General features: G+C 63.6%; 102 protein-coding genes and 1 riboswitch (1 of these 103 only partly in view). Of the genes, 50 read left to right on the top strand and 52 right to left on the bottom strand.

The features are described 5' to 3' along the window. The 12 genes from PXK07_RS07185 to PXK07_RS07130 form a co-directional block, all read left to right on the top strand. A partial coding sequence (locus PXK07_RS07185; protein WP_274847532.1) for a hypothetical protein occupies nt 1–336 on the top strand: 336 nt, incomplete at its 5' end. 108 nt (nt 337–444) lie between these two features. Beyond that, a complete protein-coding gene (gene cpaB, locus PXK07_RS07180) occupies nt 445–1,305 on the top strand; it encodes a Flp pilus assembly protein CpaB (protein WP_274847531.1) in 861 nt (286 codons plus the stop codon). 236 nt (nt 1,306–1,541) lie between these two features. Beyond that, the gene (locus tag PXK07_RS07175; RefSeq protein WP_274847522.1) at nt 1,542–2,948 is read left to right on the top strand and encodes a type II and III secretion system protein family protein; all 1,407 of its coding nucleotides are present in this window, start codon (nt 1,542–1,544) and stop codon (nt 2,946–2,948) included. 20 nt (nt 2,949–2,968) lie between these two features. Next, nucleotides 2,969–3,595, top strand: a complete 627-nt coding sequence (locus PXK07_RS07170) for an OmpA family protein (protein WP_274847521.1) — start codon at nt 2,969–2,971, stop codon at nt 3,593–3,595. Between the two features lie 148 nt (nt 3,596–3,743). Then, nucleotides 3,744–4,982, top strand: a complete 1,239-nt coding sequence (locus PXK07_RS07165; RefSeq protein ID WP_274847520.1) for an AAA family ATPase — start codon at nt 3,744–3,746, stop codon at nt 4,980–4,982. 27 nt (nt 4,983–5,009) lie between these two features. Continuing rightward, on the top strand, nt 5,010–6,443 hold the full coding sequence (locus tag PXK07_RS07160) for a CpaF family protein (RefSeq protein ID WP_274847519.1): 1,434 nt from the start codon (nt 5,010–5,012) through the stop codon (nt 6,441–6,443). Nucleotides 6,444–6,448: 5 nt separating this feature from the next. Then, nucleotides 6,449–7,417 carry a type II secretion system F family protein gene (locus PXK07_RS07155; RefSeq protein ID WP_274847518.1) on the top strand — a complete coding sequence of 323 codons (969 nt, stop codon included), beginning with the start codon at nt 6,449–6,451 and terminating at the stop codon, nt 7,415–7,417. 12 nt (nt 7,418–7,429) lie between these two features. Then, entirely contained in the window at nt 7,430–8,410 is a 981-nt protein-coding gene (locus PXK07_RS07150) for a type II secretion system F family protein (protein ID WP_274847517.1), read from the top strand. Nucleotides 8,411–8,412: 2 nt separating this feature from the next. Next, nucleotides 8,413–9,015, top strand: a complete 603-nt coding sequence (locus tag PXK07_RS07145) for a tetratricopeptide repeat protein (protein ID WP_274847516.1) — start codon at nt 8,413–8,415, stop codon at nt 9,013–9,015. Between the two features lie 47 nt (nt 9,016–9,062). Further along, nucleotides 9,063–9,914, top strand: coding sequence for a tetratricopeptide repeat protein (locus PXK07_RS07140; RefSeq protein ID WP_274847515.1), 852 nt, complete (start codon nt 9,063–9,065; stop codon nt 9,912–9,914). Between the two features lie 3 nt (nt 9,915–9,917). Then, on the top strand, nt 9,918–10,436 hold the full coding sequence (locus tag PXK07_RS07135; protein ID WP_446728354.1) for a prepilin peptidase: 519 nt from the start codon (nt 9,918–9,920) through the stop codon (nt 10,434–10,436). Nucleotides 10,437–10,636: 200 nt separating this feature from the next. After that, the gene (locus tag PXK07_RS07130; protein WP_274847514.1) at nt 10,637–11,944 is read left to right on the top strand and encodes an ATPase; all 1,308 of its coding nucleotides are present in this window, start codon (nt 10,637–10,639) and stop codon (nt 11,942–11,944) included. Between the two features lie 20 nt (nt 11,945–11,964). Here the strand turns inward: PXK07_RS07130 and PXK07_RS07125 are convergent, their stop codons facing one another. Further along, nucleotides 11,965–12,444 carry a DUF4405 domain-containing protein gene (locus PXK07_RS07125; protein WP_274847513.1) on the bottom strand — a complete coding sequence of 160 codons (480 nt, stop codon included), beginning with the start codon at nt 12,442–12,444 and terminating at the stop codon, nt 11,965–11,967. 116 nt (nt 12,445–12,560) lie between these two features. Here PXK07_RS07125 and PXK07_RS07120 point away from each other — a divergent pair, with 116 nt between their 5' ends. The 3 genes from PXK07_RS07120 to PXK07_RS07110 are packed head-to-tail and all read left to right on the top strand — an operon-like array spanning nt 12,561 to nt 16,131. Next, on the top strand, nt 12,561–14,978 hold the full coding sequence (locus PXK07_RS07120; protein WP_274847512.1) for a ligase-associated DNA damage response DEXH box helicase: 2,418 nt from the start codon (nt 12,561–12,563) through the stop codon (nt 14,976–14,978). Between the two features lie 38 nt (nt 14,979–15,016). Continuing rightward, nucleotides 15,017–15,673, top strand: coding sequence for a ligase-associated DNA damage response endonuclease PdeM (gene pdeM / locus PXK07_RS07115; RefSeq protein ID WP_274847529.1), 657 nt, complete (start codon nt 15,017–15,019; stop codon nt 15,671–15,673). A gap of 47 nt (nt 15,674–15,720) precedes the next feature. Beyond that, entirely contained in the window at nt 15,721–16,131 is a 411-nt protein-coding gene (locus PXK07_RS07110) for a PaaI family thioesterase (RefSeq protein ID WP_274847511.1), read from the top strand. A 67-nt stretch (nt 16,132–16,198) separates the two neighbouring features. Here PXK07_RS07110 and folD read toward each other — a convergent pair whose 3' ends face one another. The 17 genes from folD to ruvC all read right to left on the bottom strand — a co-directional run bounded on the left by folD (nt 16,199) and on the right by ruvC (nt 32,689). Further along, nucleotides 16,199–17,098: a bifunctional methylenetetrahydrofolate dehydrogenase/methenyltetrahydrofolate cyclohydrolase FolD gene (gene folD, locus PXK07_RS07105; protein ID WP_274847510.1), complete on the bottom strand. Its 900-nt coding sequence runs from the start codon at nt 17,096–17,098 to the stop codon at nt 16,199–16,201. 96 nt (nt 17,099–17,194) lie between these two features. Continuing rightward, on the bottom strand, nt 17,195–18,871 hold the full coding sequence (locus tag PXK07_RS07100) for a formate--tetrahydrofolate ligase (RefSeq protein WP_274847509.1): 1,677 nt from the start codon (nt 18,869–18,871) through the stop codon (nt 17,195–17,197). Nucleotides 18,872–19,058: 187 nt separating this feature from the next. Further along, on the bottom strand, nt 19,059–19,634 hold the full coding sequence (locus PXK07_RS07095; RefSeq protein WP_274847508.1) for an MOSC domain-containing protein: 576 nt from the start codon (nt 19,632–19,634) through the stop codon (nt 19,059–19,061). A 282-nt stretch (nt 19,635–19,916) separates the two neighbouring features. Further along, nucleotides 19,917–21,830, bottom strand: coding sequence for an ATP-dependent zinc metalloprotease FtsH (gene ftsH / locus PXK07_RS07090; RefSeq protein ID WP_274847507.1), 1,914 nt, complete (start codon nt 21,828–21,830; stop codon nt 19,917–19,919). A 75-nt stretch (nt 21,831–21,905) separates the two neighbouring features. Next, nucleotides 21,906–23,159: a tRNA lysidine(34) synthetase TilS gene (gene tilS / locus PXK07_RS07085; protein WP_274847506.1), complete on the bottom strand. Its 1,254-nt coding sequence runs from the start codon at nt 23,157–23,159 to the stop codon at nt 21,906–21,908. Then, nucleotides 23,156–23,974: a tol-pal system protein YbgF gene (gene ybgF, locus PXK07_RS07080; RefSeq protein WP_274847505.1), complete on the bottom strand. Its 819-nt coding sequence runs from the start codon at nt 23,972–23,974 to the stop codon at nt 23,156–23,158. The genes tilS and ybgF overlap by 4 nt, the downstream gene beginning before the upstream one ends. A gap of 4 nt (nt 23,975–23,978) precedes the next feature. Next, nucleotides 23,979–24,482, bottom strand: coding sequence for a peptidoglycan-associated lipoprotein Pal (gene pal, locus PXK07_RS07075; RefSeq protein WP_274847504.1), 504 nt, complete (start codon nt 24,480–24,482; stop codon nt 23,979–23,981). Between the two features lie 101 nt (nt 24,483–24,583). Further along, the gene (gene tolB, locus PXK07_RS07070) at nt 24,584–25,861 is read right to left on the bottom strand and encodes a Tol-Pal system beta propeller repeat protein TolB (protein ID WP_446728356.1); all 1,278 of its coding nucleotides are present in this window, start codon (nt 25,859–25,861) and stop codon (nt 24,584–24,586) included. 59 nt (nt 25,862–25,920) lie between these two features. Continuing rightward, nucleotides 25,921–27,075 carry an energy transducer TonB gene (locus PXK07_RS07065; RefSeq protein WP_274847502.1) on the bottom strand — a complete coding sequence of 385 codons (1,155 nt, stop codon included), beginning with the start codon at nt 27,073–27,075 and terminating at the stop codon, nt 25,921–25,923. Between the two features lie 15 nt (nt 27,076–27,090). After that, a complete protein-coding gene (tolR, locus tag PXK07_RS07060; protein ID WP_274847501.1) occupies nt 27,091–27,594 on the bottom strand; it encodes a protein TolR in 504 nt (167 codons plus the stop codon). A 3-nt stretch (nt 27,595–27,597) separates the two neighbouring features. Further along, complete coding sequence (gene tolQ, locus PXK07_RS07055) at nt 27,598–28,293, bottom strand: protein TolQ (RefSeq protein WP_274847500.1); 696 nt, start codon at nt 28,291–28,293, stop codon at nt 27,598–27,600. A 98-nt stretch (nt 28,294–28,391) separates the two neighbouring features. Continuing rightward, nucleotides 28,392–28,778: a tol-pal system-associated acyl-CoA thioesterase gene (gene ybgC, locus PXK07_RS07050; protein WP_274847499.1), complete on the bottom strand. Its 387-nt coding sequence runs from the start codon at nt 28,776–28,778 to the stop codon at nt 28,392–28,394. 67 nt (nt 28,779–28,845) lie between these two features. Further along, nucleotides 28,846–29,403: an RNA 2',3'-cyclic phosphodiesterase gene (thpR, locus tag PXK07_RS07045; protein WP_274847498.1), complete on the bottom strand. Its 558-nt coding sequence runs from the start codon at nt 29,401–29,403 to the stop codon at nt 28,846–28,848. An 11-nt stretch (nt 29,404–29,414) separates the two neighbouring features. After that, nucleotides 29,415–30,074, bottom strand: coding sequence for a hypothetical protein (locus PXK07_RS07040; RefSeq protein ID WP_274847497.1), 660 nt, complete (start codon nt 30,072–30,074; stop codon nt 29,415–29,417). A gap of 390 nt (nt 30,075–30,464) precedes the next feature. After that, nucleotides 30,465–31,496 carry a Holliday junction branch migration DNA helicase RuvB gene (gene ruvB / locus PXK07_RS07035; protein ID WP_274847496.1) on the bottom strand — a complete coding sequence of 344 codons (1,032 nt, stop codon included), beginning with the start codon at nt 31,494–31,496 and terminating at the stop codon, nt 30,465–30,467. 6 nt (nt 31,497–31,502) lie between these two features. After that, nucleotides 31,503–32,195 (bottom strand): Holliday junction branch migration protein RuvA, encoded by a 693-nt coding sequence (gene ruvA / locus PXK07_RS07030; RefSeq protein ID WP_274847495.1) that lies wholly within the window; start codon nt 32,193–32,195, stop codon nt 31,503–31,505. Beyond that, nucleotides 32,192–32,689 carry a crossover junction endodeoxyribonuclease RuvC gene (ruvC, locus tag PXK07_RS07025; RefSeq protein WP_274847494.1) on the bottom strand — a complete coding sequence of 166 codons (498 nt, stop codon included), beginning with the start codon at nt 32,687–32,689 and terminating at the stop codon, nt 32,192–32,194. Before ruvC ends, ruvA begins: the two co-directional genes overlap by 4 nt. A gap of 350 nt (nt 32,690–33,039) precedes the next feature. Here ruvC and PXK07_RS07020 point away from each other — a divergent pair, with 350 nt between their 5' ends. Further along, nucleotides 33,040–33,258: a DUF1127 domain-containing protein gene (locus tag PXK07_RS07020; protein ID WP_274847493.1), complete on the top strand. Its 219-nt coding sequence runs from the start codon at nt 33,040–33,042 to the stop codon at nt 33,256–33,258. Nucleotides 33,259–33,389: 131 nt separating this feature from the next. On the opposite strand, the gene PXK07_RS07015 is transcribed toward PXK07_RS07020, so the two are convergent. The 3 genes from PXK07_RS07015 to PXK07_RS07005 all read right to left on the bottom strand — a co-directional run bounded on the left by PXK07_RS07015 (nt 33,390) and on the right by PXK07_RS07005 (nt 36,032). Then, nucleotides 33,390–33,743, bottom strand: a complete 354-nt coding sequence (locus tag PXK07_RS07015; RefSeq protein ID WP_274847492.1) for a hypothetical protein — start codon at nt 33,741–33,743, stop codon at nt 33,390–33,392. 106 nt (nt 33,744–33,849) lie between these two features. Continuing rightward, nucleotides 33,850–34,722, bottom strand: coding sequence for a 50S ribosomal protein L11 methyltransferase (locus PXK07_RS07010; protein WP_274847491.1), 873 nt, complete (start codon nt 34,720–34,722; stop codon nt 33,850–33,852). A gap of 74 nt (nt 34,723–34,796) precedes the next feature. Continuing rightward, on the bottom strand, nt 34,797–36,032 hold the full coding sequence (locus PXK07_RS07005) for an MFS transporter (RefSeq protein ID WP_274847490.1): 1,236 nt from the start codon (nt 36,030–36,032) through the stop codon (nt 34,797–34,799). Between the two features lie 129 nt (nt 36,033–36,161). On the opposite strand from PXK07_RS07005, the gene PXK07_RS07000 reads away from it, so the two are divergent. Continuing rightward, the gene (locus tag PXK07_RS07000; protein WP_274847489.1) at nt 36,162–37,223 is read left to right on the top strand and encodes a YeeE/YedE family protein; all 1,062 of its coding nucleotides are present in this window, start codon (nt 36,162–36,164) and stop codon (nt 37,221–37,223) included. A 22-nt stretch (nt 37,224–37,245) separates the two neighbouring features. Here PXK07_RS07000 and PXK07_RS06995 read toward each other — a convergent pair whose 3' ends face one another. Next, a complete protein-coding gene (locus tag PXK07_RS06995; RefSeq protein ID WP_274847488.1) occupies nt 37,246–37,821 on the bottom strand; it encodes a hypothetical protein in 576 nt (191 codons plus the stop codon). Between the two features lie 81 nt (nt 37,822–37,902). Next, nucleotides 37,903–40,098: a primosomal protein N' gene (locus PXK07_RS06990; protein WP_274847487.1), complete on the bottom strand. Its 2,196-nt coding sequence runs from the start codon at nt 40,096–40,098 to the stop codon at nt 37,903–37,905. Nucleotides 40,099–40,205: 107 nt separating this feature from the next. Here PXK07_RS06990 and fsa point away from each other — a divergent pair, with 107 nt between their 5' ends. From fsa to PXK07_RS06975, 3 genes are all read left to right on the top strand, one after another. Next, nucleotides 40,206–40,859 (top strand): fructose-6-phosphate aldolase, encoded by a 654-nt coding sequence (gene fsa / locus PXK07_RS06985; protein ID WP_274847486.1) that lies wholly within the window; start codon nt 40,206–40,208, stop codon nt 40,857–40,859. A 414-nt stretch (nt 40,860–41,273) separates the two neighbouring features. Then, a complete protein-coding gene (locus PXK07_RS06980; protein WP_274847485.1) occupies nt 41,274–41,984 on the top strand; it encodes a DUF484 family protein in 711 nt (236 codons plus the stop codon). Then, on the top strand, nt 41,981–42,901 hold the full coding sequence (locus tag PXK07_RS06975) for a tyrosine recombinase XerC (RefSeq protein ID WP_274847484.1): 921 nt from the start codon (nt 41,981–41,983) through the stop codon (nt 42,899–42,901). Before PXK07_RS06980 ends, PXK07_RS06975 begins: the two co-directional genes overlap by 4 nt. A 28-nt stretch (nt 42,902–42,929) precedes the next feature. Here PXK07_RS06975 and PXK07_RS06970 read toward each other — a convergent pair whose 3' ends face one another. Next, nucleotides 42,930–43,541: a class I SAM-dependent methyltransferase gene (locus PXK07_RS06970; protein ID WP_274847483.1), complete on the bottom strand. Its 612-nt coding sequence runs from the start codon at nt 43,539–43,541 to the stop codon at nt 42,930–42,932. 210 nt (nt 43,542–43,751) lie between these two features. Between PXK07_RS06970 and PXK07_RS06965 the strand changes: the two genes are divergently transcribed. The 3 genes from PXK07_RS06965 (at nt 43,752) to PXK07_RS06955 (ending at nt 45,495) form a co-directional block, all read left to right on the top strand. Then, nucleotides 43,752–43,931: a hypothetical protein gene (locus tag PXK07_RS06965; protein WP_274847482.1), complete on the top strand. Its 180-nt coding sequence runs from the start codon at nt 43,752–43,754 to the stop codon at nt 43,929–43,931. A gap of 39 nt (nt 43,932–43,970) precedes the next feature. Then, nucleotides 43,971–44,666, top strand: a complete 696-nt coding sequence (locus tag PXK07_RS06960) for a CDP-alcohol phosphatidyltransferase family protein (protein WP_274847481.1) — start codon at nt 43,971–43,973, stop codon at nt 44,664–44,666. A gap of 190 nt (nt 44,667–44,856) precedes the next feature. Then, nucleotides 44,857–45,495 carry a hypothetical protein gene (locus tag PXK07_RS06955; RefSeq protein ID WP_274847480.1) on the top strand — a complete coding sequence of 213 codons (639 nt, stop codon included), beginning with the start codon at nt 44,857–44,859 and terminating at the stop codon, nt 45,493–45,495. 65 nt (nt 45,496–45,560) lie between these two features. Here PXK07_RS06955 and PXK07_RS06950 read toward each other — a convergent pair whose 3' ends face one another. Then, a complete protein-coding gene (locus tag PXK07_RS06950) occupies nt 45,561–46,043 on the bottom strand; it encodes a methylated-DNA--[protein]-cysteine S-methyltransferase (RefSeq protein WP_274847479.1) in 483 nt (160 codons plus the stop codon). 319 nt (nt 46,044–46,362) lie between these two features. Here PXK07_RS06950 and PXK07_RS06945 point away from each other — a divergent pair, with 319 nt between their 5' ends. Next, nucleotides 46,363–46,833, top strand: a complete 471-nt coding sequence (locus PXK07_RS06945) for a hypothetical protein (protein ID WP_274847478.1) — start codon at nt 46,363–46,365, stop codon at nt 46,831–46,833. A 99-nt stretch (nt 46,834–46,932) separates the two neighbouring features. Here PXK07_RS06945 and ileS read toward each other — a convergent pair whose 3' ends face one another. Beyond that, nucleotides 46,933–49,929 (bottom strand): isoleucine--tRNA ligase, encoded by a 2,997-nt coding sequence (gene ileS / locus PXK07_RS06940; RefSeq protein ID WP_274847477.1) that lies wholly within the window; start codon nt 49,927–49,929, stop codon nt 46,933–46,935. A gap of 360 nt (nt 49,930–50,289) precedes the next feature. Here ileS and PXK07_RS06935 point away from each other — a divergent pair, with 360 nt between their 5' ends. Further along, nucleotides 50,290–50,823 (top strand): hypothetical protein, encoded by a 534-nt coding sequence (locus PXK07_RS06935; protein WP_274847476.1) that lies wholly within the window; start codon nt 50,290–50,292, stop codon nt 50,821–50,823. 159 nt (nt 50,824–50,982) lie between these two features. Here the strand turns inward: PXK07_RS06935 and PXK07_RS06930 are convergent, their stop codons facing one another. The 4 genes from PXK07_RS06930 to PXK07_RS06915 all read right to left on the bottom strand — a co-directional run bounded on the left by PXK07_RS06930 (nt 50,983) and on the right by PXK07_RS06915 (nt 55,018). Further along, nucleotides 50,983–51,696 (bottom strand): VIT1/CCC1 transporter family protein, encoded by a 714-nt coding sequence (locus PXK07_RS06930; RefSeq protein ID WP_274847475.1) that lies wholly within the window; start codon nt 51,694–51,696, stop codon nt 50,983–50,985. Between the two features lie 318 nt (nt 51,697–52,014). Beyond that, nucleotides 52,015–53,052, bottom strand: coding sequence for a YcjF family protein (locus PXK07_RS06925; RefSeq protein WP_274847474.1), 1,038 nt, complete (start codon nt 53,050–53,052; stop codon nt 52,015–52,017). Continuing rightward, nucleotides 53,049–53,603 carry a GNAT family N-acetyltransferase gene (locus PXK07_RS06920; protein ID WP_274847473.1) on the bottom strand — a complete coding sequence of 185 codons (555 nt, stop codon included), beginning with the start codon at nt 53,601–53,603 and terminating at the stop codon, nt 53,049–53,051. Before PXK07_RS06920 ends, PXK07_RS06925 begins: the two co-directional genes overlap by 4 nt. After that, a complete protein-coding gene (locus PXK07_RS06915; protein ID WP_274847472.1) occupies nt 53,600–55,018 on the bottom strand; it encodes a YcjX family protein in 1,419 nt (472 codons plus the stop codon). The genes PXK07_RS06920 and PXK07_RS06915 overlap by 4 nt, the downstream gene beginning before the upstream one ends. A 145-nt stretch (nt 55,019–55,163) precedes the next feature. Between PXK07_RS06915 and truA the strand changes: the two genes are divergently transcribed. Further along, the gene (gene truA, locus PXK07_RS06910; protein ID WP_274847471.1) at nt 55,164–55,946 is read left to right on the top strand and encodes a tRNA pseudouridine(38-40) synthase TruA; all 783 of its coding nucleotides are present in this window, start codon (nt 55,164–55,166) and stop codon (nt 55,944–55,946) included. A 311-nt stretch (nt 55,947–56,257) separates the two neighbouring features. Here the strand turns inward: truA and PXK07_RS06905 are convergent, their stop codons facing one another. Beyond that, nucleotides 56,258–57,058: a thioesterase family protein gene (locus PXK07_RS06905; protein ID WP_274847470.1), complete on the bottom strand. Its 801-nt coding sequence runs from the start codon at nt 57,056–57,058 to the stop codon at nt 56,258–56,260. Between the two features lie 5 nt (nt 57,059–57,063). Then, entirely contained in the window at nt 57,064–58,299 is a 1,236-nt protein-coding gene (locus tag PXK07_RS06900) for an acyl-CoA dehydrogenase family protein (RefSeq protein ID WP_274847469.1), read from the bottom strand. Between the two features lie 124 nt (nt 58,300–58,423). Here PXK07_RS06900 and PXK07_RS06895 point away from each other — a divergent pair, with 124 nt between their 5' ends. From PXK07_RS06895 to PXK07_RS06880, 4 genes are all read left to right on the top strand, one after another. After that, entirely contained in the window at nt 58,424–59,359 is a 936-nt protein-coding gene (locus tag PXK07_RS06895; RefSeq protein ID WP_274847468.1) for a 2-hydroxyacid dehydrogenase, read from the top strand. Between the two features lie 205 nt (nt 59,360–59,564). Continuing rightward, nucleotides 59,565–59,921, top strand: a complete 357-nt coding sequence (locus PXK07_RS06890; RefSeq protein ID WP_274847467.1) for a hypothetical protein — start codon at nt 59,565–59,567, stop codon at nt 59,919–59,921. Beyond that, nucleotides 59,914–60,753 carry a holdfast anchoring protein HfaB gene (gene hfaB / locus PXK07_RS06885; RefSeq protein WP_274847466.1) on the top strand — a complete coding sequence of 280 codons (840 nt, stop codon included), beginning with the start codon at nt 59,914–59,916 and terminating at the stop codon, nt 60,751–60,753. Before PXK07_RS06890 ends, hfaB begins: the two co-directional genes overlap by 8 nt. A 16-nt stretch (nt 60,754–60,769) precedes the next feature. Next, on the top strand, nt 60,770–61,306 hold the full coding sequence (locus PXK07_RS06880; RefSeq protein ID WP_274847465.1) for a hypothetical protein: 537 nt from the start codon (nt 60,770–60,772) through the stop codon (nt 61,304–61,306). Nucleotides 61,307–61,345: 39 nt separating this feature from the next. Here PXK07_RS06880 and PXK07_RS06875 read toward each other — a convergent pair whose 3' ends face one another. Genes PXK07_RS06875 through PXK07_RS06865 form a run of 3 tightly spaced genes read right to left on the bottom strand, consistent with a single transcriptional unit; the run spans nt 61,346 to nt 63,903 of the window. Then, nucleotides 61,346–61,846: a flavin reductase family protein gene (locus tag PXK07_RS06875; RefSeq protein ID WP_274847464.1), complete on the bottom strand. Its 501-nt coding sequence runs from the start codon at nt 61,844–61,846 to the stop codon at nt 61,346–61,348. Nucleotides 61,847–61,855: 9 nt separating this feature from the next. Continuing rightward, nucleotides 61,856–63,091 carry a styrene monooxygenase/indole monooxygenase family protein gene (locus PXK07_RS06870; protein ID WP_274847463.1) on the bottom strand — a complete coding sequence of 412 codons (1,236 nt, stop codon included), beginning with the start codon at nt 63,089–63,091 and terminating at the stop codon, nt 61,856–61,858. Nucleotides 63,092–63,126: 35 nt separating this feature from the next. After that, nucleotides 63,127–63,903, bottom strand: coding sequence for an SDR family oxidoreductase (locus PXK07_RS06865; RefSeq protein ID WP_274847462.1), 777 nt, complete (start codon nt 63,901–63,903; stop codon nt 63,127–63,129). A 182-nt stretch (nt 63,904–64,085) separates the two neighbouring features. Here PXK07_RS06865 and PXK07_RS06860 point away from each other — a divergent pair, with 182 nt between their 5' ends. From PXK07_RS06860 to PXK07_RS06835, 6 genes are all read left to right on the top strand, one after another. After that, the gene (locus PXK07_RS06860) at nt 64,086–65,126 is read left to right on the top strand and encodes an AraC family transcriptional regulator (protein WP_274847461.1); all 1,041 of its coding nucleotides are present in this window, start codon (nt 64,086–64,088) and stop codon (nt 65,124–65,126) included. A 212-nt stretch (nt 65,127–65,338) separates the two neighbouring features. Next, a complete protein-coding gene (locus tag PXK07_RS06855) occupies nt 65,339–66,400 on the top strand; it encodes a C4-dicarboxylate TRAP transporter substrate-binding protein (RefSeq protein WP_274847460.1) in 1,062 nt (353 codons plus the stop codon). 126 nt (nt 66,401–66,526) lie between these two features. Beyond that, nucleotides 66,527–67,039 carry a TRAP transporter small permease gene (locus PXK07_RS06850; RefSeq protein ID WP_274847459.1) on the top strand — a complete coding sequence of 171 codons (513 nt, stop codon included), beginning with the start codon at nt 66,527–66,529 and terminating at the stop codon, nt 67,037–67,039. Further along, nucleotides 67,039–68,379 carry a TRAP transporter large permease gene (locus PXK07_RS06845; protein ID WP_274847458.1) on the top strand — a complete coding sequence of 447 codons (1,341 nt, stop codon included), beginning with the start codon at nt 67,039–67,041 and terminating at the stop codon, nt 68,377–68,379. The genes PXK07_RS06850 and PXK07_RS06845 overlap by 1 nt, the downstream gene beginning before the upstream one ends. A gap of 18 nt (nt 68,380–68,397) precedes the next feature. After that, nucleotides 68,398–69,222, top strand: a complete 825-nt coding sequence (locus tag PXK07_RS06840) for an IclR family transcriptional regulator (RefSeq protein ID WP_274847457.1) — start codon at nt 68,398–68,400, stop codon at nt 69,220–69,222. 124 nt (nt 69,223–69,346) lie between these two features. Beyond that, on the top strand, nt 69,347–69,778 hold the full coding sequence (locus PXK07_RS06835; RefSeq protein WP_274847456.1) for a PaaI family thioesterase: 432 nt from the start codon (nt 69,347–69,349) through the stop codon (nt 69,776–69,778). 22 nt (nt 69,779–69,800) lie between these two features. Here PXK07_RS06835 and PXK07_RS06830 read toward each other — a convergent pair whose 3' ends face one another. The 3 genes from PXK07_RS06830 to PXK07_RS06820 are packed head-to-tail and all read right to left on the bottom strand — an operon-like array spanning nt 69,801 to nt 74,092. Further along, nucleotides 69,801–71,009, bottom strand: a complete 1,209-nt coding sequence (locus PXK07_RS06830) for an efflux RND transporter periplasmic adaptor subunit (protein WP_274847455.1) — start codon at nt 71,007–71,009, stop codon at nt 69,801–69,803. A 7-nt stretch (nt 71,010–71,016) separates the two neighbouring features. Beyond that, nucleotides 71,017–73,380 (bottom strand): ABC transporter permease, encoded by a 2,364-nt coding sequence (locus tag PXK07_RS06825; RefSeq protein ID WP_274847454.1) that lies wholly within the window; start codon nt 73,378–73,380, stop codon nt 71,017–71,019. 4 nt (nt 73,381–73,384) lie between these two features. Then, the gene (locus tag PXK07_RS06820; RefSeq protein WP_274847453.1) at nt 73,385–74,092 is read right to left on the bottom strand and encodes an ABC transporter ATP-binding protein; all 708 of its coding nucleotides are present in this window, start codon (nt 74,090–74,092) and stop codon (nt 73,385–73,387) included. Between the two features lie 195 nt (nt 74,093–74,287). On the opposite strand from PXK07_RS06820, the gene PXK07_RS06815 reads away from it, so the two are divergent. The 7 genes from PXK07_RS06815 to PXK07_RS06785 all read left to right on the top strand — a co-directional run bounded on the left by PXK07_RS06815 (nt 74,288) and on the right by PXK07_RS06785 (nt 82,941). Further along, nucleotides 74,288–75,910, top strand: a complete 1,623-nt coding sequence (locus PXK07_RS06815) for an acyl-CoA synthetase (RefSeq protein ID WP_274847452.1) — start codon at nt 74,288–74,290, stop codon at nt 75,908–75,910. Nucleotides 75,911–76,161: 251 nt separating this feature from the next. Next, nucleotides 76,162–77,187 carry a BMP family protein gene (locus tag PXK07_RS06810; protein WP_274847451.1) on the top strand — a complete coding sequence of 342 codons (1,026 nt, stop codon included), beginning with the start codon at nt 76,162–76,164 and terminating at the stop codon, nt 77,185–77,187. A 16-nt stretch (nt 77,188–77,203) separates the two neighbouring features. After that, nucleotides 77,204–78,748 (top strand): ABC transporter ATP-binding protein, encoded by a 1,545-nt coding sequence (locus PXK07_RS06805; RefSeq protein WP_274847450.1) that lies wholly within the window; start codon nt 77,204–77,206, stop codon nt 78,746–78,748. Then, on the top strand, nt 78,738–79,787 hold the full coding sequence (locus PXK07_RS06800) for an ABC transporter permease (protein WP_274847449.1): 1,050 nt from the start codon (nt 78,738–78,740) through the stop codon (nt 79,785–79,787). Before PXK07_RS06805 ends, PXK07_RS06800 begins: the two co-directional genes overlap by 11 nt. A 1-nt stretch (nt 79,788) precedes the next feature. Then, the gene (locus tag PXK07_RS06795; RefSeq protein ID WP_274847448.1) at nt 79,789–80,733 is read left to right on the top strand and encodes an ABC transporter permease; all 945 of its coding nucleotides are present in this window, start codon (nt 79,789–79,791) and stop codon (nt 80,731–80,733) included. Continuing rightward, complete coding sequence (locus PXK07_RS06790) at nt 80,733–82,010, top strand: amidohydrolase family protein (RefSeq protein WP_274847528.1); 1,278 nt, start codon at nt 80,733–80,735, stop codon at nt 82,008–82,010. Before PXK07_RS06795 ends, PXK07_RS06790 begins: the two co-directional genes overlap by 1 nt. 190 nt (nt 82,011–82,200) lie before the next feature. Then, complete coding sequence (locus PXK07_RS06785; RefSeq protein WP_274847447.1) at nt 82,201–82,941, top strand: DUF3800 domain-containing protein; 741 nt, start codon at nt 82,201–82,203, stop codon at nt 82,939–82,941. Between the two features lie 184 nt (nt 82,942–83,125). Here PXK07_RS06785 and PXK07_RS06780 read toward each other — a convergent pair whose 3' ends face one another. After that, nucleotides 83,126–83,395, bottom strand: a complete 270-nt coding sequence (locus tag PXK07_RS06780) for a glutaredoxin family protein (protein ID WP_274847446.1) — start codon at nt 83,393–83,395, stop codon at nt 83,126–83,128. A 187-nt stretch (nt 83,396–83,582) separates the two neighbouring features. Then, nucleotides 83,583–84,377 carry an HAD-IA family hydrolase gene (locus PXK07_RS06775; RefSeq protein ID WP_274847445.1) on the bottom strand — a complete coding sequence of 265 codons (795 nt, stop codon included), beginning with the start codon at nt 84,375–84,377 and terminating at the stop codon, nt 83,583–83,585. After that, nucleotides 84,376–84,577: riboswitch (cobalamin riboswitch) on the top strand. (Overlaps the previous gene by 2 nt.) Before the next feature lie 129 nt (nt 84,578–84,706). Here PXK07_RS06775 and PXK07_RS06770 point away from each other — a divergent pair. From PXK07_RS06770 to PXK07_RS06750, 5 genes are read left to right on the top strand one after another with little or no spacing between them, the layout of a single operon-like run. Then, nucleotides 84,707–85,492 carry a DUF4198 domain-containing protein gene (locus PXK07_RS06770; RefSeq protein WP_274847444.1) on the top strand — a complete coding sequence of 262 codons (786 nt, stop codon included), beginning with the start codon at nt 84,707–84,709 and terminating at the stop codon, nt 85,490–85,492. Between the two features lie 6 nt (nt 85,493–85,498). Next, a complete protein-coding gene (gene cbiM / locus PXK07_RS06765) occupies nt 85,499–86,110 on the top strand; it encodes a cobalt transporter CbiM (protein WP_274847443.1) in 612 nt (203 codons plus the stop codon). Continuing rightward, on the top strand, nt 86,107–86,697 hold the full coding sequence (locus tag PXK07_RS06760; protein WP_274847442.1) for a cobalt ABC transporter permease: 591 nt from the start codon (nt 86,107–86,109) through the stop codon (nt 86,695–86,697). The genes cbiM and PXK07_RS06760 overlap by 4 nt, the downstream gene beginning before the upstream one ends. After that, nucleotides 86,694–87,476, top strand: coding sequence for a cobalt ECF transporter T component CbiQ (gene cbiQ, locus PXK07_RS06755; RefSeq protein WP_274847441.1), 783 nt, complete (start codon nt 86,694–86,696; stop codon nt 87,474–87,476). Before PXK07_RS06760 ends, cbiQ begins: the two co-directional genes overlap by 4 nt. Next, nucleotides 87,473–88,123, top strand: coding sequence for an energy-coupling factor ABC transporter ATP-binding protein (locus tag PXK07_RS06750; RefSeq protein ID WP_274847440.1), 651 nt, complete (start codon nt 87,473–87,475; stop codon nt 88,121–88,123). Before cbiQ ends, PXK07_RS06750 begins: the two co-directional genes overlap by 4 nt. A gap of 102 nt (nt 88,124–88,225) precedes the next feature. Here PXK07_RS06750 and PXK07_RS06745 read toward each other — a convergent pair whose 3' ends face one another. The 6 genes from PXK07_RS06745 to PXK07_RS06720 form a co-directional block, all read right to left on the bottom strand. Continuing rightward, nucleotides 88,226–88,915: an ABC transporter ATP-binding protein gene (locus tag PXK07_RS06745; protein ID WP_274847439.1), complete on the bottom strand. Its 690-nt coding sequence runs from the start codon at nt 88,913–88,915 to the stop codon at nt 88,226–88,228. Then, on the bottom strand, nt 88,912–89,673 hold the full coding sequence (locus tag PXK07_RS06740; protein ID WP_274847438.1) for an ABC transporter ATP-binding protein: 762 nt from the start codon (nt 89,671–89,673) through the stop codon (nt 88,912–88,914). The genes PXK07_RS06745 and PXK07_RS06740 overlap by 4 nt, the downstream gene beginning before the upstream one ends. After that, nucleotides 89,666–90,649 (bottom strand): branched-chain amino acid ABC transporter permease, encoded by a 984-nt coding sequence (locus PXK07_RS06735; protein WP_446728357.1) that lies wholly within the window; start codon nt 90,647–90,649, stop codon nt 89,666–89,668. The genes PXK07_RS06740 and PXK07_RS06735 overlap by 8 nt, the downstream gene beginning before the upstream one ends. Nucleotides 90,650–90,651: 2 nt before the next feature. Beyond that, complete coding sequence (locus tag PXK07_RS06730; protein ID WP_274847436.1) at nt 90,652–91,572, bottom strand: branched-chain amino acid ABC transporter permease; 921 nt, start codon at nt 91,570–91,572, stop codon at nt 90,652–90,654. A gap of 60 nt (nt 91,573–91,632) precedes the next feature. Further along, nucleotides 91,633–92,769, bottom strand: coding sequence for an ABC transporter substrate-binding protein (locus tag PXK07_RS06725; RefSeq protein ID WP_274847435.1), 1,137 nt, complete (start codon nt 92,767–92,769; stop codon nt 91,633–91,635). Nucleotides 92,770–93,157: 388 nt separating this feature from the next. Continuing rightward, nucleotides 93,158–94,081 (bottom strand): hydrogen peroxide-inducible genes activator, encoded by a 924-nt coding sequence (locus PXK07_RS06720; protein WP_274847434.1) that lies wholly within the window; start codon nt 94,079–94,081, stop codon nt 93,158–93,160. A gap of 107 nt (nt 94,082–94,188) precedes the next feature. Here PXK07_RS06720 and PXK07_RS06715 point away from each other — a divergent pair, with 107 nt between their 5' ends. Further along, a complete protein-coding gene (locus tag PXK07_RS06715) occupies nt 94,189–95,151 on the top strand; it encodes a sodium-dependent bicarbonate transport family permease (protein WP_274847433.1) in 963 nt (320 codons plus the stop codon). A 26-nt stretch (nt 95,152–95,177) separates the two neighbouring features. Here PXK07_RS06715 and PXK07_RS06710 read toward each other — a convergent pair whose 3' ends face one another. Genes PXK07_RS06710 through PXK07_RS06700 form a run of 3 tightly spaced genes read right to left on the bottom strand, consistent with a single transcriptional unit; the run spans nt 95,178 to nt 98,185 of the window. Next, nucleotides 95,178–95,933: a maleate cis-trans isomerase family protein gene (locus tag PXK07_RS06710; RefSeq protein WP_274847432.1), complete on the bottom strand. Its 756-nt coding sequence runs from the start codon at nt 95,931–95,933 to the stop codon at nt 95,178–95,180. Nucleotides 95,934–95,937: 4 nt separating this feature from the next. After that, nucleotides 95,938–97,101, bottom strand: coding sequence for a M24 family metallopeptidase (locus PXK07_RS06705; RefSeq protein ID WP_274847431.1), 1,164 nt, complete (start codon nt 97,099–97,101; stop codon nt 95,938–95,940). Beyond that, nucleotides 97,094–98,185 (bottom strand): pyridoxal-phosphate dependent enzyme, encoded by a 1,092-nt coding sequence (locus tag PXK07_RS06700; protein WP_274847430.1) that lies wholly within the window; start codon nt 98,183–98,185, stop codon nt 97,094–97,096. Before PXK07_RS06700 ends, PXK07_RS06705 begins: the two co-directional genes overlap by 8 nt. 211 nt (nt 98,186–98,396) lie before the next feature. Here PXK07_RS06700 and PXK07_RS06695 point away from each other — a divergent pair, with 211 nt between their 5' ends. After that, entirely contained in the window at nt 98,397–98,864 is a 468-nt protein-coding gene (locus PXK07_RS06695; RefSeq protein ID WP_274847429.1) for an Lrp/AsnC family transcriptional regulator, read from the top strand. 15 nt (nt 98,865–98,879) lie between these two features. Here the strand turns inward: PXK07_RS06695 and PXK07_RS06690 are convergent, their stop codons facing one another. The 3 genes in view from PXK07_RS06690 to PXK07_RS06680 are tightly spaced (each overlapping or abutting the next) and all read right to left on the bottom strand, a layout consistent with a single transcriptional unit that may run on beyond the window. Beyond that, the gene (locus tag PXK07_RS06690; protein ID WP_274847428.1) at nt 98,880–99,644 is read right to left on the bottom strand and encodes an SDR family NAD(P)-dependent oxidoreductase; all 765 of its coding nucleotides are present in this window, start codon (nt 99,642–99,644) and stop codon (nt 98,880–98,882) included. Next, nucleotides 99,641–100,591, bottom strand: a complete 951-nt coding sequence (locus tag PXK07_RS06685; protein WP_274847427.1) for an SDR family oxidoreductase — start codon at nt 100,589–100,591, stop codon at nt 99,641–99,643. The genes PXK07_RS06690 and PXK07_RS06685 overlap by 4 nt, the downstream gene beginning before the upstream one ends. Then, nucleotides 100,588–100,884, bottom strand: partial view of a bile acid:sodium symporter family protein gene (locus PXK07_RS06680; protein ID WP_274847426.1) — the 3' portion only. 606 nt of this gene lie beyond the right edge of the window; the window shows 297 of its 903 coding nt (coding positions 607–903); its start codon lies beyond the right edge, outside the window; it ends in the stop codon at nt 100,588–100,590. Before PXK07_RS06680 ends, PXK07_RS06685 begins: the two co-directional genes overlap by 4 nt.

Genomic DNA, 100,884 nt, shown 5'->3' with positions numbered 1-100,884 from the left:
CAGGTGCCCAAAGGTCTTCCTGTCAGCCATCGCACTCGCAGCGCTCGTCATTTACTGGCTATGAGTCCTGACCCTAGGCAAGAGCTTTGGGGCCGCGTCTTTCAAAACGAAGACGCGGCCCTTTTCTTCTCCACCTTCCTATTGCGAAAGGTGAACGCGATGAAAAAGATCTGGTCTTTTCTGGCCCGGGATGAAGGCGCTGTGACGGTCGACTGGGTCGTTCTGACCGCTGCCATTGTCGGCCTGACCGTGCTGATCGCCTCCGCGATGGAGGATGGAGCGATGGGTCTGGCGAATGCGCTGATGGCCTATATGTCGAACTGGTCGTTCGGCTGATCGCCACAGACCGGCGGACTGCCGACAGAATGTATGCAGCGTTTTGATTGACCCATGCACCGGGTCCGCGTGTTGCGGAGCCGGGCTCGTATAATGAAAGGGACCACAATGCGTGCGGTTTTCGGACTTGTGCTTATTGTCGGTGTCGCCCTGGCCGGTGGCGCCGTTATGATGGCGAAGAACTACATTTCGGCCTATCAGAATGAACTTGCCCGCGAGAGGGCGAACCGTGCGGAAGTTGTTCCGACCACGGATGTTTTTGTTGCCACCAAGGCACTGAAATACGGTGAGCGGCTGACCCAGGAGGCTGTGCGCAAGGTGCGCTGGCCCCAAGACGCCATTCCCGAAGGCGCCTTTACCAGCCTTGAGGCGCTGTTCCCGCCAGATCGCGCCGATGACCCGCGCGTGGTGCTTCGCGCGATGGAAAAGGACGAGGCATTGCTGGCGGTCAAGCTGACCGCGCCGGGTGAAGATGCCGGTATCACCTCGCGTCTGGCCCGCGGCATGCGCGCCTTTGCGATCAAGGTCGATGTGGCCTCGGGCGTCTCGGGCTTCCTGCGTCCCGGTGACCGGGTCGATGTCTACTGGACCGGCACCGTGCGCGGTGCGAACCCCGGCGCCCAGGGGGATGTGACCCGGCTGATCGAAGCCAATGTGGAATTGATCGCCGTCGATCAAAGCGCAGGCGGCGATATCAACGGCGCCGTGATCGCCCGCACCGTCACCGTGTCGGCCCGTCCCGCACAGGTGGCCGCCCTGGCCCAGGCGCAAAGCACCGGCAAGCTGTCGCTCGCCCTTGTCGGCGCCGAGGATGACACCGTCGCAGCCATGGTCGAAGTGGATCAGCGCAAGCTCCTGGGACTGTCTGCGGTCGAGGCGCCAGTGGCGGCCCAGGAAGAACGGGTCTGCACAATCCGCACAAGGCGCGGCGCAGAGGTCGTGGAAATCCCGATCCCCTGCTCGAACTGACCCCAACGGCGCAGAGCAGACAGGAAAGCCAAGCTATACCAAGCCCTTAAACATCGAACAGCCGCCCCGAAACAGGGCGGCTGTCCTGCTTCATGTTGCCTCTGCCCCACAGAAATGCGCCGCATCCGGACAGGCTTTCCCATTGATTCTTGCAATATTTTTGGAACTGCCGCACAGTGTAGGGAATTATCGGGCAAAAGATCCGAAGTTGAGGCGTGATCGGAAAGGCAGGTCACATGGCAATTCGAAGGTTTGTTGCGGCAGCCCTGACCGGGCTATCGCTGATGTCTATGGCCGTTTCCGACGGCGCCATGGCCAATGGCTTGCGCGTGGTGAAAAAGGGGGCCTCTGCCTCTTTGGACGTGCCGATGAACCGCGCCGTGGTGGTCGAAAGCGACGTGCCCTTTGCCGAACTCAGCATCGCCAATCCCAGTATCGCGGATATCTCGTCCCTGTCCGACCGCACCATCTACGTGCTTGGCAAATCGCCGGGGCTGACCACGCTGACGCTGCTGGATGCCTCGGGTCGGTTGATTACCAACGTCGATGTGCGCGTGGCCGCCGATGTCACCGAATTCAAGGAACGGCTGCGCCAGATCCTGCCCGGAGAGAAGATCGAAGTGCGCACCGCCAATGACGGCATCGTGCTGTCCGGCACGGTGTCCAGCTCAGCCCGGTTGCAGCGGGCGCTGGATCTTGCCGAACGCTATGCGCCGGATCGGGTCAGCAACCTGATGTCGGTGGGTGGCGTCCAGCAAGTGATGCTGAAGGTGCGCTTTGCCGAGATGCAGCGCTCGGTCTCCAAATCGCTCAGCTCGTCGCTCGGCGTCAATGGCGGCAGCGGCTTTGGCGTCAACGGCGGGGTCAATACGCTGAACAACCAGGGCAGCCTGACCAATGCGCTGACCGGCAACATCCCGGCCGCCAACAGCAATACCGGCGCGGTTCTGTTCGGCTTCAACGTCGGGTCGGTCCAGGTCGGCCTGCTGCTGGAGGCGCTGGAACAAAAGGGTGTCGTGCGCACCCTGGCAGAACCCAATCTGTCGGCCCTGTCCGGGCAGGAGGCGAAATTCCTGGCCGGTGGCGAATATCCGGTTCCCGTCGCTCAGGAGGACGGGCTGATCACGGTCGAATTCAAACCCTTCGGGATCGAGTTGAACTTCATCCCCCGGGTGGTGGATGAAGACATCGTGAACCTGGAGCTGAAGGCTGCTGTATCGGCCATCGACCCCACCAATTCGCTCGAACTCAACGGCCTGTCGATCAACGCCTTCTCGCGCCGCGAAACCTCGACCACGGTGGAAATGCGCGATGGCGAGAGCTTTGCCATTGCCGGGCTGATCAAGGACGAATTCCTTGATAACTCGTCACAATTGCCCTGGCTCAGCGATGTGCCCGTGCTCGGTGCCCTGTTCCGCAGCGCCGATTATCAGCGTTCACAGACCGAGCTGGTGATCATCGTGAGCGCCCATCTGGTCACCCCGACCCGTGGCGAAGCGCTGACCCTGCCCACCGATCGCATCAAACCGCCCAGCGAAGCGGACCTGTTCCTGTTCGGTCGCACCGCGCGCAGCCGCTCCGGCCCGGCCAGCGAAGTGGCGAAGCAGGATTTCAACGGCTCCTACGGCTATGTAATGGACTGAGCAAAGGGACGATGGAGCACATGATCAAGACATCCGCCATCCTGGCGCTTTTGCTGGCCACCACCGCCTGTACGCGCGAGGCAGGTCAACCTCTTTCCGGCACGATTTTTGGCAACTCCACGACCAACAATGCTGCGGTGATGAGCGGCGAGCGGGACTTTGCCATCCAACTGGCTGGCCGTTTCGCCGAGGAAGTGCCCACCACGATCAATTTCGACTTCGACAGCGCCCGGCTGGATTCGGCCGCCCGCGCGACGCTGGACCTTCAGGCCCACTGGATCAAACAGTTCCCCGAAGTGCGCTTCCGCGTCTATGGTCACACCGATGCGGTCGGCAGCAGCACCTATAACAATCGCCTGGGCAAACGCCGCGCCCAGGCCGCTGTCAACTACCTGGTATCAAAGGGAATTAGCCGCTCCCGCCTAGAGGCAATGGTGTCTTACGGCGAAACCCAGCCGCTGATCGTCACGCAGCAGCGTGAGCGGCGCAACCGGCGCACGGTCACCGAGGTCAGCGGCTTCCTGAAGCGTCACCCTACGGTTCTGGACGGAAAATATGCCCAGATCATCTACCGGGAATATGTCGCAAGCGCGGTGCCGGCAACGACCCTGACGGCCGAACAGACCCTGCAAAGCACCCTGGACTAAAATACCGTCTTAAAACCCCTTAACTTTTCCCTACAATTGGAGGCTTTTGGCCCAATTGTGGTCAAGATCTTAACGGACAGTCGCTACAAGAGGTGAAGTGCGCCCCGTGATGGGGGGCCGACTTCTTTGAGACTAGAGGATCTTGGCGATGAGCAGCGGACAACCGCAACCTGATACACCTGCCATTGTTGCCTGCACCATCAGCCGCGATGTGCAGAACTTCGACCTCTTGATCGAAGACATGGAAATGGCATTGGGGGAAGCCTGGGGCGACCTGGGGTTTTCCGAGGCGCTGGCCTTCTTCGGGCAGCCCGAAGCCGACTCCCTGCAATTCGTTGCCATGGCGATGGACTGCGAGGATGAGGACGAGTTGCCCCTGATGGGCGATATCATCACCCAGGCCCATGCCAAGGGCATCAAGGTCATCCTGATCGCCGAGGACGTGACCCCGGCGGCGCTGCATTCCCTGCTGCGCCAGGGGGCTGACGAATTCATCCCCTATCCGCTGCCGGAACAAGAGCTGCAGGCGGCGATTGACCGGCTCAGCGCGCCAGAGCCGCAGCCCGAACCGGTGGCCAATACCCACCAGCTGAAAAGCGGCAGCCGCCGCGAGGGGGCGCTGATCGTCTGCCACGGGATGGCGGGCGGAACCGGATCGACCACCCTGGCGGTGAACCTGGCCTGGGAACTGGCCGAACTCAGCAACAGCAAGGAACCCCGTGTCTGCCTGCTGGATTTCGACATGCAGCATGGCTCTGTCTCGACCTATCTGGATCTGCCCCGCCGCGAGGCGGTGATGGAAATGCTGAGCGAGACCGACAGCCTGGATGAAGAGATCTTCGGTCAGGCGCTGTTGCCCTTCCAGGAAAAGCTGCAGGTGCTGACAGCGCCGGCGGATATGATCCCGCTGGAAATCATCACCCCCGAGGACGTGGAGCGGGTGATCGAGATGGCCCGAAGCCACTTCGACTTTGTGGTGGTGGATCTGCCGCATACATTGGTGCAATGGTCCGAAACCATGCTGCAGCTGGCCCATGTCTATTTCGCGGTGATCGAGCTGGACATGCGCTCGGCCCAGAACACGGTGCGGATGAAACGGGCGCTGCAATCCGAGGGCCTGCCCTTCGACAAGCTGCGCTTTGCCCTGAACCGGGCACCGAAATTCACCGATCTGAGCGGCAAATCCCGGGTGAAACGTATGGGCGACAGCCTTGGCATCTCCATCGATCTGCAATTGCCGGATGGTGGCAAGCCGGTGACGCAAAGCTGCGATCATGGCCTGCCCCTGGCCCTGTCCAATGCCAAGAACCCGCTGCGCAAGGAAATCGCCAAACTGGCTCAATCGCTGCACGAACTTGGCCAGGGCGAGGCCGACGCCGCCGCATAGAGCACATGATTACCGGGGGGTAGTAAGTTGTTTTCCAGATACAAAAAACCGGCACCCGCGAAACGCGAAACGCCTGTTCCTGCGCCCGCAGCGACGGCAGAAGCCAAACCGCAGCCCAGCGCCTCTTTGCGCCGCCCGGTCACCCGCACCCAGGCCGAAGCCGCACCTGTCGACAAGGAGCGCAAGCGCAAGGAACGCCTGGGCGAAATCAAGGTGCAATTGCACCGTGATCTGCTGGAGAACCTGAACCTGGCCGCCCTTGAAAAGGCCAGCGAGAAAGAACTGCGCGCAGAGATCGCACAGATCGCAGGCGAAATCCTCGAAGAAAAGGGCATTGTCCTCAACCGCGAAGACCGCATGACGCTCAACAAGGAGCTTTATGACGAGGTCACCGGTCTGGGGCCGCTGGAATCGCTGCTGCAGGACGAGACCGTCAGCGATATCCTGGTGAACGGTCCACAACAGATCTTCGTGGAACGCGAAGGCAAGCTGCAGCTGTCCGACGTGACCTTCAAGGATGAAAAGCACCTGATGCGGATCATCGACAAGATCGTCTCGGCGGTGGGGCGGCGTGTCGATGAATCCAACCCCTATGTGGACGCCCGCCTGGCGGATGGGTCACGCTTCAACGCCATGGTGCCGCCCATCGCGGTGGACGGCTCGCTGGTGTCGATCCGGAAGTTCAAGAAAGACAAGCTGGGCATCGATGACCTGGTGAATTTTGGCGCCTTCACCGAAGAAATGGCCGCCTATCTGCAAGCGGCGGTTTCCACCCGGCTCAACGTGATCGTCTCGGGCGGGACCGGTTCGGGCAAGACGACGACGCTCAATGCTCTCTCGAGCTTCATTGACGACTCTGAACGGATCCTCACCATCGAGGACACCGCCGAACTGCAGCTGCAACAGACCCATGTGGGCCGAATGGAAAGCCGCCCGCCCAACGTCGAGGGCAAAGGCGAAGTCTCTCCGCGCGACTGTCTGAAGAACGCGCTCAGGATGCGCCCCGACCGCATCATCGTGGGCGAGACCCGCGGCGAAGAGGTCATCGACATGTTGCAGGCGATGAACACCGGCCACGACGGATCGATGACCACGATCCACGCCAACTCGGCCCGCGACGGGGTATCGCGCCTTGAGAACATGATCGCCATGGCCGGGATCGAAATGCCGATCAAGGCGGTGCGCAGCCAGATCTCCTCGGCTGTCAACCTGATTGTACAGGCCTCGCGCCTGCAGGACGGCTCGCGCCGGATGACCTCGATCACCGAGATCACCGGCATGGAGGGCGATGTGATCTCGATGCAGGAGATCTTCCGCTTCCAGCGTGTCGGCCTGACACCGGACAACAAGATCATCGGCCATTTCACCGCCACCGGCGTGCGCAGCCATTATTCGGAACGGTTCCGGCTGTGGGGCTACGACCTGCCGCCCTCGATCTATGAACCCACGCGGATGGAGTAGACGCGATGCAAATTCCTGCAGAACCGCTGATTTACGGCCTGATCTTCGTCGGCGTCATCGTCTTGGTCGAGGGCATCTACCTTGTCGCCTTTGGCAAGTCGATCAGCCTCAACAGCAAGGTCAGCCGCCGTCTGGAAATGATGGAGAAGGGCAGCACCCGCGAAGAAGTGCTGGAACAGCTGCGCAAGGAGCTGAAACAGCACGGGAAAACCCAATCCATCCCGCTCTATTCGCTGCTGGCCGACCGCGCCCAGAAGGCCGCCATCGCCTTTACGCCACAACAGTTGATGATGATCATGGGCGGCGTTGCCGTCATTGCCTTCATCGGTCTCAGCGTCGCCACCAGCGCGCCGCTGCCGGTGCGCGCGCTGGGGGCCGTCATCATCGGCATCGGCGGGGTCTTCTTCTGGGTCAACAAGAAGGCCAGCAAGCGCATGTCGATGATCGAGGAACAACTGCCGGATGCGGTGGAGCTCTTGGTGCGCTCGTTGCGGGTCGGGCACCCGTTTTCCTCGGCGATCCAGATTGTCTCGCACGAGATCGAGGACCCGCTGGCCTCTGAACTGGGCATGATCGCGGATGAATCCGCCTATGGCCGCGATGTGGGCGAAGCGCTGAAGGAAATGGCCGAACGCCTGGACATGCAGGATTTGCGCTTTCTGGCCGTCGCCGTCACCATCCAACAGCAATCGGGCGGCAACCTGGCCGAGGTCCTGGCCGGTCTGGCAAAGGTGATCCGCGCCCGCTTCCGCCTGTTCCGCAAGGTGAAGGCCATCACCGCAGAGGCGCAGTGGTCGGGCAAGTTCCTGTCCGGCTTTCCGCTGCTGGCGCTGGCCGGCATCCTGGTCAAGGATCCCAATTATTACGACAATGTGCTCGATCATCCCTGGTTCATTCCCGCCTGTTTCCTGGTCGGGATCATGCTGACCGTGAACCTCTTCGTGATGAAGATGCTGACGAATATCGAGGTCTGAGGAGCGCCCCCCATGTCCATCCTGTCCGACATCAACGGCTTTCTGACCGATCAGTTCGGCGCCTTCGGCCCGCTGCTGGCACTTGGGCTGGCAGGGCTGTTCATGATCCTTCTGGCCATTCCGCTGCTTCTGAACCAGCCCGAGGATCCGCTGAAGAAGCTGCAAAAGAACATGGCGCCGGAAACCCGGCCCAAGCCGCAGAAGGAACGTCTGCGTCAGAACAGCCGCAACGAACAGCTGCAGAAATTCGCCTCCTTCCTGGAACCTCAGAACGCCGAGGAACTGTCGGCGATGGAGCTGAAGCTGCGCCAGGCAGGCTATGCCTCCAAGGATTCTGTGCGCCTGTTCCACTTTGCACAATTCGCCCTGGGCCTGATCGGCTTGGGGGCCGGTCTGTTCTATGTCTTTGGATTGAACGCGGGCACCGAGTATGACAGCAGCCAGTTGGCCCTGCGCATTATCGGCCCCGGCGGCGCAGGCTACATGCTGCCCAAATACTGGGTGACCCGGCGCATTGAAGAGCGCAAGAAACAGATCACCCAGGGCTTCCCGGACGCGCTCGACATGATGCTGGTCTGCGTCGAGGCGGGCCAGTCGCTGTACCAGTCCATTGTCCGCGTCGCCAAGGAGCTGCACGCCTCCTACCCAGCATTGGCCGAAGAATTCGAAGTGGTCGCCTATGAGATGAAGGCGGGTAAGGAAAAGGAAAAGGTGCTGCGCGACATGGGCACCCGCTGCGGCGTGCAGGATGTCTCCTCCTTCACCACCGTGATGATCCAGTCGCAGGCCTTCGGCACCTCGATCGCCGATGCGCTTCGGGTCTATGCGGATGAGATGCGCGACAAACGCGTGATGCGCGCCGAAGAGGCCGCAAACAAGTTGCCAGTGAAAATGACTCTTGCCACAATGGGGCTGACGGTGCCGCCGCTGCTGATCATTCTGGTCGGACCCTCGGTGCAGGGCATCTTGAACATGGGCAACATGGGTAACTGATCATGGCCGATCGGCGCAGGGCGGCACGCCGCCGCCCCTGCCTTCTCACTGCCGCTGCCGCTCTGGTGGCGGTCTCTGTTGTTGGGGCATGTTCCTTGCGAACCGGGGCCCCGCCTGCCAGCCCCTGGGCACCGGGCGTGGATCTTCGCAAACAGGCCGAAGATGGCCTGATCGTGGGTCACCGGCTGATGGATGCCGGGGAATATGAACTGGCGCTGGATGCCTTCAACCGCGCGGCACTGGAGCAAGGGTTGACGGCAGAAGTCCTGTCCAGCATGGGATCGGCCAACCTGGGCCTGGGTCGCCTGGGACAGGCCGAAGATCTTTTGCGCCGCGCCACCAAGGCCGCGCCCGACTGGCCAGAGGCGCTGAACAACCTTGGTGTCGTGCTGATGGAGCGGGGCAAAACCCCCGAAGCGGTGCAGATCCTGCGTCGCGCCTATGCGCTGGACAATGGCGAAAGTGACGCAATCCGGGATAATTTGCGGCGGGCTCTCGAAAAACTTGAAAATTCCGCGCATAGTGATCCGCAAAACGAAAGTCGAAGCGACTTCACATTGATGCGGCAAGGCGGCGGCAGCTATCGGATCGGCAAAGATCCCTAGGAACGCGCAAGGGTCGCATAGGGCAGAGCAGCAAAAGGACGCATAAAATGCGCCAGTTTATTCTTGTGACCACAGGCCTTGTCGGCGTTCTGGCCCTGTCGGCCTGCGTCAAACCCGATGGCAAGGAAACCGTTGAACGCGCCTTTGAAGAGGTCAATGTCGTTGACGCGCATAACCTCAACGAGGTGATGATGACGGTCGCCGACCCGAACGAGGCGGTGAGCTATTTCCAGAAATCCCTGAAATCCTCGCCTGAACGGATCGATTTCCAGCGTGGACTGGCCGCGTCTTACATCCGCGCCAAGCGCAATACCGAGGCCGCCGGCGCCTGGAAGAAGGTCGCCGCCCATGCAGAGGCCACGGTCGAGGATCGTGTCTCGCTTGCGGATGCGCTGATCCGCGTCGGTGACTGGAAAGGCGCCAAGGAGGCGCTGGATTCCGTGCCCCCCACCCATGAGACCTACCGCCGCTACCGGCTTGAGGCGATGGTGGCGGATGCCAACAAGGAATGGAAACGGGCCGACAGTTTCTATGAAATCGCCACCGGCCTGACCACCCAGCCCGCCAAGGTGATGAACAACTGGGGCTATTCGAAACTCTCGCGCGGCAGCTTTGCCGAGGCCGAGCGCCTGTTCAGCGATGCCATTCGCCAGGATCCGACGCTCTTTACCGCCAAGAACAACCTGGTCTTGGCCCGTGGCGCGCAGCGCAACTACACCCTGCCGGTGATCCCGCTGGATCAGACCGAACGGGCGCAGCTGCTGCACACTTTGGCCCTGTCGGCGGTGAAACAGGGTGATGTGAAAACTGGCGAGAACCTGTTGCGCGAGGCGCTGGCGACCCATCCGCAGCATTTCGAGGCCGCCGCCCGTTCGCTCGCGGCGCTTGAAAACGGCTGATCCATGGTGCACCTGGCCGTCCCGGTCCATGCCGCCCAATGGTTCCTGCCCTTCGTGCTGCCGCTCTGCTATGCGGCAGCGCTGACCGACCTGCGCGGCATGCGTATCCCCAACTGGATCAACGATTGCCTTGGGCTGATCTACATTGTGGTGGGTCTCTTCGTGATGCCGACCTGGGCCGATTATGGCTGGCAGTTGCTGCATCTTCCCATCGGGATCACGATGGGCTTCCTGTTCTATTCCGCAGGCATGATCGGCGCGGGTGATGCAAAATTCGCAGGCGCCGCAGCACCCCTGGTGGCGCTTGCCGACCTGCCCGCCTTGATGATGATCTTCTCCGCCAACCTCTTGGCCGGGTTCGTCACCCACAGGCTGGTCAAATACACGCCCCTGCGCAGGCTGGCGCCCGAGTGGCTCAGCTGGAATGTGGGCAGCAAGTTCCCCATGGGATTGTGCCTCGGCGGCACCCTGGCGATCTACCTGATCCTTGGCGCGCTGTTCGGCAGCCCCCGGCCGAACTGACGGCTGATCGCTAAAATCAGCGCAAAATCGCCCCTGCCTTCCCGGAATTGCACCAGCATTGCCGTTCTCTTGCCACAGTGATGCATAGGCTATGACCCCGGAGTGGATCCCCTGTTGGCGGGCACCCAGGGCGGACGCCCCTGCGTCCCCCGCTCGCCAACCCGCCAGCAGGGGAGCAGGTTGAACAGACAGGCCGAAACATGAACATGCAGACCAGTGCCGTGGTGGCGCCCCCAGCGCCCAGGGGCCTTGCCCAGATGCAGCTCCCCATCGTGATGATGCGGGATATTTTGCTGAAAACGATGTTCCGCAAGAACGCCAACCTGGTCAGCGATATCGCCGCGGCCATCTGCCTGCCGATCCCGGTGACGCAAGAACTGGTCGATATGGCCCGCGAACAGAAACTGCTGGAGGCCACCGGCACGCTCAACGCCAATAGCGGCAACGAGATGGGATACCAGCTGACCGATGCGGGCCGCGCGCGCGCGCTGGATGCGCTCAGCCAGTCGGAATACTATGGCGCCATGCCGGTGCCGCTTGATGTCTACCGCGAGCAGGTGGAGCGTCAGTCGATCCGCAATACCATGGTGACGCGTCAGCAGCTTACACAGGCCATGGGTCACCTGATCCTGCCCGACAGCCTGCTGGACCACCTGGGGCCGGCGGTCAGCGCGGGCCGGTCGATCCTGATGTATGGCCCGCCCGGCAACGGGAAATCCTCGATCTCCAACGGCATTCGCGATGCGCTTGGCGATTGTGTCTATGTGCCCCGCGCCATCGAATATGCCGGTCAGGTGATCACCGTCTACGACCCCATCGTCCACACTGCGGTCGAGGAAGAGGCCGAAGACCCCAACGCCCTGCGCCGCCCGCGCCGGTTCGATACCCGCTATGTCAAATGCGAACGCCCAACCGTGGTGACCGGCGGGGAGTTGTCCCTGTCGATGCTGGACCTGGTCTACAACCCCACGGCGCGCACCTATCAGGCGCCGCTGCAGCTGAAATCCACCGGCGGGATCTTCATCGTCGATGACCTTGGCCGCCAGGCCGAACCGCCCCAGGCGCTGGTCAACCGCTGGATCGTGCCGCTGGAAGAGGGGCGCGATATCCTTGCCCTGCAATCGGGCGAAAAGTTCGAGGTCCCGTTCGACACGCTGGTGATCTTCTCCACCAACTTCCACCCGAACGAGATCTTCGACCAGGCCGCCCTGCGCCGGATCTTCTTCAAGATCAAGATCGACGGACCGGACCAAGAGAACTTCCTGAAGATCTTTGCCCTGGTGGCCCGCAAGAAGGGCGTGCCGCTGGATGAGGCAACCTTGGTGCATCTTCTGAAGACGAAATACCCGACCATCGACAATGTCTACGCCAACTACCAGCCGGTCTTCCTGATCGACCAGATGATGGCGATCTGCGATTTCGAGGGCATTCCCTACCAGATGAGCCCTGATCTGATCGATCGCGCCTGGGCGAACATGTTCGTCAAGGACGAGGAGATCGTGAAATAGGGGCGATCCCGCCCCCAATCTCACCCTTGGAACAGCAGCGACAGGATTGCCATTTCCTTTTCCCTGTCGCCTCCGGTCAGATCCGGCAGGGGCATCTCCAATGTCGCATCAAAGCCCGCCGCGCCCAGGCGCGACAGCGCCTCCTGCTCTGGCACGCCGCTCACCCCGATCACCGCCCCGACCGTGGCCTGCGTCACGGCCATCATCACCGGCCTGACCGGGCTGCCGCCACCGGACACCGGCACGAAGGATCCGGCCAGCACAACAGCGGAGAGCGCCATGATCGTCACCGCGACCGGACGTTTGAAATAGACGGAAAACGCCCGCCAGTTCAGCAGAACATGCGCCGGCACACCGGCGACCATGACCCAGCCAGCCCATTCATGCACCACCTTGTTCAAACCGCTGTCGAGATGAAAGAACATCAACAGCCCCGTCACCCCCATCAGCAGGAAGCTTCCGATTGTCAGCGGGGTGGCCCAGGTGCGCAGCGTGCTCATCTTCTCTCTCCAGTCTTGAAAACCTCTTCATTCATCACACGTTGCAAAGGCGCGTCTCCGTCGGACAATCGCAAAAGAGTTTTTCCTCGGATCAGGTTTCTTTCTAAACTCGAACCATGACCTCCCTTCCCGCTCAGATTTCCGGCTGGTTCGAAACGAAAGGCTGGACCATCCATCCCCACCAGGCGGAGATGCTGGCCCGTGCGCAGGATCCTTCAACCCTGCTCATTGCCCCGACCGGGGGCGGCAAGACGATGGCTGGCTTCCTGCCTACCCTGGCCGAACTTGCGACCGACGGCCACGAGGGGCTGCACACGCTTTACGTCTCCCCTCTGAAAGCCTTGGCAGCGGACATCAAGCGCAACCTCACCGGCCCGGTTGCCGAGATGGGCCTGCCGATCTGCATCGATGACCGCACCGGCGACACGCCGCAGTCGCGCCGCAAACGCCAGCGCGCCGATCCGCCCCATATCCTGCTGACCACACCGGAAAGCCTTGCGCTTATGGTGTCTTACGAGGACGCGGCACGCACCTTCCGAGGCCTCAAACGCATTGTCATCGACGAGATCCACGCCCTGGCCGAAAGCAAGCGCGGCGATCAGCTGATGCTGGCGCTCGCGCGCCTGCAAAGCCTCTGCCCCGATCTTTGTCGCGTGGGTCTCTCGGCCACCGTGGATGACCCCGAACAGATTGGCCGCTACCTCGCCCGGCATCCCGACCCTTGCCATATCGTGCAGGCCGACCCCGGCCCCGCCCCCGATATCGCCATGCTGGAAACCGCCGAGGCGCCCCCCTGGGCGGGCGGTGGCGCGGCCTATGCGATCCCCTCCGTGCTGGAGCAGATCCGCGCCCATCAGACCACGCTGATCTTTCACAACACCCGCGCCCAGGCCGAGATCTTCTTTCACAACCTCTGGCTTGCCAATGAAGACGCCCTGCCGATCGCCATCCACCACGGCTCACTCGATCGCGAACAGCGCGCGCGGGTCGAGGCGGCAATGGTCACCAAAGCCTTGCGCGCGGTGGTCTGTACCGGGTCACTCGATCTTGGCATCGACTGGGGCAATGTGGATCTTGTGATCCAGATTGGTGCGCCGAAGAACGTCAAGCGGCTGGTGCAGCGGATCGGTAGGGCCAATCACCGCTACAACGCTCCCTCCAAGGCGCTCTTGGTGCCTGCCAACCGGTTCGAGGTGGTCGAATGCCAAGCCGCGCTGAAGGCCGTACAGGAAGGCAGGCTTGACGGGGATCCCCGCCCGCCGGGCCCCCGCGATGTGCTGTGTCAACATATCCTGATCACCGCCTGCGCAGGGCCGTTTGATGCCGACACACTCTTTGCCGAGATCACCAGCACCGGCGCCTATTCGGAGCTTTCCCGGGCCGAGTTCGACGCCTGTCTGAACTTCTGCGCCACCGGCGGCTATGCCCTGCGCGCCTATGATCAGTGGCAGCGCCTGTTGCAGCGCCCCGACGGGCTGTGGCAGCTGCGCGATCCGCGCTCTGCCGCGCGTATCCGCATGAATATCGGCACCATCCAGGACGCCGACCTTCTGAAGGTGCGCATGAAGCGCAGCCGGGGCGGCAAACCCCTGGGTGAGGTTGAGGAAGCCTTTGCCGCCACCCTGACCCCCGGCGATACCTTCCTCATTGGCGGGCAGATCGTGCGCTATGAATCCTTGCGCGAAATGACGGTGGAGGTCAGCCGCGACAAGGGCCGCAAGCCCAAGATCGCGGTGTTTTCCGGCACCAAATTCGCCACCTCCACCCAGTTGAGCCAGGGGATCCTCGACCTTCTGGCGCAGGACACATGGCCCGATCTGCCCGCCCATACCGCCGATTGGCTGGCGCTGCAGCGCGAGGTCTCGGAGCTGCCGCGCGCGGGCCAGATGCTGATCGAGACCTTCCCGCACCAGGGGCGCGAACATGCCTGCCTTTACGGGTTTGCCGGGCGCAACGCGCAGCAGACGCTGGGACTTCTGGTGACCAAGCGGATGGAGGAGCTGGGCCTTGATCCTCTTGGATTTGTCGCCACCGATTATGCGACGCTGATCTGGAGCCTATCCGAAGTCAAAGATCCTGCGCCGCTGTTGGATGGCGATGCCCTGCGCGACGGGTTGGACCGCTGGCTGGCGGGCAACGCGGTGATGAAACGCGCCTTTCGCGCCTCTGCCACCATCGCCGGGCTGATCGAGCGCAACACCCCCGGCAACCGCAAATCGGGGCGGCAGGCAACGTTTTCGTCCGATATCCTTTATGACACGCTGCGCAAATATGACCCCGATCACCTGCTGCTGGAGATCACCCGCGACGAAGCCATGAGCGGGCTGGTGGATTTCGCCCGGATCGAGGAGATGACCCAACGCATCCGTGGCCGCCTCAGCCTGCGCCGCCTGTCCCGGATCAGCCCCCTCGCCGCGCCGCTGTTGCTGGAGATGGGCAAGGTGCCGATCCAGGGCGCGGGCGCCGAAAAGCTGATGCAGCAGGAGGCGGCCGAGCTGATGCGCGCCTCGGGTCTTGAAACCCTCGCGCAATGAGGCTTGCAGGCGGGCGGAAATACGGCGATCACCTTGGCATGAGCGGCTATGACTTCACCCTTGCAGGCACCCGGTTAACAGCCCTGGGCAGCGGTGCCCTGTGGTGGGCGGCGCAGCGCCTGTTGTGCGTGTCGGACCTGCATCTTGGCAAATCCGAACGCCAGCTCCGGCGCGGCGGCAGCGCCCTGCCCCCCTATGAGACCCACGATACGCTGCAACGGCTCAGCACTCTGATCGACCAGTTCGCGCCAGACACCATCCTATGCCTGGGTGACAGTTTCGACGATCTGGCCGCTGCCGAGGCCCTGCCTGACCCAGAGGCCAAAGACCTGCGCCAGATGGTGGCGGCGCGGGACTGGATCTGGATCGAGGGAAACCACGACCCGGGTGCCACAGGTTTTGGCGGGCAAGCTTGCGACGAGATCGCCATCGGCGCGCTGACCTTTCGCCATATCGCGCGGGGCGATGCCGCACCCGGGGAGGTCTCGGGCCACTATCACCCCAAGGCGCGCCTCAGCCGGGGCAGCGCGCGGCCTGCTTTCCTGTTGGATCAAACCCGGTTGATCCTGCCCGCATTCGGAACCTACACCGGGGGCCTGCGCAGCAGTGATCCGGCACTGACCGGGCTGATGGCACCGCAGGCGCTGGCGATCCTGACCGGCCCCACCGCGCTGCCCTGCCCGATGCCGCGTTGACGTAACGTCTTGCACCCAAGGGGAAAGAAGGCTTCTAAGCTCACGCCATGACAACGACACGCATCAAAGACAGTTTTGACCGCCAAAGCATGATGACCACCCTTGGCGCCACCCTCGACAGCGTGGAGCCGGGCAAGGTGGTGATTTCGGCCCCCCTATTGCCGACCAGCCTGCAACAGCATGGCGCCGCCCATGCCGCGCTCACCTTTGCCATTGGCGACAGCGCGGCGGGATATGCAGCCCTCAGCCTGCTGCCCGATGATCAGGAGGTGATGACCGCCGAGATCAAGATCAACCTGCTTGCGCCGGGGATCGGGGATCGTCTGCGTGCCACCGGCACGGTGATCAAGCCCGGTCGGCGGCTCGTGGTGGTGACCTCGCAAGTGCATGCCATCACCGGCAGCGAGGAAAAGCTGATCGCCATTCTGCAGGGCACCATGGTGCCGGTCAGCCCCTAGGCCATGCAAAAACACCCGCCGAAAACCTGCGGCGGGTGCTCATCGTTTCTGGAAAAGATCAAACCGATCAGGCAGTCAGCCCTTCGGGTTCCTCCAGCCCATGCGCGCGGCAGCATGCCGTGACCGTGTTGGCCAGAAGGCAGGCGATGGTCATCGGGCCAACGCCGCCCGGCACCGGGGTGATGGCGCCTGCCACCTCTGACACCGGGGCAAAGTTCACATCGCCCAAGAGCTTGGTCTTGCCGGGCTTTTCCGGGTGCGGCACGCGGGTGATGCCAACGTCAATCACCGTCGCACCGGGTTTGACCCAATCGGCCTGCACCATTTCGGAACGTCCCACGGCGGCGACCAGGATATCGGCGCGGCGGCAGACCTCGGGCAGGTCGCGGGTGCGCGAATGGGCAATCGTCACGGTGCAGTTTTCCTGCAGCAAGAGCTGCGCCATCGGCTTGCCAAAGAGGTTGGAGCGGCCGATGACCACGGCATTCAGCCCCGTCATGTCGCCGATCTGGTCGCGCAGCAGCATCAGGCAACCCAGCGGCGTGCAGGACACCAGCCCCTTTTCACCGCTCGCCAGAAGGCCCGCGTTGACCACGCTCAGCCCGTCCACGTCCTTGGCCGGATCGATACGCGCCACCACGGCGCGCTCATCCAGGTGATCCGGAACCGGGAACTGGCACAGGATACCATGCACGGCGGGATCAGCGTTCAACTGGTCGATCAGAGCAAAGAGATCCGCCTCGGAGACATCCGCGGGCAGTTTATGCTCGAAGGAGGCCATGCCGACCTCCACGGTCTGGCGGTGTTTCGCGGCGACATAGACTTCGCTCGCGGGATCCTCGCCCACCAGGATCACCGCAAGGCCCGCTGTGATCCTGTGCTCTTGCTTCAGACGTGCCACATGGCCCGCCACCTTTTCGCGTACCTTGGCCGCAAAAGCCTTGCCGTCGATAAGAGTCGCTGCCATCTGTCCTGATCCTCTTGCTGTGGGGCGCCAAACGGGCCCCGAAACGCGATGCGGCCCGGAAGCCCCTTCCGAGCCGCAGATTGCTTAAATTTCGCCTCAGAACAAGCCTTCGATCTGTCCTTCGGCGTTCAGGTGGATGTTTTCTGCCGCCGGCACGCGCGGCAGGCCCGGCATGGTCATGATCTCACCGCAGACCACCACGACGAAACCGGCCCCTGCCGACAGACGCACCTCACGCACCGGCACCGAATGCCCGGTGGGCGCACCGCGCAGGTTCGGGTCGGTGGAGAAGCTGTACTGGGTCTTGGCCATACAGACCGGCAGATGGCCGTAGCCCTGCTCTTCCCAGAGTTTCAGCTGGTCGCGGATTTTCTTGTCGGCCAGCACCTCATCGGCGCGGTAGATGCCCTTGGCGATGCGTTCGATCTTCTCGAACAGGGTCAGCTCGTCCCGGTAGAGCGGCGCGAACTGGCTGACGCCGCTGTCGGCGATTTCCGCAACCCGGCGGGCCAGCGCTTCGGAGCCTTCCGAACCCAGCTCCCAATGGCGCGACAGGATCGCCTCGGAGCCCTGGGTTTCCACGTAGTCCTTGACCGCCTGGATTTCCGCATCGGTATCGGTGACGAAGTGGTTGATCGCCACCACGACCGGTACGCCAAAGGATTTCAGGTTGCCGATATGGCGGCCGAGGTTGGCGCAGCCTTCCATCACCGCCTCGACGTTTTCCGCGCCAAGATCGGCCTTGGCGACACCACCGTTCATCTTCATCGCCCGCACGGTGGCCACCAGAACCACGCAATCGGGGGCCAGGCCAGCCTTGCGGCATTTGATGTTCATGAACTTCTCGGCGCCCAGATCGGCACCAAAACCGGCTTCGGTCACCACGTAGTCGGCCACTTTCAGCGCCGTTTGCGTGGCGATGACCGAGTTGCAGCCATGCGCGATATTGGCGAAAGGACCGCCGTGCACGAAGGCCGGGTTGTTCTCCAGCGTCTGCACCAGGTTCGGCTGCATCGCATCCTTCAACAGCACCGCCATGGCACCTTCGGCCTTGATATCGCGGCAGAAAACCGGGCTGCGATCGCGGCGGTAGGCGACGATCATATCACCCAGGCGCTGTTCCAGGTCCTTCAGATCCTTGGCAAGGCAGAGGATCGCCATCACTTCGGAGGCCACGGTGATGTCAAAGCCACCCTCGCGCGGGAAACCATTGGCAACCCCCCCCAAGGAAACGTTGATCTGGCGCAGGGCACGGTCGTTCATGTCGACGACCCGGCGCCATTGCACCCGGCGGATGTCGATGTCCTGCTCGTTGCCCCAGTAGATGTGATTGTCCAGCATGGCCGACAGTAGCGAATGCGCCGAGGTGATCGCGTGAAAGTCGCCGGTGAAGTGGAGGTTCATATCCTCCATCGGTACCACCTGCGCATAGCCACCGCCGGCCGCGCCGCCCTTCATGCCGAAGTTCGGCCCGAGCGAAGCCTCGCGGATGCAGATCATCGCGTTCTTGCCGATGCGGTTCAGACCGTCGCCGAGCCCCACGGTTGTGGTGGTCTTGCCCTCGCCCGCCGGGGTCGGGTTGATCGCGGTCACCAGGATCAGCTTGCCGTTCTCTTTGTCCTGCACCGAGTTGATGAAGGGCTGGCTCACCTTCGCCTTGTCATGGCCATAGGGCAGCAGGTCGTCATGGGTCATGCCCAGCTTGGCACCGATCTCCTGAATCGGGAGCTTTTTTGCCTCGCGGGCGATTTCGATATCACTCTTGTAGCTCATGGCCGGGTTCCTGACCTGTTTGATCGGTTGACCGGCGCACGGGCCGGGGTTGACCCAGACTTAGCCAGACTGCGGCAAATCGCGCGCCTGTTTTCCGACATTATCGCGCCTCGAAACGGCGTTCGCTGCTTTCGATCGGAACCCTGAGTGTCCGAAAGGAACGCAATGTGCCCCTTTGGAGCGCCCTTCAGGGCGCCCAGGCGCGCTGGTCGGGGACAAATACCGCCAGTTGATCGCCCAGGGACAGGCGGCCGGGACGTTCGACCCAGGCGGTGATTCCCCGCCGGTTTTCAGCTGCGGGTTTGAACTTGGCGCCATAGCCGGTGTGGTCGGTCTCGATCTCGCGCCCCGGCAGCACGCAGGGGCGGTTCTCCATATCCACGGTCAGGGTGATGCCGCCTGGGCCTTGCAGGCGGCTATTCGGCGGGATGAAGGTGAAATCGGGAATGCCACGCAGAACCAGCGTGGCACCAAGGTATGCGGGATCGATCCGCTCCAGCCCCATGTCGGCGGCGATCATCGCCAGTTCCTCTTCCGACAGGATCGTTAGCTGCCGCACATTGCGGATCTCGGTGCCCTGGGGATAGAGGTTCTTCACCCGCACGCAGGAGGCGCGCAGGGCGCCTTCGTGGCGCTCTCCTGCGATGCCGTGAAAGCCAAGGTCCAGATGATCTCTCGGCGTAGCACTGAGGCCTGCTCCCGCGGGCACCTGCCCCATCCAGGTGATCTCTCCGATAAATTCGGTTTTGCGCAACACAGGCATCCCGGCGTTCCTTTTATTGGAGCCAACTTCGGCAGATGGACATGGTTTTGCGAAGGACCATACAGATCGACACCACAACGACCAGAGAGAAAACAACGTGGCCACAAGAGCCGGTCGGATCGCGAAAGCGATCCGACCGGGCGCGGGGGCGCCGGGCAGCAAAGCTGCCCGGCGCCCCCGCGCCATCCCCCACCGCAAACCTTGCACCTACCGAAGACCAAAAAGGCCCGGTCACTGACCGGGCCTCATCTTATTCACAGTATTCACAGCTTTCGATGCTGCTTAAGCCGAGGGTTCAGGCTCCATGCCCCCTTCAGGCGGAGACTTCTTCGGCTTGGCCTTGGGCACCGATGTGATCGAGGCACTGCCCTGGTCGGCATCGTCGCCCTCATCCGCACCGGAATGCGGCGGCTCGCCGTTCATCACACGCTTGATCTCATCCCCGGTCAGGGTTTCATACTCCAAGAGGCCCTGCGCCAGGCGTTCCCACTCGTCATGATGATCGGTCAGGATCTGATAGGCCCGCTCATAGCCGTTCTGGATGAAAGAGCGCACCTCATCCTCGATCATCTCCTTGGTGTGGGCCGAGACCGAGAAGCCGGCCGTGTTGCCGCTATAGCCTTCATGCGCCTCGGCATAGTCGATATTGCCGACCTTGTCGGACATGCCCCAGCGCATCACCATGGCGCGCGCCAGCTGGCTGGCCTGCTGGATGTCGCCTGCCGGACCGTTGGAGACATGGTTCTCACCGTATTTGATGATCTCGGCGGCCTTGCCGGCCATGGTCATCGCCAGCTTCTGCTCGCACTCGTCCTTGTGCCAGTTGAGACGGTCCATCTCGGGCAGGCTCACCACCATTCCCAGGGCGCCACCGCGCGGAATGATGGTCGCCTTGTAGACCGGATCGCACTCGGGCAGTTTCAGACCCACCACGGCGTGACCGGCCTCATGATAGGCGGTCTTTTCCTTCTGATCCGCGGTCAGCACCATCGAGCGGCGCTCTGCCCCCATCATCACCTTGTCCTTGGCGTTCTCGAAGTCTTCCATGGTGACAAAGCGACGACCGACGCGGGCCGCCATCAGCGCGGCCTCGTTCACCAGGTTCGCCAGATCCGCACCCGAGAACCCCGGCGTGCCGCGCGCAATGATGCGCAGGTCCACATCGGGGCCAAGCGAGGTCTTGCGCGCATGCACGCCCAGGATCTTTTCGCGGCCCTTGATATCAGGATTGCCGACGGTGACGTTGCGGTCAAAGCGACCCGGACGCAGCAGTGCGGGGTCCAGAACGTCGCGGCGGTTGGTGGCGGCGAGGATGATAACGCCCTCGTTGGCCTCGAAGCCGTCCATTTCCACCAGCAGCTGGTTCAGCGTCTGCTCGCGCTCGTCATTGCCGCCGCCATACCCGGCGCCACGATGGCGCCCCACGGCGTCGATCTCGTCGATGAAGACGATGCAGGGCGCGTTCTTCTTGGCCTGTTCAAACATGTCGCGCACACGCGATGCACCGACACCAACGAACATTTCAACGAAGTCCGACCCGGAAATGGTGAAGAAGGGCACGCCCGCCTCACCCGCGATGGCACGGGCCAGAAGCGTCTTACCGGTGCCCGGAGGGCCCACCAGCAGTGCGCCTTTCGGGATCTTGCCGCCCAGGCGCGAGAATTTCTGCGGGTTGCGCAGGAATTCGACGATCTCTTCCAGCTCTTCCTTGGCCTCGTCAATGCCGGCAACATCGTCAAAGGTGACGCGACCATGTTTCTCGGTCAGCATCTTGGCCTTGGATTTGCCAAAGCCCATGGCACCGCCCTTGCCGCCGCCCTGCATGCGGTTCATGAAATAGACCCAGACCCCGATCAACAGCAGGAACGGCAGGAGGGTGATCAGGAAGGACTGGAAGCCCGACTGCTCCTGCTTTTCGGCGCGAACCGGAATGTTGTTCTCGATCAGCATCGAGGTGACTTCGGCGTCGCCTGGCTTGATGGTGACATAGCTCTGCCCGTCCGAGGTGGTGTAGCGCACCTGCTCTCCGTCCAGCGTGACGGTGCCGACCTGGCCGCCCTCGACGGCGGCAACAAAGTCGGAATAGGTGCGTTCACGGCTCTGCATGGTGCTGCCGGACCCGCTGAACAGATTGAACAGCGCCAGGATCAGCAGGAACAGAACAACCCAGAAGGCGATATTGCGTGCATTGCCCAAGGAAAATCTCCCAATGTTCCAGACGGCACAAGGACCGCCTGCGTTGCGCTTAAAATAGGGAACATTCAGTGAGGTTCAATGCGATAAAAAGGATGCATGGAACTCTTCTTCACCCCGGATCAATTCGGCCCGGCATCCCTGCTTGGATCCGGCCAGGGGCGCCGCGCACAGTTCATCGCCGCACCAAAGGGCGGGCGTGACCTCCAGAACCGGTCCTGGCAGGTCCAGGTCGCGCCAGTCCGGGCAGTGCCTCAATCCCTCCGGCCCCAGGGCACGGATCTGGCAAGCCTCTGCATTTTCAGCAAAAAGCTTCCAGCGACTATCCCAGACCCGATCCACGCTGCAGGTCCTGTCCCGTAGTGCCTGCGCTTCGCGGCAGATCCAGACCTGGCCCTTGCGGCACAGGATACGCGCCCCCGACAGGGTACGCCCGCGCCCGCTGCGCGCGGCGGCGAGCGCCGCCATCATCGGTGCGCGGCGTGGCGGATACTGCGCGCCAGCGACCCAAATGATTGCCGCGGTGAGCAATCGATAGGCAATTTCATCGGGCAGCGCAGCAAATCCCGCGCCATCGAGGGAGATTGCGCCGGCACGGACCCGTGCCAGATCCCGCGCCGCACGGTCAGCATAGTGATCCAGCGCCTGCCGGGCCTGGGCCATGTTCTGAGCAACCGTCACCAGCGCCTCGACACCTAGCCCCAAATCCTCCAGCAGGGGCAGCGCTGCGCGCATCCGCACCCGGTCGAATCGCGGATCCTGGTTCGAAGGGTCCTCGATCCAGCTGACGCCCTGATCCAACAGATACTGCCGCAGCTCGGCGCGGCGCAGCTCCAGCAGCGGGCGCCAGAGGGTCACCGCCCCCATCCGCCGCGTCACCGACATGGCCGAAAGGCCACTCACGCCCGAGGCACGTTTCAAGCGCATCAACAGGGTCTCGGCCTGATCGTCCGCCGTATGGCCCAGTGCCAGATGCGAGATCCCCCTGCCCGCGGCCCATTCGGCCATCAGGGCATAGCGCGCGCGCCGGGCCTGGTCCTGGAGGTTGCCGACCGAAGGCCCTTCATGCCAGTGCAGAATGTCGTGGGAAACGCCCAGGTCCCGCGCAAGACCTGCAACCTGCTGCGCCTCTGCGGCAGAGGCCGGACGCAAACCATGATCGACAGTGACCGCGCAGATTTCGATCCCTTGAGGGTGCAGGCAGCGATGCAGAAGATGCAGAAGTGCGACCGAGTCGCTGCCGCCAGAGACCGCGACCCCGACCCGCTCTGGCAGCGACGCAGGCAGCCCGGCGCGCAGATGTTCTAGAATATCGGCGGTGTCTTGCGTCAAGAACAGCTCAGCCGCGCCATCTCGGCCTTGGCCTTGGCGACGGTGTCATGACCGGCAAACCGCGCGCCCACTTCCGACAGGGTGATACAGGCCTGATCCATCTGCCCCAACCGGCCCAGGGCCGCGCCCAGCTCGAACAGGGCTTCGGGCGCCACCGGGCCAACCGCATCGCCGGTAAAGGCCGCCAGATAGGCCCGGGCCGCCTCGCGGGTGTCGCCCATGCCCTCCATCGCCTTACCGCGATGGAAATCGGCCTTAACCGCCAGCGGGCTGCCCGGATAGGCCGCGTTGAAGGCCGCAAATTGCTCTGCTGCCGCCTGATAGCTGCCCGCATCAAGCGCAGCCTTGGCCGCATCGAAATCGGCGCGCTCCCCCACGGCCAGTTCCTCGGCAGCGGTGGGCAGAGGTGCGGGCGTTCCAGTGTCTTGCGCAGCGCCATCGCCGCCAAGGGTCGTGGTCTCGCCCAGCGCCGCTATATCGCCGCCCTCAAGCTCCACCAGGCGGAATTCAAGGTCACCGATCCGGTTGGTGCCATCGGTCACGATCCGGTTGATCCGATACTCCAGCTGTTCGGTCTGGGCGGTGAGCCGCTGCAGTTCCATCTCGATCGCCGCGACCCGGTCCAGAACCGATGTACCTGCCAGATTGGTGGACGGCGCGCCGGTGGTCGAAAGCTCGCGGTTGAGCCGCTGGATCTCCACATGCAGCACGGTCAGCTCTTGTCGAATATCCGCCAGCGTCTGCTGATCCTGCGCCAAAGCGGGCAGCGGCGCGCATACGGTCGTGGCAATCAGGGCGGCACGGATCAGTTTCATGGCGTTACCCCGTCAGCCCGCTGGCCAGTACCGTGACCGCGCGGCGGTTCTTGGCATAGCAGCTTTCGGCCGAGCAGATCTCGAGCGGGCGCTCCTTGCCAAAGCTGACCACCTGGATGCGATCGCCCGCCACCCCTTGCGAAATCAGGAATTCCCGCGCCGCATTGGCGCGGCGGGCGCCTAGGGCCAGGTTGTATTCCCGGGTGCCCTGCTCGTCTGCATGGCCCTGAATGGTGACATTGTAATCCGTATTGGTCAGCAGCCAGCCTGCCTGGCCGCGCAGAACCGCCTCGGCCTCGGGAGACAGCGTGGATTGATCCACCGCGAACAGCACCCGATCGCCGATGGCCTCCTGGAAATAGGCGGGGCTGGCGGGATCCGAGGCCGAGCCCGCCGCGCCGACACCGGCGCCCGTGCCGTTAAAGCGGGTATCGTCCCAGGAGGTATCGCCACAGGCCGCCAGACCGAGGGCCGCGACCACCAGAAGTGCCTTGTTCAAACCGCTCATACTCAATCCCTTCGCGTTTCTTGTCGGCAACCTACCATATGTTGAGTGAGGCCGCCATGCTGGTATTTATGCCCAAAAGGCGTTCGTTTCACCGACAGGGCCTAGTTCTGCAGCGGTGACCAGGCCGGATCCGACGCCCCATCAGGGGTGCGCACCGGTTTCAGGTTCCGCCCCGAGATATCTACCGAATAAAGCAGGGCGCGTCCGCTTGCGCCCTGGGTTTCGCGGGTGAACATGATCACCCGCCCGTTCGGAGACCAGGTCGGCCCCTCGTCCAGGAAGGACGCCGTGAGCAAGCGCTCCTCGCTGCCGTCGGCCCGCATGACGCCGATGTGAAAGCGGCCCTTGTTCTGCTTGGTAAAAGCGATGAGATCCCCGCGCGGCGACCAGACCGGCGTGCCATAGCGCCCGGTACCGAAACTGATCCGTTGCGCCGCGCCACCCGAGGCAGGCATCACATAGAGCTGCGGTGCGCCGGAGCGGTCGCTTTCAAAGACGATCTGGCTGCCGTCAGGCGAAAAGGAGGGGGCGGTCTCGATCGAGGGCGCCGTGGTCAGGCGGCTGCGCTGACCGCTGGCAATGTCCATGGTGAACAGATCCGTGTTGCCGCCTTGCGACTGGGAATAGACCACGGTGCGCCCATCCGGCGAAAACCGCGGCGCAAAGCTCATAATGCCCTCATCGGTCGACAGGATCCGCCGCTGCACCTTGCCCACGTCCAGCACATGGATCTGCGGGAAACCGGTCTCGTAGCTGGTATAAAGCACCCGGTCGCCGGTGGGTGAAAACCGCGGCGCCAGCACGATTGCCTCGCTGTTGGTCAGATACTGCACATTGGCGCCGTCATAATCCATGATCGCCAGGCGCTTGCGCCGGTCGTTCTTGGGACCGGTTTCCGACACGAAGACCACCCGGCTGTCGAAATAGCCGCCCTCGCCGGTGATCCGGCTGTAGACCGCATCAGCCACCTTATGGGCCATCCGCCGCCAGCCATCGGTGGAACCGGAAAACTGCAAGCCGCCGCCAAGTTCATTTTCGGCAAAGACATCATAGGACCGGAAGCGCACGGTCAGCTGCCGCCCCTTGACGGTGACGGCGCCAGCAATCAGCGCCTGGGCATTGACCGCCTTCCAGTCGGCGAAACGCACCGGATCGTCAAAACCGGTGATCTTGGAGATATGCGCCGAGGCGGGCACTTCGCGGAACAGGCCGGTGCCGCTCAGGTCCGCCGCCACCACCCGGGCAATCAAGGACGCATATTCCGAGGCCGCCGCATCCTCGGGGATGAAATCCGGCACCGCATAGGGCAAGGGTTCGATCACACCCTGATCGATTTCGATCCTGAGCGGCCCGGTTTGCGCCAACGCCGCGCCTGCCATCACCAGGGCCGCAGCGCAAAGGGCAAGGCCATGAACCGCCAAACGTGCCAGATAGGTGCTCATTTGATCCGCATCCTTTCGGGATTGAATGTCATCTCAATATCACGCCATTGGGCGTATTTCTCGGGGGGAAGTTGAAATCCTCGTGAACCGCAGCGGATTATTGCCCGTCTCGCGGCCTCGTAGGCCTGTTTTGCCGCGGCCGCCGAGCCGCCCGTGCTAGACAGCATGCGGATCGACCCCACGTCGGGCTTGCCATCCTGGGACAGGCTCACCCCGACGGTCACGGTGGTGCGCAGGGCATCCGACGACAATGATCCCACGTTCCAGCACTGGGAGACCGCCACCCGCAGCGCGTCCTTCTCGCCGCTGGTCAGCGGTGGGCCAGCGGGTTCGGGCGCCTCCACATCGGCACCGCCTGCAAGGGCGGCCGCCAGGGCATCTTCCACGGCCGAGCGTTCAACCGGAGTGTCGGACTGTGGCGTCTCTTGCGGCGTGGCCGCGACCCTGGGCCGTTCCGGGCGGGATCTGGGGCGCAGAGACTGGCTGGGGGCCGTCACCACCTGCTGTTCGGGCTGGTTGTCCTGCGCGCGGTTTTCCTCCGTCACGATCCGGTCGGTTGCAGCTTCCGGAGCGGTGGCCTCCTGGACCTCTTGCGGGTCTTCGGCCCCGGCATCGGGAGAGACCTCTGGCTGTTCCACCTCATCAACGGCCACATCCGGTTCCGGCGGGGCCACGGGCACGGGCGCGACCCGGTCCACCGGCGCAAGCTGCGGTGCCTCGGGCTGCGGCGGCAGGACCACGGCCGTTTCCGGCAGGGTTTCAGGCGGCCTTTGCACGTCCGGCGGGGTATCCGGCACCTTCGGGTCGGGCTCCTGCACCGGTACATCCTCCACCACCGGATCCGGAGTGGGCTCGGGCAGCGGTTCAGGGCGCAGCGATTCAGGACGCGGGGATTCCGGCTCCGGGCGCGGCTCGGGCGGAAGGGAGACCTCCGGCGCGGCACTTTCTTCCGGCGGCGTGAGCTGGGTGGCATCGGGCGCCACCACCGGCGCCTGTCGCTCCTGGCTCAAGCGCGCGAACTCCTCGGCGGAAATCAGGGTGACCTCCTGCACTGCGACGGGCGCGGGTTCAGACTGGAACCACCCGCCAAAGGCGGCCCAGCCCAGGAGCAGCGCGTGCCCTGCAAGAGAGATCTTGGTTCCGGTCTGCACGTGCCGTGCCCCCGCCTATTGGTCCGCGCCACCGCCCGCAGCGCCGACGGATGCTCCATCCAGCGCCGGGCCGCCCGTGTCGGTGACAAGGCCCACATTGGCAAAGCCGCCCGCGTTGAGCGCCCCCATGACCTGCATCACCTCGCTATAGGCAATCGCGCCATCGGCGCGCAGGAAGATCCGGTCGGAGGAGCGTTCGGCGGCGATAGCGCGCAGCTTGGCCACCAGTTCGGCGCGTGGCACCGATGTGGTCTGGATCTGGATGTCGCCGCCTGCGGTCATGGTCACGGTCAGCGGCTCTTCCTCGTCGCCCGGCAGCGCGCCCGCAGCGGTTTTCGGCAATTCCACCGGCACGCCGACGGTCATCAGCGGTGCCGCCACCATGAAGATGATCAGGAGCACCAGCATCACATCCACGAAGGGGGTGACGTTGATCTCCGCCATGGGCTGCACCCGCCCCCGGCCGCGCCCACGACGGCGTCCGCCCCCCGACGCCCTTTGCTGAACAGCCGCGCCCATTGCTCAGGAATCCAGCTGGCGGCTGAGGATGGTGGCGAACTCGTCGGCAAAGGCTTCATAGCCGCCGATGATCCGGTCGCTGTCGGCACTCAGCTTGTTGTAGAAGATCACCGCCGGGATCGCGGCCAGAAGGCCCAGCCCCGTTGCCAGCAGCGCCTCGGCAATGCCCGGCGCCACCACGGCAAGGTTGGTGTTCTGCTGCTCGGCAATCTCGACAAAGGCATGCATGATGCCCCAGACCGTGCCGAACAAGCCGATGAAGGGCGCGGTGGAGCCGACCGAGGCCAGCACCGGCAATCCATTCTGCAGGCCTTCCGCCTCCTTGGCGATGGCCACATCCATCGATCGATCGATCCGCGCCTGAGCGCCGGGGATCAAACCGCCATCGCTGCGGTGGCTGCGGCGCCATTCGGCCATGCCGGCCGCAAAGATCCGCTCGGACTGGCCCGCGGGATCCGGCCCCAACTGGTCAAACAGCCCGTCCAGCGGCTCCCCGGACCAGAAGGCAGCCTCAAAGGCCGCCGCCTCGGCCCGTGCCTTGCGGTAGGTGATCAGTTTCTGAAAGATGATGCCCCAGGACCATATCGAGGCTGCGATCAACATCAGCATCACCAGTTTCACGGTGATGGTGGCCCGCGCGAAAAGGCCCCACATGGAGAAATCAATCTCCTGCGCCAGCGCCAGAGTTTCTGCTTCCATTAGCCTGCTCTATCGTTTTGGACCGTCTATCTGCGGCCTTGATTGGCGCAACGCTAGCCGAAGTTGAAGCGAAAAGCCAATGAAACAGGCGGCAGGAGCTAGAGCAATGCGCGAATCTCTGCCGGCAAGCGAGTCGGACGACCATCGGCTGCGGTCACGCAAACTGCCGTGACAACGGCCTTGAACAGGGGGGTATCGCCGCGACGCACCAGCTGGCGCATGGTCAGGCGCGCGCCGGTCAGTTTCTCCACCTCGGTTTCCACCGTCAGATCGTCTTCGAACTTGGCAGGGGCGAGATAATCCGCCTCGATCCGCTGAACCACCCAGATGAGACCCGCATCGCGCATGGCGTTCTGATCGTTGCCAAGCCTGCGCACCCAATCGCTGCGGGCGCGCTCGATATAGCGCAGGTAGTTGGCGTGATAGACGATCCCGCCCATGTCGGTGTCCTCGTAATAGACCCGTACCGGGAATTCATGCGTCATTTTCTGCCCTCTCCTGCTGCTGGTCGCACCCTAAGGCGCGCTCCAAGTGGCAGCAAGCCCGGCAGACCTATTCGCAGTCCGGAGCGTTCAGCGGATAGTCGGCCAAGATATCATAGCGGGCGCCATCAGGGCTGAGCGTCGAACGAAAAAGCGCCGTGCGATCAATCTGCACGTCGGGCAAAGAGAAATCCCCAAGCGCCTGAAGGAACTCCCCCAATCGGCGCGCCTGCAGGTTCGGCATATCGCGGGAAAAGCGCGCCAGGGTGATGTGCGGGCGGAACCTTTCGCGGGGCAAATGGATCTCGGCCCGCTCCGCCGCCCGCCGCACCTGATCGCGCAGGCGTGAGAGGGTTGGATCCGGCTCCACAGCCGCAAACAGAATGCGTGGATTGCGCCCACCGACCAGATCCAGCCCCTTGATGTTCAGCCTGAGCGGCGCGGCCGCAATCTGCGACAACTCCTGATGGAGCGCCTGAAGCGCAACCTCGGGCTGGTCATCCAGAAAGGCCAGCGTCAGATGCAGGTTCTCGCCGACGACGACGCGACCCACCGGGATCTCTGCCTGAAGGCGCTCCAGTGCATCAGCAGCCTCATCCGGCAGGGGAAGCCCGACAAAGGCGCGCATGGACCGGCCTCCTATTGAATGGGGTGACCCGGCGTCGCCCCCTGCAGCCGTGCGAACAGGCGTAAGGCATGAGAAGCATCATCCGCCGCCACCGGCATCATCCTGTCATAGGCGGCAGCAATGACCCCGGCAATTTCGGGGCGCAGGATGGTGGCGCCGGTTTCGGGCAGCACGGCCAGCGGCGATTGCCTGGCAAAGGCCTGTTCTCCCCACATCAGCATGACCTGCACCGCCTGGGTGAGCGCCAGCGTCTCGGCAGGCATCTTCGCCAGATCGCCGGACATGCGCAGGAAGACAAAGGCCGCCTGAATGCCCCCCTGATCGTCAAAGCGAAACGCCCGGTACTGGCTGGCATCGGTGGCCTTGAGCCGCGCAACAAGCGGGGCAAGATCGGGGATCAGGCGGTCAAGATCGGGAACCTCAAGCAGTTCATCCCAGTCGCGAAAGAAAAAGAACATGAGATTGCTGCCGAGTTCCGGGTCGGTCTCTGCCATCTGGTGCCCTGCCAGGGTCACCACGGCCTCCAGCGCGCCCTTGAGGGTCTTGAGCGTCTCTTCCTCGACCCCAACGACGATCGGCGCAATCGGTCGCCCCCACCGCGCAAAGGCGTAGGTTCCATCCCCTCGCAGAAACAGCGCTTCGATCAGATCCGGTGTCAGGTCCAGTGTCATGAGAACGGCTCCACTACGATTGCCCGTCTGTTTCCGCCTGCGTCTAAGCTGCTCTGCCCCGAACGGCAAGGGCGTGCTCCCGCGCCCGCAGATGCATCGGCTGCGCCGATACCCCTTGGCGGCCTTGGGCGCGGCGCCGCTGTCGCGACGCGGCTGCCCCAGGGCGTACCCCTGTCCTTTTCCGGGTCAAGGGCCGCGCATGCGGCCACGCGGCACGCGTGGTTTACCCTTGAGGCGGCAAAGGACTGCCAATACTGGGACTGGTGTCTTGAGGAGCAAATCTGCTCCTCAAGACACCTCTCAGCAAATCTCGCGCCGCGTTAGCGGCGCCCTGCCCAACGGGAGCACGGCATTTTCAATGCCAAAGCGACGGGCGGGAGAGGCTGCCTCTCAGGAAAACAGATCACTCTGCGATTTGGGCGGCGCAATCCCCAGATGCATCCAAGCCTTCTGCGCCAGCATCCGCCCACGCGGAGTGCGCTGGATCAGCCCCTGCTGCAACAGGTAGGGCTCAATCACCTCCTCCAGCGCATCACGGCTTTCGCTCAGCGCCGCAGACAGGGTCTCGATCCCCACCGGCCCGCCTGAGTAATTCTCGGCAATCAGTCGCAAATACCGCCGGTCCGCTCCATCCAGGCCCAGGTTGTCCACCCCAAGCCGCGTCAGCGCACCGTCCGCTAGATCACGAGTGATCGTTCCATCGCCCTCGACCACCGCAAAGTCCACCACGCGGCGCAAGAGCCGACCGGCGATCCTTGGGGTGCCGCGCGCGCGCCGCGCGATCTCCCGTGCGCCGGCGTCATCCGCCGGCGCGCCCAGCTTGCGGGCGTTACGGCTGACGATCTCATGCAGCTCATCCACCGTGTAAAACTGCAGCCGTGTCGGAATGCCGAACCGGTCCCTCAGCGGCGTGGTCAAAAGCCCCATACGCGTCGTCGCCCCCACCAGGGTGAAGGGCTGCAACTCGATCCGCACCGTACGGGCGGCGGGGCCTTCGCCGATCACCAGATCCAGCTCGAAATCCTCCATCGCCGGGTAAAGCACCTCCTCCACAGCCGGATTGAGCCTGTGGATCTCGTCGATGAACAGGACATCGCGCGCCTCGAGGTTCGTGAGGATCGCCGCCAGATCGCCCGCCTTGGCCAAAACCGGCCCCGAGGTCATGCGGAAATTCACTCCCAGCTCCCGCGCCACGATCTGCGCCAGCGTCGTCTTGCCCAGGCCCGGTGGCCCGTGAAACAGGGTGTGATCCATCGCCTCGCCGCGGCGGCGGGCGCTTTCGATAAAGACGCGCAGGTTGGCGCGGGCCTCGGCCTGACCGATGAATTCCGACAGGCCTTGCGGGCGCAGGGCGCGGTCGTTGTCCTGTTCGCTGTCCTCGGGCAGGGGCGCGGGGCGCAGGGTCGGATCTGCATCAATCATCACGGCTTACCCCTTTGGCGCCAAGAGGCGCAGGGCCGCGCGGATCAATTCGGCCTCTCCGGCCTCGGGGCTGTCACCCGCAGCCTCGGCCACGGCAGCGGCGGCCTCGGACGGGCCATAGCCGAGGTTCGAAAGCGCCGAAAGCGCCCCGGCAGAGGCGGCGGCCGCACCCAAGGGCGGTTTCGGCTTGGCCGCTTTCCCCTTTTTCGGCGCAGGCGTAGCCTCGGCAGGCTCCACCACATCCGCAAGCGAGGGACCCTCCATCGCCTCGGACACCGTGCCGCCCATGGCCATCACCCCGGGTGCCTTGTCCTTCAGATCCAGAACGATGCGCTGCGCGGTCTTGGGGCCGACGCCCTTGGCGGCCTTCACAGCCGCCCAGTCGCCCAGGGCAATGGCGCGGCTTACCCCGTCGGGACCAAGCGCGCCCAGGATGGCGAGCGAAACCTTGGCCCCCACCCCCTGCACCGAGGTCAGCAGGCGATGCCATTCCTTTTCCACCAGCGAGGGAAAGCCATAAAGCTGCATCAGGTCTTCACGCACCAGGAGTTCGGTATAAAGCGCCACCGGTTCACCGACGCCGGGCAGGGCCGCAAGGGTGCGATCCGAGCAATAGACGATATAGCCGACGCCGCGCACATCGATCAGCACGTGGTCCGCTGCGCGATACTCCAGCCGTCCGGTCAGCTTGCCGATCATGCGCGCACCTCCTTCAACACCCGCTGTTGCGTGCCCCCGTAATAGGCATGGCAAATGGCAATGGCCAGCGCATCGGCGGCATCGGCGCCCTTGGGGTTACAGCCGGGCAGCTGCAGCTTCACCATATGCAGGATCTGCCCCTTGTCCGCATGTCCCACGCCCACCACCGTTTTCTTCACGCGGTTGGGGGCATATTCGCCCACCGGCAGCCCGGCCTTGGCCAGGGTCAGAAGCGCGACGCCCCGCGCCTGCCCCAGCTTCAGCGTGCCCGCACCATCCTTGTTCACGAAGGTCTGTTCGATGGCGGCCTGATCCGGGCAATATTGCGCGATCACCTCGCCCACCTGATTGTGCAGCGACAACAGCCGCTCGCCCAGATCATCGCCATCGGAATGACACAGCCCGTTGGCCACATGGGACAGCCGCGTGCCTTGCGATTCGATGATCCCCCAGCCCAGGGTCCGCAGCCCCGGATCGATCCCCAAAATCCGCATATCCGCCCTGCCCCTGCCTGTTCATTCGAATTGTTTTGAAATGAGTTAGCACAAAAGGCGAACATAGCCAATCGCTTTTGCCTTGGCCTTCTCCCTTGGGGTGAGAAAACAAGAGACGAAAACGCCACATCGATGTCTGGTCGCGACATTTTGCAGCCGCCTGCTCCCAATTGGCGCATTCCCCTTATTTGCAAGGGCGAGAGCTATGCAAAAAGCGCGTAGTGCTATGCAAAAATCGATCTTGCTGGGGGAAGATTTCGCCTCTACCTGCCGCTTAACGCGCAACGGCCCACTCGCACCACTTCACGGCCCCGGCGCATTTTGAAACACATACCCAAGAGGACAAGGATATGGCTGCATTTGACACCACCCGCACCACCTATGGCTCCACCGGCCTGTTTGGTCGTATCGGCGGCCTTCTGGACAATGCCCTGGCATCGGCCGTGGCTTGGAACGACGCCCGCGCCACCCGCAACGCCCTGTCGGCGCTCAGCGACCGCGATCTGGCCGATATCGGCATGTGCCGCGGCGATATCGACGATATTGCCCTGGGCAAATCGCACCGCTGATCACCCAGCAATCTGACTGCCAACCCTTTTCCCTCGGGGGCAGACAAGACCGCCGCAGACCCGACCCGGGCTGCGGCGTTTTTATTTTTCATTTGATCACAGAGCCTGCGACGCAGGCAGATCGGGTCCCATCAATGCACGTAGGGGCGCAGCTTTTGTCCGATCAGGACGGAAATCGGCTCGGCTTGCATGACAAAGGCCCCGGCCCGCTCCACCGCAATGCCGCGCGACAGCTCGGCCACGCGTGCATCGTAGCTTGCAAAGCCCAAGCTCGCCATCAGGAACCCTTTGAACAGGAAGACGGAGCAGAGAAGAAAGACGACAGCGCGCGGCGTCACCCGAGACCGGGACGCACGCGATCTGCGCGGCTTCACCATGATCAGCCCGTCCGAGCCGACATGCGCCGAATAGCCCGATGACATGGCCTCGTGCTTGTCTTCAAGACGGCGCAGACGCGCGTTGAATTCTCGATGTTGTTTGCCCATACCATGAGCTCCCCGAACTGGCCCCCACCAGCGGATGAGTCACCATGCGACGGAAATGTGGCAAGTTTTGGGCAGTTTTCTAAAATTCTCGATAAACTTGGTTCAATCAGCCCGTTTTTTTCAACAGCAGCGTGGTCCATTCGCCGATCTCATCCCGGCGCTGCAAGGCAAGGCCGTTCTCGCCGTAGACCGCGATCACATTGTCGGCCTGATCGTTGAGGATACCGGACAGGATCGCATATCCGCCCGCGCGCAGGTTGGCGGCAATATCGGGCGACAGGGCCACCAGCGGCCCTTTCAGGATATTGGCAAAGATCAGGTCATAGGGCGCCGCGGCCTTCAGATCCGCATGATCGAACCCGGCGGCCTCCAGGCAGGTCACCTGCCCGGCCATGTCGTTGGCCTTGAGGTTGGCCTCGGCCACCTCGACCGCGACCTCGTCGATGTCGCTGGCGATGAACTGCCCGTCCCAGACCCGAGCCGCCGCCATGGCCAGAACCGCGGTGCCGCAACCAATGTCAGCCACCTTGGCGCCGGCAAACCCGGTGTCGATCAGATGATCCAGGGCGCGCAGGCAGCCCAGCGTGGTGCCGTGGTGGCCGGTGCCGAATGCCATCGCCGCCTCGATCAGCAGCGGAATCTTGCCCGCAGGCACCTTGTCCGCGTCATGGCTGCCGTAGACGAAGAACCGCCCGGCCTCCACCGGAGCCAGCTCGCGGCGCACATGGGCAACCCAATCGGTTTCCGGCAGTTCAGACACGGCAAAGGGTTTTGCCTCATGCATCGTCGCAAGCAGCGCCAGCCCCGCCTCGTCCGGGGCTTCGGTGAAATAGCCGCCAACCTCCCAGAGGCCGGATCCATCCTCGATCTCGAAGACACCGACGCCGGTGGGTTCGGGCATCAGTCGTTCCATCGCCTCGCCCAGCGCCTCGGCTTTGGCTTTTCCGGTGAGGGTGGTCAGGGCGGTGAAGGTGGGCATGGCGTCTCTCCAGGGATTGCTGACATGCGCCTAGGCCGCGCGCGGCCCGGCGTCAAGCACAAGCACCGAACGCCTCACTCGGCAGGCGCGGCAGAGAGGTACTTGGAGAACACCGTCTCGTTGCCCGGCTCGGGGTGGCGCGGGATCAGGCAGGCCAGCGTCAGCGATACCAGCGCCATCGCCGCCGCCAGGCCAAAGACCGCACCGGGCGAGATCACCCAGAGCATGCCCAGGAGCACCGGCAGGAACACCGCCGCGATATGGTTGATGGTAAAGGCCACGGCGGCGGTGGGCGCGATGTCACCGGGATCTGCGATCTTCTGGAAATAGGTCTTGAGCGCCAGCGCCAGCGCAAAGAGCACGTGATCGATCACGTAGAGCGTCGCCGCCAGCAACACACCCCAGCCAAACCAGTAAAGCCCGCCATAAAGCGCAAAGACGGTGGCAAGACCGGCATATTCGAAGATCAGCGTGCGCCGCTCGCCAAATGTGGCCACGAAGCGACCCAGCAGCGGCGCGACGGCCATGTTGATCACCAGGTTGATCAGAAACAATCCGGTGACCTCGTGGACGTCAAAGCCGAATTTCTCCACCATCATGAAGCCCGCAAAGACCACAAAGATCTGCCGCCGCGCACCGGCCATAAACTGCAGCGCATAATAAAGCCAGTAACGGCGGCGCAGCACCAGCTTCTTGACCTGCGGATGCGGCGCCTCGAACTGCGGGTAGGCCATCAGGCAGACAAGGGCGAGCAGCGTCGTCACCCCGCCTGCGGTCATGAACACCACATTGTAGCTGAGGCTCAAAGGCTCCCACAGAAGCACGATCAGCCCGTAGACCACCAGAGTCGCCGCCGACCCCGCCGCCAACAGCCAGCCCAGCATCTGCGGTGCGCGGTCTTTCGGCAGCCATTGCAGCTGCAGCGACTGGTTCACCGTCTCGTAGTAGTGAAAACCGATCGAGGACAGCATGGTGATGGTCAGGATCCCGCCCAGCGACGGAAACCAGGCCGTAACCGCCGTAGCCGCCCCCAACAGCATCAGTGAGACCAGACCCAGCACCTGTTCGCGCACCAGCATGATCACCGCGATCACCCCGATGGCCAAAAAGCCGGGGATCTCGCGCACCGTGTGCAGCAGGCCGATGTCGGCGCCGTCGAAATCAGCGACCTCGATCACGAAGTTGTTGAGCAGCGCATTCCAGGCGTTGAAGGCAATCGGCATGCAGAGCGCCATGACGAACAGCAGCGTGGTCGGGCGGCGCCAGCGCGGCAGATCGCGCGCGCTCTCTATCGGGATCGGCTTGAACATGAAATCAGCCTTTACGCCTCTTTCCCGGTTCTGGCGAGGGCAAAACACCGCGCGCACATCTGATCTGCATCAATGCGAGGGTCACATTTCATACATATTAGGATGCGTGCATGGATCAGGGGACGCGCTATGGATCTGGTATCAATTGTCGAACGTATCGGAGAGGCTCCGACGGCGGCCCTGTTTGGCCTGGCCACCGGGCTGACCTTTGGCATTGCCGCCCAGCGCTCGCGCTTCTGCCTGCGCGCCGCGGCGGTGGAATTCGCCCGCGGGCGGATGGAAGACAAGGTCGCGGTGTGGCTTTTGACCTTTTCCACCGCCGTGGTCTGGGTGCAGGCGGCCGAGCTTTTGGGGCTGATGAGTTCAGCGGATGCGCGGATGATGGCCGTGCCCGGCAGCTGGTCCGGCGCCGTGATCGGCGGCTTTCTGTTCGGCGCGGGCATGGTGCTGGCGCGGGGCTGTTCGGGTCGCTTGCTGGTGCTGGCGGCCACCGGCAACCTGCGGTCTGTCGTCTCGGGTCTGATCTTTGCCGTTGTGGCCCAGATGAGCCTTGCGGGCGTGCTCTCGCCCCTGCGCGACAAGCTGGCCGCGCTCTGGGTCACCTCAGGCGGGCGCAACATGGATCTGATGGCCGTCGCGGGCCTGCCAGAATGGGGCGGGCTGGCACTGGGCGCGGCGATTGCGGTGCTGGCACTGTGGTTGTCGCGCAGGAACCGTATCGGCGCGGCGCGGCTGGTGTTTGCCTCGGGCGTGGGCTTTGCCGTCGCCTTGGGCTGGGTGCTCACCCATGGCCTGAGCCTTGTGGCCTTTGACCCGGTGCAGATCGAAAGCGCCACTTTCACCGGACCCTCGGCCCATACGCTGATGTTCTTCCTGGATCGCAACGCCATTCTGGAATTCGACGTGGGCCTGGTGCCTGGCGTCTTCATCGGCGCGATGATCGCCGCCACCCTTGCCGGAGAGATGAAGATCCAGGCTTTTGACGGTCCCGTCACCATGCGCAAGGCGATGATCGGCGCCGCACTGATGGGCTTTGGCGGCATGCTGGCAGGTGGCTGCGCCATCGGCGCGGGCGTCACCGGCGGATCAATCTTTGCCGGAACCGCCTGGCTGGCACTGTTCTGCATGTGGGTGGGCGCCATGGTCACCGATCTTCTGGTCGATCAACGCGCCGAACGCGCACTGGCGTGACAAAGGATCTTTGAGGTCCGAACTATGACCTGAGATAGTCGAAACGCTCGGCCATCAGGCCGACGATCTTCTTGGCTTCCCCGCGCTCCAGCTCCAAGCCGAACCCAAGCGTGCGAGAGCCATAGTCGAATTTGATGGCACCGTACGAAAACCCGGACATGAACCAGACCGGCATATTGCGACTGCCAAACATCGAAGGGGTGCCTTCATCGACGCTGCGCAAATCCGAGATGTGTTCGGCCTTGCAGTTCTTGCCCCGCCGAAAGGCCCCGATGCTGCGCGTAATGTGGATGCCTTGCGGCGTCACAAAAACGACCTCCCTGCCAAACAGCATCCATCCGGCCAAGCCAATCGCGAAAGCTCCGCCTACCGTCCAGGCACAGAGCCAGAAGATAAGGAACAGGCTTCCACCCCCAGCGTTTCCGAAAAACAAAGTCCCGGCCGCAGCGATCCAGCCGAAGGCCCAACCGCAAAGCCAAAAGCAAAGAAACAGGGAAATCAGGATGCGTTTCTTGGAGGGTACGACGATCCGCAGCCCCTCTGATGTTTCGTAAACGGTGGCGCGCCCGGCCTCCGGGTCCAGGAAATCGTCTTTCATAATCGCTCTCAGCAGTTTTCGGCAAATTATCGGCCAGCACCATGCAACGCTGAGGAGAAAAGTCCCACCGTTTTCTGGCCTTCAGAAGAAGCTCTGCGGGTCGATATCGACGCTGAGCCGCAGATCGCCTTTCAGCCGCAAGGGCGCGATCCAGCGGGCAATGGCCTCTTGCAGGGGGGCGCCCTTGGCGGCCTTCACCAACATCCGCACCCGGTGGCGCCCCCGGATGCGGGCAATGGGCGCAGGCGCAGGCCCAAAGAGCTGCGCCCCGATCTGGCGCAGCGCGCCGTCGTTGCGCGCCAGCGTTTCGCCCAGATCAAAGACCTGCGCCAGATCTGGCCCCGACAGGATGATCCCCGCCATGCGGCCAAAGGGCGGCACCCCGGCGGCCTGCCGCTCGGCGGCCTCGGCCTTCCAGAAGGCCTCCTCGTCTCCCGACAGGATCGCGCGGATCACCGGGTGCTCGGGCTGGAAGGTCTGCAACAGCGCCTCGCCGGGTTTTTCCGCACGCCCCGCCCGGCCCGCAACCTGCCGCATCAGCTGGAATGTCCGCTCTGCCGCGCGCAGGTCCGATCCCTGCAGGCCCAGATCCGCGTCAATCACCCCCACCAGCGTCAGCAGCGGAAAGTTGTGTCCCTTGGCCACCAGCTGCGTGCCAAGGATGATATCCGCCTCCCCCGCCGCAATCTCCTCGATCCTCTGTTTCAGGGCGCGGGCCGATCCGAACAGATCCGAACTCAGGACCGCGATGCGCGCCTCGGGGAACAGTGCCGCCGCTTCTTCACCCAGCCGCTCGATGCCGGGGCCGACCGGGGCCATCTTGCCCTCGACCTGACAGGAGGGGCAGACCTCGGGCACGGGTTTTGTCTCGCCGCATTGGTGGCACATCAGCCGTTTCAGGAAGCGGTGCTCCACCATGCGGCTGTCGCAGTGATCGCAGGCCACCTGCGCACCGCAGGCCCGGCAGATCGTCACCGGCGCAAATCCCCGGCGGTTGAGGAACAACAACGACTGCTCACCGCGCTCCAGCCGCGCCTTCATGGCAAATTTCAGCGTCGGAGAGATCCAGGTCGAGGGCAGCAAATCCTCGGACCGCATATCCACCGCGCGCATCTCCGGCAGCACCGAGGCGCCAAACCGGGATTTCAGATCCAGCCGCTTGTACTTCCCGGCCTCTGCATTGGCCCAGGTTTCCAGGCTGGGCGTGGCCGAGGCCAGCACAACTTGGGCCGAACACATGGCCGCGCGCAGCACCGCCATGTCACGGGCGTTGTAAAGGACGCCATCCTCCTGCTTGTAGGAGGTATCATGCTCCTCATCGACGATGATCAGACCCAGATCGCGAAACGGCAGGAACAGGGCCGAGCGCGCGCCGATCACCAGTTGCGCCTTGCCCTGCCCGACCATGCGCCAGACCCGGCGCCGCTCGGTCATGGTGGCGCCCGAGTGCCATTCCGCCGGGGTGCCGCCGAACCGCGCCTCGACCCGTTTCAGGAACTCCGCCGTCAGTGCAATTTCCGGCAACAGCACCAGTGCCTGACGCCCGGCGCGCAAGGTAGCCGCCACGGCCTCCAGGTAAACCTCGGTCTTGCCCGACCCGGTGACGCCCTTCAGCAGCGTGGTGCCATAGGCGCCGCTCTTGACGCCCTCCTCCAGTGCCGCCGCGGCCGTCGCCTGATCCTGGGTCAACTCTTTGCCGGGAAGATCGGGATCCAGATGCGGATAGGGCAGATCGCGGGGCGTTTCCTCCTCGCGCAGGGCGCCCTGTTTCACCAGGCCCTTCACGACCGATGGGGTGACGCCTGCCATGTCCGCCAGCTCTTTCGGCGTGAAGGCGAGGCCGCCATATTCCTCGATCGTGTCCAGCACCCGAGCGCGGGCATCGGTCATCCGGTCGGGGTCCCGATCGCCGCGCCGCAGGATCTTGCGCATCGAGGGCGGATCAGACAGCCCCGGCGCGCGGCTCGCCAGCCGCAGCATCGCGGGCATCGGTGTCAGCGTGTAGTCGGCGGCCTTGCCAAGGAAGGCGCGCATCTCGCTGCGCATCGGCGCCACATCCAGCACGCGGATGACGCTGCGCAGTTTCGACGAATCAAAGCCGCCCGCACCCGGCCCCCAGACCACGCCCAAGACCTTGCGCGGACCCAGGGGCACCTCCACATAGGCGCCAAGAAAACAGCCGCCTTCCGGCGCACGGTAATCCAGAAGCCGGTCAAGCGGTTGCGTGGTCAGCACCGCCACCCGTTCCCCTGCCTCGAAATGCTCCTGTCCGCTCACCGCTGCCTACCTTCCGCCCCAGCGCCCCGCCGGGGCTTTTTAATGCCTCTCCCATGAGGTAAAGGCTAGTCTAAACAAGGCCAACCCACGCCAGAGGATTACGTCAGATGAAATTCTTCGTAGATACCGCCGAAATCGATGCCATTGCCGAACTCAACGACCTTGGCATGGTGGATGGTGTCACCACCAACCCCTCGCTGATCAAGAAATCCGGCCGCGACATCATCGAGGTCACCAAGGAGATCTGCGATCTGGTCGACGGCCCCGTCTCCGCCGAAGTGACCGCGACCGACGCCGAGACCATGATCGCCGAAGGGCGCAAGCTGGTGGAGATCGCCGAGAATATCGCCGTCAAGGTGCCGCTGACCTGGGATGGCCTGAAGGCCTGCAAGGTGCTGTCCGACGACGGCCACATGGTCAACGTCACCCTCTGCTTCTCCGCCAACCAGGCGCTTCTGGCGGCCAAGGCGGGTGCGACCTTCATCTCTCCCTTCATCGGGCGCCTGGACGATATCAACCTCGATGGCATGGAGCTGATCGAGGACATCCGCACCATCTACGACAACTACGGGTTTGAGACCGAGATCCTCGCCGCTTCGATCCGCACCGTGAATCACGTTCTGGACTCTGCCCGTATCGGCGCCGACGTGATCACCGCCCCGCCCGCCGTGATCAAATCCATGGTCAATCACCCGCTGACCGACAAGGGCCTTGATGCCTTCCTCGCCGACATCAAGGCGGCTGACATCAAGATCCTCTGATCGAACGGTCAGCATACCCGATCTGACAAGGCGCTCTGGTTCAGGGCGCCTTTTTCATGCCGCAAGGCCCAGAATGCCGGGTCAAGGGCCGCGACAGCGGTCGCGCAGCGCGCGATCCACCCTTGACGCGGCCTCTTCAAACACAATCGATAGGGCGCTTTCGAGGGGGCAGACCGCCCCCTCAAACGCTTCTCCGCACAACAATAGGTCCGCAAGGACCGCCCCGCCGGGCGTCAGCCCGGCGCCCGGCCCAACCGGCAAGGGCCAGTCTCCGACTGTCCCGCAGTGGGCGGGAGCCTCCCCTGTCTCGCGCCCAAGACATCTCGGCGATTTTCCCTCACTACCACATTTTTCGCCGGCATCCGCCAAAACCCATGCTATAACCCGGGCCAAAGACCCAGCAGAGGTTCCTACATGAGCAGCAGTGCCCCCCTTGATGACGCCCTCCGCGCCGCGATTCTGGAAAAACCGGATGCGGTTCTGGAAGACCCGAATCTGATGAACGCCCTCGTCAGCGCCAATGAGCGCGCCATGGGGACAAATATCGTCGATCTGCGCGGCATTGCCATGGAACGGCTGGAGGCACGGCTGGACCGGCTGGAGGACACCCACCGCTCGGTGATCGCCGCCGCTTACGAAAACCTCGCGGGCACCAACCAGATCCACCGCGCCATCCTGCGCCTGCTGGATCCCGAGGATTTCCCCGGCTTCCTGGCCAGTCTCAACCAGGATATGGCCGAGATCCTGCGGGTCGATGCGCTGGCCCTGGTGCTGGAAACCCGACAGGAAGATGGCAATAGTGCCGCCGAACGCATCGGCGATGTGCTGAAACCGGTGGCTCCGGGGTTCGTTGCGGACTATGCCGCCGCAGGCAGCCGGGGCGGCACCGATCGGCAGATCAGCCTGCGCCAGGTACAAAACGGCAGCGCGCGGATCTATGGCACCAAGGCGGAATGGATCCGCTCCGAGGCCTGCCTGGTCTTGGATTTCGGCCCTGGCCGCCTGCCCGGCATGCTGGTGCTGGGGGCGGAAGACCCGCATCAGTTCTCGCCCCAGCAAGGCACCGATCTTCTGGCCTTCTTTGCCAGCGTCTTCGAACGCACCATGCGCCGCTGGCTGGCATGAACCTGATCTCTCCGGCGTGCCGCGACGCCCTTCAGCACTGGCTGGAGGGGTTGAGCGCACTGGGGGGCGCCTCTGACAACACCATCACCGCCTATCGCGCGGATGTAAGCGGTTTTCTGGCCTTCATGAGCACCCATCACGGTGCGCCGCAGGGTCTCGGCGCGCTGGCGCGGATCTCCACCGCCGATATGCGGGCCTGGATGGCCTCGGAACGCAACGCGGGCACCGGCGCGCGCTCGCTGGCGCGCAAGCTCTCGTCGGTGAAGAATTTCTACCGCTGGCTGGCCGCGCGCGAAGGGTTCGAACCCACCGCCGTGCTGGCCGCCCGGGCGCCGAAGTTCCAGAAGAAACTGCCCCGCCCCCTGGCCGAGGATGCCGCCCGCGCGGTCCTTGAAACGGTTGAGCTGCAATCCAGCACCGACTGGGTCGCCGCCCGCGACGTGGCTGTGGTGACCCTGCTCTATGGCTGCGGCCTGCGGATTTCCGAAGCGCTTGGCCTCAGGGGCTGCGATGCCCCCCTGCCCGAGGTGCTGCGCATCACCGGCAAGGGCGACAAGGAGCGCGTGGTCCCGGTGATCCCCGCCGCGCGCGCCGCAGTCGATCGCTACCTGCGCCTGTGCCCGCACCCGCAGGACAAGGACAGCCCGCTGTTTCGCGGGGTGCGCGGTGGTGCCCTCAACCCCCGCCAGATCCAGGGTGTCATGGCCAAGACCCGCGCCCAGCTGGGCCTGCCCGCCTCGGCCACGCCCCATGCGCTGCGCCACAGCTTTGCCACCCATCTGCTGGAAGCAGGTGGAGATCTGCGCGCCATACAAGAGCTTCTGGGGCATGCCTCGCTCTCGACCACCCAAGCCTATACGGCGGTGGATACGGCGCATCTGATGGAGGTCTACAACCGGAGCCATCCCAAGGCGTAAGACGCGCTGACAGGCGTGCGGACCTCATTCAGCGACGCTGAAAGACCGTCCAGGTAAAGGACTGTTCTGCGCCTCCGGGCGCCTCATGCATCTCCCGCCAGTGATGACGCAGATCGAATTCGGAGCCTAGCTCCGCCGCCAACTGACCGGCGGAATACCTGCGGACCGGCAAGCCGCTGCATTTCTCCGGCCCGTCCGGTGCGAAAGTGGCAAGGATCACATGCCCGCCAGAGCACACCCCGGCTTTCAGAGCCGCAACATAGGCTGCCCTGTCCTTCTCATCGGTCAGGAAGTGAAAGACCGCGCGGTCATGCCAGACCTCATAGCGGCGCGGCGGTGTCCAGTCGGTGATATTGGCAACGATCCAAGCAACGCCTGCGGCCTGTTCTCCCAACCTGCGCCCGGCAACCGCAAGGGCAGCCTCGGAAATGTCCAGCACGGTCAGATCCCGCCATCCGCGCTCTGACAGGATCTTCGCCAGATCCGAGGCCCCACCGCCAATATCCACAAAGGGCACGTCCTGCCTGCCGACCAGAGAAAGCGCCTTCAAGGAGGCCTCGGGATGGGCCTGATACCAGCTGACCTCCGAGCGATCTTTCCGGGTATAGACAGCGTTCCAGTGCGCCTTGCGATCTGTCATCCGATTTCTCCTCCAAGGTCGCCCCGACAACGCTATCGGGTTGCTGAAAATGTTACATTCCACCCACGGAATGTGAAAGACTTGTCACCAAGATGGCCGGACGACCCGCAACATCCTTAAAATGCAAGATAATTCGACGGCAATCCGCAACCTGTCCTTAACCACGTCCGGGGCTTTTATGGACACTCCCGCTCCAGAAAGGATGCTCCCATGTTTCACGATTCGGCCCTCTTCCTCGACCAGGCACCCGCCGTGCCCGCACCGCCTGTTTCGCGCATTCGCTGCCCGCGCTCGGTCCCTGTCACGCAGTGGCCCACGCCCGATGCCATCGCCGAAGAGTTGCGCCTCTTTGCCGATGCAGGGCCGCAGGGGAACAAAACCCTGCATTGAACCCTTGCGGGCCTGAGGCAAATTCGCCATCACGGATGAATGAGACCTCAGATCCGCGCCATCCTTGTCCATCTTCTGACCGCCACCGGCGCCGTCTTTGCCATGCTGGCCATGCTGGCGGCGACCAAGGGCGAGTGGAGCCTGATGTTCCTCTGGCTGGTGGTCGCCTTTGCCGTGGACGGTATCGACGGGCCGCTGGCGCGCCATTATCACGTCAAACGCTATGCGCCGCAGTTCGACGGGGTGCTGCTGGACCTGATCATCGACTACCTCACCTATGTCTTCATCCCGGCCTTTGCCCTGTTCCAATCCGGGCTTATGGCGGGCTGGACCGGCTGGTTCGCCATCATCGTGATCACCTTTGCCAGCGCGATGTATTTCGCCGACACCCGGATGAAGACCAAGGACAATTCCTTTTCCGGCTTTCCGGGATGCTGGAACATGCTGGTCCTGGTGATCTTCGCCCTTGAGCCCAGCCACTGGACCAGCCTGGCGCTGGTCACGCTGCTGGCAATCGCCATGTTCCTGCCGCTGAAGTTCATTCACCCGGTGCGCACTGAGCGCTGGCGCAAGGTCTCTTTGCCCGTCGCGTTGATCTGGACGCTCTTGGCGGGCTATGCAGCCTGGATCGACTTCCACCCCGAAAGCTGGGCGCATTGGGGGTTGGTGGTGACCTCTCTCTACCTGCTGTTTGTCGGCATCCTGCAGCAGATCATCCCACCCAAGCGCAGCTGAGACAGCCCCGCACAGCGGTGAACGTCAAAAAAGTCAAACAGAACGGCAGCTTGCAAATACATGGCAAAGCTCACTCAAATCCTGTGCAGTTTTGCAATCCCAAACTCATCAGCAATTAAACCCCATTTGCAATGATGTCTCCTCAATCCCACTCGTCCGATCGTGTGACGACCCATCAGGAGACCACGACATGACTGCGCTTTCCGCCCTGGGCGGCCATTCGAACGCCCACTCCATTCACATGCATCACCACCAACATCGTCACGGTTCGGATGAACATGCCGTACAGTCTGGCCCGCCCGACCATGCCAAGGCCTGGGGCTGGCGCGCCAAGCAAGCCGCCAAGATGGAGGCCACGCAGCCGCCCCCAAAGACACCTGCAGAAACACCGGCAGCCTCCGGGATCGATGCCCTGCTCAGCGGCAGCTTCGGCGAGATAAAGCTGAAGCTCGAATTTGAGATCGAAGCCGGTGAATTCAAGATCGAAGTCTCGCGGGATGAAGGCGGGCTGAGCGTCGAAATCGAGGCCGAGACCGACCAGGGTGAAATCAAGATCGCCTTTGAAAGCGGTGAACATGGTGGCCTGAAGGTGGAATTCGAATCCGACGAACTGGGCGAATTCAAGCTTTCGGTCGAAAATCTCAGCGAAGGCGATCCCGCCACTGCGCTGGAAATCGTCGACGCAGAGAACGCCCCCGCGACGGCACCGGCCGCACCCAGTGGCGCCGATATGGAGGCCATGGTGCTGGACCTCGCCTCGGGCGACGGCGCGCCATCCAGCACCGGTGCCATGTCCGAATACGAACAGATGAAGACCCTGTTTTCCTGACGAATTCATCGGTCGGTAGCGCTCCGAACGGCGTCACCTTACAAGCGCTGCTGCCCGCTCACCTGTCAAATCAACAGGCCCGCCGCGCCTTCATGGCGCAGGAGGGCCACTTTTGTTTCCACACCCCCCTGGCCGGAAAACCCTCCCAGACCATTTCGGCCCAACACTCGGTGGCAGGGAATGATTATGGGAATGGGGTTGGCGCCACAGGCATTGCCCACCGCCTGCGCCGAACTGCCCAGCTGCTCGGCCAATTGACCATAGCTGCGGGTCTCTCCAAAGGGGATCGCGGCGATCGCGGCACAGACCGCACGCTGGTAATCGGATCCCGCGACCAAGAGCGGCAGATCGAAAATCCGCAGATCTCCTGCGAAATAGGCGTCGAGCTGTTCGATCCCGCGCCGCAGCACATCATCGGCTTGCGCGCTTGCAGAGGCCGCCGCCGTTCCCGCTGCACTCCAGGACAGTTCGGTGATCGCCTCTCCGGCCGCGATCAGAGTGATGCACCCCACCGGCGTTTGCAGGCATGCACTGCGGTGCCGCTCCATTGTCTTTCTTTCGTCCCCTGCTTCCCTGGTACCATTTTCCCCGGCGCCTCTACTGGTGCCTCTCTTGGCGCCCTGGCGGCTTGCGACAGTGCGCACCTGCACAGCGCTGCGCTTATACACTTTGGTATAGGTCTGATAACCCTCTGACCTGCTCGCCTCTCCCAGGGCACAGGTGCGCGACCTGCAGCGAATCTGCTAATTTAATACAACTGGAAAGCCCGGACTTAAGCATCAATTAGCCTTTGTGAACACGAAGCGGTCCCGGGCGGCAGGCGTCAAAGACGCCATGGGAATGGTAACCAAAGGTTCAACAAGAGTCATGCTGACACTGGATAAACCCCATACACTTTGGAAGAACGGACTGAAGGTTCATCGTCCGATCCGTGTCGATCCGGATCTGCGCGACCATACCGTTTATCACCTCACGGCCCTGTCCAAGAAAGAAACACCGCTCACCCCGACCAAGCCGATCGAGGGCAGCGACCGGGGCATGGCCTATCGGGAACAGCGCCGGATTGGACTACAGGGCGACCGCTTGCCCGGAACCCAAAGCCATTTGCAGCAAGTCATGCAAATGGGGTTGGCCCCAAAGTGGCAGAACCCACCGGTAAGCGCGGGGCAAAGCGGCACTGCCGCAGCGGCGGCCCAATCCCAGATTTCTTCTGCCGCCAAGGCCCTATGGCAGCAGTACATGGCGCTGATGTCCGGGCGGGCGGTTGGCCCGCTGCCGATGAGCGTGATCGAGGCCTGCGCAAGCTACGCCGCCTCCAAACAGGTGGTCGCCGCCTAAACCCCATTCGACTGAACAAAAAAGCGCCGCCGCAACCCATCGAGGGTCGCGGCGGCGCGGCAGCCTTTAACGGCTGCCAGATCGCCCTGTGGATCCGGGTCAGCCCAGCGCGCTGTTGCAGCGCCCGCAGACACCGGCATGGGCGTGATTGCCCACATCCGGCAGAATCTTCCAGCAACGCTGACACTTCTGCCCTTCGGCCTTTTCAAACACCACCGAGATACCGTCGACCTCGGGCATGCGGAAGGCTTCGGCCGGGGCGGGATCGCCGGTCAAGACCACGTCAGACGTGATGCAGATATCGGCGAAGTTCACCGATTTCAGCGCCGCCAGCACATCGCCATCGCGCAGATGCACCACCGGGGCGGCCTCAAGCGAGGCACCGATCACCTTGTCGGTGCGCTGGATCTCCAGCGCCGAGGTCACCACCCGGCGGGCCTGGCGGATCGCGGCCCATTTCGCCGCCAGCGACTCGTTCAGCCAATCGGCGGGCGTTTCGGGGATATCCACCAGGTGCACCGAGCTGTCGTCACCCGGGTAGCGCTCCAACCAGACCTCTTCCATGGTGAAGACCAGGACCGGCGCCAGCCAGGTGGTGAGCCGGTGGAACAGGATGTCCAGCACGGTGCGCGCGGCACGGGCATTTGCCGTATCGCCATCGCAGTAGAGCGCATCCTTGCGGATGTCGAAGTAGAAGGCCGACAGATCCACCGTGGCAAAGTTGAAGATCGCCTGCCACACGCCGTTGAAATCAAAGGCCTTGTAGCCTTCGCGCACGGTGTGATCCAGCTCGGCCAGGCGGTGCAGCACCCATTGCTCCAGCTCGGGCATGTCGGCGGGGGCAACGCGCTGATCTTCCGAGAAATCGCCAAGGCTGCCCAGCATGAAGCGCATGGTGTTGCGCAGCCGGCGATAGCTGTCGGCGGTGCCTTTCAGGATCTCCGGGCCGATCCGCTGGTCGGCGGTGTAGTCGGTCTGGGCCACCCACAGGCGCAGGATATCGGCGCCGTACTGCTGCACGACCTTTTCCGGCACGATGGTGTTGCCAAGGGATTTGGACATCTTCATGCCCTTCTCGTCCAGCGTGAAGCCGTGGGTCACCACGTTGCGGTAGGGCGCGCGGCCCAGGGTGCCGCAGGCCTCCAGCAGGGATGAGTGGAACCAACCGCGGTGCTGGTCGGTACCTTCCATATAGACATCGGCGATGCCGTCCTCGGTGCCATCGGCGCGGTCACGCAGCACAAAGGCATGGGTGGAGCCGCTATCGAACCACACATCCAGCACGTCAAAGACCTGATCATAAGCCTCCGGATCGACGATGCCGCCCAAAACCTGTTCCTTGAAGCCGTCTTCGTACCAGACATCGGCGCCCTTTTCGTCAAAGGCGGCCACGATACGCGCGTTCACCTCGTCATTGCGCAAGAGGAAGTCCGCATCGGTCGGCAGGGCGCCTTTCTTGGTGAAGCAGGTCAGCGGCACGCCCCAGGCGCGCTGGCGCGACAGCACCCAGTCGGGGCGGGTTTCGATCATCGAATAGAGGCGATTGCGCCCGGTCTGCGGCGTCCATTTCACCAGTTGATCGATCGAGGTCAGGGCGCGTTCGCGGATGGTCTTGCCGTAGGTATCCTGACCATCGCCCAGCTCGCGATCCACGGCCACGAACCACTGCGGCGTGTTGCGATAGATGATCGGCGCCTTGGAACGCCAGGAATGCGGGTAGCTGTGCTTGATCTTGCCGCGCGCCATCAGCCCGCCGACCTCGACCAGCTTGTCGATCACCGTCTTGTTGGCATCGCCCTCGCCGCCCTTGCGGTTGAGGATATACTTGCCGCCAAAGAAGGGCAGATCGGCGCGGAACGAGCCATCGTCCATCACGTTATAGGTGATGACCTGCTCCAGCATGCCAAGGTCACGGTAGAGTTCGAATTCCTCCATCCCGTGGCTGGGCGCGCAGTGCACGAAACCGGTGCCTTCGGTGTCGGTCACGAAATCGGCCGCGCGAAAATCGCGGATGTCGTCCCATTCGCCATTGCCGCCTTCGGCGCCCGCCAGCGGGTGCATCAATTGCAGCCCTTTCAGCTCCCACTGGTCAACATCATCCACACGCGTCCACTGGCCGTCCTCAAGGCGGGCGCGTTTAAACACATCCGCCGCCAGATTGTCGGCCAGAACGTATTTGTCGCCCACATTGACCCAGGATTCCTCCGGCGTGCCGGTCACCTCATAGAGGCCATAGGCAATGTCCTCGCCGTAAACCACGGCCTTGTTCGAGGGCATGGTCCAGGGAGTGGTGGTCCAGATCACAACATAGGCGTCGAGAAGCCGCGAGATCCGCTCTTCCGCGTGCCTTCTGCCTTCTTCTTCATTGACATAAATCTTGGCGAGAGTGTCGCCAAAATTGTTATCGGGTCCACGCACGACCTTGAACTTCACCCAGATGGTGAAGCTTTCCTTGTCGTGGTATTCCACCTCGGCCTCGGCCAGGGCGGTTTTCTCCACCGGCGACCACATCACGGGTTTGGACCCCTGATAGAGCGTTCCGTTCATCAGGAACTTCTGGAATTCGCCCGCGATCACCGCCTCGGCGTGGTAATCCATCGTCAGGTATGGATCGGCCCAGTTGCCGGTGATGCCCAGACGCTTGAACTCCTCGCGCTGGATGTTCACCCATTCATCGGCAAAGGCGCGGCATTCCTGGCGGAATTCGACAACCGGCACCGCATCCTTGTTCTTGCCCTTCTTGCGGTACTGTTCCTCGATCTTCCACTCGATCGGCAGACCGTGACAGTCCCAGCCCGGCACATAGCGGCTGTCGTAGCCCATCATCTGGTGCGAGCGCACGATGATGTCCTTGATGGTCTTGTTCAACGCATGCCCGATGTGCAGATGGCCGTTGGCATAGGGAGGGCCATCGTGCAGCGTGAACGGCTGGCGGCCTTGGTTGTTTTCCCGCAGGCGGTCATAGACGCCGATCCTGGCCCAACGCTCCAGCCAGGCAGGCTCGCGCTTGGGCAGGCCGGCGCGCATGGGAAAATCGGTCTTGGGCAGGTTCAGCGTGTCTTTATAGTCGGGGGTCTGGGGCGTATCGGCGCACATCGGTGGCGTCCTTTGAATGGCTGTTCGGTCTTGGGATATTCGGTTCGGTGCGATGGCTCAAGCACCTTTGCCCGGCGGCTCCTGCGTTTCCCGCGAAGGGGATCAGAGCGCCGGGTAGGTAATTCGAATAATGATGGCCGCGCGGTGTGACATGGGCGCCTTATAGGGCGGCTTTCGGCAAGGGTAAAGCATGCAGCGCTGCGACACGGTCACCGCCGTGCTTCTTTCAACCACGCCTGAGCCCCATTCAACGCCCTTCAATGCCCGCCCGGTTGTCCGGCAATAGCCGCCTGGTTGTCCAACGCCACCCAGGCTGGTATTTGCGTTGCGACAATCAACCAAAAACAACAGGGACTATTTGTGAAATACGCTATTCTACCCGCGCTGCTGGGCGCGCTCTCCCTCATGGCCGGATGCAACACCACAACGGCCGAAGGGGACGGCAGCCAGCAGATCGTTTCCCGCAATCAATCGACAGAAGTTCAGCTGACCAAGGCGGGCAAGAAGCAAACGCCTGTCAACGTGCTGCCCGTCACAATCAAATACGTGCACGACAATTCCTACTCGGCAAGCCCGGTCTCCAGCCGACCGAAGGACTGTGTCGCAAGCAGCCCCTATTTCAAGGCGGCCTTTACCGCACCGGCGCAGCTGAACCTGCCCAGCTATGGCGAAGAGACGCCGCCGATGACCGTCACCTGCAGCTCGGAGCGTGACGAGGTCGCCAAAACCGTATCGGTGGTCAACCTGACCCAGCAGGCGGTGCAGGCCGCGGCAGCCGGTCACATGCTGTTCGGTTTCGGTCTGCTTGGCGCGGCCATCACCGCCGGACATGCCAGCGCACGCGACAAGTCCAAGGACGTCTGGGGCTACCCGAACCTGGTGAAACTGAACTGATGCGACATGCGCCCCCCAATTATAGGGGGCGCATGTTTTCCATCATGGCATATGCGATCTGGCCAAGCCGCACGCCACGGGTGGGAAATGGTATTCAGTGTAGAAAGACCTCTGACAGGTTTCGCGCAGGAAATATTTGCCAGACGGCAAGTGCCCCCGTCAGGCGTGGAACAGCAGCCCGACCCCATAGGCCATGGCCGCCGCCGCACCGCCGATCAGCAGCGTTTCTGTGCCCGACCGCCACCAGGGCGCAAGGGACCAACGGCTCTTGAAGGCGCCGATGGCGAAGAAACAGCCCATGGTCATCCAGGATGAGACCGCAAAGGCATTCTGAAGCCCGAACAGGAAGGGCAGCAGCGGGATCATCCCCGCCACCATGAAGGCGGCAAAGGTGGCCACGGCAGCCTTCATCGGGCGCGGATCGACGCCCGAGAGACCGTATTCCCCCTCGATCATCAGATCGACCCAGGTGTCGCGGCTCTTGCAGATCTCATCGGTTGCCTCTTCCAGCACCCGCCCGCTCAATCCCTTGAGCCGCAGGATCTCGCGCACCTCTCCGCGCTCGCCGTCCGGGTAGGTGTCGATGTGCCGGTTCTCGATCTGGCGCAGGCGGCGGATGTCGTCCAGCTCGGCCTTGGTGCCCGAATAGTTGCCAGCCGCCATGGAGAACCCGTCTGCCAGCACATTGGCCAGGCCAAGCGCCACGATCACGAAGGGCGACAGCCCCGCCCCCGCGACCCCAGCCACGATGGCAAAGGTTGTGACCGAGCCATCAATGCCGCCATAGACGATATCCCGCAACAGGCCGCGCCCCGGGGGCGCTCCGATACGGTCCTGGATTTCTTGCGGGCTGTGGCCGTGTTCAACTGCCATGGCGAGCTTCCTTATGCGGGTCCGCCCAGACTATCGCATTGACCCGAGCACGTCTTGCGACAGATCAACATGCCGACCGAAGCGGAGCCCTCCCGCGCCCTCGGTTGAGGTGCCTGCGCCCCTCACCCTGGCAGGCTTGGGCCTGGCGCGGCGCAGGGCGCCGCGCGCCCGTAGGATCTAGCCACCGGTTTTCCGGACCAGAGTGACCGCGCCGCGACAGCGGCGCTGGGCCCAACCGTGCAAGGCGGTCGCCAGACGGCCGTGGCCCGGGCGGGAGCCCCTCCGAAGACCTGTCCCGGACGGCTTCTTGGCGCCGGATCAGCCGCCAGATCCTTCGGTGGATTTACTGCGGGAAAACAGCCCGGACAGCGCGCCTTTGATCACCTTGCGGGTTGCGGGCCTGTGCCGCTCGGAAAAGGGCATCGGCCGACAGACCTCCATTGCAGCGATCCCCACCCGCGCCGAGAGCGCGCCATTCACCACGCCTTCGCCAAAGCGACGCGAGAGTTTTGACAGGACAGAGCCGCCCAGCACCGTATCAAGCATGTCCTCCCCGGCCGCAATGGCCCCCGTGGCCGCGAGATGTGCCAAAACCGTCCGCATCAGGCGCCAGGATCCGAACAGCCCCGAACGCCCGCCATAGATCTCGGCCACCCGGCGGATCATCCGGACCGAGGCCACCAGGGCCACCACCACATCCGCAAGCGCCAGCGGCACCAGGGCTGTCACCAAGGCAACCTGCCGGGCGGTCGCCTCCACCTCTGCCAGGGCACGCGCGTCCAGTGGGGCCAGGAGTTCATCCTCGATCAGATCCAGAACCGTATCCCCATCGATCAGCTCCGCAGAGCGCTCTGCCAGTCGGGCACGGTGCCAGGACAGATCGCTGCGATGAGCGTAAAACCGGACCAGCCGCGCCTGAAACGCCTGAACCGCTACCGGCCCCTCCGCTGCCAGGCTGCGAGCCTGGATCGCCGCCTGGCGCAGATCGTCAATGCGCCGGAGCCGCGCGAGGGCCAGCCCTTCCCGCAAGATCATGATCAGCGCCAGTGCCAGCGCCAGGACCAGCCCCGCGCTCACCATCCATCCCAAGACCGGGATCCTGTCGATCAACCCGGTGGCAAAATCCCAGGCCGCCACCGACAACACAGCGGCAAGCACCGCCAGGAGGATGCGCCAGAACCACCGCCCGACGCGCGAGGGTCGGCGCGTGGCAGCAACCGCCATGCGCGCCATCGCGGCAGGGGCTGTATCGCCCCCCTCGCCTGTATGGGCCTCCGGCACCGGAGCCGCATCGCTCACCTTGGGGGCGGGCTGCGGGTCATGCTCCAGATCAAAGACAACGGGGCCCTGGGTCATCCGGCGCGCTCCTTCGGATTGGGTGACGCGGGCCAGACATATTCGATATCCGGCAGGCCTTCGTCATTCTGCGCCCCATCGCTGCGCCCGACCTCGGCAAAGCCTTCACGCAGATAGAACCGCTGTGCGCCCTCATTGGCCTGAAAGGTGCGAAGGCTGAGCCGGGCCGGATCCGCCTCTCCGACCCTGTCGTTCCTCTCGTCCCTGTCGTCAGTATCGGCGGTGCCGTCGTTTCCACCCTTGCAAACCGCGATCTTGGCCGCATCCAAAAGGCGTTTCCCAATGCCGCCGCCACGGGCCTCGGGCGTCACGTAGAGCGAACAGATTTCATCCCCGTCCCGGGCCAGAAACCCAAGGATTGCGCCATCCCCCTCGACCACGGTGACCCAGCCACGATCGATCATCACCCCGCAAAAGCCAATTGCCTCGGCACCGGAATGCTGTTTCGGCATCCAAGCTGTTTCCATCTCGAACCGGTGCAGGATCTCTCCCATCCCGCCTGCATCGGTGGACCGCGCCGGGCGCAGGGTCAGGGTTTGCATCTGGGTCATAGCCGGTCTCCGATCAGAAAGTCCGCCGCCCGGTCCAGCCGGATGTGCGGCGGGCCGTCTCCGGGTTTCAGATCCAGCACCGCCGGGGCAAAGCGCATCGCCTGAAACTCACCCTCAAGCCAGGCCTCGGCGCCCTGGCGCGCCGGGATCAACAGCTTGCCCGGATCCCGAGGCAGCGCACCGGGGTAAAAGGCCGCCTGTCGCCCGCTGTCCAACAGGGTGCCACGCACGCAAGGCAGGTCTTTCCCGTCATGTCGGCGCATTTCCTCGGTCGTGGCCCGGATCGAGGCCAGCGCCAGCGCCGCCGTCTCGGCCCCGGCGAAACGTGCCCGATCCTGTGCCTCCCGCGTCAGCGCCTCGATGATCGCGGTCAGCTGCGGATGCTGTTCGTGATGGAGATGATCCGCCTTGGTCGCTGCGAACAGGATCTTTTCCACCCGCTTGCCGCCAAGGATCCGGGTCAGGAACCGATTACGACCGGGGCGGAAGGCGGCAAGGATATCCGCCATCGACTGACGCAGATCCTCGACCGCAGCGGGGCCGGAATGAATGGCCCCAAGCGCATCCACCAGCACCACCTGTCGATCGATGCGGGAAAAGTGATCGCGAAAGAAGGGTTTCACCACCTGCGCCTTATAGGCCTCATAGCGGCGCGCCATCTCGCGGCGCAGGCTGCCACGGGGCGCCGTGCCTTGACCTGTCGGCAGCGGCGCAAAGGTCAGAACCGGAGACCCCGCCAGATCGCCGGGCAACAAGAAGCGCCCCGGCGTGCAATCATAAAACCCGGCCTCGCGGGCCGCCTGCAGGTATCCGGTGAAAGCCGCAGCCAGGCTCTGGGCGTGCGGCTCACCATGGGCGGCATCGGGATCGGTGGCGGTGACAACAGACAGGAAGTCTTTCGCCTGCACCCGCGCCTCGATCCGGGCCAGAACCTCGGCCGCCCATTGATCGTAGCTCTTGTCCAGCAGCGCCAGATCCAGCAACCACTCTCCCGGGTAGTCCACGATATCAAGATGCAGCACCCGCGGCCCCTGCAGCCCGGCCAGCAGCCCCGTGGGCCGCACCTTCAGGCTGAGCCGCAGTTCAGAGACTGCGCGGGTGCTTTCGGGCCAATGGGGCGCGGGACCGGTGAGAGCCGCAAGATGGGCCTCATAATCGAAACGCGGCACGGTGTCGTCGGGTTGGGGCTGCAGAAAGGCGGCCTCTATGCGCCCGTCCCGCGCCGCTGACAGTTGCAACATGCGGCCCCGGTTCATCAGGTTGGCCACCAGCGAGGTGATGAAAACCGTCTTGCCCGCCCGCGCCAGGCCGGTAACCCCAAGGCGTACGGTCGGTTCCAGAAACGTCTCCGACAGGCTGCTGCCCAGCGCCTCGACCCGGCGGGCCGTGCTGTCGGCTAGGGATGTCAGTACCACGCGCCTGCCTTCTGTTGCCTTGCATTCTGATCCGGCCTTTCCGCCGACAGGACCAAGATAGGCAGCCCGGCCCGGGGTTACCAGTGCAGAGCGCCGCAGCGGCAAGGGGCTTGTCTCGCGCCGCAGCCCGCGCTATCGCCCCGCCATGGCGCGTTTTGCATTGAAAGTCGAATATCACGGCGCCCCTTTCGCGGGCTGGCAACGACAGAAGGATCAGCCCTCGGTACAGGGGGCGATCGAGGCTGCGCTGGCGCGGCTGGAACCGGGCGAGCATACCATCGCCGCCGCCGGGCGCACCGATGCGGGCGTTCACGCGCTGGGACAAGTGGCCCATTGCGACCTGCAAAAGGACTGGGATCCCTTCCGCCTGTCCGAAGCGCTGAACTATCACCTGAAACCGGCACCGGTGGCGATCACCGCCTGCGCCAGGGTCGCGGATGACTGGCATGCAAGGTTCACGGCAGTTGAACGGCAGTATCTCTTCCGCCTCCTGATGCGCCGCGCCCCGGCCACCCATGAGGCGGGACAGGTCTGGCAGATATCCCATGATCTGGATGTGGCAGCGATGCAGGAGGCGGCGAACAACCTCCTGGGGCGGCACGATTTCACCACCTTCCGCTCGTCCATCTGCCAGGCGCAAAGCCCGGTCAAGACGCTGGACGAGCTGCGGGTGGAACGCGTGACAGGTTTCACCGGACCCGAGGTGCACTTCCACGTACGCGCCCGCAGCTTCCTGCACAATCAGGTGCGCAGCTTCGTAGGCACTCTGGAACGTGTCGGCGCAGGCAGCTGGTCCCCTGCTGATGTAAAGTCCGCGCTAGAGGCCTGCGATCGCGCCGCCTGCGGCCCGGTCTGCCCCGGACAGGGCCTCTACCTTGCACGCGTCGACTACCCAGATCCGGTCTTTCCCGAAGACACACCTCGCTAGTCCCACGAAGCGGGGATGGCTCCCGCGCCTTTCCCCCGCATCGAAGATGCAGCAAAAAGCCTTGGGCCCGGCGCCGCTACCGCGGCGCACTTCCACCCCACGAAAGCCGGGTCAAGGGCGGCAAGGCCGCCGCGCGGCACGCGCGGTTTACCCTTGAGGCGGCACTCTTCGACAAAATCGCAATGGCGCGTTCAGGGGCAGACCAGCCCCTGAACCGCTTCCCCAGCCCCCCGCGCCGCGCCAGCGGCGCCAGGCCCAACCGTGAGCGGCATTCAACAGAATGTCGCGAATGGGCGGGAGCCCCGGCCCATTCAGGACGGTGGGTGCAGCACCAATGTTTGCAGCGCGGTGGCAATCGGACCCCTGGTGTCATGCAGCACCGATTGCGACATGCCGATCCCGGTGCCATGCCAGTGCGACACCGACTCCGACGCCAACCAGTCGCTTTCGGGGGCGCGGTGGATGTGCAGCGTCAGATCCGTGTTCATGAAGCCCATCTCGGATGGGCGTGCGTTCCAGGAAATCCCGTTGCCGCAATCCGCAAGGGCGCACATCGACTGAACCGGGGACTGCTCTTCCCCCTCCAGGAGACGGGGTGCGCGCATCCACATGGTCTTTGGCCCCACGCCAACCGAGAACCCCGGCGGGTAGGCGACCTCTATGAAATCCGCGAAAAACGGCTTCTGGTGCGGCCCACGGTCCGGGAAGAACTGCCCCGGCACCGCCTCCTCGAACCGCAGCGGCGTCACGGGGGCCGTTGGCACCGCGCCCAGGTCCTTGCGCACCAGGTGCATCGTTGTCGCCTGAACGCAGAGCGTGCCGTCGAAATCATGCACCGTGACCGATGTGGTCGCCAGCGTGCGCGTGTGGCGCGTGGTCTCGGCCGCGACAACCAGCCCCGCCAGAGGCAGCGGTCGCAGGATATCCAGCGTCAGGCGGGCCAGCATCTTCTCTGCCCCGATCTCACGCTCGGCGGCGCGTGCCACCAGTCCGGTCACCGGACCTGCGTGGCAGTGCTCCGGAGACCAGGGGCCGCGGGCGGTATCGTTTCCAACAAACACGCCATCGGCAGATTGCGAGAAAAACGGCACCGCCGACAGCGCATCCTTCATGGGAATCAGACCTTTTCCTGCGTGTATTTCTTCAGCTCGGTCCGTGCCACCTGGCGGCGGTGCACCGCATCCGGCCCATCGGCAAAGCGCAGCGCGCGCTGCCAGGTCCAGCCCATGGCCAGCGGCGTGTCCTGGGAAATGCCCTGGCCGCCATACATCTGCATCGCCTCATCCAGCACCTTCAGCGCCACGCGCGGAGCCACCACCTTGATCTGCGAGATATGCGGCGCCGCGGCGCGCGCATCACCCTGATCCATCATCCAGGCGGCCTTGAGGCACAGAAGCCGGGCCATCTCGATCTCCATGCGGCATTCGGCGATGATGTCGTAGTTGGCGCCGAGCTGCGCCAGTTTCTTGCCAAAGGCTTCTTTCTCGAGCGAGCGGCGGCACATCAGCTCCAGCGCCGCCTCGGCCTGACCGATCGAGCGCATGCAGTGGTGGATGCGGCCCGGCCCAAGACGCCCCTGCGCGATCTCGAAGCCGCGCCCTTCGCCGACCAGCAGGTTCTCGGCCGGAACGCGGACATTGGTGAAGCGCAGATGCATGTGGCCGTGGGGCGCATCGTCATGGCCGAAGACCTCCATCGGGCGCAGGATCTCGATGCCCGGCGTGTCGGCTGCCACCACGATCATCGAATGGCGCCCGTGTTTGGGCAGATCGTCACCGCCCGTGCGCACCATCACGATATAGACCTTGCAGCGCGGATCACCTGCACCCGAGGCCCAGTACTTCTCGCCATTCAGCACGTAGTCATCGCCATCGCGCACGCAGGACATGTCGATATTGGTTGCATCGGACGAGGCGACGTCCGGCTCGGTCATCAGGTAGGCGGAGCGGATCTCGCCCTCAAGCAGCGGCGCCAGCCACTGTTTCTTCATTGCTTCAGTGCCGTAGCGCTCAAAGACTTCCATGTTGCCGGTATCCGGTGCCGAACAGTTGAACACTTCGGATCCCAGCGGGGTCTTGCCCATTTCCTCGGCGAAATGCGCGTATTCCACAGTGGTAAGGCCAAAGCCCCGGTCGCTGTCGGTCAGCCAGAAGTTCCACAGACCGGCGGCCTTCGCCTTGGCCTTCAGCCCCTCAAGGATCTCGGCCTGCCGTTCGGTATAGGTCCAGCGGTCTCCCTTGCCGATCTCGGCCTGGTATTCTGCCTCCAGCGGCATGATCTCGTCGCGCACCATGGCCGCGACCCGATCAAGCAGCTTGCGGTTCTCCTCCCGCATTCCGAAATTCATATCCATGACCGTCCTCCCTCACGACTTTCGCTTTGGTCGAAACCATGGCTTAGTCCGTGGAAGACTGTCCAGCACTGTGACGGAACGTAACAGGCTGACCGTACGGCACAAAGACGAGGGACTATCGAAAATGGCACTACTCATCAGCATCGGACATGGCGGCTGGTACAGCGAAGAGGATCTGGCAGAGGAGCTGCGCGCGCTGGCCCCCGGCGCCGATATCCGCCCCGCATCCAGCCCCGGCAACCTGGATGAGATCACCATGCTGGCGGTCTCGACCCTCAAGACAGATATCGCCGCACGCCTGCCGAACCTGAAGCTGGTGCAGAAACTGGGTGCGGGCGTCGAAACCATCGTCAATCATCCCACAGTGGCGCCCCATGTGCGCGTGGCGCGGCTGAAGCCCGAGGAGCCCGCCCGCGAGATCGCGGAATACTGTCTTGCCTATGTTCTGCGCGCACAACGTAATCTCCTGCACCACGCCGAGGCGCAGGCCCGGGCCCATTGGGATCCGGTGGCCCCGAAACGCACCCATATGACAACCGTGGGCGTGTTGGGCTTGGGTCATATCGGCGGGCTGACGGCGCGGCTGATGGCAGGCCTCGGCTTTCAGGTACACGGCTGGAGCCGCTCGGCAAAAGGGATCGAAGGCATCACCTGTCATCACGGCGCGGACGCCCTGCCGGGGATGCTGGGCCAATGCGATTATGTCTGCGCCATCCTGCCTTCGACCTCTGAAACACGCGGCCTGATGGGCCCCGAGATGCTGGCCGCCATGAAGCCCGGCGCCATGCTGATCAACGCCGGGCGCGGCGATCTGATTGATGAGGCCGCCCTGATCGCCGCCCTGAATCGCGGCACGCCCGGCCATGCGGTGCTGGATGTGCTGTGCACGGAACCCCTGCCCCAGGACGATCCCCTCTGGCGCCATCCTTCAGTGACCATCACGCCGCATGTGTCGGGCTGGCATCTGGGCGATGCCCTGGCTGATGTGGTGGAGAATCTGCGCCGCCTTGAGGCCGGACAGGCGCTCTTGCATGAGGTGGACCGGGCGCGGGGATATTGACCCCCCGCCCGCCAGCGTCTGCGACTCACAGCAATTAAGGATAACTGAGGGGTTCTTCTGCGCCAGATGATACCGATGGAATAGAAGAGCCGCTACCTTTAGGGGCTGGTCCTGACCCTAGGCGGGACATACAGCAAATTCTTTTCAAATTATTCTCAAATCGAAGCCTGTCGGCCCGCGCCCGGCACAAGAAAGGGTCTTCGACATGAGACGGTCGCCTTCGCCGAACAGCCAAACCGCAAACCTCTGTTGCAGACTACCTGCAGCGGTGATCCTTGGGGTCATCGCCGTGGCGGGGGCCTCCCCGGCCCGCGCCGATGATGGCGGCACGCTCTTCGAAATCCCGATCACGCCGCAGCGCGATGCGAATTTCAACCGGATCATCTCGACCGGCAGCGCTCTTGGCGCCGCAGCGCAAAGCCGCTCGATCGGGGCAATCGCCAATACGATCTCGATCGTGCAAAGCGGATCGGGCAATACCATCATCCTGAACGCAGAGCAGACGAACTCTGGCGCCGTGATCGCCGCTGACAGTCTCAATGGCAGGCTGAACCTTGAGTAGCCGGTCGCGCATATCCGCTCTGTTCGGGCCTGTGCTCCTGGTGCTCAGCGCCTGTTCGGTGACAATGCGCCCGGATGCGCAGGGCCAATACGTCACCCCCATCGGAACGGCTCCGGTGATCGGCAATGAAACACCCTATAGCAAGGCCTTGACCTGCCTTTCCGATCATGTGGAGAGGAAAACCGCGCCCCGGATCGCGGTTGGCGCCATCACCGACTATACCGGCAAGTATTCCGACAACCTTGGCGGGCGGCGGGTCACGCAGGGGGCATCGCTGATGGCGATCTCGGCGCTGGACCGGATCGGGCTGCCGCTGGTGGAGCGGCTGGACACCGCCGTGGCCACGGATGAGCTGAAGCTGGCCAACAACAACCTTATCGAAGACGATGGCGCCGTGCGCGACATCCGGCCCGCCAGCGTCCTCGGCAGTGACCTGGTGCTGCTCGGCGGTATTACCGAGCTGAACTACAATATCGGCTCCAGCGCGGTCGATCTCCTGGCAGGCAATGGCGGCTTCGGTTCGCAGGTCTACGTGATGAACGTGGCGATCGACCTGCGGCTGGTAGAGACCCAAAGCCTGAGGGTGGTCGATGTGGTCAGCTACCAGAAACAGATCATCGGCCGCGAAGTACGCGCCGGGGTCTTTGAATTCTTCGACGATCACCTTTTCGATCTCTCCGTTTCCGAACGGGCGCTGGAACCGATGCAGATGGCGGTTCGGGCGATGATCGAAAAGGCCGTCGCGGACCTGACACGCACCCATCTGCAGATTGATCCGGAGGTCTGCGTGTTGGACCTGGAGACCCCGGCATCCCAACCCCAAACCCTTTGAACGAGTGGAACACCCGATGAAGATGAAACTGATCACCTGCGCGGCACTGACCTGCCTGGCGGCCCCGGCCCTGGCCGACAACAACGGAAACGGAAACGGCAATGGCCTTCTGAGCGACATCAACCTCAGCGTTGAAACGGCTGTCTCCCAGACCATGGCTCTCAACGGCCAGCTGAACCTTGGCGATGTCACTGCCGAGATCTCCGAAGAGGCGACGATCACCGCCAGTGACGCCGTGAACTCGGCCGTGACAGTGGCCGCCATCGCTAACTCGCTGACGTCGGACCTGGGGACCGCCGTGCAGCAAGCGAACCTTGGCGCGACCCTGGCCACGCTCAGCGGATCGGTCACCGATGCCACCGTGACAGTGGCCGCTATCGGCAACTCGGCCAGCCTCAACCTGAGCGGAGCAACCGGCGTCCATTCGGCTATGGGGCAGCTCAACACCGGCGCGATCACCGCCTCTGTCAGCGGTCAGGTCACCAACGCCGCCGCAGTCACCGCCGCGGCGATCGGAAACTCGCTGACGGTGACCAACGCGGTTTTGAACTAATACGCCAGTCTCGGCGGATCCTCCCGATCCGCCGGGGTTTCAGATCGGGGCAAGACACTGGAAGCCCGAGCGTTCATAGAGCAGCGGCTCGCCTTCGCCCTGCGCGATGTCCGTGATCCGCCCGATGAAGACCGTGTGGCTGCCCGCCTCGGTCGCCTCGCTCACATCACAGGAAAAGCACAACAGCGCCGAAGCCAGCCGCGGCAGGCCACGGCTATCGGCGTTCCAGTCTCCCCATGCGAATTTCTCCTCTCCGGTCACGCCGCCCTGGCCTGCAAATTGCATCGCCAGGAGATCGTCCGGCTTGGCCAGAAGGTTGACGTTGAAACGGCCCGTCTCGTGGATCGCGGCGCGGGTGCCGGTGGCGCGGTTGACGCAGACCAGCAGGCTGGGCGGATCGGCCGAGACCGAGCAGACGGCGGTGGCGGTGATGCCGCGCCGCTCTGCCCCCGCTTCCGGTCCCGACAGGGCGGTGATCACCGTCACCGCCCCCGGAAACCGCGCCATGGCCGAGCGGAAGCTGGCTTGATCGACGCTCATGCTCATGCCTCAGGCCGCCTGGAGTTCGGCAAGATAGGCCTCGGCCGCCTGCGGATCGGCAAACCATGGGAAGAAATCACGCGGATCGTCGAACCCGTTGGTGATCCGGTCGGCCAGACGCTGTTCGCCACAGGCGGTGCCCATGATGTTCAGCACATGTGGTGGCGGCGGCAAAAGCATCATATTGGTCCAGTTCACCACCCATTGCGCATAATCCCAATAGGCATTGAAGGTGCCCTGCATCCAGGCCTCGTCAAAGGGCAGATCGTCCCGCGCCAGGATCCGGTCCATATAGACCTTCGCCGCCTTGGAGGCATTGTTGGACCCTTGCCCGGTGATCGGATCGTTGAGACAGACCGCATCGCCGATGCCCAGCACCTTGGCGCCCGACGGCAGTGTTGCCACCGGTTTGCGCACCGTCGGCGGGAAGCGACCGGCAAGGATGCCGTTGTCATCGGTCAGCTCGATATCGGCGCAGCGCTCTGCCTCCCAGGGCAGGAAGGTCGAGAGGATCTCCTTTGATTTCGCCAGATGCTGCTCGGGGGATTTCACATCACCCCAGCAATCCATCGGGCCACCCGGTACACCCTCGAACACCATGATCTCACAGGGGCCGGTGGTGGTCAGCGCCGGGAAGACGAAGTATTCGCCCACGCCGGGGATCAGGTTGAAACAGACGGCGGAATGGTCCTCGCGCGGGGTCATGCCCTTGACGTAGGTCAGCGCCAGCGCCCGCATCGGCGCGTCATAGGGGGATTTCTCGGCGTCGCGTTCGAACAGACGCCCGACCTCGCCCTTGCCCGAGGCGACCAGCACCAGGTCATCCTCGCGGGCGTAAAGCTCCAGATCGCTGATCCCGGCCTCCTTGATGACCAGCTGGCCGCCAAGGCGTTCGAATTCATCCAGCCAGACCGGCATCTTGACCCGCTGGTCCACCGAATAGGCAAAGCGGTCCAGTTTCCCCGTCCAGTCAATCGCCTTGGCACCTGCCTGTTCCGGGTGCGGCACGGCAAAGGAGATGCCTTCGACCGGCGGACACTGATCCTCGGTCCAGAAATCGATGCCGAGATCGCGCTCGTTCTGCACCGATTCGCCGAACATGCATTGGCTGGACATGACCCGGCCGGCCTTGATGTCCTCGCCCGTGCGGTTCTGCACGATACGCACCTTGTAGCCCTTTTTCAGCAGGCCAAGGCCCAGTTGCAGGCCCGACTGGCCGCCGCCGATGATGGTGATCTTTCTCATTGTCGTTATTCCCTGTCTTTTTGTCTTTGCGCGGTTCAGGCCATCAGCTGGGCGATGGCTTCCTCGTCGCGTTCGGGCCCCATGGCGGTATAGCCGCCGTCCACGCGGATATCGGTGCCGGTGATGAAACCCGCCTCGTCCGAGCAGAGGAACAGCACCGTATTGGCGACCTCTTCCGGGTTGCCGGTGCGCCCCAGCAGGTGAAACGGCTTGGCGACGTCGTCGGTCTTTGCCCGGTCGCCACCGGTGAGTTCGTCCATGATGTTGGACCAGGTCCAGCCGGGGCTGACTGCGTTGACGCGGATGCCATCGGGGGCCAGATCCATCGCCTGGTTGCGCGTCAGCTGCAGGATCGCCGCCTTGGACACCGGATAGAGCCAGCGCCCCTTCTGCGCGACGCGCGCCGAGATGGAGCCGAAATTGACGATGGCGCCCTTGGTCCTGGCCAGTTCTTCGCGCGCGGCCTGCATCAGCATGACCGAGCCGACGATGTTCACATCCAGGCTTTCCAGCCACTCGGCCCGCGTCGACTCCGCCCCGTTGTCCAGATAGGAGCAGGCCACGTTCACCAGGAAATCGATACGCCCGAACTGCTCCTTGGTGGCTTTGACCAAGGCTTCGATATCGGCATCTTCACGCAGGTTGGTCTTGCAAAAGGCAATGCCCTCGGCGACCAGAGCCTGACCTGCCTCCTCGTTGATGTCCGCGATCATCACTTTTGTTCCGGCGGCGCGAAACGCCTCTGCGATGGCCGCGCCGATCTTGGTGGCGCCGCCCGGAATGATGGCAACCTTGCCGTCCAATCCCTTCATCTGTCATATCCCTGTCGTGCTGTTGTGGTTCTTGCATTGTTGTGGGAGACAGGATTTCCCGCCCAATCGCCGCCGGGCTATCCGTTGGGCGCAGCCATTATCCAAAAAACGAAGGAAACGACGCCGCGCTATGTGCCGGGGTGGTCTCATGCTATGCTCGGCCAGGTTCAACAGGACGACAGATGCCAGCCCCGCAGGACACGCAGCATAAGGCGGACCGGGGACCGGCAGCACCGCTGGCGCGGTTTGCACGGTTCCGCACGCAAGATCTGGACGAGGCCCGCGAGGCCGTCGGCCGCATTTTCTGTCCCCATGAGCTGCATACCATCGGCAAGGCGCCCTTTGCCGCCCGCCACCACCATGTGCCGGGCGAGCGGGTGTCGCTCAACTACATCGAATATGGCGCCAAGACGCAGATCGCGCCGGGACGCCTTGATCAGTTCTACCTGGTGCAGATCCCGCTCAGCGGCAGTGCCGCCATCATCAACGGCGCCGACAGCTACACCAGCGATACGCGCCGCGCGGCGGTGCTGAATCCACATCGGGAAACCACGATGATCTGGGAGGAAAGCTGCAGGCAGCTGCTGCTGCAGATCAGCCGCCGGGCGCTGCATGCCCATGCCAATGCCAACCTTGGCCTCAGCACCGATCACCCCATCACATTCGACGGGGCGTTGGATCTGTCTCATGGGGCCGGCGCGCGGCTGTTGCGGCTGGTGCACATGCTGGTGGCCGATGCGGAAAACGCCCACAGCCCCGTTGCCGCCAGCAACAGTCCGCTGTTGACCCATTACATGGAAAGCACGGTCATGACCGGGCTTCTGGAGGCGCACCGGCACAATTACTCAGACCAGTTGCGGCGGGTGACCTCCTCCGTGATTCCCGGCCATGTGCGCCGGGCGCAGGCCTATATGCTGGCCAACCTGGACCGCCCCCTGGAGATTGACGAGATCGCCGCCTATGCCGGGGTCAGCGCGCGCAACCTGCAGATGGGGTTCAAACGCTTCCTGTCCACCGCGCCCATGGCCTATCTGCGCGCCACCCGCCTGCAACGGGCGCATGAGGATCTGCTCCAGGGCCGCCGCGATGACAGCGTCACCGAAATCGCCGAACGCTGGGGGATGACCCACCTGGGCCGGTTTTCCCAGTATTACAAATCTCGCTACGGCTGCAGCCCGCAGGACACCCTGAGAAACGCCCGCGCCCGCGATTTCCTGGCCTGATCCACCGACCATTGCGGATCCATCGCCAGGACCGCTTTTCAACCTCTGATACGCCCTTCACAACAATGCCGCATCGCAGCGCGTTTCCCTTGCGTTACGTCCTTTGCGAAGGGGCTCAAAAATCCTGTTGCCTTTCTCCTGTCGATCCGCCATGAATTTCCATTGTCGGAACTTAATTCTGCATAGTGGAATATCTCTGGGAGGAGACCATCATGAAGACCCCTTTTAAATCGCGCCTGAAATCCGCCCTTCTGCCTGCGGCCCTGATGGCCTTTGCCGGTGTAGCCTCGGCTGAAACCACGCTGATCCACGGTGAGGCCGGTCCGAATCGCGGCGCCCGCGCTGCAGCGCTGCAGTGGTTTGCCGACAAGGTTGGCGAATCCTCGGGCGGCGACCTGAAGATCGATGTGCAATGGGGCGGCGCCCTGTTCAAGGCCAATGCCGCGGTGCAATCCATCGGCGACGGCGTTGCGGACCTCGGCACTGTGATCGCGGTCTATTACCCGCAGGAGATGCAGTCCTACGGCATCGCGGATCTGCCGCTCGACAACCCCGACGCCTGGGTCGGCATGCGCGCCACGGACGAGCTGATGCGCTCTTCCCCGGTCATCGCCGAGGATCTGGCCAAGAAGAACCTGGTTTACATCGGCACCTTCACCACCTCGGCCGTGCATATCGGCTGCACCGGTGACGCGATCCGCTCGGTCGCGGACATCAAGGACCGCAAGATCCGCGGCACCGGCGCCTATGGCAAGGTGTTCGGCGAACTCGGCGGCAACATGGTCAACATGAGCATCTACAAGGCCTACCAGGGTCTGGACACCGGCCTTCTGGACTGTTCGCAGGGCTATTCCTACGCGGTGACCGCGCTGAAGCAGCAGGAGGTGATGGAGAACTACACGCTGCTGAACTGGGGCCAGGTCGGAGCCGTCGGCATCCTGATGAACAAGGATGTGTTCGACAGCCTGTCGGGTGAACAGCAGCAGGTGCTGCTGGACTCCGGCCGTGGCATGGCGGATGAATTCGGCCGCCTGATCACCACCGCGAACGATGCCGCAATCGAGACCATGAAGGAAAAGGGCATCGAGGTCATCACCCTGCCCGAGGAAGAGCGCGCTCAGCTGGTGGCCGCAGGCGGCAAATACATCGACGCCTGGGTCGAGCAGATGAACGCTGCGGGCATGGATGGCGCCGCCCTCCTGGCGGAATACCGCGGCCTGATCGCCAAATACACCGAAGAGCGTGACAGCAAGGGCTACCCCTGGGCGCGCTGAAACAGGTCTTAGGTCCCCCCTCCTCAGTCTCGGTGGCCTGTCCACCTCGGGGGGCCTATCCTTGCAGGGGCTGGCCGTGTGCCGCCCCTGTTCTTTTCCCAACTGCCTGACAGATAAGAGACGCCAATGCTGAAAGCGCTGGAAAGCTTCCTATTGAACCTCGCGGTGGCTGCCGTCATCGCCCTGGGTCTGTTGATCACGGCCAGCGTTGTCTCGCGCGCCCTGTTCAACTTTGCCCTGCCCGACACGATCATCATCGTGCGCGAGTTGATGGTCGCCGCCATCGTTCTGCCGCTCGCCGCGGCGACGCTGGCGCGCAGCCATGTGGCGGTCGAGTTCATTGCCGCCAAACTGCCTCATCGGGCACAGGCCTGGCTGGCGGTGTTCGGTTCGCTTGTGGGGCTGTTTGCGCTGATGCCGCTGATCTACGCAGGCGGGCGCGAGTTCGCGCATACCTTCACCTCGGGCGGGTTCTTCTATGGCGATCTGGAGCTGCCGAAATGGCCCGGACGCCTCGTCTTCCTGCTTGGGATCTCGCTGTGCTGGCTGCGCCTTCTGGTGCTGGTGGTGCAGGATATACGCGCGATCCGCACAGGTGATTTCAACTTTGTCGACACACATGCAGAGGGTTTGGACTGATGGACGCCTCAACAATCGGGCTGATTGCCTTTGCCGCCGTTCTGATCCTGCTGGCGCTGCGGGTGCCGATCAGTTTCACCCTTGCAGGCGTCGCCGCCGTGGGCACCTTCTGCATCTTCGCCTTCCGCACCGGCACCTTCATGCCGGAACGCGCGATCAAGGCCACCACGTCGATGGTCTTCTCCAACTCCTTCGACCTGATCCATTCCTATGACCTGTCGATGATCCCACTGTTCATCGCGCTGGGGCATGTGGCCTACAAGGCTGACATCACCACCCGGATCTACCACGCGGCGCGGGTCTGGCTGTCGGCTGTGCCCGGCGGCGTTGCCATGGCCTCGGTCATGGGCTGTGGCGGCTTTTCCGCCATCACCGGATCGTCGATCGCCTGCGCCTCGACCATGGGGCGGATCTGCACGCCGGAAATGCTGCGCATGGGCTATGACAACCGCCTGGCCACCGCTTCGGTCGCCGCCGGCGGCACGCTGGGATCGCTGATCCCGCCCAGCGTTCTCTTCATCATCTACGGCATCTTCACCGAAACCTCGATCAACAAGCTCTTCGTGGCGGGCATCCTGCCGGGGCTGCTGACGCTGGCGGGCTTCGTTCTGGTGATCTATCTCTGGGTCAAGCGCGACCCCGCCTCGGCCCCCGTTGACACGAGCGAAATCACCTACGGCGAGCGCTTCCGTGCCGCCCTTCTGGCCTGGCCCGCGCTGGTCTTGTTCCTGGTGATCATCGGCGGCATCTACGGCGGCATCTTCACCGCGACCGAGGCCGCTGCCGTCTGCCTCAGCGCTGCCGTGCTGATCGGTATCGCTCAGCGCAAGCTGACGATGGCCTCGATCTGGGAAGCCTTCCGCGAGACCTGCCTGCAGACCGCCTCGATCTTCTTCATCGCGGCCGGGGCCAAGATCTTTGTCGCCTTCGTGGCCCTGACCGGCGTGGCCCCCGCCATTGTCGATGTGGTCACCGCAGCCGAGCTCTCGGTGTTCTGGCTGATGCTGTCGATTGCGCTGATCTACCTGCTTCTGGGCATGTTCCTGGATCCCATCGGGATCATGGTGCTGACCCTGCCGCTGATGGTGCCGCTGGTGGAAACCTACGGGTTGGACCTGATCTGGTTCGGCGTGGTGGTCATCAAGCTCCTGGAGATCGGCCTGATCACCCCGCCCGTGGGCCTCAACGTCTTTGTCATCGCCAATGTGGTGGGCAAGGAGGCGCCGATCGACCGGATCTTTGCCGGGATCGCACGATTTTTGTCCGTGGACGTGATCGTTCTGATCCTTCTGATGGTCTTTCCCGCGATTTCATTGCTTCTACCGAACTCAATGATGTAATCCGGTCTGAACCAAAGCATGACGGGAACGACAGATATGGCCAAGGAAGCCCCGACCGATCGCCGGTTCGCCACCACCCTGGCGCGCGGGATGAGCGTGTTGCGCGCCTTTCGCCCCAGCGACGATGGGCTCAGCAACCAGGAACTGTCCGAGCGCACAGGCCTGCCGAAATCCACCGTCTCGCGGCTGACCTTCACGCTGCAGACGCTGGGATATCTGTCGCACGGGCACCGGCATGACCGCTACCGCCCCGGCCCCGCCCTGCTGGCGTTGGGGAATGTCGCCTCGGCCTCGGTGTCTTTTGTCGATACGGCCACGGATATCATGCAGCCCCTGGCGGATGAGACCGGCACCCTGGTGCTGATCGGGGTGCGGGACGAGCAGAAGATCCTGCTGACCAAGACCTGGCGCCCGCATCAGGCCTCTTCCATCTGGCTGGAGGTGGGACACCGCATTCCGCTGACCCATTCGTCATCGGGGCAGGCCCAGCTGGCGGCCCAGTCCGACCGGGAGTTCGCCGCCTATCTGGAAACCTACGGAGACGCATTGGAGGAAGCTGATGTCACCGTCACCGGCCTGCGCGAGGATGCCTATTCGCAACTGGTGGCACGGGGCTTCGTGATCGCGGGGCACGGGCTGCGCTATGCCAGCACGGTCAACGCCGTTTCAGTTCCGTTCCGCAGCCATGAATTCGACGAACCCGTCGTCTTTACCTGCGGTGCCACGCCCGAAATGCTGAGCCAGGAGCGGATGGAGGCCGAAGTCGGACCGAAACTGCAGGCCGCCGTGCGCAACCTCGAGCGGATGACCGGCAAGAGCCCGGCCCTGGTGCAACGGGGATAAGCCAGGCCACAGCCAGCAACCGCGCATTTCAATTCCGTATCGCTCTCGTATCGGGGGCCATAGTGACCGCCGTCTGTGCCTGCCCCGGCCAGGTCCCGCGAAGACCATCCAAAAGGAACCGCATATGTCCGCCCCCGACCTGATCATCCACGCAGAAACCGGCCCGCAGCGGCTGATCGGCTATGTGCTGGATGTGAGCAACAGCGCAGGCGACGGCGGCGCACGCTGCTGGCTGGATATCAACGATGGCCACCTGAACCGTCACGGGGTGCTGCATGGCGGTATCGCCACGACCCTGCTCGACAGCGCCAGCGGCGCCACCGGATCGATGAGCGTCGACCCCACCGGCCGCGCGCCCTTTCTGACCATCTCATTGACCACCCAGTTCATCGCGCCCGCCCCCGGAGGACGGGTGACGGCGACCGGTCAGATCACCGGCGGCGGCCGCAGCACCCTGTTCATTTCCGCGCGGCTGGAGGCTGAGGACGGCACCCTGATCGCGACCTCCAACGGGGTCTTCCGGCGGGTGCCGCAGAACCGGCTGCCGCAGGGCTGACCTCCGCCCCCTGTGGCGCGGATCACAGCGCGTCGGGCCTCGGCTCGATCAATGTGCCTTCGCTGATCAAATCCGACGGGTGCAGGATCACCGCATCGCCGGGGGCAAGCCCGTCCAGCACCTCGGCCATGTGATCGTTGCGCCGCCCCAAAGAGACGCGCCGCCGCTGCGCCAGCCCGTCTGCTTCGACAAAGACCGCCCAGTCGGTCCCCCGGCGGAAGACCGCGCTCAGCGGCACCGACAGAACGTCATCGCTTTCCCATTCAACCACGCGCAGGAAGACGGCGAACCCGTCCCCCATCCCAGCGTAATCCTCGGGCGGGGAGGTGAAATCGAGGATCACATCCACCCGCTGCTCCTCGATGCCGAGGGCGGAAACCTTGGTATAGCCGGCCGGTTCGATCCGCCGCACCCGGGCGCCCAGCTCCTGCGCGCCGCCCCAGCGTTCGACGATGGCGCGATCCCCTTCCTTCAGCCGCACCGCATCGGTGGAGAGAAGATCCGCCACGATCTCCAGATCGCCCGGATCGCCAAGCGAGATCAGCCTCGTGCCCGCCAGAACGGTCTGTTCGCTCAAGACATCGACGGTCAGCACCTGCCCCGACATCGGTGCTGTCACCGTCAGGCAGCAGGCGCTGCCCGCCTCGGGTGCACCGGGTTCGATCAGCGCGGCGCGGGCGCGATCCAGGGTGCCCTTGGCCATCTCCAGCGCCGAAACCGCCGCCGTCATCGCGGCGCGGTCGATATGCAGCCTCTGCTCCAGCTCTTCCAGCCGGGTCTTGGAAACCACGCCGCGCTGCACCAATGTGTCGGCGCGATTGAATTCGCTTTCCGACAGGGTCAGCGTTTCCGAGGCCTGGCGCATCTGGCTGCGTGCCACGGCAAGCCCCGCTTCGGCCTCGCGCACGGCGGCCTCGGCCTGGCTGCGGCTGCGCGCATCCAGCAGGTTGGCTGTCGCAGGCTTCAGCACCGCGACCACGGTTTCACCGCCCACCACCACATCCCCCACCCGGACGGGCGCGCGCTGCGCGGTACCGGTGATCGGCGCCGACACATCGTAGATTTCCCGGATCCGGGTCTTGCCGTCGGCATTGACCGTCACCTGCAGGGGACCACGGGCGATCTCGTGCAAATCCACCGCGACCGGCTCGGGGCGTAGGGCGACATATCCCAGGGTACCCGTCACCAGAAGGACCAATCCGGCCATGACAACCGTGCGTGTTCTCAGCATCGTCTCTCTACTCCCGCGTTTTCATGACCTGGACCAGATCCAGCCGGTCCAGCCGCCGCCGCACCACCAGGACCGACACCAGAGCCGCTCCCAGGACCACCAGGCTCGCCGTGGCAAAGCCCGCCGGTTTCAGCACCAAAGGTATCGAATAAAGATCGCTGGCCGAGGTCTCGGCCAGGATCTTGGCGATCCCGGCCCCCAGCACCCAGCCCAGCGGCTGCGCCAGAAGCGCCAGCAACATGGTTTCCCCCACCAGGATGAAGGAGACCTCCCCCCGCGTGAAGCCGAGGATGCGCAGGCTGGCCAGCTCGCGCCCGCGCTCGGACATCTGGATGCGGGCGCCGTTATAGGCTACGCCCACCGTGATCAGCACCGCGATGACGCTGTAGATCGTGCTCATGATGACCACGTTTTCACGGATCGTGTCGCGGAAGGACTGGCGGATCTCGGTCATCATCGATAGGCCGCTCAGCGAGGGCGTCTCCTTCAGCAGCGCATGCAGCTCCGGCAGCGCGTTCGGGTCCAGCCGCAGATGCGCCACGTTCACCCGAGGTGCCTGCCGCAACAACGCACTGAGACTGTCGAGGTTCATATAGGCGCCCAGGCCGAAATACTGTGTCACGATCCCCGAGACCCGCACACTGTAGGTCTCGGCCCGCCCGCCCTTCAGCTCCACATCGATCATGTCTCCGGGCTGCACCATCAGCTGGGTGGCCACCCGTTCCGACAACAGGATCCCGCCTTCGGGCGGCTCCACCACGCGCCCCTCCGCATCCAGGATCCGGGCCAGATCGGCGCCGGGGCGGCGGGCCTCGATCGACAGATCCTTGCTCAGATGGCCATTGCGCAGCACCGCCGCCTGGTAGAACTGCCCCTCGGCCCTGACCACGCCGGGCAGGTTCGCCACATCGGCCAGGGCGGTTTCGGGTATTTCCGGCGAGAAGATCAGCGCCGCATCCTGCCGGTTGGCCTGGTAGAAGGAGGTCTCCATGATCTCATCCAGCGCCCCTTCGATGAACCCCGAGGCCACCAGGACCGAGACCGCCAGCGACAGGCCCAGAATGCTGAGAGCCGAACGGATCGGCCAGCGCACCAGGCTGCGCAGGATCATCATCACCGCCTGCGACGGGCGCAGACGGGTCAGCAGCCGATCAAAGACATTGCGCTTGAACCGGGGCGGTGCGGGCGGTGACATCGCCACCGCCGGGGCCAGCCGCGCCACATGCAGCGCGCTTTGCGCGGCCCCCAGGCCCGCGGTCAGCAGCGCCAGCACCCCCGACAGCCCATAGGCATCCAGCGGCGTGCGGAAGATCAGATAGGGAAACTCGAAGAACTGCGCGTAAAGCTCAGCCAGCGAACGCGCCAGCCAGCTGCCTGTCGCCCAGCCGATCAGGATGCCGAGACCGGCGATCAGCCCCGCCAGCATCAGGTAATGCAGGCAGACCTCGGCATTGGAATAGCCCAGCGCCTTCAGCAGGCCGATCTCGCTGCGTTCCAGCAGGATGATGCGGCCGATCACCATGTTCACAAGAAAGGCCGTGATTCCAAAGAAGATCGGCGGCAGGATCAGGGCGGTATTCTTCAACTGCTTGAGTTCCGCATCGATGAAACTGTCCGAGAGCTGCAGATCGCGCCCATGCGCCCCAAGCCCCCCATAGGGCGCCAGGATATCGTCGATCCGGTCGATCACCTCTTCTTCACGGGTCGCGGGGTCCAGTTTCACCGAAACGCTGTTGAAGGCGCCCTGCATGTCAAAGGCCGCCTCGGCCACGCGATCGGGCAGCCAGAGGATCCCGAAGGTTTCATTGTCCGGCATCAGTGCGCCGGGGCCAAGCGTGTAGATGAATTCGGGCGACAGCACCGTGCCGGTGATGCGCAGCTCGCGCCGGTTGCCATCCAGATTCGCGCTGAAGCGATCACCGGGTTTCAGCCCGTTCGCCTCTGCAAAGGGTTCGTTCACCACCACCTCATCCGAGGCATCGGCCTCAGGCAGGCGCCCGGAGCGCAGCAGCGGCACATTCAACACCGGCCCGCCATTCACAGGCAAGGACAGCACCAAGCCCGTCACCGTCTCCACCTTGCCCGGCAGATCGAGGATCGCGTAATGCTCCACCCGTGCTTCGCCGGCGCGCACTCCGTCGATGGCAAGGATCCGGGTCATCTCGTGATCCGGCACCCGGGTTGCCTTGGCAAAGACATCGGCGAAACGGTTGCGCTCGTAATAGGCCGCGCGGGTGTCGCTCAGCGCCCGCTGCATGCCAAAAGCCATCAGGAGGATCGCAACCCCGCAGGCCAGCACCAGGGCAATCGCCAGGGCCTGCGCCCAGAGGCGGCGGAAACTGCGCAGGAGCTTGAGATCCAGCGCCTCCATCGCCCTACCACTCGATCTCGGCAGGGGCGAGCTGGGTGGCGTTTTCCTCCACCAGGCGGATCTTGCCGTCCTGGAACCAGATCACCCGATGCGCCATCTGCCGGATCGCCGCGTTATGGGTGATCACCACGGTGGTGGTGCCGGTGGTCTCGTTGATGCGCTGCAACGCCTCCAGCACCTGAACGCCGGTCTTGCTGTCCAAGGCGCCTGTCGGTTCATCGCACAACAGGATCTCGGGGCGTTTGGCGATGGCACGGGCAATGGCGACGCGCTGCTGTTCGCCCCCTGACATCTCTGCCGGGAAGTGATCCATGCGGGCGCCCAGGCCGACTTCCTTCAGCGCCTCTTCGGGCGGCATCGGGTTGCGGGCCACATCGGTCACCAGCTGCACGTTTTCCCAGGCCGTAAGGCTGGGCACCAGATTGTAGAACTGAAAGACAAAGCCGACGTGATCGCGCCGATAGCGCGTCAGGCCACGGTCATTCATGCGAGTTAGCTCCTGGTCGCGAAACCAGACCCGACCATCAGTGGCATGATCCAGCCCGCCCAGAATGTTCAGCAGCGTCGACTTGCCGCTCCCCGATGGCCCCAGCAGCACCACCAATTCGCCGGTGAACAGCTCCAGATCCACCCCGGCAAGCGCATGCACCTTCTGGGTGCCGGTGTCATAGACCTTGGTGACACCTTCGGTTTTGAAAACGACGTCTTTCATAATCACCTCTGCCCCAAAGGGATAGGCATGCTGCAATGCAGAGACTTTGACATGGCTCAAGCTGAAACCAAAGCCTGAATTGAAATCCAGCGCGGCGCGGGGGCGGCACGCAGCGTGACAAAGGGATAGAGACTTATAATGCTTGACGAAATCTGGGCAGTTGGCAGGATCGCCGCCAGAACCAGGGAGGAAAACATGACAACACCGGCCCCCGCCGATCCACAGGACTCGCAGCTCTCCGCCACCATCGCCCGCGCGCGCAGCCAGCAGCTGGGCGATCTCTTGCGCCGCAGCGCCGCCCGTACACCGAACAAGACCGCGCTGGTCTTTCGCGGCCAGCGCGACAGTTTCGCAGAGCTTGACCGGCTGGTGAACCGCTGCGCCAATGCGCTGGCCGCACGCGGCGTCACCAAGGGCGACCGCATCGCACTCTTTTCCCATAACAACCGCGCCTTCGTGGTCTTTCGCATGGCGCTGGCGCGGCTCGGTGCGGTGACCACCCCGGTCAATTTCATGCTCAGCGCCGAGGACGTCGCCTATATCCTGGATCATTCCGGCGCCCGGGCCATCATTTCCGAGGACGCCCTTTGCGCCACCGCTGATGCGGCCCTTGCGCAGCTGGATCAGCCGATGCAGTTCCGCCTGTCGATCTCTCATGCAATGGAGAGCCTGCCGACCGGCTGGGAGGCCGCCGAGCCGCTGTTCGACCACGCCGACGATAGCGCGCCCTATGTCGAGATCGCAGGCGATGATCCGATCCAGATGATGTACACCAGCGGCACGGAATCCCGCCCCAAGGGCGCGCTGTTGTCCTCGGATGCGCTTTTTGCCCAATACGGCAGCTGCATCAGCGATGGCGAGATGGCCGCCGACGACATCGAACTCCACTGCCTGCCGCTGTTCCACTGTGCGCAGCTCGACTGCTTCCTGACGCCGGACCTGTATCTGGGCGCGACCAGCATCCTGATGGAGGCCGCGGATCCCGGCAAGATGCTGGAAGCCATCGCCGCCGAGGGCGTCACCAAGCTCTTTTGCCCGCCCACCGTCTGGATCGCGCTGCTGCGCCACCCGGATTTCGACAAGACCGACCTCAGCGCCCTGCGCAAGGGCTACTACGGCGCCTCGATCATGCCGACCGCGATCATCGAGGAACTGACCACGCGCCTGCCGAACCTGCGCCTGTTCAACTTCTACGGCCAGACGGAAATGGCCCCCGTCGCCACCATCCTCCTGCCCCATGAACAGCTGAGCAAGCTCGGCTCTGCCGGGCGGCCCGCGCTCAATGTGGAAACCCGCGTGGTGGATGATGCGGGCAACGACCTGCCCGTGGGCGAGGTGGGCGAGATCGTGCACCGCAGCCCGCATCTGATCCTGGGTTACTACAAGGATCCCGCCAAGACGGCGGAAGCGTTTGAGGGCGGCTGGTTCCACTCGGGCGATCTGGGGCGGTTTGACGAGGACGGCTATCTCTATGTCGTCGACCGCAAGAAGGACATGATCAAGACAGGCGGCGAAAACGTGGCCAGCCGCGAGGTGGAGGAAGCCATCTTCCGCCATCCCGCCGTGGCCGAGGTCGCCGTCTTCGGCGTGCCCCACCCCAAGTGGATCGAGGCGGTGACCGCTATTGTCGTGGCGAAACCGGGCGAGGAGGTCACCATCGAGGCGCTGATGGACTATTGCCGCGAAACGCTGTCCCACTTCAAAAGCCCCAAGCATATCGCCCTGACCGAGGCCCTGCCCAAGAACGCCAGCGGCAAGATCCTGAAACGCGATCTGCGCATCGCCTATGCCGGTGTCTTCGACGGGCAAGACGCCTAGATACGGCTCTGCCCTCCAAGGCCGCGCCCCGGATCCGGGGCGCGGCATATCCCCTAAGCCAACGCCCTTCCCCCATCCGCTCAGCGGCGCGCAAAGTGGCGAAAATTCTTGCAAACGCCCATAATTTGAGCGCAGGCTTCAAAGAATAAGCTTCCAACGTCGGCCCGCTTGTCTGCGCGGGCTAAGATTTTTACCGATTGGACAATGGTCCCGGATTTAACAGGGGCTGATTTCAACAGGGGGATTGTTCCATGAAAGATCAAACCACGGGCGTTCTGTCGCGTCGCCACTTCCTGACCACCAGCGCCGCTGCTGCCTTGACTGCGGGCGCATTGGCCACTCCGAACACCCTGTTCGCGGCCGAGCCTTTGAAGGTTGCGGGCATCTATACCGTACCGGTCGAACAGCAATGGGTCAGCCGCATTCACGTGGCCGCCCTCGCTGCGCAGGACCGCGGCGACATCAGCTATACCTATTCCGAGAACACCTCGAACTCGGACTATTCCCGCGTCATGCGCGAATATGCCGAACAGGGCTACCAGATGATCATCGGTGAGATCTTCGGCGTCGAGGCCGAGGCGCGCGAGGTCATGGCCGACTATCCGGATGTGGCCTTCCTGATGGGCTCCTCCTTCAAGGAAGACGCTGCGATCCAGAACCTCTCGGTCTTTGACAACTACATCCAGGATGCGGCCTACCTGTCGGGTATCATCGCGGGCGCCATGTCGAAATCCGGCAATATCGGCATGGTCGGCGGCTTCCCGATCCCCGAGGTGAACCGCCTGATGCACGCCTTCATGGCCGGTGCGCGCGAGATGAACCCGGAAATGAAGTTCCAGGTCTCCTTCATCGGTTCCTGGTTCGATCCGCCAAAAGCAAAAGAAACCGCCTTCGCCATGATCGAGAACGGCGCCGATATCCTTTATGCCGAACGCTTTGGCGTCTCGGATGCGGCCAAGGAAAAGGGTATTTTGGCGATCGGCAACGTGATCGACACCCAGGCCGATTACCCCGAAACCGTGGTGGCCTCGGCGATCTGGCATTTCGAGCCGACGCTGGATGCGGCCATTGCAGCGGTCAAGGCGGGCTCTTTCAGCGCCGCCGATTACGGGACCTATTCCTTCATGAAGGAAGGCGGCTGCTCGCTGGCACCCTATGGCACCTTCGAAGGCAAGATCCCGCAAGAGGCGCTGGATCTGGTCGCCGCCCGCACCGCCGCGATCAAGGATGGTTCCTACACCGTTGCGATCAACGACGACGAACCCAAATCCTCGTGATCCGGGCTGCGCGTTCATGACACAAAAAGAAAAGGCGCAGGTTGTCCTGCGCCTTGACGGCATCACCAAACGGTTCGGCCCCGTCACCGCCAATGAAGACGTCAGCTTTGCCCTACACCGGGGCGAGGTGATCGCTCTATTAGGGGAAAACGGCGCGGGCAAGACCACGCTGATGAATATCCTTTTCGGCCAATACACCGCCGATGAAGGATCGGTCGAGCTGTTCGGCCAGCCGCTGCCCGCAGGCGATCCGCGCGCCGCGCTGGACGCTGGCGTCGGCATGGTGCACCAGCATTTCACCCTCGCCGGGAACCTGACGGTCTGGGAAAACATCGTGCTGGGGGTTGATGCGCTCAGTACCGCCAGCCTCAAACCCGCCGCCGCCAAGGCCCGCATCCGTGCCCTGTCGGAGCGGTTTCACCTGAAGGTCGACCCCGGCGCCAAGGTGGGCCGTCTCACCGTGGGGGAACGCCAGCGGGTCGAGATCCTGAAGGCCCTGTACCGGGATGCGAAAATCCTGATCCTGGACGAACCCACCGCGGTGCTGACCCCGCAGGAGGCCGACGCCCTGTTCGCCACCCTGCGCGAGGCGATTGCCTCGGGGCTGTCGGTGATCTTCATTTCCCATAAATTGCATGAGGTCATGGCGATTTCCGACCGCGTGCTGGTGCTGCGCCACGGCCGCCTTGTGGCCGAACGCGCCACCACAGATACCCATGGCGAGGAACTGGCCGCGCTTATGGTCGGCGCCGAGGTGAGCGCACCCAGCATCGCACCTGCCAACCCCGGCGCGCCGCTTTTGACCTTACGCGATGTGACCACGCCGGGGGCAGGATCCGCACCGGGCCTTGCCCGCGTCAGCCTTGACCTGCGCGCGGGTCAGATCACCGGGCTGGCCGGGGTGTCCGGCAACGGGCAGGCGGCGCTGTCCGATCTGATCTCGGGCCTCATCGCCCCGGCCAGCGGCAGCATGGAGCTGCACGGAGCCTCTCCAAAAGGCTGGTCGCCCCGCGCCGCCATCGCCAATGGCGTGGCCCGCATTCCCGAGGACCGGCACAAGACCGGCACCATCGCCGATTTCGACCTCACCGAAAACGCCATCCTTGAAACCTATGCCACCCGGTTCAGCTCGCGCGGCTGGCTTGACTGGAGCGGCGCGCGCGCCTTCGCCCAGAAACTGATCGCAGGCTACGACATCCGCTGCCCCGGCCCGGACATCCGCATTCGCCTTTTGTCGGGCGGCAATATGCAGAAGCTGATCCTGGGCCGGGTGCTGGAGGGGGCACCGGACATCATCCTCGCCAACCAGCCGGTGCGCGGTCTGGACATTGGCGCGGTCAACTATGTGCATGAACAACTGGCCAAGGCCCGTGACCGCGGCGCTGCGGTATTGCTGATTTCGGAAGACCTCGACGAAATCATGCGCTTGTCCGATGTGATCCATGTGATCTCCGAAGGGCGGCTCAGCCCGGAATTTGCCCGCGGCACCATGCGCCCCGAGGATCTGGGCCGCTGGATGGCGGGCGAGGGTTTTGAGAAGGGGCATACAGATGCGGCTTGAACCCATAGCAGCGCCCTCCTTCGGGCGGCGCATCCTGCCGCCTGCGCTGGCGATTGGCGCGACCTTTGTGGTGGCGGCGCTTTTGGCGATGATTGCGGGCGGCAATCCATTCGCGGTCTTCGGCCTGATCCTGAAAGGCGCCTTCGGGTCGAAATTCGCCATATTGGAGACGCTCAACAGCGCAACGCCCTTGATCTTTACCGGGCTGGCCATCGCGGTGGCCTTTCGCGCCAAGCTCTGGAACATCGGCGCCGAGGCTCAGCTATACGCAGGCGCGGTGATCACCGTCGTTCTGGGCACCGGTGCCTTGTCCCTGCCCGCGCCGCTGATGCTGGCACTTTGCGCCATCGCCGCCATGCTGGCGGGTGCGCTGATCCTGCTGGGGCCTGCCCTGCTCAAGACCCGGCTGGGCGTTGACGAGGTGGTGACCACGCTGCTGTTCAACTTCATCTTTCTGCTCTTTGTCAGTTACCTGCTCGAAGGGCCGCTGAAAGACCCGATGGGCATGGGCTGGCCTAAATCCGCGCGACTGATCCCTGAGGCCCGCCTGCCCCGCATCGTCGAAGGGCTCCGCCTGCACTGGGGCTTTGCCCTGGCGCTGATCGCCGCCATCGCGGTCTGGGTGATCAACACCCTCACCACGCTCGGCTATGAAATGCGCGCCGTCGGCCAGAACGCCGAGGCGGCCGCATTCGCCGGCATTCCCGTGACCAAAGTCATCCTAAAGACTGCGCTTTTGTCCGGGGGGCTTGCGGGCCTTGCGGGGTTTTCCGAGGTCTCGGGCCTCAAAGGCTCCCTGACGCTCGATCTGTCACCTGGCTTTGGCTACACCGGCATCGTGGTCGCCATGCTCGCGCTCTTGCACCCCCTGGGCGTGGTTGTCGCGGCGCTGTTCGTGGCCGCCATCTTTGTGGGCGCCGACAGCATGAGCCGCGCGGCGGGTGTGCCGAGCTATCTCGCCGATATCATGCTCGCCTCGGCGCTGTTGTTCATGGTGCTGGCGATCCTTCTCACCAAATTCCGCGTGCGGAGGGACTGACATGGAGCTGATCGACATCCTGCTGTCCGCCAGTTTCTGGGCCGCCGCCATCCGCATCGCCTCGCCTCTGATCTTCGCCACCATCGGAGAGCTGATCTGCGAGCGCGCCGGGGTTCTGAATCTCGGCATCGAGGGTATCATGGTCGCGGGTGCCTTTGCCGGCTGGATCGCGGTCTGGGGCGGTCTGCCGCTTTGGGGCGGGGTTGCCGTGGCCCTGCTGACCGGGATGATGCTGGGGCTGGTGCATTCCATTTTCTCGGTGCCCTTTGGCCTCTCGCAGCATGTGGTCGGCGTTGGCCTCACGCTGCTGGCGACTTCGCTCACCTTCTACACCTATCGCGTGGTCCTGCCCGAGGTGTCATCCCCGCCGAAAATCACCGCTTTCCAGCCCTATGAGATCCCGCTTCTGTCCGACCTGCCACTGGTCGGCCCTGCGCTGTTCTCGCAAACACCGCTCACCTATGCTGCGTTCATTCTGGCAGGGCTGACGGCGCTGGTGCTCTATCGCACGCCCCTTGGCCTTGCGGTGCGCGCCGCCGGGGAAAACCCGCAAGCCGTCGCCGCCCAAGGGCTGTCGGTCACCGCGATCCGCATGGGCGCGGTTGTGGTCGGATCCGGCTTCATGGCGGTGGGCGGTGCCTTTCTGACACTCTCTGCCTTTGACAGCTTCTTCTTCGACATGGTCAACGGGCGCGGCTGGATCTGCATTGCGCTGGTGGTCTTTGGCGCCTGGAAACCGGGCAAGGCGGTGCTGGGCGCGGTGCTGTTTGCCGCCTTCGACGCCCTACAGATACGCCTGCAACAAACCGGCATCGGCGCCGTGGTGCCCTATCAGGTCTTCCTGATGATGCCCTATATCCTGTCCATTCTGGCGCTGGTGGTGATGTCCCGCCGCGCCGAGATCCCGGCGGCCCTGATGGTGCCCTTCAACAAGGGGGAAAGATGATGTTCGACCTGATCGTCAAGGGCGGTACCCTGCCCGATGGCTCCGTCGCCGATATCGGCATTGCGGGCGGCAAGATCACCGCCATTGATTCCCAGCTAGAGGCCGAAGCGCGTGAGGTGATCGACGCCAGCGGAGACCTCGTCTCCCCGCCCTTCGTGGATCCGCATTTCCACCTGGATGCGACGCTGTCCTACGGCATTCCCCGGCTCAACGCCTCGGGTACTCTGCTCGAAGGGATCTCCCTCTGGGGAGAGCTGCGCGACATCGCCACGGTGGAGGAAATGGTGGAGCGCGCGCTGACCTATTGCGACTGGGCCGCCTCCATGGGGACGCTGGCGATCCGCTCCCATGTGGACACCACGCCCGATCACCTCAACACCGTTACCGCCATGCTGGAGGTGAAGGAAAAGGTCAAAGAGTATATCGACCTGCAGCTGGTCGCCTTCCCGCAGGATGGGCTGTACCGCAGCAAGACGGGCCGCGAGAACGTGATCCGCGCGCTGGATATGGGGGTCGATGTGGTCGGCGGCATCCCCCATTTCGAGCGCACAATGCAGGACGGTGCCACCTCGATGCGCGACCTCTGCGAAATCGCCGCCGAGCGGGGTCTGATGGTCGATATCCACTGCGACGAAAGCGACGATCCCCTGTCCCGCCATATCGAGACGCTGGCCTATGAAACCCAGCGGCTGGGCCTGCAGGGGCGGGTTGCGGGCAGTCACCTGACCTCGATGCATTCGATGGACAATTACTATGTCTCAAAGCTCTTGCCGCTGATGGCCGAGGCCGGGGTTTCCGCCATCCCCAACCCCTTGATCAACATCATGCTGCAGGGGCGGCACGACACCTTCCCCAAACGCCGAGGGCTCACTCGCGTGAAGGAAATGCAGGCCCTTGGCATCCCGGTCGGCTGGGGGCAGGACTGCGTGCTGGATCCCTGGTACTCCCTTGGCACCGCGGACATGCTGGATGTGGCCTTCATGGGCCTGCACGTGGCGCAGATGAGCCACCCCGACGAGATGGCCCGCTGTTTCACCATGGTGACCGAGGTCAACGCCCAGATCATGGGGCTAGAGGGGTACGGGTTGAAGGTCGGCGGCGATGCCTCCCTGGTGGTTCTGGACGCCAGCACCCCGACCGAAGCCGTCCGCCTGCGCCCAACCCGGCTGGCCGTTGTGTCCAAGGGCAAAGTGATCGCCCGCAGCGCCCGTGGAGATGCGAGTCTTTCGTTGCCGGGGCGTCCCGAAACGGTGCGGCGGCGGCATGGGGTGTGGTAGGAAAATAGAAGAAGGCGCTCCGGGTTCTGCAAAGTCGTTTGTTTCCTTTCTTTACAAGCAGAAATTGCGCGCTTAACGCGCTTGACAATGGAACTTCGATTACCTACGTTCCTTTACGAGGCGCAGACTTGTGTTGCCCTCATTCCGAGGCCCGTGCGTAAGCGCGGGCTTTCGTGTTTTTGAGGTTCTTTTGACTTATATTGCCTATTTAGATGAGTTCGGTCACATCGGCCCCTACATTAGCCGCAACGACCGTCAGCACAACGATAGTCCAGTCTTCGGACTTGCTGGGCTTGTGCTTCCCATTGAAGAAGTACGGAGCTTTGGAACTTGGTTCTATCAGAGGAAATGTGAATTACTAAAGTTCGAGCTTGACCGCTCAGATGCCCATCCGTCCGTTTGGGAGAAGAAAGGCTCAAGTCTCTACACAGTCCGGAACGTAAGAAAATATCGAGAGCTCCGTAACTTCACTAACCGCCTTTTAAATAAGATAGACGCGCTTGGCGGATTTGTCTTTTATGTTGGCCAGGGCAAACACGCCTCCCCTGAAGACCACGATGCAAATGCTCTCTACAGATACATCCTTCGTGAAGCGATCAAACGGATTGACCAGTACTGTATGGATGACTGCGATCCTTGTGGGCAGTTTCTCCTTGCCCTCGACGAGCATGACCAGAGGTCTGCACTGGTCACACAGGCAGCGATCGCAATGTATGGTGCAGACAGACGGCGCAGCCTTGTCGAGCCTCCTTTTCAATTAGAAAGCCACCGCTATCAGACAATGCAGGCTGCCGATTGGATCGCTGGCCTTACGGGACGCCTTGGTGCGTATTGGAAGGCATCAGAGGAGTATCCTGAAAACGAGATCTTCGCCACGTATTTCGCAGCACGACTGCACCAATGCGCGGTGAGAAGTGGAATCAGAGACTAAACCTCATTACAGGTACACCCAGTACTCTTTGTCACTTGCCCCCCAGATACTGGTCCATCAGATGCGGCGTCAGCTCTCCATTCTCCCGGTCCAGGCGCTGTGGCCGCAGTTCAGGATCACTGCCAGGCAGACGCCGCGGGTGAGATGCGCTCTCTGGCACGACCCGCGACGCGACATAGGGCAATCAGCGTTTCCAGAACCGTTTCGCCGCCACCTTTTGCGCCTTCAGGTGGGCCTTCAACTCGGTATAGCCGCCGATCTTCTCCCCGTCGATGAACACAAGCGGCGTTGTGGTGATGTGATGCTTGTCCTTGAAGGCATCCGTTTCATGGCGCGTTCTGAGGATGTGCTCCTCGATCTCGAACTTCTCGCGGCGCAGAAGATCGCGCGCAGCGGTGCCGTAGCCACAGGTGTAATTGGGCAAATCCATCCGGTACAAAACCGCCTTGAGCATGGGGGGCATCCTTTTGTTTTTACAGGGCTGATGTCGAATGCCATGCCCTCATGCGCAAGGCCGCTGCGATCACTTTGGCGTGCGCTGAAACATGGCCGAGACGGCCCAAGACCCAGCAACGGCGGCACGGGGCGTCTACATGGAGGCGTCTCGGTGAGTGTCCCGACCGTTGCTCTGCCTTGCGCCCTTATCGCCTGATACATCGGTCAAGTATCATGGACAGGGTTTCGCTCCCGTCCCAATGAACCGCCTCCCAGCCCTCATGGCGGGCGGCCTTGACGTTTGCGACCGTATCATCAACCAGCAGCAAATCGTGCGGCTGACATCCGGTTGCCTGCGCCGCATAGGCAAAAAACTCGGCCTGGGGCTTCCTGAAACCGGCTTGTGCCGAATATAGGATGCCGTCGACTTCCTCTGACAAAGCCAGAGTTCGTCGCAAGTGCTCCACCCGCATATGCTCTTGATTGGTTGCCAGGTAGATCGGAATGCCTTGGCATCTTGCGGCCCGGCAGTCTGCAAGCACGTCATCGACAATGCGTGAATCCATCTTGAACCAGTAGTCGACAAGTTCTTGGGGCTTAACCTGCGGGGCAATACGCTCCAGCACACTGCCCAGTGCCGGAAGCAGGTCTTTCCGACCGACAACGATCTCTGCCCATTGGGATTTGAAGAACGCGTTGATCAGTGCCTCCGAAGGCACTCCGAGATCTTGCTCTAGCTCCTTGTCCCATCTTTGACCGTCTGTTGGGCGGCCGTCGATCAAGACGCCGTCAACATCAAGCATGAGGCATTTCGCCATTTCGGTGCTCCGTTTCCTGTCGCAGGTTTTATGGCCCGAAACGAGAACGACGTGAAGGGCGTGCCGCAAGCGATCGCGGGCTGTTCCGTCGGGCGGGGAAACCCTGACGCAGGCGCTCTGTCCGCTGCTGGTTCCTTGCACAGCGACAATCGGTTGTTGACCGGATCTCTTTTCTTCTGGCATGACAGATCTCATGTCCGGTTCCGGAGTTCGCTCTGGACGCAAAAGGGAATGCAGTGCGGCTTGCGACAAGCCAATTCTGCAACTGCCCCCGCAACTGTAGGCGGCGAGCACGGCTGACAATGCCACTGGGATCTCCCGGGAAGGCCAGCCAAGTGTGACGACCCGCAAGTCAGGATACCTGCCGGATTAGCGCCCTCGGAAAGGGCGACCATCACCGGCGACGGGGTGTGCGCTGGAACCGCTTGCCGTGAGTGGCAACTGGCTTCGTATCCCCCTCAGCCAACTGCACAAATGCGCCGGGGAAGGCGCAACGAGGTGAGGAACGAAGAATGAAGAAACTGCTCTTGGCAGCGGCCACGGCGGCAATGATGCCGGTCTTGGCGCAGGCGCATTTCCTGTTGGAATATACCGAAGAGACGATGATCGCGCATCCCGGCGAGATTCCGGTGAAACTGGTCTTCTGGCATCCGCTAGAGGCCGGTCACGTGATGGCGCTGGAAAAACCGGAAGAGTTCTACGTCATCCACAACGGCGAAAAGACCGACCTGATGGGCAGCCTTCGGGAAACCACCTTTCAAGGGCCCGAAAACAGTGCCAAGGCCTTCGTGGGATCGGTGCCGGTCAAACGCTCCGGCGACTATGTGCTGGTGACCGTACCGGCGCCCTACTACGAAGAATCCGAGGATATCTACATCCAGCAGATCACCAAGGCCTATCTGAACCGGAACGCGCTGCCCACCGACTGGGATCAGCCGCAGGGATTGGCCACCGAGATCCAACCCTTGAACAAACCCTACAATATCATTGCAGGCTCCACCTTCAGCGGCCGCGTCCTGAGCCAAGGGAAACCGGTGGCCGGTGCCGAGATCGAAATCGAATATATCGCGGCCGCCCCCGACATGCAGGGCACGGGCGCCAAGGAGCCCGTGATTTCGCCCCTGCCCGGCGGGGCGCTGGTCGCGATCTCGGACGACAACGGGTATTTCACCTTCGGCATTCCCAAGGCTGGATACTGGGGCTTTGCCGCCCTCGGAACTGGCCCCGAGACCACGCATCAGGGCAAGGCGTTGAGCCAGGATGCGGTGATCTGGATCCGCGCCTGGGATCTGGAGTAACCCGGCATGCATATCGTCGACGGAGCCCTTTCCAACCCAGTCGTGATCGGCGGCGCACTCGCGGCCGCCGGGGGGATTGCCTGGGGGCTGAAATCGCTGGATCTGGATCGCATTCCCACGGCCGGCGTTCTTTCGGCCAGCTTTTTCGTGGCCTCCCTGATCCATGTGCCGATCGGCCCGTCCTCGGTGCATTTGATCCTGAACGGTCTGGCCGGGCTGATGCTTGGCTGGGCCGCCTTTCCGGCGCTTTTCGTGGGGCTTTTGCTGCAGGCGGTTTTCTTTGGGTTCGGCGGTCTGACCGTCCTTGGCATCAACACGCTCAATATTGCCCTGCCTGCTGTCTTGGTTGGGGTCCTGCTGCGACCGCTGATCGGGCGCGGCACGCCTGTCCACGGCGCCATCTGGGGCGGCATCGGTGGGGCCTTTGCGATTGCTGCAACCACGGTCATGGTGGGGGCCGCGCTGGCCCTGTCGGGGGATCAGTTCCTGCCTGCCGCGAAACTGGTGTTCTTGACCCATATCCCGGTGATGGCCATCGAAGCGGTGCTCACGGGCTTTGCCATCCTTCTGGCCCGCAAGGCAAAGCCAGAGCTTTTTTTCACCAGGGCACCCGCATGAAACGGCTGGCATTCCTCCTTGCCCTGTGCTGCGCGCCTTTACCCGCAGCTGCACATAAGGTGATTGCCGGGGTCTTTGCCTCCGGCGCAACCATCGAAGGGGAAATCGGCTTTTCCGACGGGGCGATGGCAAGGGGGGCGGAGATCATCGTCACCGGCCCGGATGGCGCGGAACTGGGCCGGACCGTATCCGACGCGGATGGGTTCTTTGTCTACACGCCGACACGGGCGGTGTCGCATACCTTCTTTGCCGATCTCGGCGCCGGGCATGTGGCCAAAGTCACCATGCCTGCCGGGGAGGTGGCCAGGATCATGGGTGTCATCCCCCCCAAGGCTGCGCCTTCCAACGCTGACACAGAACCTGCTGCGCCGACCACCGCTGCTGTCGCTGTGGCATCGCTCACCGAAGAAGAGCGCCAAGCCATTGCCGACCTCCTGCGCGACGAGATACGCCCCTTGCGCCGCGAGATTGCCGCCTACCGGGAGCAGAACGATGTCCAGACCATCCTGGGCGGCATCGGCTATATCCTTGGGCTGTTCGGGCTTGGCTTCTACCTTGCCGCGCGGCGCAAGTTGGGCGCGCGATGACACATGTTCTTGGTCCCCAAGAGAAGGCGCTTGCCGGTTCTGGCGCATTGGCCCGCCAGGCGCTGATCGCCCGGCTCGATCCGCGGTTGCGGATCGTGATGGCCTGTGTCTTCGCGGTCGTGGTGGTTGCGCTGTCGTCGCTGACCGCCCTTTTTGCGGCGCTGGCGATCGCGCTGTCGCTCCTGGTGATGTCGCGGCTGCCATGGCGCCGGACGCTCAGGCGGATGGCGATGATGGACGGGTTCATCCTGGTCATGTTGCTGCTGTTGCCCTTCACGGTTCCCGGCGATCCGATCCTTGTTCTGTGGGGGCTTGCGGCCAGTTGGCAGGGGCTGTGGCAGGCCGTCGAAATCGCGCTCACCGCGAATGCGGTGATCCTGGCAGTGCTGGTGCTGCTCGGCACCTTGGAGCCGGTCACCCTTGGGCATGCGCTGCACCGGTTGCGCTGCCCTGAAACGCTGGTACATCTGCTGATGTTCACCATCCGCTATCTTGACGTGCTGCATGGCGAATATCAGCGCCTGCGGGCCGCGATGAAGGTCCGCGGCTTTCGGCCCGGCACCAATTGGCACAGCTACCGCAGCTTTGGCTATCTGGTCGGGATGATGCTGGTGCGGGCCATTGAGCGCTCCGAACGTATTCTTGGGGCAATGAAATGTCGCGGTTTTGCGGGCCGGATGCCGTTGCTGCAGGAGTTTACCCTGGCCCGCCGGGACGTCACCTTTGGCACTGGCTTCACCCTGCTTTGCCTTGGCCTGATCATTCTGGATGTTGCATGACGATCATCGCACTTGAAAAGATTTGCTTTGCCTATCCCGGCCAACCGCCGGTATTGACCGGGGCCTCGTTGCACCTGCAGGCAGGGCAACGGCTGTCGATCACCGGTCCGAACGGATCCGGGAAATCCACCCTTCTGCATATCGCCCTTGGCCTGCAGCGGCCTTCGTCGGGGGCTGTGAGGATCTTTGACAAAGACCGCAAGGAAGAGGCCGATTTTCACGAGGTCCGGCGCCGCATCGGGCTGGTCTTTCAGGATCCGGACGATCAGCTGTTCTGCCCCACGGTGGCCGAGGATATCGCCTTTGGCCCCTTGAACCTGGGCAAATCCCGGCACGAGGCGATGGCGATTGTGGATCGGGTGCTGGGCGATCTGGATCTGATGAATCTCAAGGATCGCAGCACCCACAAGCTGTCAGGCGGTGAAAAGCGTCTGATCACCCTGGCAACGGTTCTGGCGATGGAGCCGGAGGCGTTGTTACTGGATGAGCCGACCAATGCGCTGGACCCCGAGAACGAGGCACGGCTGCTAGAGATCCTGCTGTCCCTGCCGCAAGCCATCCTGCTGGTCAGCCATTCCACTCCCTTTCGCGCGGCACTGGCACCGGAGCGGCTGGAGCTTCAGGGCGGCAGGCTGGTTCCCATGTGAGCGCACGGGCCATTGATCGGACTGGCCATTGATCGAACCGGCGATCCGCCCGCCCGCGCCCTTTGCGCAGAGACGCGGACGGATCTGGACTTTGCTCCGATTTCAAACGCCCAGGTAACGGTCGGTCAGATCCGGGGTCAGCGCGTCCATTCTGCCGGTCCAGACGCTTTGACCCCGGTTCAGGATCACCGCGTGGTCGGCGATCTGGGCGAGCTCCTTCAGCGTCTTGTCCACCACCAGGATCGACAGGCCCGCCTCGCGCTTCAGCTGCGCAATCGCTGCCCAGATTTCCTGTCGCACCACCGGAGCCAGGCCTTCGGTTGCCTCGTCCAGGATCAAGAGGCGCGGGTTGGTCATCAGGGCGCGGCCAATGGCCAGCATCTGCTGCTCGCCACCAGAAAGCGAACTGGCGGTCTGGTCACGCCGTTCCTTCAGACGCGGAAACAGCCCGGCGACGCGGGTAAAATCCCAAGGCCCCGAACGCGCGGCAGCCGTCAGGTTTTCCTCCACCGTCAGCGGGCCGAAACAGCGCCGCCCCTCGGGCACCAGACCGATGCCCAGCCGCGCGATCTTGTGCGAGGCCAGCTGCCGCAGGTCATGCCCATCGAAGCGCAGATCCCCGGCAAAGGGCTGCACCATGCCGCAGATCGACTTGATCGTGGTGGTCTTGCCCATGCCGTTGCGGCCCATAAGGGCGACGACCTCGCCCTCGGCCAGATCCAGCGAGACACCGAACAGCGCCTGCGAGGGGCCGTAAGAGGCCTCGATATTGCTCAGCGACAACAGGCTCATGCGGCGTCCTCCTCTCCCAGGTAGGCGCGGCGCACCTCTGCATTGGCGCGGATCTCATCCGCCGTGCCGGTGGCGATCACCGCGCCATAGACCAGCACGCTGATCCGGTCGGCGAGGGCAAAGACCGCGTCCATGTCATGTTCCACCAGAAGGATCGGCGCCTCATGGCGCAACTCATCGAGGAAACCAGTCAGGGCCTTTGATCCGCTTGCCCCCAACCCCGCCATCGGTTCATCCATCAGGAAGAGTTTCGGCTGCAGCGTCAGCGCCACGGCGACCTCCAGTTGGCGGCGTTGCCCGTGCGACAGATCCGCAGTGCGCCGCTGCGCCTCGTCCTGCAGGCCGACGCGTTCCAAGGCGCGCTGCGCAGGCTCCAGCAGCGCCTTGTCCTTCATCACGTTGCGCAAGAAGGAAAACGCCCGCCCCCGCGCACCCAGCGCGCCAAGGACCACGTTTTGCAGCACCGTGAATTCCATCGCCAGGGACGAGATCTGGAAGGTCCGCCCCAGCCCCAGCCGCGCCCGCGCCACCGTATCCAGATCGGTGACATCGCGGCCCAGCACCTCGATCCTACCACTGTCAGGCTTGAGGCTGCCCGAGATCTGCTTGATCAGGGTCGACTTGCCCGCACCATTGGGGCCGATCAAGGCGTGGATTTCACCGGGCCGCAGATCAAGGCTCACATTGTCGCTGGCCTTCAGCGCGCCAAAGCTTTTGCTGATGCCCTCGACTTTCAGAACCGGGGTCATGTCAGTCATGGGCCACCTCCCGTCCGGCAATGGCTCCGATCAGCCCGCCGCGTGCAAAGAGCACCATCAAGAGCAGCAATAGGCCAAGGAAGATCTGCCAGTATTCGCTGAACCCGCCAAGAATGTGTTCCAAGAGGATAAAGACCGCCGCACCCACGACCGGGCCGAACAGTCGTCCCACCCCACCGATGATGACAAAGACCATGATCTCGCCACTAGTGTGCCAACTCAGCATGGTGGGGCTCACGAACCGGTTGAGGTCCGCATAGAGCGCGCCGGCAAGACCTGTGATCGCGCCCGAGATGACAAAGGCCACCAGCCGCAGATGAAAGGGCGTGAGGCCCACGGTCATCACGCGTTCCTCACTCTGCCGGGCCGCCGCCAGGGCAAGCCCAAAGGGCGAACGTGCAAGACGCGCAGAGAAGACCAGCACCACGCACAGGATCACATAGGCAATCAAGAAGAACTGGATCGGATCTAGTGTATTCAGCCCCGGAAATTCGTTGCGCACCCAGATCGACTGACCATCCTCGCCGCCATAGGCGGACCAGCTGATCGCGAAGTAGTAAAGCATCTGACCAAAGGCGAGCGTGATCATGATGAAATAGACGCCCGAGGTGCGCAGGGACAGCGCCCCGATCACCAGCGCCGCCAAGGCGCTGGCGACGATGGCGACCAGCCAGATGATGGGCATCTGGTTGGTGCCTTCGATCAGGAAGGGCGCCTCCAGGATCGGCTCATAGTTCTGGGCGTGGGCCGCCAGGATCCCCATGGCATAGCCGCCGATCCCGAAAAAGGCCGCATGCCCCAGGCTTACCAGCCCGCCGATGCCCAGCGCGATATTGAGGCCGACACCCGCCAGCGCCAGGATCGCGACCTTGGTGGCGAGCGTGATGATAAAGATCTCGTCCATCGCCAGCGCCAGAAGCGGCACCGCCAGCAGCGCCGCCGCCAGCGCAATGTTCAAGGTTGTTTCGCGGGTCAGCATCAGTTGCTCCCCCCATATAGGCCCGACGGGCGCACCAAGAGGACCAGCGCCATCAGGATATAGATCAGCATCGAAGCCAGCGACGCCCCCACGGATGTGGCGCTTGCGGGCTCCATGAACAGGCCAAAGAGTTGCGGCAGGAAGACCTTGCCCAGCGTGTCAGTCAGCCCCACCAGGACCGCGCCCACCAGCGCGCCCTTGATCGAGCCGATGCCACCGATCACGATCACCACGAAGGCCAGGATCAGAACGGGTTCGCCCATGCCGACCTGCACCGACTGGATCGCGCCGACCAGGGCACCGGCCAGCCCCGCCAGCGCCGCGCCAAGGGCAAAAACCAGCGTGTAGAGCCTGGAAATATCCACCCCCAACGCCGCGATCATCTCACGATCCGCCTCGCCTGCGCGGATCTGGATGCCGATCCGGGTGCGCGCGATCAGCCAGAACAGCGCCGCCGCCACCACCAGTCCGATGGCGATGATCGTCAGCCGATAGAGCGGGTATTCGATCCCGCCGGGCAGGCTCACCGGGCCGGAGAGGTAGTCCGGCACATCCAGGAACAGCGGAAAGGAGCCGAAGATCCAGCGCGTGCCTTCGGAGAAGATCAGGATCAGCGCGAATGTGGCCAGCACCTGGTCCAGGTGATCGCGATCATAAAGCCGCCGGATCACCGCGACCTCGACAATGGCGCCAGCTGCGGCCGCAGCCGCAAGGCTAGCCACCAGCGCCAACAGGAAGGATCCGGTCAGCCCCGCCACGGCGGCGGCGGCAAAGGCCCCCACCATATACAGCGCGCCATGGGCAAGGTTGATCAGCCCCATGACGCCGAAGACCAGTGTCAGCCCCGCAGCCATGAGGAATAGCATGACCCCGAACTGCAACCCGTTCAGGACCTGCTCAAGAATGAGGATTATGGACATGGAATTGTTCCGCCGGATTGGGGGCGCCGCGGTCAGCGCCCCCACCGGATTGGAGGTCTCTTACATCTTGCACTCGGCGGCGTAGGCGTCACCGCGCATTTCAAGACCGGTGGCGATGATCTTGTTGGTGAAGACATCGCCTTCCTTGATCACTTCGCGCACGTAGATGTTCTGGATCGGGTGATGGTTGGGGCCGAACTTGAACTCACCGCGCACGGAAGCGAAATCCGCCGCCTCCAGCGCCGCACGGAAGGCGTCCTTGTCGGAGACATCGGCCTTCTCAAGCGCGCTCAGGATCAGGTTGGCGGTGTCATAACCCTGGCTGGCATAAAGCGAGGGCAGACGGCCGTATTTCTCCTGGAAGCCCGCCACGAATTCGGCGTTGGCCGCGTTGTCCAGATCCTTGTTCCACTGCGAGGTGTTCTTGACGCCCAGAGCGGCCTCACCCACGGCCTGCAGGATACCCTGGTCAAAGCTGAAGGCCGGGCCCACCACGGGCAGGTCGACGCCACTGTCGGCATATTGCTTGAGGAAGGAAATCCCCATGCCGCCGGGCAGGAAGAAGAACACCGAATCCGCGCCCGAGGCCCGGATCTGGGCGATCTCGGCGGCGTAATCGGTCTGGCCCAGCTTGGTGTAGATCTCACCGGCCAGATCGCCCTTGTACATGCGCTTGTAGCCGGTCAAAGCGTCCTTGCCCGCCGGGTAGTTCGGCGCCAGGATAAAGCTGTTCTTGTAGCCAGTATCGCTGGCATAGGCGCCTGCCGCCTCGTGCAGGTTGTCGTTCTGCCAGGCGACGTTGAAGTAATTCTCATGGCAGCGCTTGCCCGCCAGGGCCGAGGGGCCAGCATTGGGCGACAGGTAGAACACGCCCTGCGCGGTGGCGGCAGGCACAACGGCCATGGCGAGGTTCGACCAGATGATGCCGGTCATGATATCGACCTTCTCGGACTGGATCATCTGATCGGCCAGCTGTACCGCCGTTTCAGGCTTGCGCTGATCGTCCTCGATCACCACTTCCACATCGCTGCGGCCTGCCTTTTCGATGGCCATCATGAAACCGTCGCGCACATCGACGCCAAGGCCCGCACCGCCGCCCGAAAGGGTGGTGATCATGCCGATCTTGGTGTCCGCCTGCGCCGCCACGGCCAGGGCCGAAACGGCGGTTGCCAGTGCCAGAGTCTTGATTGCTTTCATTTCCCAAAGTCTCCCTATTGCAGTTATTGGACCGGGATCCGCGTTTGCCGCGGTTATCTCCATGCCACCACTATTTCCGCTATGGGCCGGTGGCGCCAGTCCTTCCTGGCCTTTTCCCTCTGATGGGGACACCTTGCGCCCGAAGTCGGGTCGTGGTGCAGTTAAGGCGCCGGATCCTTCGCCAGCATGCCCCGCCGCTGTGGTCTTCTTCGAACTGGACCTTCGGGGCGGGTGCCGACATGAAAACTCTAGGCAGCTTCCCCTCATTATTTCAACATTAAAATATTAAACCTTAAAACATTTTTGGCGAGATGCCGGAAAACGCGCCAAGCCTCGCACCAGCGCCCCCGCGCCGATTCCATATCCCGCCACGAAAAGTGCAACCCTTTCAAATAGAAGTCTTTTCTATGCTCAATCCGGCGGATCCGGCCTGGGTCAACAGGGCATCCGCCAGGATCTCGGTGCCGTTCATCTCCTGCTCGGAAAACACCTGCATCAACGAGATCCTGCGGCTGGCCCCCGGCACCTCCAGCGGTCTCAGCACAACTTCAGGGCATTGCTTGGCCTGCACCCGTGCGTAAAGTTCGGGCAGGATCGCCACCCCCGCGCCAGAGGCTGCCATCAGGCGAATCGCATCCAGACTGGTGCCTTCATATTCATCCGACACGATGCCACCGCAATCCGAGGCCAGCGCATAGACGATCCGCGACAATCGGTGCCCCCGGTCCAGCGTCAGGAATATCCGCCCCTTCAGATCCTGGGTAGCCACCGGGGCTTTGGTCCGGGCAAGCGGGTCATCGCGCGCCACCGCCAGCCACAGCCGTTCCGAAAACAGGTTTCTTTGCAACGTGTTGGGGTGATCTTCCGGCGTTGAGATGATCAGGTCCAGACGCCCCGATTTCAGGCCCTGCTCCAGATTTTGCGTGTTCTCGTCCCGCAGGATAAAGCGCAGATCCGGGTGCGACAGGTGCAGGGCGCTGATCACCTGCGGCAACAGATAGGGCCCGATGGAGGGCAGAACCCCAAGCCGGACCCGCCCGCCGAAGGGCGCCGCTCCGGTGATGGAGGCCCGCAGGTCTTCCACATCGCGCAGGATCTTCTGGGCACGGCGAATCACATCCGCTCCCTGCGGTGTTGGCGTCACCCCTGAGCGATTGCGCTGAAACAGCCGCGCGCCCAGATCGGCTTCGACCTCCGCGATCTGCGCCGAAAGGCTCGGCTGGCTGACATTCAGCGTTTCTGCCGCCAGACCGAACCGCCCCAGCCGCGCCACCGCCACCACATATTCCAATTGCCGAAGAGTTGGCCGCATCATTCATAGCCTTAAACTATGCAACAGTTAGAATTCTTGTATTTTAGTTATCTGAAAAATCAAGTCATCAGGCCGCGACAGACGCCCACTGATGAAGGAATCAAACCGTGGCACAGATAATTGACAGCCTGCTGGTCCCCACCATCCTGTTCTTTGCCCTGGGTCTTGCCGCCGCCTTTGCCCGCAGCGATCTGTCGATCCCAAGTGGCGCGGCCAAGTTCATGTCGATCTACCTGCTACTGGCCATCGGCTTCAAAGGCGGTGCCAGCCTGGCGCAGCACGGGCTCAGCCCCGATCTGTTCGCAACCCTTGCCGCTGGCGTGTTGCTGTCCTTTGTCATCCCCTTCGTGGCCTTTGGCCTCCTCAAGGTGATGACCAGGCTCAACACTCTGAACGCGGCCGCGCTTGCCGGTCACTACGGGTCGATCTCCATCGTGACCTTCGTCACCGCGACCAGCCTGCTGGAGCTGGGCGGCATCGCCTACGAAGGTTATATGGTCGCCGTTGCCGCCGCGATGGAGGTGCCTGCCATCCTCTCCGCCCTGTGGCTGGCGCATCGGCGTGGCGGCGAACAGCAGGACACCCCCAAAGGGCTGTGGCGCGATCTTCTGGCCAATGGGTCCATCGTTCTCCTGGTGGGGGCCTTCACCATTGGCGCCATCACCGGCGATGACGGTCTTGCAACGATTTCGCCCTTCATCATCGGCCCCTTCACCGGCATCCTATGCCTGTTCCTGCTGGACATGGGCCTGGCCGCCGGGCGCAGCCTGATCTCCAACCGGGGGCAGCTCACGCCGGGCCTGTTTGCATTCGGTGTGACCATGCCGGTGATCGGCGCCCTGATGGCCCTGGCGCTGGCGCGGCTGACCGGCCTGTCGGATGGCGGCAGCTTCCTCTTCATGGTGCTGGCGGCCTCGGCCTCTTACATCGCGGTGCCCGCAGCCATGCGCATCGCCCTGCCGCGCGCCGAACCCGGCATCTACCTGTCGATGTCGCTGGGGGTCACCTTTCCCTTCAACATCACCGTCGGCCTGCCCCTGTATCTGTGGCTGGCGCAGGCAAGCGGTTAAGCCAGGGCGCAGCTCCCCGGCCGGTATCAGCCCGCTGCCGGTGGCAGCCGAAACACCTGGCCGGGACCCGTGATCCCGGCCTCGACGCCCGCAAGCCGCGCCATATGCCAGGCCAGAACCTGGTTGCTGCTCAGGACCGGCTTGCCCAGCTCCGCTTCCAGGCCGTCGATGATATCCAGCGTGCGCAGGTTGGTGCAGGACAGGAAGACAGCATCGGCTTCCTGCCCAACCGACACGGCCGCCGCCCGGATCGAGGCCGGGTCGATCCGCGCCACCCGTGCCTCAACCTCCTCGCCAAAGGAGACGGTGGCGGGCACATCATGGCCGCGGATCTCGAAGGCGCGGCGCACCGGGGCGCTGACGCTCTCCACATAGGGCGACACGATCGCCAGCGACCGGGCATCCAAGGCCTCCAGCGCCGCCAGAGCCGCGCTCAGAGGATCGGTGATACGGGCTGTGGCGGCGCCCTGGCGCACCAGATCCGCCACCCGGTCGGCGCCGATCAGCGTGGTGCCCGAGGTGCAGCCATAGCCGATCACATCGAACTTCGCCGCCGGAGGCAGCAGGGCCGCCGCCGCTGGCAGGGTCCGCTCCATGCTGGCGATGGTGTCAGGCGTCAGCTCATCGCCGCTGGGGATCCGGGTCACGTGATGGGCCACATCGCCGCCCGGCAAAAGGCGGCGCATGTCCTGTTCCAGCGTCTCGTCCACCTGCAGGACGATCAGCCCCAGCGTGGCACCACTGCCGATGGGACCGGTCAGGTCATAGGGAAAGCGATCCATGCCCTCACTCCAGAACCGGCAATTCTGCCGGGGCGCGCGCGGACAGAAGCTCCGGCCCATCTTCGCGCAGCACGATATTCTCTTCATGCACCAGAATGCGGCCCGGTGCGATTTCCACCCCCGGCTCCAGCGTCAGCACCATTCCCGCCCGCAGCACCGATCGGTCCTTGGGTGTGAAAGAGGGCCATTCGGTCAAGGTCACCCCCAGCCCGTGTCCCAGCCGCCCGCCGCCCGGCGTGGCGCCGTTTGCGCCCAGCCCGTCGCAGAGGATCCGGTGCACATCCGCCGCCGTCATGCCGGGGCGCAACGTGTCCAGCGCCAGTTCGGTAGCCGCATAGAGCGCCGCATGGGCCAGGGCGGTATCGACGGCAACCGCGCCAATGGCATAGTTCCGGTCGAAATCGCAGAAATAGCCGTCGCGCACCGCGCCGGTGTCCAGCATCAGCACATCGCCCCGCGCCAAAGGCTGCGCCGTCGCCGGAGAGATCACATCGCCATAGCCACCCTGCCCGGCGCCGCCTGCGGTGTAGCTGACCCAGTCCGCGCCCTCCTCCAGCAGAACCCGCTGAAAATCGCGAAACACCGCATCCAGCGGACGCCCGAGACCTGCAAACTCCGGCACGCGGGCGAATGTGCGATCCGCCACGGCGCAGGCGGCGCGGATCTTGGCGACCTCGGCCTCTGACTTCACCTCGCGCACCCGCTGCACCACATCGGTCGCATCCACCATCCGGCGCGGTGCGATCCGGGCGGTCAGCGCCATGTAATCGCTGAGTGCCATGCGCAGCTGGGTTTCCAGCCCCATGGGCGTGCCGATCGCGCCCTCGGCGGGTACCAGATCGCATAAAGTCGCCGCCAGAAGGCTGACGCCATCGTCGCTTGGGTCCGGCGCATCCCAGGTGCGGATATCGGAAATCCAGGTCTGCCCCATCAGATCGGCGCCGATGGAGGGGATCACCGCCACCGGATCGCCTTTCGCCGGGACCACCACGAACCAGGGGCGCGCCGGGCTTTCCCAGAACCGGGTAAGGAAGCCCGTCACATAGAAGATATCCGCCGCCGTGGTCAGCAGCAGCGCATCCATCCCTGCCAAGGCCATCCCGGCCTGCAGCGCATCACAGCGGCGCCGGTATTCGGACAGGGCAAAACCGCGTGCCGGGTCAGCCATCTTCCGGCCCTTCGCTCAGGATCGCCAGAACCCGCGCATCGGCACCGCAGCCGGGCACCCGCCCCGCCAGCAGCGCCGCCAGCCCCGCCCCGCCCGACGGCGTCGTCGCATAGCCGTGATCCGCCAATGTACTCACTGCCTCGGCGGCCTCTTCTTCGGAAATGGTGACAAAGCGGTCTGCGTCGCGCACCAGGCCGTTCAGCGCCACCAACGAGGGCGTCTTGCAATCGAGCCGTCCCATGGCGGACTCCGGCCCATGGGTGTCCACAAGATGCCCCGCACGGATGCTTTCGATCAGGGCCGGTGCGGCCTCGGGTTCCACCACCACGATTCGCGGCGCATCGCCCCAGACATGCCGCGCATAGGCCGCCACCGCCGCCGCCAGCCCGCCGACCCCGGCCTGCAGCAGAATATGAGTAGGCACCTCTTCGATCTGGCTTGCCGCCTCGGCGGCCAGTTGCAGATAGCCTTCCATCACCGCCACCGCAGACTCCGTGTAGCCCTGCCAGGAACTGTCCGAGAGAGGCGTCCAGCCATTTCCCAAAGCGTCAGCCTGGGCGGCAGCCATGCTTGCCTCGTAATCCGCGCCCGCGCGCACCACCTCGGCGCCCTTGGCGCGCAGCCGTTCGGCAAAGGCTTCGGGCACCGTCTTGGCCAGGTAGATCACCGCCTGCGCACCGAACAGCCGGGCGCCCGCCGCGACTGACAGGCCATGGTTGCCCGCGCTGGCGGTGGCAAAGGTGCGCCCTTTCAGCGTCTCCTCCCAGGCCGGGGCGGCCTCTCCTGCCTGTTCCCGAACCTCTGCCGCCTCACGGGCAATGGCATAGGCCGCGCCCAGCGCCTTGAAACTGCCAAGCCCCATCCGGACGCGCTCATCCTTGATCCAGAGCCGCGCAACACCCGCCACCGCCGCCAGATCCACGGCATCGATCAAAGGCGTCACCGCATGGCGCGGGCAAAGCGCCAGCAACCGGGCAACTGCCTCGGCGTCCACGCTGGGCAGAATGTCAGCCTCCGGGCCGGTCAAGGGCACGGCCCGCGCCCGCCAATCGTTTTCAAGCGTATTGCTGAGGCCCCCATCCATGCCCGATCTTCCCTTGCTGCCTGCGAATTCCGCCACAGAGTAGTCGGTGCCGCCAGCGGTTTGTGGGAAATATGCGCGCGATCCGGGCCGAAAAACGGAAGCAATTCTACATCTAACACGGTATTTCGAACCATAGACGGAACAAACTTGCAAATCATACAGGAAACCGGACAGGATCCCTCAGCAGACGAAGAAGGACCAAGGCAGCGATATGGACCGTTTCGACCGGCTGATCCTTGAGGCCATTCAAAGCAACAACCGGCTGACCGCCGATGCGCTTTCGGAGCGTGTCGGACTGTCCCCGGATGCCTGCCGCAAGCGGCTCTCCCGGCTGCGCTCACAAGGCTATGTGGCCGCCGATGTGGCCGTTCTGAACCCGGACAAGCTGGGACGCGGCCTGACCCTGATCGTCGAGGTCACCCTGCAAAGCGAGCGCCCCAGCGACATCGACCGTTTTCGCCGCCGCATGATCGAGGCGCCCGAGGTCATGCAATGCTACTACGTGACCGGCAATGCGGATTTCATCCTGATCCTCACCGCCCGCGACATGCCCGACTTCGAAGCCTTCAGCAGGCGGCATTTCTTTGACGAGGAGAATATCGCCCGCTTCCGCACCTCGGTGGTGATGAACCGGGTCAAGACCGGATTTTCCCTGCCGGTCCTGACCGAGGAAGACTGAACTCGGCTTGCCTGATCAAGAGTCGTGGCCGCCGATCTGCCGCTCCATCAACCGCTGATACAGCCGGGGCGCCAGGCTGTTTATCCACCAGGCAAGACGCGCCACGCGTCCAACCGGGATCATCGGCTGCCGCCGGTCATATCCGCGCAGGATGTCCCGGGCAGCGGCCTCGGGGGTCATGTAATCCACCCCGTCGCTGGCCGATCCGGGTCGGGCGGTGCCATCGCTTTGCCGCTGATCATTGCCGATATTGGTCGCCACGAAAGACGGCGCCGCAATCAGCACATCAACCGCGTGGGGCTTTTCCTCGGAGCGCAGGGATTTGAAGAACCCCTCCAGCGCATGTTTCGAGGCCGCATAGGAGGTGCGGTGAAAAAGCGGCGTGAACCCCGCCACCGAGGAGATGGCGATATGGGTGCCGCCCGCGCGCCGCACCGCCTGCAGGAAATGCCCGGCCATGGCGACGGCGGCAAAGTAGTTGATCTCGAACACCCGGCGGTGGCTCGCCTCATCAATGGTGTCAAAACCACCGATCTGGGTGATGCCCGCATTGTAGATCACCAGATCGATCACCGGGTATTGCTGCAGGATCTGTTCTGACACCTGGCGCAGCTGCTCCCCATCGGTCAGATCGCATTGAATCGGGATCTGGGTTTCGCTTGTCTCCAGCCCCGAGGTATCGAGGTCCAGCAGGATCACCCGCCAGCTGCGGTCCTGCAAGGCGGCAGACAGGGCACGGCCCAAGCCGCCCGCGCCGCCAGAGATAATGGCTGTCTTCATAGGCCTGCCTGACGCCTCCATAGATCAAAGACTTCGGCGCTGGTCAGCTCGGGCGTATATCCGAAATCGGCCTTCAGCGCGCTATTGTCCAGCACCGGCCGGTATTGCAGGAACCGCACCTGCTCGGGCCCGTATTGGGTCAACCCCAGGGGTTTTGCCAAGGCCAGCGCCGCTTTCAGCACAAAGGGCGGCAGCCGCAGCACGGGTTTCTTTAGCACCCGCGCCAGATCCGTCACCCCCATGGCGCCGTCCCCTGCCACGTTGAAGACCCCCGCAGGGCCATCCGTTGCGGCCCGAGACAGGATCCGCGCCAGATCCCGCGTCCAGATGAACACGAAAGGGCTTTCGCTACCCGCAACCGCCAGCAGGCGCGGACGGTGGAACAGGGCGGTGATCTGGTTCTCGGTGCCTTCTCCCAAAACCGTGCCGACCCGCAGCACCACCTGCTCCAGCTGCGGCGCTCCACGGCGGTAGTTGGCCAGCATCTCTTCGACCTGACGTTTGTGATCCGAATAGGCGAACTCCGGATTGCCGCGCAGGCTATCATTCTCGCGCAGCGGCACCGGGTTATCCGCGTGATAGCCATAGGCCGCGCCGGAGGAGGTGACGACAATGCGCCCCACCCTGTTGGCAACGGCGGCCTGCAACACCTTGCGGGTGCCCTCCACATCCACCGCATAGGCAAAGTCGCGCCCGCTGCCCTTGGGCGGGGTAACGATGGAGGCCAGATGCACGATCACATCCGGTTTCACCTCGCCAATAACACGGGCGGGATCATCGGTGGTCACATCCATGCGGCAGAACTCCGCCCCTGCGGGCAGGTCTTTGGGCGGCGCAAGGTCCGAAGCGATGATGCGGCAGCCCTGCAATTCCTGCAGCAGGACGCGGCCCACCATGCCGGCAGCACCTGTGATCAGAACGGTCCTGGTCAAGGCTCCCTCAGTCATCGTGCCGCCTCCGTCCGCGCCATCAGCCCTGCCAGGGCAAGGCCAGATATGGCATGCCAGATTCCCCAGAAGGCCGCCGCCACCGCCATGCCGCCCAGCCCGCCGAAGAAGGCAAAGATCAGCACCAGACCCAGGCCGGAGTTCTGGATTCCCGTCTCGATGGTCACCGCGCGCCGGTCATAGGGGGAGAGCCCCGCCAGCGTCGCCGTGACCCAGCCACCGCCCAGCGCCAGCGCATTGTGCAGCACCACAAGACCGGCGACCGCGCCTGCAAACTGCAGGAAGAAGCCCCA

The organism is Phaeobacter sp. QD34_24 (genome assembly GCF_028890115.1).
GTDB lineage: Bacteria > Pseudomonadota > Alphaproteobacteria > Rhodobacterales > Rhodobacteraceae > Phycobacter.
Note: the sequence above shows the minus strand (reverse complement) of the source record. Positions and strands in the feature narration are given on the sequence as shown.

Coding starts and splice junctions, on each gene's coding strand:
- thpR (WP_274847498.1), bottom strand. CDS start 29,403: ATGCGCGCCTTTGTCGGGCTTCCCCTGCCGGATGAGGCTGCTGATGCA.
- PXK07_RS06845 (WP_274847458.1), top strand. CDS start 67,039: ATGGACGCCTCAACAATCGGGCTGATTGCCTTTGCCGCCGTTCTGATC.
- cbiQ (WP_274847441.1), top strand. CDS start 86,694: ATGACACATGTTCTTGGTCCCCAAGAGAAGGCGCTTGCCGGTTCTGGC.
- PXK07_RS06790 (WP_274847528.1), top strand. CDS start 80,733: ATGTTCGACCTGATCGTCAAGGGCGGTACCCTGCCCGATGGCTCCGTC.
- PXK07_RS07010 (WP_274847491.1), bottom strand. CDS start 34,722: ATGCCCACCTTCACCGCCCTGACCACCCTCACCGGAAAAGCCAAAGCC.
- pdeM (WP_274847529.1), top strand. CDS start 15,017: ATGAGCGGCTATGACTTCACCCTTGCAGGCACCCGGTTAACAGCCCTG.
- PXK07_RS06925 (WP_274847474.1), bottom strand. CDS start 53,052: ATGACCCAGGGCCCCGTTGTCTTTGATCTGGAGCATGACCCGCAGCCC.
- PXK07_RS06970 (WP_274847483.1), bottom strand. CDS start 43,541: ATGACAGATCGCAAGGCGCACTGGAACGCTGTCTATACCCGGAAAGAT.
- PXK07_RS06720 (WP_274847434.1), bottom strand. CDS start 94,081: ATGCGGCCAACTCTTCGGCAATTGGAATATGTGGTGGCGGTGGCGCGG.
- PXK07_RS06685 (WP_274847427.1), bottom strand. CDS start 100,591: ATGACTGAGGGAGCCTTGACCAGGACCGTTCTGATCACAGGTGCTGCC.
- ruvB (WP_274847496.1), bottom strand. CDS start 31,496: ATGATTGATGCAGATCCGACCCTGCGCCCCGCGCCCCTGCCCGAGGAC.
- PXK07_RS07175 (WP_274847522.1), top strand. CDS start 1,542: ATGGCAATTCGAAGGTTTGTTGCGGCAGCCCTGACCGGGCTATCGCTG.
- PXK07_RS06895 (WP_274847468.1), top strand. CDS start 58,424: ATGGCACTACTCATCAGCATCGGACATGGCGGCTGGTACAGCGAAGAG.
- PXK07_RS06800 (WP_274847449.1), top strand. CDS start 78,738: ATGCGGCTTGAACCCATAGCAGCGCCCTCCTTCGGGCGGCGCATCCTG.
- PXK07_RS06960 (WP_274847481.1), top strand. CDS start 43,971: ATGAGACCTCAGATCCGCGCCATCCTTGTCCATCTTCTGACCGCCACC.
- PXK07_RS07130 (WP_274847514.1), top strand. CDS start 10,637: ATGAACATGCAGACCAGTGCCGTGGTGGCGCCCCCAGCGCCCAGGGGC.
- PXK07_RS07140 (WP_274847515.1), top strand. CDS start 9,063: ATGCGCCAGTTTATTCTTGTGACCACAGGCCTTGTCGGCGTTCTGGCC.
- PXK07_RS06900 (WP_274847469.1), bottom strand. CDS start 58,299: ATGGATATGAATTTCGGAATGCGGGAGGAGAACCGCAAGCTGCTTGAT.
- tolB (WP_446728356.1), bottom strand. CDS start 25,861: ATGGCAGGCGCGGCGTTGGCGCAAACCGGGCCGCTCAGGATCGAAATC.
- PXK07_RS06745 (WP_274847439.1), bottom strand. CDS start 88,915: ATGAGCCTGTTGTCGCTGAGCAATATCGAGGCCTCTTACGGCCCCTCG.
- PXK07_RS07110 (WP_274847511.1), top strand. CDS start 15,721: ATGACAACGACACGCATCAAAGACAGTTTTGACCGCCAAAGCATGATG.
- PXK07_RS06975 (WP_274847484.1), top strand. CDS start 41,981: ATGAACCTGATCTCTCCGGCGTGCCGCGACGCCCTTCAGCACTGGCTG.
- PXK07_RS07020 (WP_274847493.1), top strand. CDS start 33,040: ATGGCTGCATTTGACACCACCCGCACCACCTATGGCTCCACCGGCCTG.
- ruvC (WP_274847494.1), bottom strand. CDS start 32,689: ATGCGGATTTTGGGGATCGATCCGGGGCTGCGGACCCTGGGCTGGGGG.
- PXK07_RS06950 (WP_274847479.1), bottom strand. CDS start 46,043: ATGGAGCGGCACCGCAGTGCATGCCTGCAAACGCCGGTGGGGTGCATC.
- PXK07_RS06930 (WP_274847475.1), bottom strand. CDS start 51,696: ATGGCAGTTGAACACGGCCACAGCCCGCAAGAAATCCAGGACCGTATC.
- PXK07_RS06825 (WP_274847454.1), bottom strand. CDS start 73,380: ATGGAGGCGCTGGATCTCAAGCTCCTGCGCAGTTTCCGCCGCCTCTGG.
- PXK07_RS06920 (WP_274847473.1), bottom strand. CDS start 53,603: ATGACCCAGATGCAAACCCTGACCCTGCGCCCGGCGCGGTCCACCGAT.
- ybgC (WP_274847499.1), bottom strand. CDS start 28,778: ATGACGCATGAATTCCCGGTACGGGTCTATTACGAGGACACCGACATG.
- tolQ (WP_274847500.1), bottom strand. CDS start 28,293: ATGGAAGCAGAAACTCTGGCGCTGGCGCAGGAGATTGATTTCTCCATG.
- PXK07_RS07145 (WP_274847516.1), top strand. CDS start 8,413: ATGGCCGATCGGCGCAGGGCGGCACGCCGCCGCCCCTGCCTTCTCACT.
- PXK07_RS06815 (WP_274847452.1), top strand. CDS start 74,288: ATGACAACACCGGCCCCCGCCGATCCACAGGACTCGCAGCTCTCCGCC.
- PXK07_RS06740 (WP_274847438.1), bottom strand. CDS start 89,673: ATGACTGACATGACCCCGGTTCTGAAAGTCGAGGGCATCAGCAAAAGC.
- PXK07_RS07120 (WP_274847512.1), top strand. CDS start 12,561: ATGACCTCCCTTCCCGCTCAGATTTCCGGCTGGTTCGAAACGAAAGGC.
- PXK07_RS07000 (WP_274847489.1), top strand. CDS start 36,162: ATGGATCTGGTATCAATTGTCGAACGTATCGGAGAGGCTCCGACGGCG.
- PXK07_RS07015 (WP_274847492.1), bottom strand. CDS start 33,743: ATGGGCAAACAACATCGAGAATTCAACGCGCGTCTGCGCCGTCTTGAA.
- PXK07_RS07150 (WP_274847517.1), top strand. CDS start 7,430: ATGTCCATCCTGTCCGACATCAACGGCTTTCTGACCGATCAGTTCGGC.
- ileS (WP_274847477.1), bottom strand. CDS start 49,929: ATGTGCGCCGATACGCCCCAGACCCCCGACTATAAAGACACGCTGAAC.
- PXK07_RS06820 (WP_274847453.1), bottom strand. CDS start 74,092: ATGAAAGACGTCGTTTTCAAAACCGAAGGTGTCACCAAGGTCTATGAC.
- fsa (WP_274847486.1), top strand. CDS start 40,206: ATGAAATTCTTCGTAGATACCGCCGAAATCGATGCCATTGCCGAACTC.
- PXK07_RS06955 (WP_274847480.1), top strand. CDS start 44,857: ATGACTGCGCTTTCCGCCCTGGGCGGCCATTCGAACGCCCACTCCATT.
- PXK07_RS06750 (WP_274847440.1), top strand. CDS start 87,473: ATGACGATCATCGCACTTGAAAAGATTTGCTTTGCCTATCCCGGCCAA.
- PXK07_RS07165 (WP_274847520.1), top strand. CDS start 3,744: ATGAGCAGCGGACAACCGCAACCTGATACACCTGCCATTGTTGCCTGC.
- PXK07_RS06830 (WP_274847455.1), bottom strand. CDS start 71,009: ATGCTGAGAACACGCACGGTTGTCATGGCCGGATTGGTCCTTCTGGTG.
- PXK07_RS07005 (WP_274847490.1), bottom strand. CDS start 36,032: ATGTTCAAGCCGATCCCGATAGAGAGCGCGCGCGATCTGCCGCGCTGG.
- PXK07_RS06995 (WP_274847488.1), bottom strand. CDS start 37,821: ATGAAAGACGATTTCCTGGACCCGGAGGCCGGGCGCGCCACCGTTTAC.
- PXK07_RS07095 (WP_274847508.1), bottom strand. CDS start 19,634: ATGCCTGTGTTGCGCAAAACCGAATTTATCGGAGAGATCACCTGGATG.
- PXK07_RS06865 (WP_274847462.1), bottom strand. CDS start 63,903: ATGAAGGGATTGGACGGCAAGGTTGCCATCATTCCGGGCGGCGCCACC.
- folD (WP_274847510.1), bottom strand. CDS start 17,098: ATGGCAGCGACTCTTATCGACGGCAAGGCTTTTGCGGCCAAGGTACGC.
- PXK07_RS06860 (WP_274847461.1), top strand. CDS start 64,086: ATGCCAGCCCCGCAGGACACGCAGCATAAGGCGGACCGGGGACCGGCA.
- PXK07_RS07170 (WP_274847521.1), top strand. CDS start 2,969: ATGATCAAGACATCCGCCATCCTGGCGCTTTTGCTGGCCACCACCGCC.
- PXK07_RS06875 (WP_274847464.1), bottom strand. CDS start 61,846: ATGAGCGTCGATCAAGCCAGCTTCCGCTCGGCCATGGCGCGGTTTCCG.
- PXK07_RS06780 (WP_274847446.1), bottom strand. CDS start 83,395: ATGCTCAAGGCGGTTTTGTACCGGATGGATTTGCCCAATTACACCTGT.
- tolR (WP_274847501.1), bottom strand. CDS start 27,594: ATGGGCGCGGCTGTTCAGCAAAGGGCGTCGGGGGGCGGACGCCGTCGT.
- PXK07_RS06980 (WP_274847485.1), top strand. CDS start 41,274: ATGAGCAGCAGTGCCCCCCTTGATGACGCCCTCCGCGCCGCGATTCTG.
- PXK07_RS06775 (WP_274847445.1), bottom strand. CDS start 84,377: ATGCCAGAAGAAAAGAGATCCGGTCAACAACCGATTGTCGCTGTGCAA.
- PXK07_RS06760 (WP_274847442.1), top strand. CDS start 86,107: ATGAAACGGCTGGCATTCCTCCTTGCCCTGTGCTGCGCGCCTTTACCC.
- PXK07_RS07040 (WP_274847497.1), bottom strand. CDS start 30,074: ATGACACTGGACCTGACACCGGATCTGATCGAAGCGCTGTTTCTGCGA.
- ybgF (WP_274847505.1), bottom strand. CDS start 23,974: ATGAAACTGATCCGTGCCGCCCTGATTGCCACGACCGTATGCGCGCCG.
- PXK07_RS06810 (WP_274847451.1), top strand. CDS start 76,162: ATGAAAGATCAAACCACGGGCGTTCTGTCGCGTCGCCACTTCCTGACC.
- PXK07_RS06880 (WP_274847465.1), top strand. CDS start 60,770: ATGAAGATGAAACTGATCACCTGCGCGGCACTGACCTGCCTGGCGGCC.
- PXK07_RS07125 (WP_274847513.1), bottom strand. CDS start 12,444: ATGAGCACGCTGCGCACCTGGGCCACCCCGCTGACAATCGGAAGCTTC.
- PXK07_RS06725 (WP_274847435.1), bottom strand. CDS start 92,769: ATGAAAGCAATCAAGACTCTGGCACTGGCAACCGCCGTTTCGGCCCTG.
- PXK07_RS06770 (WP_274847444.1), top strand. CDS start 84,707: ATGAAGAAACTGCTCTTGGCAGCGGCCACGGCGGCAATGATGCCGGTC.
- PXK07_RS06690 (WP_274847428.1), bottom strand. CDS start 99,644: ATGAAGACAGCCATTATCTCTGGCGGCGCGGGCGGCTTGGGCCGTGCC.
- PXK07_RS06850 (WP_274847459.1), top strand. CDS start 66,527: ATGCTGAAAGCGCTGGAAAGCTTCCTATTGAACCTCGCGGTGGCTGCC.
- PXK07_RS06700 (WP_274847430.1), bottom strand. CDS start 98,185: ATGGATGGGGGCCTCAGCAATACGCTTGAAAACGATTGGCGGGCGCGG.
- cbiM (WP_274847443.1), top strand. CDS start 85,499: ATGCATATCGTCGACGGAGCCCTTTCCAACCCAGTCGTGATCGGCGGC.
- PXK07_RS07155 (WP_274847518.1), top strand. CDS start 6,449: ATGCAAATTCCTGCAGAACCGCTGATTTACGGCCTGATCTTCGTCGGC.
- PXK07_RS06945 (WP_274847478.1), top strand. CDS start 46,363: ATGCTGACACTGGATAAACCCCATACACTTTGGAAGAACGGACTGAAG.
- PXK07_RS06890 (WP_274847467.1), top strand. CDS start 59,565: ATGAGACGGTCGCCTTCGCCGAACAGCCAAACCGCAAACCTCTGTTGC.
- PXK07_RS06870 (WP_274847463.1), bottom strand. CDS start 63,091: ATGAGAAAGATCACCATCATCGGCGGCGGCCAGTCGGGCCTGCAACTG.
- PXK07_RS06795 (WP_274847448.1), top strand. CDS start 79,789: ATGGAGCTGATCGACATCCTGCTGTCCGCCAGTTTCTGGGCCGCCGCC.
- PXK07_RS06695 (WP_274847429.1), top strand. CDS start 98,397: ATGGACCGTTTCGACCGGCTGATCCTTGAGGCCATTCAAAGCAACAAC.
- cpaB (WP_274847531.1), top strand. CDS start 445: ATGCGTGCGGTTTTCGGACTTGTGCTTATTGTCGGTGTCGCCCTGGCC.
- PXK07_RS06805 (WP_274847450.1), top strand. CDS start 77,204: ATGACACAAAAAGAAAAGGCGCAGGTTGTCCTGCGCCTTGACGGCATC.
- PXK07_RS06855 (WP_274847460.1), top strand. CDS start 65,339: ATGAAGACCCCTTTTAAATCGCGCCTGAAATCCGCCCTTCTGCCTGCG.
- PXK07_RS07135 (WP_446728354.1), top strand. CDS start 9,918: ATGGTGCACCTGGCCGTCCCGGTCCATGCCGCCCAATGGTTCCTGCCC.
- ruvA (WP_274847495.1), bottom strand. CDS start 32,195: ATGATCGGCAAGCTGACCGGACGGCTGGAGTATCGCGCAGCGGACCAC.
- PXK07_RS06730 (WP_274847436.1), bottom strand. CDS start 91,572: ATGTCCATAATCCTCATTCTTGAGCAGGTCCTGAACGGGTTGCAGTTC.
- truA (WP_274847471.1), top strand. CDS start 55,164: ATGGCGCGTTTTGCATTGAAAGTCGAATATCACGGCGCCCCTTTCGCG.
- pal (WP_274847504.1), bottom strand. CDS start 24,482: ATGAGCGGTTTGAACAAGGCACTTCTGGTGGTCGCGGCCCTCGGTCTG.
- PXK07_RS06705 (WP_274847431.1), bottom strand. CDS start 97,101: ATGGCTGACCCGGCACGCGGTTTTGCCCTGTCCGAATACCGGCGCCGC.
- PXK07_RS06840 (WP_274847457.1), top strand. CDS start 68,398: ATGACGGGAACGACAGATATGGCCAAGGAAGCCCCGACCGATCGCCGG.
- PXK07_RS06905 (WP_274847470.1), bottom strand. CDS start 57,058: ATGAAGGATGCGCTGTCGGCGGTGCCGTTTTTCTCGCAATCTGCCGAT.
- PXK07_RS07100 (WP_274847509.1), bottom strand. CDS start 18,871: ATGAGCTACAAGAGTGATATCGAAATCGCCCGCGAGGCAAAAAAGCTC.
- PXK07_RS06835 (WP_274847456.1), top strand. CDS start 69,347: ATGTCCGCCCCCGACCTGATCATCCACGCAGAAACCGGCCCGCAGCGG.
- PXK07_RS06710 (WP_274847432.1), bottom strand. CDS start 95,933: ATGGATCGCTTTCCCTATGACCTGACCGGTCCCATCGGCAGTGGTGCC.
- PXK07_RS06965 (WP_274847482.1), top strand. CDS start 43,752: ATGTTTCACGATTCGGCCCTCTTCCTCGACCAGGCACCCGCCGTGCCC.